The following is a 110,787-nucleotide window of genomic DNA, read 5'->3' on the forward strand; positions in this document are numbered from 1 at the left end:
GCGGCAGGAAGAACCCCGTATTGGGATAGCGCACCGCGACGCGGATGCGGTGCCCGGCCTTGGCGAGGGCGCGGATCGTATGGCGGCCGAGAAAGCCCGTGCCGCCGAATACCGTGATCTGGGACTTGGTCATGGCCAGCTTCTTAGCGGGCCGGCGGGCTTCGGAAAAGGCCGTGCGATGCCGCGCCGCTCATTCCCGGAAGCAAGCTCGTAAGGTCTTGGCGGTGCTTCTTCATTGACAGCGCCGGGCGAGGTCCCTAAACATCCGGCCCTTCCATCGCCCAGATGGCGGAATTGGTAGACGCACTAGTTTCAGGTACTAGCGCTGCAAGGCGTGGAGGTTCGAGTCCTCTTCTGGGCACCAGGAAATCATTCCTATAACAGTTGGAGCCGCGACGGTTTGCCGAACCGGGGCGACTCACGAGGCGCAACCACCCACCTGCGAACAATGTCTCAAATAGCCGCTTCGACTCCCGCAATCTGTTCTCGCTGAAGACGATCAATTGGGTCTTTCCGACCGGATTCTCGATAAATCGCATTGCGTGGAGGCGGTTCAAGACGTCGAACGATTTCCATGCCCGACATCCGTCGTGGAGCGTCAGATATAGCAGGGCAAGAACGGCTTCATCGATTTGGTTTCGTCTGTAGTCATTGGGATGAATCGCCTTTTCCCGGCCTCTTGGAAGCTATCGCGACCCTTGGTCAATATAATATCGTGTGCCAGGAGTCGGTCACGCCGTATTGCGGCGGCAAGCTGGTAAACCGTGCGCAGCACACGCCAATGGGTTCGAGTCGCCAGAAGCCCGTCGCAGGCGGAAAAGGCCTCAATCGGGGCTGCATGCAATCGTCTCATTTCAGAGGTTTTGAAGCCGCGCTTTTTGCCGGAAATCCGCGTCACCGACTTCAACTATCCGATCGGTATCGGCGGCAAGTGGCATGGGCGGTATTTTCGCTTCTTCCAGCGCTATCGCGCGAACGGCGCGCATTCGGAAGGCGGGGAGTTCGACGCGCCATTCGCTCGGCTGGAATATGTGGCGCCAAACCGCTTCGATGTCTCCTGGCATCGTCATACCGGACAGTGGTGGCCACTCCATCGCGGCGTGTCGCTGGACGAGGCGTTGCGCCTTATGGTGGATGACGGCCACCTGCATCCGCTATGAAGACGAAAATCGCGCGGCCCGGATTCGACGTGGCGGTCCTTCGGGCGGCGGCCGGCGAGAAGGCGTTTGCACGCGGAGAAGCGTATTTTTCCGGCGGGCACGTCGAAATTCTTGCGGTCGAGAGTGGGCGGATTCGCGCGCGGGTCGTCGGCACGGAGGTCTACCGGACGGAGCTCGCGGGCGCGGGCCGGCGCGTTACGGGGAAATGTTCCTGCCCGGTGTCCTCCGATCGCGCGGAATTCTGCAAGCATCTCGTCGCGGTGGCGCTTTGCGCGAACGCGATGAAGCCGGGCGAGGCCGTTCCCAACCGGTTCGAGAAGATCCGCGATCATCTGATGGCACAGACGCCGGCCGCGCTGGTCGAGATGATCATGAACTTGTCCGAACGCGATCCCCGCCTGCTGCAGGATTTGGAGCTTGCCGTGACGATGGACGGCGGCGACGAGGAGGCGCTGTTTTCGGGCTTCCGGCAGGCGATCGGCGATGCGACCCGGATTTCCGATTATGTCGAATACGGCGAGATGCGCGACTGGGCCGCCAATGTCGAGGCAGTGCTAAAGCGCCTCGGCGCATTGACCGAACGCGGCCATCCGCTGGTGGCGCTGCGGCTGCTCGACCATTTCTTCGGCCGCATGGAGAAGGCGTTGCAGAGCATCGACGATTCGGACGGCCATGGTGGCGGCCTGCTGACGCTCGCGGCGGATCTCCACCTGGCGGCCTGCCGCGCCGGCAAGCCCGAGCCGATCGAGCTCGCACGCGAACTCCTCCGGCGCGAGACGGAATGGGACTGGAGCGACTGCTTTCACGGCGCGAGCGAGCGCTATCGGGCAGTCCTAGGCAAGGCTGGGCTGGCCGAGTACCGGCGTCTTGCCGAAAAGGCCTGGGCCGGGATCAAGCCGCTGCATGACGGCGCAAGACGTGTGCAGGACGACCAGTCCGCGCAGCGGTATCGCCTGCAATCCATTCTCGAAAGCTTTGCAAGGCGCGACGGCGACGTCGATGCGATGATCGCCGTGCGCGCCCGCGATCTGTCGTCGGGCTATCGGTACCTGCAGGTCGCGAAATTGTGTGCGGAGCACGGCCGCCTCGCCGAAGCGCTCAAATGGGCCGACGAAGGGCTATGGCAGTTCGAGGATGAGCCGGACAGAGGTCTCGTGGTGTTTGCCGCAGCTCTTCGCCGACGCCTCACGCATGAGAACAATCTCGCGCTTCCTGCGCGGAAGAGGTCGAAAAGCTGAAGCAGGCTGGACTTCAGCCTTCAGGCACGGAATGTTTGGAATTATCGCAATTGTCGTATCTCAGATACGACAATCGAAACAAATTCAAACATCGCAGCCGCGCTTGCTTAGTAATAGATACGTCATTAGTGTCTGACGTTAATAACGCTGTCGTTCCTATTGTTCACGCCTGGGAACGACCGCTTTACCGGAGTGCGGAGCGTGGCATGCCGATAAGGAACTCACCTCCACACCGTCTCGTCGGTACTTATGCGAAGTCGGTCGTCGGTGGCGAGGCTGTGGAAGCCTTCGTTCCAGTGAGGTTGCCGCCGGCAAAGCCGCCCCTGGACCTCGTTCGCCTCTCGCCCAGATTGCTTAAGGCCGAGCACGCACTCGCCCGGCTGGACCTCGCCGGCGACATGGTGCCGTCGCTCGATTGGTTCCTCTACGCCTTCGTGCGCAAGGAAGCGGTGATCACTTCGCAGATCGAAGGTACGCAGGCCACGCTTGTCGATCTGTTCGCATTCGAGGCCGGCGGCCAAGCCGAACCCAACGCGGAGGTTCGCGAGGTTTGCAACTATCTTGATGCGCTCGACTATGCGCGCGGGCAGTTCGGAAAGGCGAGTGGGCTGCCGCTTTCCCTGCGGCTTCTGAACGAGGCGCATCGTAGGCTGATGCAGGGTGTTCGCGGCGCCAACAAGCAACCGGGCGAAGTGCGCAGAAGTCAGAATTGGATCGGCGGAAGCCGCCCCGACAACGCAATCTATGTTCCTCCGCCGCCTGAAAGGCTAGGAGAACTGCTTGGCGCCTTCGAGAAATACATTCACGTGGATGACAATTTGCCCAAGCTGGTACGAACAGGGCTACTTCACGCACAGTTCGAGACGATCCATCCTTACCTGGACGGCAACGGGCGCATCGGCCGCCTTTTGATCGCATTGCTCTTAGAGCATTGGGGACTGCTGCGCGCGCCGTTGCTCTATATAAGCCTCTTCTTTAAGCGCCACCGCGAGGAATATTATCGACGGCTCAACGCCGTTCGCACCGAGGGCGACTGGGAAGGTTGGATCGATTTCTTCCTGGACGGAGTCGCTACCGTCGCGGACGAGGCTGTTGCCTCTGCACAGGAACTGTTTGCGCTCGTCAACGCGGATCGTGCACGCCTTCTCGCGGCGGAAACGGTCTCCGTCTCCGCCGTGCGGTTGTTCGACCAATTGCCCCGCCATCCCATCGTGACCGTGGCGTCGGCGATGCAACTATTAAGGGCGACAAAGCCGACCGCGACACGGGCGATCGATGCCATGGCCAAGCTCGGCATTCTCATTGAAACCACGGGCAAGAAGCGTGATCGGAGCTTTGCCTATCAGGCTTATCTCGACCGGCTGAAAATAGGTACCGATCTCGATCTCCGGCGTTGAACCCGCCATAGATCGATGACCCAGCCGTCAAGATTCCTATGCTAGACGAATTGCAGTTGGTCCAATGTTGGTCCGGCCATTTTGTTCCAGAAATTGTGATATGTTATTAGTAGGTTAGGTGATAATTTCGAGTCCTCTTCTGGGCACCAAGGCCCCTGGCGGCCCTTTTGGCGCTGTGGAGCCTTTCGGATCATGTGGGAATTGACGAAATCCTTCGGCTTCGAGGCGGCGCACACGCTGCGCCGCGACATCGACCGCGAGGCCAGCCTGCGCATTCACGGCCACTCCTATAAAGCCGAGGTCACGGTCGCCGGAACGCCGGACCGTGTCGCCGGCATGGTGATGGATGTCGGCCTGCTCGAACAGCAATTGGGCGGGGTGCGGGCGCAGCTCGATCATCAATTCCTCGACGACATCAAGGATATGGGCCCGGCCACGATGGAAAATATCGCGCGCTGGATCTGGGATCGGCTCGTGAACGTCGTTCCGGGCCTTGTGCGGGTGACCGTTCTTCGCGAAAGTTGCGGGGAGCGTTGTGCCTATGAGGGGCGGGCCGCCGACGCGTAAGTGAGGAGCCCATCATGGCCAACGCGGCACAATCCGGCAGTTTCAAAATCGGCGGCGATATCGAGGTTCATCGTCTGGGCTTCGGTGCCATGCGCATCACCGGCGACGGCATCTGGGGCGAGCCCGCCGACCGCGCCGAATGCCTGCGCACGCTGAAGCGGCTTCCCGAACTCGGCGTGAACTTCATCGACACGGCGGACTCCTACGGCCCCGACGTGTCCGAGAAGCTCATCCACGAGGCGCTGCATCCCTACAAAGGCATATTGGTCGCGACCAAGGGCGGCTTCGAGCGCTCCGGTCCGAATGTCTGGACGATGAATGGCCGGCCCGACTACCTCGTCAAGGAAGCGCATAAGAGCCTCAAGCAGCTCGGCGTCGAGCAGATCGGCCTGTGGCAGCTGCATCGCATCGATCCCAAGGTGCCGGCCGGCGAGCAGTTCGGCGCGATCAAATCGCTGCTGAAGGACGGGCTGATCAAGCACGCCGGCTTGAGCGAAGTCTCGGTCGCCGATATCGAGGCCGCCTCGAAAGTGTTCAAGGTCGCCACGGTCCAGAACCGCTACAATCTGGTGGATCGCGGCAGCGAGGCTGTTCTCGACTATTGCGAGAAGCACGGCATCGGATTCATTCCCTGGTTTCCGCTAGCGTCCGGAACGCTCGCGAAATCCGGATCGGTGCTCGATGCGATCGCCAAGAAGCACAAGGCGGCCCCGAGCCAGGTCGCGCTGGCCTGGGTACTGAAGCGCAGCCCGGTGATGCTGCCCATTCCCGGCACCTCGAAAGTCAGCCATCTCGAAGAGAACGTGGCGGCCGTCGACATCCACCTGAGCGACGAGGAATTCGCCTCGCTCGACCGGGCCGGGCGCCAGGTCGCCTGAGGAAGGAGAGCATCATGCCGGACTACAAGCGAGACGAGGCCGCCATCGCGCGCCTTTCGCCGGAGCAATATCGCGTCACGCAGAAAAACGGCACCGAGCGGCCGTTCGAGAACGCGTTCTGGGACGCCAGGGATCCGGGTCTCTATGTCGACATCGTGTCGGGCGAGCCCTTGTTCGCGTCGGCGGACAAGTTCGACAGCGGCTGCGGCTGGCCGAGCTTCACCAAGCCGGTCGCCGGCGGCAAGGTCGTCGAGCGCTCGGACACCACGCTCGGCATGCGCCGCACCGAAGTCCGCTCGGGCGGCGCCGACAGCCATCTCGGCCATGTGTTCGACGACGGGCCCGAGGAGGCGGGCGGCCTGCGCTATTGCATCAATTCCGCCGCGCTGCGCTTCGTGCCCCTCGCCGACCTTGAGAAGGAAGGCTATGGCGACTATCTGAAGCTGTTCACGGCCGAAAACTGGAGGCAGACATGAGCGAAGAACGGGCCATTCTGGCGGGCGGATGCTTTTGGGGCGTGCAGGATCTCTTGCGCAAATATCCCGGCGTGATCTCCACGCGCGTCGGCTACAGCGGCGGCGACACGCCGAACGCGACCTACCGCAACCACGGCGACCACGCCGAAGCGGTCGAGATCGTCTTCGATCCGGCGAAGATCGGTTATCGCAATCTCCTGGAATTCTTCTTCCAGATTCACGATCCCACGACGGTGGATCGCCAGGGCAATGATCGGGGCCGCAGCTATCGCTCCGCGATCTTCTATACGAACGACGAGCAGAAGCGCGTCGCGCTGGACACCATCGCCGATGTCGAAGCCTCCGGCTTGTGGCCGGGCAAGGTCGTGACGGAGGTCAAGCCGGCCGGCGCGTTCTGGGAGGCCGAGCCGGAGCACCAGGACTATCTCGTGAAATTTCCCAGTGGCTACACCTGCCACTTCGTCCGCAAGGATTGGGTCCTGCCGCATCGCAACGCCGGAAAGCTCAGCAGCGCGGCCGAGTGAGCGCGCCGTCGCGTTTTGCGCTCGCAATGGCGAATATTATTCGATGCCGGAACCCGGCGGAATCAGCGCGCCGGGCATTCCGCGGACTTCGCGCGTGAGCACCAAGGTTCCACAAAGTTCCGTCATCGCGGGCGGGCAAACGCTAACGAGACGTTAGCCTCGAGAACCTAGGGTGGTACCTCGACGCGAGGTCCAACCGTATGTCCCTACATCCCGATGAAGAGCGCCGTCTTGCGGCGCTCGACGAATATGGCATCAACGAAGCGCTGGCCGAGCCGGGGTTCGAACGCCTCGTGCAGCTCGCGGCGAACGTCTTCGAAGTGCCGATCGCGCTCGTCTCCCTCGTGGAGGCGGAGCGGCAGTTCTTCGCGGCGCGGATCGGTCTGGACGTCTGCGAGACCTCGCGCGACGTCTCGTTTTGCGCCCACGCCATTCGCGGCGACGACATCATGGTCGTGCCGGACGCGACCCAGGACGACCGCTTCCGCGAGAACCCGCTGGTCACCGGCGCGCCGCATATCCGTTTCTACGCCGGCGCGCCGTTGCGGACGCCCTCGGGCGAAAAGATCGGCACGCTCTGCATCATCGACACCAAGCCGCACGCGGCCTTCAGCGACGCGGAGCACCGCAATCTGGGCGACCTCGCGGCGCTCGTGCTGGACAAGCTCGAAATGCGCCGGCTGGAGCTGGCGCGGCGCGAGAGCCAGAACCGCTTCGAGAACATCGCCGCCACCTCGCCCGACGCCATCATCTGCGCCGATTACGAGGGCCGCGTGACCTTCTGGAACGCGGCGGCGGAACGGCTTCTCGGCTATTCCGCCGCCGAGATCGGCGGACAGACGATCGATCGGATCGCGCCGGAGCGGATCCTGGAACGGCTGCGCTATCTGGCGGCGAGCGGCGAGTCGCTCATGGAAGGGCGCACCGCCGAGCTCGAGATGCATCGCAAGGACGGCACGACGGTCCCCGTCGAGCTCTCCGTGTCGACCTGGCGCGAGGCGGGGCGCGCGAGCTTCGCAGCGATCCTGCGCGACGTCACCGAGCGCCACGAGAACGAGATGCGGCTGTTCCGCCTGGCGCATCTGGATACGCTGACGCAATTGCCGAACCGCATGCTGTTCCAGAGCCGCATCGAGCAGGTGCTGCAGACCGAGGAATCGGCCTGCGTCATGCTCGTCGATCTCGACGGCTTCAAGGACGTCAATGACAGCCTGGGCCATTCGGCCGGCGACGCGGTGCTGATCGACGTCGCCCAGCGGCTGTTGTCGAGCGTGCGTCCCAACGACACCGTCGCCCGCATGGGCGGCGACGAATTCGCCATCCTCATTCCCGGCATGGGCGATCCCTTCCGCGCCTCCGAGATCGCCGACGCGGCGATCGAAAGCGTTTCGCAGCTCGTGACGATCGAGGGCCAGCCGATCCATATCGGCGCGAGCGTCGGCATCGCGATCTTCCCCGCGCACGGCTCGCGCGGCGACGAACTTCTGTCCAACGCCGATCTGGCGCTCTACCAGGCCAAGGCCGAGGGCCGCCATTGCCGGCGCTTCTTCACGCCGGCGCTGCGCCGCGCGGCGTCCCTGCGCCACGCCTATCAGGGTGAGCTCCGCCGCGCCTATCAGGAGGGCGAGTTCGAGCTGTTCTACCAGCCGCAGGTCCGCCTTTCCGACCGGACGCTGGTCGGCGCCGAGTCGCTGCTGCGCTGGCGCCATCCGGTGAAGGGGATCATCGCGCCGGGCGCCTTTCTTCCGGCGCTGGAAACGAGCCCGCTGGCCGCGCAGATCGGCGATTGGGCCATCCGCACGGCGTGCAAGCAGGCCGCCGAGTGGCGCGCCAACGGCGCCGCGTCGTTCCGCGTCGGCGTCAACCTTTTCGGGGGGCAGTTCCGCGCCAACGACCTGGCCCGCAAGGTGCGCGCCGCCCTGGCCGATGCCGAGCTGCCGCCGTCCGCGCTGGAACTGGAGATCACCGAGAACATCATCCTGCGCCATGACGACGAGATGATCGGGCCCTTGCGCGAACTCCGCGCCGACGGCGTTGGCATCGCCTTCGACGACTACGGCACCGGATACGCCTCGCTCAGCATGCTCAAGCGCTATCCTCTGAACCGGCTCAAGGTCGATCAGAGTTTCGTGCGGGGAATGTGCGAATCGCCGACCGATGCCGCCATCGTGCGCGCCATTCTCTATCTCGGGCGCAGTTTCGGATGCGAGGTGATCGCCGAAGGCGTCGAGACCGAGGAACAGCTCGCGCGGCTGCGCAAGAAAGGTTGCGAGGAAGGGCAGGGCTATTTGTTCGGCCGCCCGATGACGGCGAAGGAATTCGGCACGCGCTTTGGCTTTCGCGGCGCGACGCTGGCCAGGCCCCGCCGCAACGCCGGATAGCCGCCGCTTCGTCAGGTCGCGCCCTGTTGCGCGTCCTGATCGGGTTCGCCACCCAGCCACAAACCCAACGCGATCCGTACACGGATTTATTGCAGGCGCGCGTGACGGCTGGCTATCCGCCGTTCCGCATGGAACTCTGCAAGAATAGTGGAACTCGAATATTTGATAATTATTTTGAATACGGAACTTTCCGTGAGAAAAGGCATGCAAGCCGCTGATTTTTTCAATCTACATGCACCTATCCTTGCATCCATGAACGTCGACCCTCCCTTTTCAATGTCTTGTTAGTAGTTGTAACGATAATACAACTCTCGCGCAGGTTGCCGATGCGGGAGTTTGTTTTTCCGCGAATGGAATTGCCGGACGACCTGCCGCCACCGAAAAGGACGCCCAGCCGATGCATGTGAAGGAATTTTGGTTCTCCGGCCGCAAGGTTCTGCTCTGCGGACTTCGTATGGCGGCCGCGGCCGCGCTTCTGGCCGGCGGCACCGCGCAAAGCCAGGCGGCGACGTCGACGACGACCTTCAACGTGACGGCGACGGTCCTATCGGGCTGCCTCGTCACGGCGACCGATCTGATTTTCGGCAATTATTCGAGCGTCAGCGCGACGCCAACCGACACCACCAGCACCGTGACGGCGACCTGCACGGCGGGCGTCACCTACACGATCTCGCCGGACGTCGGCACCGGGACGGGCGCGACCGAAGCCGCGCGTTCGATGACCGGCATCGTCACCGGCGGCGCGCTCAACTATCTGATGTACACCAATCCCGGCCACACGACGCTGTGGGGCGACGGCACGCTGGCGACGGCCACGGTCGGCGGCACCACGCTGCTCGTGCCGCAGAGCTACACCGTCTACGGACGAATTCCGGCGCTCCAGCATCCCGGGGCCGGCCTCTATGCCGATCTCATCACCGTCACGTTGAGCTATTGAGTCTGCCGGCCATGCGCGCTCCGAAACTGGTTTGGGTCGGGGCGGCGCTGGCGGCGGGGGCGCTGGCGGCCGCGCCGGCGGCGGCCGGCTCGTTCGAAATCGCGCCGACCACGATCGATCTTCCGTCCGGGGGCGACAGGGCGGTCTTCTACATCACCAACCGCGGCACCGAGCCGGTCGCCGTCCAGATTCAGGGACTGGACTGGCGCCAGACGGGTGGGGGCGAACAGCTCGGCGCGAGCGACATGCTGACCGTAAGCCCGCCGGTGATGCGCCTTCTTCCCGAGCGGCGCCAGACCGTGCGCCTCCTGATCCGGCGGGGCGCCACGGCCGGGGAACAGAACTACCGTCTCCTCGTCAGCGAGCTTCCCGATCCGCAATCGCAGGCGTCGCAGCGCGTCCGGGTGCTGCTGCAATTGAGCGTTCCGGTGTTCGTGGCGGCCGCCGCGCCGGCCCCGCCCCATCTGGCCTGGAGCGCGACACGCCGTCCGGGCGGCGTCGCGCTCACGGCGCGCAATGGCGGCGCGCGCCACGCAAAGCTCGTGGACATGTTCCTCGTCACCTCCGCCGGCGCGAAAGTCGCGGTCGCGCCGAACGTGATTTCCTACGTCCTCGCCGGCGCCTCGCGGCGCTGGGTGGTGGCGTTGCCGGTCCCCAGGCCCGGCGAAACCTTGCGCATCGAAGGCCGCGACGACAGCGACAATGCGGCGGTCCGCGCGCCGGTCGCCATCGCTCCGTGAACCTCGCGCTTGCCGGCCTTGCGGTCCTGGCGACGGCGTTCGGTTTGTCGTGCGGCGCGGCGGCGGCGAAGAAGGACGCGGAGCGCTTGCTTCTGGAGATATGGGTCAACGGCCATGCCAGTCCCGTGCTCGCCAAGGTGATCGACAGGGACGGCGCGATTTTCGTCGATGCCGCCGATCTCGCCGCGTCCGGCATCAAGATCGCGCCGGCCGAGGTGGACGCGGACGGCCTCGTCGCCCTGGCGCCGCTCGGCGGCCTGCGCGCCGAACTCGTCGGCCAGGAACAGAAACTCCAGCTCACCGCGGACAAGGACCGTCTCGTGCCGCAGACCTTCGATCTGTCGCCGCCGGCGACGCCCAAGGCGGCGACCGCCGGCACGGGATTCATCGGCACCTACGACCTGGCCGCCACGGTCGACGATTTCGGCCATGTCGGGAACACGGCGAGCTTCGGCGCGGCGCTGGGCGGCACGCTCTTCACGCCGCTGGGAACGCTGACGTCGAGCGGTTTCACGCAAAGCCAGCCGGGCGGCACGCAGGTCACGCGGCTGGACACGACCGCCGAATTCGACGAGCCGGATTCGATGCGGCGCTGGTCGTTCGGCGACGCGATTTCCGGCGGCCTCGACTGGTCGCGCCCGGTGCGCTTCGCCGGCCTTCAGGTCGCGATCGATTTCGATCTGCGGCCCGATCTCGCCACCTTTCCGTTGCCCAGTTTCTTCGGTCAGACGGCGGTTCCCGCGACCGTGGACGTCTTCGTCAACGCGGCGCGGGTGTTCGAGACCGGAATCGCGCCGGGCCCCTTCGAAATCGACAATCTTCCCATCGTCACCGGCAGCGGCGAGGCGAGCATCACGGTCCACGACGTGCTGGGACGCGAGACGACGGCGGTGCTGCCGTTCTTCGCAACCGCCGCGTTGCTCCGCCCGGGGCTGTCGTCCTACGATCTCGACATCGGATTCCTCCGCCGCGATTACGGGATACGAAGCTTCGGCTACAGCGACGCGGCGCTGGCCGGAACCTACCGCGTCGGCGTCACCAGCGGGCTCACGCTCGAAGCGCATGGCGAGGCCACGATGGACGTGCAGCTCGCCGGCGGCGGCGCGGCGTTCTCGCTCGGACATTACGGCGCGATGCGGATCGCCGCGGCGGCGAGCAGTAGCGCCGGCGGCCGCCGCACTGGGATGCTCTATTCGGCCTCGCTCGACACGCAATCCTATCCCGTCGGGTTCTTCGGCTCGGTCAGCGCGACATCGGGCCATTACGAGGACATGGCGACCATCGGCGGCGCCGCGCCGCCCAGGCTGCAGCTTCAGCTTGGCGCCAATCTCGGCCTGGCCCGCGCCGGCTCGCTGGCGGTCTCGTGGATCGAGATCCGGCGCGACGGCCGCGACGCGACGCGGCTCGCCTCGGCATCCTATACGGTGTCGTTCGCCGACGGCTGGTATCTCGGCACGACGGGCTTCTACGACTGCGTCAACCGCACATGGACGGCCGAAGCGTTTCTCAGCATCGCGCTGGGCGACAGCCTGCTCGCGGACGCCACGGCGCATGTCGGAAGCCATGCCAACGAGGAAGAAGTCAGCCTCATCCAATCGGTCAACCCGGACGGCGGCTTCGGCTACCGCGTCTCCGCGGCGACCGGCGACAGCAACATCGCGCAAGCCGAAGCGACCTGGATCGAGCCGCATGGCAGTCTCGACGCCGCCATCGCCTCGACCGACGGCCGCGTCGCGGGGCGGCTCCTCGCCTCGGGCGCGGTTGTCGCGATGGACGGCGGGCTGTACGCCACGCAGGTGCCGAACGGCGCCGTCGCGCTGGTGCATGCGGGCGCGCCGGACGTCCGCGTCTTCCGCGAGAACCGCCAGGTCGCGACGGCCGATTCGGATGGCGACGCGCTCATCACGGGGCTGGTGCCCTATACCGAGAACCGGATTTCCATCGACCCGCGCGACTATGGGTTTTCGACCATCATCGACACGACCGACAAAATCGTCGTGCCGCGCCGCATGAGCGGGGTGATCGTCGACCTGGCGCCGACCTCGCGCGATCCCGCGATCGTCGTTCTCACCCTGGCGGACGGCGAGCCGCCGCCGCCCGGCTCGCGCGCCACGCTGGACGACGGCGGCGAACCGCTCGTCGTGGGACGCGGCGGCGAGGTCTTCATCGCCGATTTTCCCCACGCCGTGCGGGGCACGGTCGAATACGGCGCGCAAACCTGCCGTTTCGAAATATCGCCGCCCGCCGCGCCCTCGCGGGACGCGATCCCCCGGCTCGGGCCGGTCCTTTGCGCGACGGGGGGCGGGATATGATCCGCCGGCTACGTCTTCTCTCATATGCCTTTTGCTTGGTGCTTCTCGCCGCGACGGCGCCGCAGCGGGCGTCCGCCGGGGCCTGCGGCGTCGCGCTCAATCCGGTCCTGGTGTTGGCCAGCGGGGTGTCCTTCGGCCTGTATTCGCCAGGCGCCGCCACGGCCGCGACCTCCAGCGGCACTATCACCGTGACCTGCACGGTCGTGCTCGGCTCGACCTTGCCGAGCTTCTCGGTCGCGCTGTCGGCCGGCACGAACGGCACTTTCGCCCAAAGGAAGATGGCCTTCGGAACCGCGCGCCTGAATTACAATCTCTATACCAGCCCAGCCCTGACCACGATCTGGGGCGACGGCACGACCCCGACGATGACGCAGTCCTACGCCGCGAGCGGCGGGCTCGCCCTGACGACATTCACGGTCTATGGCAGCGTTCCGACTCATCAGTTCTCGGCGCTCGGCCTTTTTGGCGACGGCATCACGGTGACGGTGACCTATTGAGATCGGAGTTCCCGCGTCGGTCGAAGGGTCTCGAACAATTTTTTGCGAAATTTTGGAACTATTGAATAAAGAGATTGTTGTGACGAAGGGTGGCATTGGCGTTCTGCGTGTCGAATCGGCGAAAGCTTGATCCCGAGCCGATGAGAGGATGCGTATGGAATTGCCTTGGACCTATTTCGCGCTCGGCCTTTGCATCCGGTCCGAACAGCCGATTCCCGAACTGGCCGGCTGCCTTGACGGCGCGGGCTGTCCGGGGCCGGTCGTCGAAATCCGATGGGCGGCATTGGACGCCGTCCTGCCGGGCGCGCGCTACCGGGGTCCCATCATCCAGGTCGGCGACGAGGAGATCCAGCTTGCCGTCGGCGTCATCGCGCGCTTTCGCATGCGCGCCGGCCGCGAGATCGTCGTCGACGCGCTGGCCGGTGCGTCGGGGCGCGATGTCCGCGCCTATCTGCTCGGCGCGGCGCTCGGCATATTGTGCCATCAACGCGCCTTGTTGCCGTTGCACGCCAACGCCGTCGTGATGCAGGGCCGCGTGGTCGCCATCGCCGGACGCTCCGGCGCCGGCAAATCGACGCTCGCCGCGCATTACCACGACAAGGGCCACGAGATCCTGTCGGACGACGTCTGCGCCGTGAGCTTTCCGCAGGAGGGCGGCCCGCTCGCCTGGTCGGGCATCCCGCGGCTGCGGCTGTGGCGCGATTCGGCGGAAGCTTCGGGCCGCGACGTGGATCGGCTGGAACCGGTTGCCGACGGCCTGGAGAAATATCACTGGCCGGTCAAATTGCACGCGCCGCAGGAAGGCCTCCTGCTCGATCGAATCTACGTCCTGTCCGATTCCGGGAGCGGCCCGCGGCCCGCGATTTCGCGGCTCGCGGGGGCCGACGCCCTGGAGGCCATCATGGAACAGACCTTCCGCCGCGAATATCTCGGCCTGATGGACGGCGCGGAGCAGCGTTTCGCGCGCGGCGTCGCGCTGCTGGCCAGCGTGCCGGTGTTCCGCGTTCCCTGGCCGCACGATTTTCGTTTACTCGCCGGCGAGGCCGCGCGGCTCGAAGACCATATCCTCGACGACGCCATGACGGAGGGCGCGCGGTGAGACGGATCTGGTTCCGGCTTCGCGAAGTCGCGGCGGCGAGCGCGGGCAAAAGGCTGCTGCTCTGCGAGACGCTGGTCGCGCTGTCGGCGGCGAGCCTGGCGATCCGGCTCCTGCCCTTCCGGACGGTCATGTCCATGGCGGAGCGCGCCGCATCCGGTCCCGCGCCTGCGTCCACGCCGCGGCAAGCGGCCTGCGCGCGCGTGCGCTGGTCGGTGGCTACCTGCGCCCGCCACCTTCCCTGGCGTCCGCTGTGTTTTCCGCAAGGGCTGGCGGCGCAGTGGATGCTGCACCGCCGCCGCGTCCCGTCGGTTCTTTTCTATGGCGCCGCGCCCGACGCCGCGAAAGGCCTCGCGGCGCATGTGTGGGTGTGCGATCGCGATGTGCCGGTCGTCGGGGGAAGGGCCGCGGAAGGCATGGCCGTCCTGGCGAGATTTCCGGCCGGCCGATCGGGCCGCGCGGCATTCTCTTGACGCTACCGGCGCCGTAGGACGCTTGCTTGGAGATTATTATCGGATGTGTGATATAAATGAAGTGATAACGAGAATGTATATTGTATTTAGTTTCATGATCTTAAGTAAATATGTTCCATTTATTTCAATATGATGGGAACTTTACTGTGCCATTGACCGCATAATATTACGACTATACTTTCCGCAAATACAACCTAGAGGACACACAATGGCCAGAAGCGACGAGCAACGAGAACGGGCGGACCAAAGCGGTGCCGCTTCGGCGGGCGTCTATGAAAAGCCGGCCTTCCATCGGATCGGCGCCGACGAGGCGGAAACGGGAATCCAATTCGGTCCCGAAATTCTGATCTTGCTAAGTTGAGCGCGCCAGCGCCGGTCGCGGGTATCCATTGACCCGCGCCTCTCCGGGGATGGGAAACGACGCGCCGCTGACGCCGGCGTCTTTCGTGGTGCGCAGCAACAACCTGGTGCAAGCGGAGGTCAACGGCGAGATCGTCGCCCTGCACATCGAAAAAGGGGTTTGCTACGGGCTGAACAAGGTGGGCTCGCGCGTGTGGGAGCTGGCGGCCCTGCCGGTACATGTCTGCGACATCTGCTCGACCCTTTCGAAGGAATACGACGTCGCGCCGGACACCTGCGAGAGCGACGTCATCGCTTTGCTCGAAGGCTTGCGCGCGGAAGGCCTGATCGACGCGCTTCCCGCGAATGAACCGTCCGGCCCCTAGAGATGACCGCCATCGCCGGCGTGTGGCGTCTCGGCGGCCGGTCGGATGCGGCGCCCGCCTGCGCCCGCATGCTGGCGGCGCAGAAGATCTACGGACCCGACAGGGCGGATCAATGGGACGACGGCTTCATCGCCGTCGGCCGGGCGCTGTTTCGCCTGCTGCCCGAAGACGTTCACGACACGCAGCCGCTGGTCGGTTCTGCCGGCAATCTCGTCCTGGTGGCCGACATCCGGCTGGATAACCGCGACGACCTCATCGCCGCGCTCGGTCTGTCCCAGCCATCCGCGCGCAGGCTCTGCGACGCGGCGATCCTGCTGGCGGCCTTCGAGCGCTGGGATGCGGGCTGCCTCGACCGCATCGTTGGCGACTTCGCCTTCGCGGTCTGGGATCTGCGGCGCCGCCGCCTGGTGCTCGCGCGCGATCCGTTGGGCCAGCGGCCGCTGCACTATCATCGCGCCGCCGGCCTGTTCGCCTTTGCGACCATGCCCAAGGGGCTGCACGCGCTGGCCGAGATCCCGCGCGCGCCGGACGAGGACCGTGTCGCGGAATTCGTCGTCCTGCTGCCGGAATCCGGCTCGCCGTCCTATTTCGCCGGAATCGAACGCGTCGAGCCCGGCCACGTCGTGACGGTCGACGCCAAGGGCCTTGCGAGCCGCCGCTATTGGGAACCGTCGCGGCCGATCGCGTCCTTCAAGACGGCAGGCGATTATGAGGAGGGGCTGCGCCATTACGTCGATCTGGCGATGCGGTCGCGCCTGCGCGGCGTGTCCGGCACGGTCGCCACCCATCTGAGCGCGGGGCTCGACAGCTCCATCGTCACCGCGACGGCCGCCCGGCAGATGGCGCTGTCGGGTGGGCGCGTCGTGGCCTTCACCGCGGTCCCGCGGAACGGCCACGTGGCCGCGCCAAGCGAGAGTCGCATCGGCGACGAGGGCCCGCTCGCGGCGTCGACGGCGGCGCTCCATCCGAACATCGACCATGTCGCGATCAGCGGCGACCCGGCCGCGCTGCTCGCGGAACTCGACCGCTATTTCTTCCTGTTCGAACAGCCGGTCCGCGATCTGCCCAATGGCGCCTGGATCTGCGCCATCAACGACGCGATCCGCCGGCGCAAGATCGCGATATTGCTGCCGGCCTATATGGGAAACCTGACGCTCAGCTACAACGGCTTCGAGCGCCTGGCGCAGGAGGTCGGGCGCGGACGCTGGCTTAGCTGGTATCGCGAATGCGCCGCGGTAATCCGCAGCGGCCATATGAGTCGGCTGGGCGCGCTCGCCGCCAGCTTCGGCCCGCAATTGCCGGCGCCCCTGTGGCTCTGGCTGAAGCGGGTCATCGCGCACCGCGATCTCGATGTGCGGTCCTATACCGGCATCCATCCCGAGCGGCTCGTGGAGCTCGACCTGGCGGGCCGGGCGCGGTCGCGCGATCTCGACTTCGCCTATCGGCCGCGCAAGGACGGCTTTGCGACGCGGCTTTGGGCGCTGCGTCGCGTCGACATGGGAAACGTCAACAAGGGCACGCTGGCCGGCTGGGGCATCGACCAGCGCGATCCGACGACCGACCGGCGGCTGGTGGAGTTCTGCCTGGGCGTGCCGGCGGAGCAGTTCCTTTCGAACGGCGTCACGCGCGCGCTCGCGCGCCGGGCCTTTGCGGATCGCGTTCCCGACGCCGTCCTGAACGAGCGGCGCCGCGGCCGCCAGGGCGCCGACTGGCATGAAGGCGTCAACGCGGCGCGAGTCCCGATCGCGGCAGAAATCGCGCGGCTCGGCGATTGCGCCGCCGCGGTCCGGACGCTCGATCTGGCGCGCCTGCACGGATTGGCCGCCGACTGGCCGCGCGACGGATGGGAGCGGGATTCCACCGAACTGTCCTATCGCATCGTGCTGTTGCGTGCCTTGGCCGTCGGACATTTCCTGCGCAAGGCCGGCGGCGGCAATATGTGATCGCGCGGCCGTCACGAAAGCGGCTTGCGGCACCAGAAATCGTACATTTGCGAAAACAGGAACGGATCGTCCCGTTCCAGCCGGCCCCAGGCGGCGATATCGCGATACAGCGTGCCGATCGGCGTGCCGGCGCGGAACCGGGCGGCGCGCCGGCGCGGCGGCAGGGCGTATCCCAGAAAGACAAGTCCCAGCCTCTCGATCGCCCTCGCAATGCGCGGCACGTCGAAGGCGTCTTCATGCCGGTGCAGCAGCAGGTCGAACACGCTGGCCAACGTGTAGAAGTCGGGCGATCCCGCCACCAAAGCCGGTGCCTTCTCGATCAGGCGCCGCCGCACCGCGCGCAACAGATCGGCGTCGACGGGCTGCGCCGCCAGATCGGTGATCAGGGTCCGCGCCGCCCGTATCCGCAGCCGCGCCACCGCGCTGTAGACCATCACGCGCATGACGCCGCCGGGCTTGAGCGCGCGCAGGAGCGCCTCCCATCCGGCCTCCGGATCGGGCAGGTGATGGAGCACGCCGCTGCAGATGATGGCGTCAAACCGGGTTTGCAGCGACGCGACGTCGTGAAGATCGAGCGCGAGAAACGTGATATTGCGCAATCCCGCCGCCGCGCAGCGCTCCGCTCCGTAGCGCAGGCTGGCCTCGCTTATGTCGATCGCCGTTATGTCGGCGTCCGGACATTGGCGCGCCCAGATCGCCGCCTCGCGCCCGGTGCCGCAGCCGGCGACCAGGATCTCCGCTCGCAGGGGCGCGCCGCCCGGGCCGCCGGGGTCGAGTTTCTCGAGCAAGCGCGGCAGGATTGTGGTCTTGGAGACCATGATGCGAGACCACGCCGGATACGGCCAGGATTCGTATTGACCCGCGACAGCGCGGGTTGTCGGGTCGGCATGGGCCGGCCGCGCGACGGCGAAAGGCGGCGGCGGCGGCCGGTAGGCGCGCGCGATGTCCGCGTCGCCTTGCGTGCCGAGGCGTTCTTCCTCTTCGGCATCGAAAAGCCAGGCGCCGTCGTTTCGAACGGTCTGCGCCGCCAGCGCCGCGACCGAACGCGGAAACGCGGGCCAGCAATCCGTCAACAGCAGCCAGCGGCGAAGCGCCGTCAGGGAAATTTCGACATCCAGATTCGTGACATGCGTCTCGCGCAGCAACTGCTGGGCCAACAGGTTGGTCTCCAGCCACCGCGCCACATCGGCCGGCGCCGCCGACGCCCGCAGGAGAGGCGTTTCGCGCGAAAGCAGAATCCAACCGGCCGGGCCGATGAACCACGGATCGACCTCCGCGTCGCCCAAGAGGGCATGCAAGGACGACGCCCTGTCCGGCGCGATCAGATCCGGGCTGTCCAGAAGCAGGCGCGCGACGAGCGCCTTCGCCTGCCGATCGTCCGGCGCGGCGTCCAGGAGGGTCCATGCCGCCGCGAGCGCTTCGCCGGCTTGCCCAGCCGCCTCGTGCGCCAGCGCGACGGTCATCGACCGTTCTGCCTCGCGTGGCCGGAAACTCGCGTCGCCGCTTTCCGATATCATGTCAGGCCGCCGCTTCCGCCACGGGATGCAGCGCTTCGCGCCGCACGGGCGCGTGGGACCGCGTCACGACGGCCAGCAGCAGCCCCTCATGCTCCACCACGAAATGCCGTTCGAGAAGAAACCGCACATCGTTGGCCATCGCGCCGTCCAGTCCCTCGGACGGCCGGGGCCGCTCGAAATATTTCAGCACCTCGAACATCCGGCGGGGCAGGACGGTGAGGCCCGCGACGGCGACGCGCCTTGTGTCGGCGATCGCGAGGTCGCCGCCGCCATTGTCCACGACGCGCAACGCCGGCAGGCGATCCATCCGCGACCATTGATGCTTCCACACCCCGATCGCCAGTTGCAGCCTGGCGAGCGTGTCCTTGTCCTCCAGCAGCGGCGTCGAATAGCTGCCGGTGAAATGATAGGCGATGTCGGCCAGCGGCGCGTCGGCGGGATAAAGCCCCTCATAGCCCCGGACCGGCGCGATGCTTTCGATGCCGAACTGCTCCGGCGTGTTGTGATAGGGGCTGAAGCGATCGACGATGATCCGGTTCAGGCCGGACGGCGGCTGGAGATGCTCGATCTTCGGCATCAGCCGCAGCACCGATTCATAGTCTTCGAGGCTTTCGCCCGGCAGCCCGTACAGATAGTTCCACGCCACCCGTGTCCCCATCGACTTGCAGGAGCGCAGCAGGGAAAGGTTCTGCAGCCCCGACACGCCCTTGCGCATCAGCTTCAGGACATTCGAGGACAGCGATTCGATGCCGGGCTGGATCGCGTCGATGCCGGCCTTCGCCATGGCCTGGATCTGCTCGTCGCGCAGATTGGCCTTCACCTCGTAGAACAGCCTCGGGCGTTCCGGCCAGGCCGCGAGCGCCGGCAGCAGCGTCTTGAAATAGCCGAGCGGCATGATGTTGTCCGCCAGGAAGAACCGCTTGGCGTCCCAGGCCGACGTCAGCGTCCGGATCTCGTCCAGCACGCGGCCGGCGGGCTTCTGGCGGAATTCCATGCCCTCGCCGTTCAGGCCGCAGAACGTGCAGTGATGCTTCTCGCCCCACCAGCAGCCGCGCGAGCTCTCCATGGTGAGAAACTCCGGAAGCTCCGGCGGCAAGAGCCCATCGCGCTGGAATTGGCGCAGCGCCGAAAAATAGTCGGAAAAGTCCGGCGCGAAGACGCGGGTGAAATCGTCGATCGGCGCGCATTTGACGAGCCTCTCTTGCGGCCTGACGTTGTCGCGCACCAGGCGCTCGCAGAAATCCGGAAATTCGAAATCGGCTTCGCCGACGAAGAGATGATCGATCCAGGGGAAGACGCCCGCCAGGCCCGTGCCCATCGGGCCGGCGACATTGGCTCCGCCCATGACGACGACGATATGCGGCGCCGCCTGCTTGACCAGGAGCGCCAGCCCCGCCGCCGCGAGATTCTGCTGGAAGGTGGAAGAGATGCCGAGAATGCGCGGATTGAGCGCGACGATGCGGCGCGCCAGCGCCTCCTGATAGGGACCGATGGCGGGCGCCAGCCGGTCGCGCAGGTCCCGAAGCTCTTTAGGAAGCCGGGCCGGCCGCGCCAGCGGGCGCTCCGGCGTCTCGGGATAGGCATGTGGCAGAAAGAGATGTTCGCCCAGAAGCAGGCTCATCGGCGAATCGCACACCGCCTTGTAGGCCTCGTAGCCGATCCGCGAGGCCAGCAGCATGCTGCCATACAGAAGCTCGGTCCGAAGGCCGCGCGCGCGGCATGCCGCGGCAAGCACCGAGGGGCCGAGCGCCGGAAAATTGATCGCGTCGAAGGGCGGGACAACGAGGCAGACGTCCGGCCGGTCTTCGTCTTCAAGGGGCATGGAGCCTCCAAACCGGCGGATGCCCGGCGGGACCGGTTTGTATTTATCCGGACAACAGATCACTGATGCACGCCCCAGTTTTTCTATATTGCAGCAAAATACATAAATACTCCAATGGCCGTCGAAAGTGATCGCGGCCGTCAAAGTTCCCTTTGTCCGGCCGCCGACATAGCCGAGGTCGTGCTATGCATAGTGCCCGCGATAAGGCTTTATGGCGGCGCGGCCTTGATTTGCGCGCTGCGAGACGATTTCCAGGGACGATGATCTCTTAGGGGTGGGTTCATGAACGCCGATCTGCTGACCATTACCGCCGCGGTGGCGCGCCGGCCCGGCGAGCCCTTCAGCATCGAGCAATTGAAGCTCGAGCCGCCCCGGCCGGACGAGGTCCTGGTCCGGATCGTCGCCGCCGGCATGTGCCACACCGATCTGAAGACCAAGGACGGCCCGCACATGCCGCATCCGATGGTGCTGGGGCACGAGGGCGCCGGCGTGGTGGAGCGGGTCGGCTCCGCGGTGCACAAGCTCCAGCCAGGCGATCCGGTGGTCCTCACCTTCATGTCTTGCGGCCGTTGTTCCCGCTGCCTGCGCGGCGAGCCCGCCTATTGCGAGTTGATCATGCCGCTCTGCTTCGGCGGCGCGCGCGAAGACGGCTCGACCGCGACGCATGGCGCGGACGGCCCCATCCACGACCATTTCTTTGGCCAGTCGTCCTTCGCGACCTATGCCCTGGCGAGCGAGCGCAACGCGATCAAGGTTCCCAAGGACGCGCCGCTGGAATTGCTGGGGCCGTTCGGCTGCGGCCTGCCGACGGGTGCCGGCGCGGTGATCAACGCGCTCAAGGTCGGGGTCGGCCAAAGCCTGGCGGTGTTCGGCGCCGGCGCGGTCGGCATGGCCGCGATCATGGCCGCCCGGATCGTCGGCGCGACGACGATCGTCGCGGTCGATCTGTTCGACAGCCGGCTGGACCTGGCGCGCGAGCTCGGCGCGACGGATGTCGTGAGCGGCCGCGCGCCTGATCAGGTCGCGCAGATCATGGCCGCGACATCGGGGAAGGGCGTGGATTTCGCGCTGGACGCCACGGGCACGGACAAGGTCATGGCCACGGCGATGCAGGTCCTGGCTCATCGCGGCACCTGCGGCTTCGTCGGCGGCGCGGCGCCGGGCGCGACCACGGCGGTCGATCTCGGCTGGCTGATGACCGGCGGCCGCACGCTGCGCGGCATCCTCGAAGGCGACGCGGTGCCGGACCAATTCATCCCCGCGCTCATCGAGCTGCACCGCCAGGGCCGCTTTCCCTTCGAGAAGCTGGTGAAGGTCTACGAGCTGAACGACATCAACCGGGCCGCGCATGACAGCGAGAGCGGCAAGGTCATCAAGCCGGTGATCCGCATGCCGGCCTGACGCATCAACCGCCGCGCGCCTTCACGCGCGCGCGGAAGGCATGCAAGAGCGGCTCGGTATAGCCATTGGGCTGGCCGACGCCCTCGAACACCAGCGCGCGCGCCGCCTGGAACGCGAGGCTCTCGCTCTCATGCCCCGCCATCGGCCGATAGGCCGGATCGCCTGCGTTCTGCCCATCGACCTTGGCCGCCATGCGCCGCAGCGCCGCCTCGACCTCCTCAGCCGTGCACACGCCGTGCAGCAGCCAGTTGGCCATATGCTGGGACGAGATGCGCAGCGTCGCGCGATCCTCCATCAGCCCGACATCGTGGATGTCCGGCACCTTGGAGCAGCCGATCCCCTGGTCCACCCAGCGCACGACATAGCCGAGGATGCCCTGCGCGTTGTTGTCGAGTTCCTCACGGATCTCCGCCGCCGGCCAGTTGCGCCCCGGCGCGACGGGAATCTTCAGAAGGTCGTCGAGCGGCGGAACGGCCTCGCTGGCGATCTCCTTCTGCCGGGCGAAAACATCGACCTGGTGATAGTGCAGGGCATGCAGCGTCGCCGCCGTCGGGCTCGGTACCCAGGCGGTGTTCGCGCCGGCGCGCGGATGGCCGATCTTCTGCTCCAGCATGTCGGCCATGCGGTCCGGCGCCGCCCACATCCCCTTGCCGATCTGCGCCTTGCCCGCGAGGCCGCAGGCCAGGCCGATCCGCACATTGCGGTCCTCATAGGCCTGGATCCAGGTCTCGCTGCGCATCTGTCCCTTGCGCACCATCGCGCCGGCGCGCATCGAGGTATGGATTTCGTCGCCCGTGCGGTCGAGGAATCCGGTGTTGATGAACACCAGCCGGCCTTTGACCGCTTCGATGCATGCCGCGAGGTTCGCGGAGGTCCGCCGCTCCTCGTCCATCACGCCGACCTTCACCGTATGAGGCTCGAGCCCCAAGAGGTCCTCCACGGCATCGAACAGATCGTTCGTGAACGCCGCTTCCTGCGGCCCATGCATCTTCGGCTTGACGATGTAGATGGAGCCGGCGCGGCTGCTCCTGTGACGGCCAAGGCCTTTGACATCGAAGAGCCCGACCAGGCTGGTGACGATGGCATCGAGGATGCCTTCCGGCGCCTCGCTGCCATCGGCCAGCAGCACGGCCGGCGTGGTCATCAGATGGCCGACATTGCGCACGAACAGCAGCGAACGGCCCGGCAAGGTGAGCGTCCCGCCGCTTGGCGCCGCGAACACCCGGTCGGGATGGAGCGTGCGGGTCATCGCCCGCCCGCCCTTGTCGAAGCTGGCCTCCAGGTCGCCGCGCATCACGCCCAGCCAATTGGCATAAGCCGCGACCTTGTCGTCCGCATCGACCGCCGCGATGGAATCCTCCAGATCGACGATGGTCGTCAGCGCCGATTCCAGAACCACATCCGCCACGCCGGCGCGATCGGTCTTGCCGATGGGATGCGCACGATCCAGCAGCAGCTCGATATGCAGGCCGTTGTGCTTGAGCAGGATGGATGCCGGGTTCGCCGGATCGCCGCTATAGCCGGCCAGCGCCGCCGGGTCTTTCAGCGCGGGCCGTAATGCGCCGCCTTCAATGGTGTAACCGGTCGCGGCGGTATGGCTCCCCGTAGCGAGCGGAACCGCCGCATCGAGAAATTCCTTGGCCCGCGCGATCACCAGCGCCCCGCGCTCCGGATCATAGCTGCCGGATTTGCGCGGGCCCGCAAGGGCGTCGGTCCCGTACAGCGCGTCATAGAGACTGCCCCAGCGCGCGTTGACCGCATTGAGCAAAAAGCGCGCGTTCAGCACCGGCACGACCAGTTGCGGTCCGGCCAGCCGCGCCACCTCGTCATCGACCTTGACCGATGTGATCGCGAAGGGCCGGGGCTCCTCGACCAGATAGCCGATGTCGCGCAGAAAGGTCTGGTACTCCGCAGCATCGAACGCCCGGTCGCGGCGCGCCTCGTGCCAGGCGTCTATCGTCCGCTGCAGCTCGTCGCGCTTCGCAAGAAGCGCCCGGTTGAGCGGAGCGAAGCGCGCGAAGATCGCCGCCACACCACTCCAGAACCTGTCCGGTTCGAGGCCGGTCGCCGGCAGAACCTGGTCTTCGATCAACCGCACCAGCGGCGCGGCGACGCCAAGGCCGGCTTTGTCCAACATCTCGGTCATGATCTTGCTGCCTTAAATGTGGATGGCGTGCCCGAGCGCGCGCAGGGCGGATTCGTGGAACGCCTCGCCCAGCGTCGGATGGACATGGATCGCGCCGGCAATGTCCTCCAGCACCGCGCCCATCTCCAGCGCGAGGGAGAACTCGTTCGACAACTCGCTGACATGCGCTCCGACCGCCTGGATGCCGAGCACGCGATGATCCGACTTGCGGGCCAGAATGCGCACGAAGCCGCCATTGTCGCCGCCGTCCATCGACAGCGCCCGTCCGTTCGCCATGAACGGGAACACGGCGGTGATCACGTCCTCTTCGCCCGCCTCGTGCGGACTCATCCCGGCGCTGACGATCTCCGGCTCGGTGAAGCAGACGGCCGCGATAGTGACGGGATCGAAGCGGCGCTTATGCCCGGCGATGATCTCGGCGACCATCTCGCCCTGCGTGGCGGCCTTGTGCTCCAGCATCGGCTCGCCGACGAGGTCGCCCACCGCCCACACGTTCTTCATCGCCGTGCGGCACTGGTCGTCCACTTTGACGAAACGGCCGTCCAGATCGACCGCCATGTTCTCCAGCCCCCAGCCTTCGGTCGCTGGCCGGCGCCCCACCGTTACGAGAATATTGTCCGCCGCGATATCGACGGTGCCGCCGTCCTTCAGCTCCGCCGCAAGGCCGGCGTCGCCGAGACCCTTCGCCTTGGCGCCGAGATGCAACGTGACGCCGTTCTTCTCCAGCCATTTGGCGACGGGCGCGACAAGCTGCGCGTCATAGAGCGGCAGGATGCGGTCCAGCGCCTCGACCACCGTGACCTCCACGCCCAGCTTGCGAAACGCGATGCCAAGCTCCAGCCCGATATAGCCGGCGCCGACCACCGCCAGCTTCTTCGGCAGCACGGGCAGCGACAGCGCCTGCGTCGACGAGATCACCTTGCCGCCGAATTTCAGGAACGGCAGCTCCACCGGCACCGAGCCGTTGGCAAGGATGACATGCTCGGCCGCGATCGTGACCTCGCCGTCCCTGGTCTTCACCGTGCAGGTCTTGGCGTCGGAGAAATTCGCCCAGCCCTCGACCACCCGCACCTTGGCGCGCTTGAGCAGCCCGGCCACGCCGGTGTTGAGCCGCTTCACCACGCCGTCTTTCCACTTCACGGTCTCGGCGAAATCGATGGCCGGCGCGCTGGCGAGCGAGATGCCGTTCAGCGGCGCCTTTGCCGCATGCGCCATCGCCTCGAACTCCCCCGCGACATGGATGATCGCCTTGGAAGGAATACAGCCGACATTGAGGCATGTCCCGCCCAGCCGCTCCGCCTCCACCAGCACGGTGTCGAGGCCGAGCTGGCCGCAACGGATGCCGGCGACATAGCCGCCCGGCCCGCCGCCCACGATGAGGACCTTGGTGGTGATCTTCTCGGTCATCGCTCAATCCATGAACAGCGTGGCGGGGTGTTCCAGCAGCGCCTTGATCTTCTGGATGAACTCCGCCGCGTCGAAGCCGTCGACCACGCGGTGGTCGAAGGACGAGGACAGGTTCATCATCTTGCGCACCACGATCTGGCCGCCGCGCACGACGGGGCGCTCGATGATCGCGTTCGGCCCGATGATGCCGACCTCCGGATAGTTGATGACCGGCGTGGTCGCCACGCCACCCAGCGCGCCCAAGCTGGTGATGGTGATGGTCGAGCCGGTGAGTTCTTCCTTCGACGCCTTGTTCTCGCGCGCCGCGGCGGAGACCCGCGCGACTTCGAGCGCGCTGTCCCAAACGTCGCGCGCTTCGGCATGGCGGACCACGGGCACGATCAGCCCGTTCGCGGTCTGCGTCGCGATGCCGATATGGACGGCCGCGTGGCGGTGCACCACGCCGGCCTCGTCGTCGAACCGCGCATTGATCTGCGGATAGGCCGGCAGCACTTTCACCAGCGCCCGCATCAGGAACGGCAGCACGTTCAGCTTCGGCTGGTCGTCGCGCTTGGTCTTGTTCAGATGCGCGCGCAAATCCTCCAGTTCCGTCATGTCGATTTCCTCGACATAGGCGAAATGCGGAATGCGCCGCTTGGAATTCTGCATGCTCTCGGCGATGCGGCGGCGCAGGCCGATGACCTTCACCTCCTCGACGCCCTCGCGCAGCGCGTAAGACGTGCCGCCGCCGCGCGCCGCGACGCGCCCGCCCGCGGCGATATAGGCGTCCAGGTCCTCATGGGTGATGCGGCCGGCCGGTCCCGTGCCCGGCACCAGCCGCAGATCGACGCCGCGGTCGCGGGCGCGCTGGCGCACCGCCGGCGCGGCGAGCGGCCTGTCGCCTTCCTCCAGCACGAAGGTGGCCGGATGCACGGCCTCGCGCGCGACGGGTTTCGCCGCGACCTTTTCCGGTTTCGGCGCCGCCGGCGCGGCGACCGGCTTCGCGATGGCCTCGGCCTTCTTCTGTGGCGCCGCCTGGCTGTTGCCCTTGGCGTTTCCCGCGCCCTCGACTTCGAGCTCGACCAGCGGCGATCCGACCGACGCCATCTGGCCCGGCTCGCCGTGCAGCGCGACGACCTTGCCGGTGACCGGCGAGGTCATCTCGACTGTCGCCTTGTCGGTCATCACATCGACCATGTTCTGGTCTTCGTGGATCTCGTCGCCGACCTTGACGTGCCAGGCCACGATCTCCGCTTCCGCCGTGCCTTCGCCGACATCGGGAAGCTTGAACACATATCGACCCATCGTCAGGCCTCCATGGCGCGCTGCAGCGCCGCGATCACGCGCGCCGGACCGGGAAAGTACTGCCATTCGAAGGCGTGGGGGTAGGGCGTATCCCAGCCGGTGACGCGTTCGATCGGCGCTTCGAGATGGTGGAAACAGTTCTCCTGCACCAGGGCCGACAGCTCCGCGCCATAGCCGCTGGTATGCGTCGCCTCGTGCACGATCACGCAGCGTCCCGTCTTCTTCACCGAATTGACGATCGTCTCGATGTCGAGCGGCACCAGCGTGCGCAGGTCGATCACTTCGCAGTCCAGCCCCGAATCCACGGCCGAGGCCAGCGCGACATGCAGCATCGTGCCATAGGCCAGGATGGTCACGTCGCCGCCCGCGCGCACGATCGACGCCTTGCCGAGCGGCACGGTGTAATAGCCCTCCGGCACCTCGCCGGCCGGAAGCTTGGCCCAGATCGTGACCGGCCGGTCGGGATAGCCGTCGAACGGGCCGTTGTAGAGCCGCTTGGGCTCCAGGAAGATCACCGGATCGTCGTCCTCGATAGCGGCGATCAGAAGGCCCTTGGCGTCATAGGGCGTCGAGGGGATCACCGTCTTCAAGCCGGCGACATGGGTGAACAGCGCTTCGGGGCTCTGGCTGTGCGTCTGGCCGCCGAAGATGCCGCCGCCATAGGGCGTGCGGATCACGATCGGCGCGGTGAAGTCGCCCGCCGAGCGATAGCGCAGCCGCGCCGCCTCCGACACGATCTGGTCATAGGCCGGATAGATGTAATCGGCGAACTGGATCTCCGCGACGGGACGCAGGCCATAGGCGCCCATGCCGATGGCGGCGGCGACGATCCCGCCTTCCCCGATCGGCGTGTCGAAACAGCGCGTCAGGCCGTGCTTCTTCTGCAGCCCGTCGGTGACGCGGAACACGCCGCCGAAATAGCCGACATCCTCGCCGAAGGTCAGCACGTTGGGGTCTTTCGTCAGCATCACGTCGAGCGCGGAGTTGAGCGCCTGGATCATGTTCATCGCCGGCATGGCTCAGACTCCCATCTGCTGGCGCTGGCGGCGCAGATGTTCCGGCATGTCCTTGAACACGTCCTCGAACATTGTCTTCAGGCTCGGCAGTTCGCCATGGCCGAGCGTGCCGACCGCCTCCGCCTCCTTGTTGGCCGTCTTGACCTGCTCGACGGCCTCGCGATGCGCTTCCTGCTGGCGATCCTCGCTCCATTCGCCCAGCGCGATGAGATGGTCCTTCAGCCGCTCGATCGGATCGCCCAGCGGCCACAGCTTGGCCTCGTTGATCGGGCGGTACCGCGAGGGATCGTCGCTCGTCGAATGGCCCTCGACCCGGTAGGTGTAGTGCTCGATCAGCGTGGCGCCGAGATTGGATCGGGCGCGCTCGGCGGCCCAGGCCGTCGCGGCATAGACCGCGAGGAAATCGTTGCCGTCCACCCGAAGCGCTGGCAGGCCATAGCCGATGCCGCGCGAGGCGAAGGTGGATTCATTGCCGCCCGCGATGCCGGCGAAGCTCGAAATCGCCCATTGATTGTTGACGACGTTCAGGATGACCGGTGCGCGATAGACGCTGGCGAAGTTGAGCGCGTGATGGAAATCGCCTTCCGCCGTCGTGCCGTCGCCGATCCAGCTCGCGGCGATCCGGTCGTCGCCCTTGTAGGCCGAGGCCATCGCCCAGCCCACCGCCTGCGGAAACTGCGTGCCGAGATTGCCGGAGACCGTGAAGAAGCCGTACGCCTTGCTCGAATACATGATCGGAAGCTGGCGGCCCTTCAACGGATCGTGGGCGTTGGAATAGACCTGGTTCATCATCTGCAGCAGCGGATAGCCGCGCGCGATCAGAAGTCCCTGCTGGCGGTAGGAAGGAAAGCACATGTCGTCGCGCTCCAGCGCGAAGGCCGCGGCAATCGCCACCGCCTCCTCGCCGGTGCACTTCATGTAGAACGAGGTCTTGCCTTGGCGCTGCGCCCGGTACATCCGGTCGTCATAGGCGCGGGTCAGCAGCATGGCCTTCAGCGCGCGGCGCAGCGTCTCGGCGTCCAGCTTGGGATTCCACGGTCCGACCGCGCGGCCCTTGTCGTCCAGCACCCGGATTAGGGCATAGGCGAGGTCGGACACGTCGTGCGGACGGGCGTCGATCTCCGGCCGGCGGACCTCGCCGGCGGCCTCCAGCTTGATGGCGCTGAAGTCGGGCGCGTCTCCCGGCCGCGCCGGCGGCGTCGGCACGCGAAGCGAGAGGCGGGCTCTGTTCTTCATGGAATCTCCGAACGAGGGACGCCGCCTCATATCTCCGGTTCCGGGCGAAGCTGCAATATGGCGGTTTTCGCGCAACATTGCGCTCTGTATTCGCGGCCATGGCGACATGGAATGGCGTTCCCGCGCCGTCGGCGGGCAAGAACGCAAAGCCGGCCGGCCGGGCTATGTGAGGGGAAGCCCGACATAGTTCTCCGCGAGCGCGGCCTGGGCGTTGCGCGAGCCGGCCAGATAGTCGAGTTCGGCCTGCTGGACCCGCTGGGTGAAACGCTCGTCGTCGGTCCGATGCAGGAGGTTCGTCAGCCACCAGGAGAAGCGCACCGCCTTCCACACCCGCGCCAGCGCCGTCGCCGAATAGGCCTCCAGCCCCCGGCCGTCGCCGTTGCGATAGCGGTCGATCAGCGCGTTCGACAGGTAATGGACATCGGAGGCCGCCAGGTTCAGGCCCTTGGCGCCGGTCGGCGGCACGATATGGGCCGCGTCGCCGGCCAGGAACAGCGATCCGAACCGCATCGGCTCCGCGACGAAGCTGCGCAGCGCCGCGATGCTCTTCTCGATCGCCGGACCGGTGACCAGGCTTTCCGCCAGCTCTCCCGGCAGGCGCCGGCGCAATTCGTCCCAGAATCGGGCCTCGGGCCAATCGTCCACGCTGTCCATCAGGGCGCATTGCACATAGTAGCGGCTGCGCGCGCGCGACCGCATGCTGCACAGCGCGAAGCCCCGCGCGTGGTTGGCGTAGACGATCTCGCTTGCGACGGGCGGCGTGTCGGTCAGCACGCCCATCCAGCCGAACGGATAGATGCGCTCGTAAGTGGTCAGCGCCGTCGCCGGAACGCTCTGGCGGCTCACGCCATGCGCCCCGTCGCAGCCGACGATGTAATCGCAGGCGATCTCGCGGCCGATTCCGTCCCTGGCATAGCGCACGCGCGGCGTGGCGGTATCGAAATCGTGCAGGCTGACATCCTGCGCCTCATATACGACGCGGGCGCCCGGCGCCTCCATCAGGTCGCGCGTGATTTCGGTCTGACCGTAGATCGTCACGTCGTGCCCGCTCAGTCCTTTGAGATCGATGCGCAGCCGCTGTCCGCCATGGGCGATCTCGAAGCCGTCATGGATCAGCCCTTCGCGGTCCAGCCGCTCGGCGCATTGCGCGCGATGCAGCAGGTCGACCGTGATGCGTTCCAGCACGCCGGCGCGGATGCGTCCCAGGACATACTCCGGCGAACGATGCTCCAGCACGACGCAATCGATGCCGTTCAGCACCAGCAGCCGCGACAGCAGCAGTCCCGCGGGCCCGGCACCGACGATGCAAACCTGCGTCCGCATAGTGTCCTCAGACGGCGGCGAACACGGTCCCATCCATCAGCTTGCGCGCCGTGCGCAAGAGGGCGGAGCGGCGGATTTCGAGGCCCTTCGGTCCCGTCGAAATCTCCATCTCCACGGTGAAGAAGCCAGTCGGATGTTCGACGTCGAGCCTGAGCGGCTTGGCGTTGCGGTCGACCACCGCGACGCCATCGGCCACCGAGCCTTCCAGCACGCAGGCCGTCGCCACGCTGACCGCGCCGAACACGCCGATGGCCTTGTGCACCCTGTGGGGAATGAAGTTGCGGGTGTGGACGGCGCCGCCGTTTCGCGGCGGCGCGATCAGGCACATCTTGGGCACCGTCTTCTTCAGCACGTCGCCGAGATTCATCTTCGGTCCCAGCGCCAGGCGGATCTTCTCGACTCGCGCCTTCAGCGCCGCGTCCGCTTCGAGGTCCTCGGGGTCCTCATAGCCGGTCTTGCCGAGGTCGGCCGCGCGCATCAGCACCACCGGCATGCCGTTGTCGATGCAGGTGACTTCCACGCCGTCGATCACGTCGCGCGCGTTGCCGGTCGGCAGCAGCGCGCCGCAGCTCGACCCCGCGACATCGAGGAAATCGATCGGAATGGGCGCCGCCATCCCCGGCACGCCGTCGATCCGCGCCGCCCCTTCGTAGTTCACCACGCCGCCCGGCGTCTCGATCGCCGCCACCGCGATGCTCTGGGTGTTGAGCATGTTGATGCGCACCGGCGTCACATCGCCGGTCGCGGGCACCAGACCGCGCTCGATGGCGTAGCCGCCGATGCCGGCCAGCAGGTTGCCGCAATTCTGCGAGGAATCGACCCGCGCCTCGTCCACCACGACCTGCAGAAACAGGTAATCGACATCCGCGTCGGGCCGGCTCGGCGGCGAAACGACGGCGACCTTGCTGGTGAGCGGATCGGCGCCGCCCATGCCGTCGATCTGGCGCGTGTCGGGCGAACCCATGGCGCGGAGCAGGAAGCGGTCGCGCGCCGCGTCGTCCGCCGGCAATTCGCTCTTGAGGAAATAGAGGCCCTTCGAGGTGCCGCCCCGCATCACCATGCAGCGTATGCCGGTCAGCATGGCTCAGCCTTTCGCGGCGGGCGCCGTGTCCACATAGGTCAGGCCCTTCGCCTTGAGCTTCTCGCGCATGCCGTAGATGTCGAGGCCGAGCTCGCCGGCCTTCAGCCGCGCCCGCGTCGCCGCTTCCTTGTCCTCGCGTTCCTGGCTCTTTTTCAGCACGCTCGCCACATTCGCGCGCGGCACCACCACCACGCCATCGTCGTCGGCGACGATCAGATCGCCCGGATGGACCAACGCGCCGCCGCATACCAAGGGCACGTTCACGCTGCCCAGGGTTTCCTTGACCGTGCCCTGCGCCGACACCGCCTTCGACCACACCGGGAATTTCATGTCCTCCAGCGCGGCGATGTCGCGCACGCCGGCCTCGATGATCAGGCCGCGCACGCCGCGCGCCGCCAATGACGAGGCTAGCAGCTCGCCGAAATAGCCGGTGTCGCAGGGCGAAGTGGGCGCCGCCACCAACACGTCGCCTTCGCGGCATTGCTCGACCGCGACATGCAGCATCCAATTGTCGCCCGGCGCCAGTTCGACCGTCACCGCGGCGCCCGCGACGAAGGCGCGATAGATCGGCCGCATATAACTGCCCATCAGCCCGGTGCGGCCCTGGGCTTCGTGCACGGTGGCGACGCCGATGCCGGCGAAGCCCGCGACGAGATCGGGCGCGGGTCGTTCGATCGACTGGACAACGATGGCCATGGATGCATCCGCGAGCGTTTCGGCGCGAAGATTGCGCCGCGGCGGTCGAGCCCGTCAACGGATGCGCGCCGCGCCGATGCCACTAAGCGGGAAATGAAACGAGCGCGTCAGCGTCGGCGGGAAACTCGCCCCACACGCGCGTGCCGCGGCCGAGCTCGGACTCGATGCCGAACCGCGCGCCATGGGCCTCGATGAGCGCCTTGACGAGCGGCAGGCCGAGGCCGGTGCCGCGGCCCTCCACGGTCACGGTGTGAGCGGCCTGGCCGAACGGCTCCAGCGCCTTCACCAGGCCGTCCTGGGTCATGCCGATGCCGGTGTCCTCGACGCCGAGCCGCACGCGTTTGCCGTCCGCCAGCCGCGCCGCGAACACGGTCACGCGCCCGCCCGGCCGGGTGAACTTCACCGCGTTCGACAACAGGTTGACGAAAATCTGCTTCACCGCCCGCTCGTCGGCCAGGACCGCGGCTCCCGGGTCGATGAGCGTTTCGAGCGTCAGCCCCGCCTCGGCGGCCTGGGTCTCCACCATGCGCAGCGCGTCGGTCGCCGTCGCGGCGACGTCGATCGTCACGGGATGCAGTTCGAGCTTGCCCGCCTCGATCTTCGCCATGTCGAGCACGTCGTTGATGAGGCTCAGCAGGTGGCAGCCGCTGTCGTGGATGTGGTCGACATATTCGCGGTATTTGAGGGGCTGGAGCGTCCCGAAGGTCTCGTGCCGGATGACGTCGGAAAACCCGATGATCGCGTTCAGCGGCGTGCGCAGCTCGTGGCTCATGCTGGCGAGGAACTCGGACTTCGCCATGTTCGCCTTGTCGGCCAGGACTTTCGCCTCGGCGAGTTCGCATTCGCGCCGGCGCTGTTCGGTGATGTCGGCCATCGTGCCGATGGCGCGCGAGGGCTGTCCGTCCGCGTTGCGCAGGATGCGGCCCTTCAGCGACACGACGCGCTCCGCGCCGTCGTCGGCGCGCCGGATGCGGACTTCTTCGCTGCGGTGCTTGTCGGCCGCGGGCAGGAACGATCCGCCGAAGGTCCCGCTGAAGCGCTCCCGGTCGCCGGGATCGATCAATTCCAGGAGAAGCTCGATGCTCGGCTTGGCGGTGTCCGGTAGGCCCAGGATTTTCTTGAACTGCGCCGACCAGATGTCGTGGGCGGTCACCAGGTCGACGTCATAGGTGCCGAGATTGGTGGCCTCGGCGGCGAGATGCCAGCGCGCCTCGCTGTTGCGCAGCTCCTCTTCCTTGCGGTTCTGCGCCAGCGCCAGGCGCACCAGCCGCGAAGCCGGCTCGAGCAGGCCCCAATCGCGCGAGGTCGGGGCGCGCGGCTCGCGATAGTACATCGCGATGGTGCCGAGCACCGTCTCGTCCTTGTCGAGGATCGGCATCGACCAGCAGGCGCGCAAGCCGAAGGACAGCACGAAGTCCCGCGGCACGACCCAAAGCGGATCGCTCGCGATGTCGCTCACGATCACCGGGGTCTTGCGAAAGGCGGCGGTGCCGCACGAGCCGGCGCAATCGCCGATCTCGATGCCGTCGATCGCGTCGATATAGTCCTCGGGCAGGCTCGGTCCGGCGGCGGGCCGCAGATGCCGGCCGTCGGGCTTCAGCAAAAGGATGGTGCACAGGGCCGGTGGCGCCAGGCGTTCGACCAGCAGGGCGATGTGATTCAGCGTCTCGCGCAGGCTGGCGCCGTTCGCCATCAGATCGATGATCTCGCCCTGCACGTCGAGCAACGCCAGAATCGGAAGTTCGGCTTTCTCGAAGTGGGGCAACATCTCGCTGTCGGCGTCGTGGCTTGTTGCAAGCCTTCCGATCGCGGCCATTTCCAGTCTCCCTCGCGAGATGGAATTTAGACCTGCTCGGTCAACGGCCGATTAAACGACGCCCGACTAATCCGGGCTATTCCGTAAGTATAATCCCGCCCTACCCATTTTGTGGTGGGAACTTTCTACGCCGCAATCGCGGAAAGAGGCCGGTTTTCCAGCAACAAAACGCCCGACGCGGTATTCGAGATCGGGATGTGATAGTTTCCGTGCACTTTCGAAACTTGGCCGTTCAGCGCGCCGCGCATCGCCAGCCAGTTGAGCAGCTCCACGCCCTGGGTGCCGGCCAGTTCGACCAGCTCGGCGACCGAATAGCGCGTCAGCGCCTCCGGATCGCTCTGCAGCTTCTCCAGGCACATCAGGTCGAACGGCTTGTTGATGAAGCCGGCGCGCTCCCCGTCGAGCTGATGCGACAATCCTCCGCTGCCGACCACGAGCACCTTGGCGTCCTTCGCATAGCTCTCGATCGCGCGCCCGACGGCGCGGCCGAGCTTGAAGCAGCGCGCCGGCGAGGGCAGGGGATGCTGCACCGTATTGATCGCGACCGGCACGACCTTGACCGGCCAGTCCGCGCCGCCCGGATACATCAGCGACATCGGCACGGTGAAGGCGTGATCGACCATCATCTCCTGGCAGGTGGTGATATCGAACTCGTCGGCGACCAGCGCCTCGATCAGATGCCACGAAAGCTCGGGATCGCCCCTGAACGGCTTCTGCACCGGCAGGCCCCAGCCTTCGTCGGCATTGCGGTATTCCGCCGCCGCGCCGACCGCGAAGGTCGGCATCTTGTCGAGGAAGAAGTTCAGTCCGTGATCGTTGTAGAACGCCACAACCGTGTCCGGCCGCTCGCGGCCGAGCCAGGCGCGGACGGCGTCATAGCCTCCGAAGAACGGTTTCCAATAGGGCTCCTGCTGCCGGCCGGCGGCGATCGCCGCGCCGATCGCCGGAACATGGGACGTGCCAAGACCGCCGATGATCCTTGCCATGATTATCTCCCTGCCTCGGCCAGCCTGGCCTTGAAAGCCTCGACGCTGATGCCGGTCTGCTGGGCGCCCACGTCCTGCACGTTGAATCCGAAAATCCCGGCAAGCTTGGCCAGGTAGTAGATGTTGCCGCCCGCGGCGATCATCGCGAGCACGTTGCGCTGGCGCACGGCCTCGCGCTGCCGCGCGGTCAGGCCGAATTTGGCGCAATAGGCGTCCTCGTCCTTCAGGAAGGCGGCGCGGTTCGCCGCGTCGTTGAAGGAAAAGCACATCCGGTTGAGGGCATAGCCCTTCTGCGCCATGTCGCCGTCGAACAGCGTCGTTCCCGGAATGTCATGGCTTGTCGCGACTGTCATGCACGAGCCCCTGCGAAATCCGATGAGACGCTATGCGAAGGTTCCGCCCGCCACTTTGATTACGATCAGTATCGGTCCCACCGGTTTCGGTGGGCAGGGTGGCTTCCGTGCCGCCGCTTTTGCTAACCTCGGCGAGGAACGAATCCGGGTCCGCACATGATCATCGATTGCCATGGCCACTACACCACCGCGCCGGCCGCGCATGATGCCTTTCGCCAGGCGCAGATCGCGGCGTTGAAAGACCCGTCGGCCGCGCCCAAGGAATTGCCGAAGATCAGCGACGACCAGATCCGCGACAGCCTGGAAGGCGCCCAGCTCAAGCTCCAGCGCGCCCGCGGCACCGATGTGACGATCTTCAGCCCGCGCGCCTCGGCGATGGCCCACCACATCGGCAACGAGGAGACCAGCCAGGTCTGGTCGCGGCTGTGCAACGATCTGATCGGGCGGGTGTGCGGCCTTTATCCGGAGAATTTCGTCGGCGTCTGCCAGTTGCCGCAATCGCCCGGCGTGCCGCCCGCCAACAGCGCCGCCGAGCTCGAGCGCTGCGTGAAGGAACTCGGTTTCATCGGCTGCAATCTCAATCCCGACCCATCGGGCGGGTATTGGACTTCGCCGGCCCTGACCGACCGGCACTGGTATCCGCTCTACGAGAAGATGGTCGAGCTGGATGTGCCGGCGATGATCCATGTCTCCGGCTCGTGCCACCCCGGCCTGCACGCCACCGGCGCCTATTACATCAACGCCGATACCACCGCCTTCATGCAGTTGATCGAGGGCGACCTGTTCAAGGATTTTCCGACGCTGCGTTTCGTCATCCCGCATGGCGGCGGCGCCGTGCCCTATCACTGGGGCCGCTACCGGGGCCTCGCCGACATGCTGAAGCGTCCGCCGCTCGCCGAGCATGTGATGAAGAACGTGTTCTTCGACACCTGCGTCTACCACAAGCCGGGCATCGAGCTGCTGCTTAAGGTGATCCCGCTGGAGAACATCCTGTTCGGCTCGGAGATGGTGGGCGCGGTGCGCGGCATCGATCCGGAGACCGGCCAGTATTTCGACGACACGAAGCGCTATTTTGACGCGCTCGGCCTTGACGACGAGGTCCGCGCACAGCTCTTCGAAGGCAATGCGCGGCGCGTCTATCCGCGGCTCGGCGCCGCGCTTGCGCGGGCGGCGGGGTAGGGCTTCGCCCACAGTGGGGTGGCAATGCTCCGCGGGAGGTAACAGAGGCTGCCATGGATCCCGACTATCTGCCGTTTTGCGCCAATCCGACCGAGCCCGGCTTCCGGCCGCCGCCCGGCGCGGTGGACGCCCATTGCCATGTCTTCGGCCCGGCCGACAAATTCCCCTACGCGCCCGAGCGGAAATACACACCCTGCGACGCGCCGAAGGAAAAGCTGTTCGCGCTGCGCGATTTCCTGGGCTTTTCCCGCAACGTGATCGTGCAGGCGAGCTGCCACGGCAAGAACAACGATGCGATGGTGGACGCGCTCAAGAGCGCGGGCGGCCTGGCGCGCGGCGTGGCGGTGGTCGGCGGCGATGTCACCGACGATGCACTCAAGGCGATGGACGAGGCCGGCGTGCGCGGCGTGCGGTTCAATTTCCTCCGCCGCCTGGTGGATTCCGCGCCGCGCGACGTCTTCGCCAAGATCGCCGAGCGGGTCGCCAGGCTCGGCTGGCACATCGTGGTCTATTTCGAAGCGCCCGACATGGACGACCTGACGCCCTTCCTCAAATCGCTGCCGACCACGGTGGTGATCGACCACATGGGCCGCCCCGACGTGTCGAAGCCGGTCGACGGTCCGGACTTCCAGCGCTTCGTCCGCCTCCTGGAGGACAATCCGAATTTCTGGACCAAGGTCAGCGGCGAGGAGCGCGTCACGCTTAAGGGCCCGCCTTATGATGACGTGATTCCGTTCAGTTCCTATCTGGTGCAGCGTTTCCCCGACCGCGTGTTGTGGGGCACGGACTGGCCGCATCCCAACATGAAATCGCACATGCCCGACGACGGCGTGCTGGTCGACTCGCTCGCCAAGATCGCGCCGACGCCGGCCTTGCAGAAATCCCTGCTGGTCGACAATCCGATGAGGCTGTACTGGACCCGATGACCAAGATCGAAGCGTACGAAGACATCCCCGGCACCGTGGTGTTCGACGCCCAGCGCGCGCGCAAGGGCTATCACCTGAACCAGTTCCTCTACTCGCTGATGAGCGCGGCCAACCGCAAGGAATTCCTCGCCGACGAGCACAAATACCTCGAAAAATTCCCGATGACGGAGGACCAGCGCCAGGCGGTGATGAAGCGCGCCTGGAACACCTTGCTGGCGCTCGGCGGCGTGTCCTATGCGCTGGCCAAACTCGCCTTCACCGACGAGCATTCCTATCAATACATGGCCGCCGAAATGACCGGCATGACCCAGCAGCAATATCTCGACATGATGATCGCCGGCGGCCGTTCCGTCGAAGGCTGGCGCTCGAAGAAAGCGCGCGGAGAAGCCTGATGGCCAAGATCATCGCCGGCGTCGGCACCTCGCATACCCCCGCCATCGGCGCGGCGGTCGACAACGGCAAGACCGCCGAGCCTTATTGGGCGCCGTTGTTCAAGGGCTATGAGCCCGCCAAAAAATGGATGGAAGAGGCCAAGCCGGACGTCGTGATCATGGTCTACAACGACCATGTCAACGCCTTCGACTTCAAGATCATCCCGACCTTCGCCATCGGCTGCGCCGAGGAATTTCCCATCGCCGACGAAGGCTGGGGCGCGCGGCCCGTTCCCGTCGTGAAGGGTTATCCGGAATTCGCCTCGCATCTCGTGCAGTCGCTGGTGCTCGACGAGTTCGACATCACCATCGTCAACGAGATGCTGGTCGACCACGGCCTGACCGTGCCGATGACGCTGTTGTTCGATTCGCCGAAGGAATGGCCGGTCCGCGTGATCCCGCTGGCGGTCAACGTCATCCAGTATCCGGCGCCCACCGGCAACCGCTGCTACAATCTCGGCAAGGCGATCGCGAAGGCGGTCGAGGCCTGGGACGAGGATTTGAAGGTCGTGATCTTCGGCACCGGCGGCATGTCGCACCAGATCCAGGGCCCGCGCGCCGGCCTGATCAACACGCCGTTCGACACGCGCTTCCTGGATGGCCTGACGAAGGACCCCGCGGCGCTGGCCAAGATTCCGCCGATCGAATATCTGCGCGAAGCCGGCAACGAGGCGATCGAGCTCGTCATGTGGCTGATCATGCGCGGCGCGCTGGGCGACAAGGCGGAAGAGGTCTACCGCTTCTACCATGTGCCGGCCTCGTCCACGGGCGTCGGCGCCATCATCATCGAGACCAAGGATTTCCACGATCAGCGCAAGGGGAAGGCCGTGGCATGAAGATCGTAGTGGCAGGGCAGGGCGCGTTCGGCGTCAAGCATCTCGAAGCGATCCGCAACATCCCCGGCATCGAGGTCGTGTCGCTCGCCGGCGGCCGCGCCGAGACCACCAAGCAGGTCGCCGAGAAATTCGGCATCCCGCACTGGACCACCGACCTCGCCGAAAGCCTCAAGCAGCCCGGCATCGAAGCCGCGATCCTCACCACGCCGACCCAGATGCACGCCGACCAGGGCGAGCAATGCCTGCGCGCCGGCAAGCATGTGATGATCGAGATCCCCATCGCCGACAATCTCGCCGACTCCGAGCGCCTCGTGCGCGTGCAGAAGGAGACCGGCCTGATCGCCATGGGCGGCTACACCCGCCGCTTCAATCCCAGCCATCAATGGGTGCACAAAAGGATCAAGAAGGGCGAGCTCAAGATCCAGCAGATGAACGTGCAGACCTATTTCTTCCGCCGCACCAACATGAACGCGCTCGGCCAGCCGCGCAGCTGGACCGACCATCTCCTGTGGCACCACGCCTGCCACACCGTCGATCTCTTCATGTACCAGACCGGCGAGCCGGTCACGATCGCCCGCGCCATCGAAGGCCCGATCCATCCGACCCTCGGCATCGCCATGGACATGAGTATCCAGCTCAAGACGCCGTCCGGCGCGATCTGCACCCTGTCGCTGTCGTTCAACAACGAAGGCCCGCTCGGCACCTTCTTCCGCTATATCTGCGACAACGGCACCTATATCGCGCGCTATGACGATCTGGTGGACGGCAACGAGAAGCCCATCGACCTCAAACAAGTCGACGTGTCAATGAACGGCATCGAGCTGCAGGACCGCGAATTCTTCGCCGCCATCAAGGAAGGCCGCGAGCCCAATGCCAGCGTGGCGCAGGTATTGCCCGCGATGCAGACGCTCGACCGTCTCGAAAAGAGCCTGAGCCTGCCGCAATGAGCGCAACGCGCAAGCTCGGTCCCTTCGCCGTGCCGTCCGTCGGCCTCGGCTGCATGTCGCTCAGCCACGCCTATGGCTCGCCGCCCGACGCCGAAACAGCGGCCAAGGTGCTCAACGGCGCGCTCGACATGGGCTGCACCTTTCTCGACACCGCGGCGCTCTACGGCTTCGGCGCCAACGAGACGCTGATCGGCAACACGCTGAAGGCGCGGCGCGGCGAATATGTCCTCGCCAGCAAATGCGGCATTTCCCGCAATGCCGCCGGCCAGCGCGAGATCAACGGCCGCCCCGAAGAGATCAAGAAGACCTGCGACGAAAGCCTGTCGCGCCTCCAGACCGAGGTGATCGATCTTTACTACCTGCACCGCTGGGACAAGCGCGTCCCTATTGAGGAGAGTGTCGGTGCGCTCGCCGATCTGGTCCGCGCCGGCAAGATCAAGACCATCGGCCTCTCCGAAGTCTCCGCCGCCACGCTACGCCGGGCGCATGCGGTCCATCCTGTCACCGCGCTGCAAAGCGAATATTCGCTGTGGACCCGCAATCCCGAGATCGCGACTCTTGCCGCCTGCCGGGAATTGGGCACCACTTTCGTCGCCTTCAGTCCCGTCGGCCGCGGCTTCCTCGCCGGCGGCCTGCGCGATGCCGCGGTGCTGCAAGACAAGGACATTCGCCGCGCCATGCCGCGTTTCCAGGGCGAGGCCTTCGCGGCGAACCTGAAGCTGCTCGACGGTCTCTCTGCCATCGCACGCGAGAAGGACTGCACGCTGGCGCAACTCGCGCTCGCCTGGGTGTTGTCTCGCGGCGAACACGTCGTCGCGATCCCCGGCACCACCAGCCTCGCGCACCTCACGGAGGATTTCGCCGCGCGCGACCTCGCGCTCGACGCGCCGACGCTCGCCCGCCTCGACGCGCTGGTAAACACCCGCACCGTCCGGGGCCGCCGCTACAACGCCGCGACCGAAGCCGAGATCGACACCGAGTCCGAGCCATGACCGCGCCCAGGAGCATGGCGATCATCGGCTTCGGCGAAGTGGGCCAGACCTTCGCCAGGCAATTCCACGTCGCCGGCCTGACCGACATCCGCCTGTTCGATATCCTCTTCGCCGATCCCGCCAGCATCCCGTCGCAAGCCGCCGGCCCCTGGAAGAAATGCGCCGCCGCGTCCGAAGCGGTTGCCGGCGCCGAGTTGATCGTCAGCGCCGTCACGGCCGGCTCCGACCTCGACGCGGCGCGTTCGGTTCTGCCCGGCCTCGCCGCCGGCACATGGTTCTGGGACCTGAACTCCGTCTCGCCCGGCACCAAGCGCCAGGCCGCCGCGATCGTCGCGCGCGGCCGTTATGTCGAATCCGCCGTGATGTCGTCGATCCCGCCCAAGGGCATCCGCTCGCCGATGCTGCTCGGCGGCCCGCACGCGAAGGCGTTCATCGAAGCGATGGCGTCGTTCGATCTCGACATGACGTTCTACGCCGACGAGATCGGCCAGGCCTCTGCCGTCAAGATGTGCCGCAGCGTGCTCATCAAAGGCCTCGAAGCCCTGCTCACCGAGAGCATGCTGGCGGCGCGCCATTACGGCGTCGAGCGCGATGTGCTCGCCTCGCTGAAGGATACCATCCCCCATCCCGACTGGCCCAAGCAGGCCGCCTATATGATCAGCCGCGCCCTCCTGCACGGCCGCCGCCGCGCCGAGGAGATGCGCGAGGTCACCCGCACAGTGGAAGAAGCCGGCGTCGCCCCGCTGCTCAGCGCGCCCACCGCCGAGCGCCAGGATTGGGCCGCCGTCGAAGGCGCCCGGATCGCCAAGGATCTCCTGAAGACGCCAGACCTCGAACGCCTGCTGGACGAATTGACCGCGAAGTCCTGACGCGGGAGAATTGCAACGATCAACGCCGGAGTGACGCCATGCCCGCCGTGATGCTCGAACACTACACGCTCGAATGCGCCGACCTGACGGTGACGCGCGATTTCTACGTCGACATGCTGGGCCTGAAGGAAGATTTCCGGCCGCAGATGACGTTCCCCGGCCATTGGCTCTATTGCGGCGGCGTTCCGATCGTCCATCTGATGAAGAAGGAGGCGCAGGACCGTCCCAAGGTCCAGACCGGCCGCCTCGACCACATCGCCTTCAAGAGCGAAAACCCCGACGAGCTTCTGGGCAAGCTGCGCCGCGCCGACATTCCCTACGAAGAGAACAAGGTGTGGGAGATCGGGCTGCTGCAGGTCTTCGTCTACGACCCCGACGGCTTGCAGGTCGAGCTCAACTTCCACGGCGCCCTCCCGATCGACAAGACGCGGATGCCGTCGGCGGCGTAACAAAAGCGGTGTCATGGCCCGCGAATGCGGGCCACCCAGTTGACACCTGCACCGATCGTGCACCCGTCAACTGGGTCCGCCGCATTCGCGGCGGATGACAGCGGAGCGGGGGTGCCTCACCCCGCGATATGAAAAACCCGCTCCGCGTTCCCGTGGAAAATCTTCTCCCGATCCGCCTCCGAAATCTCCGCCTCGTTCATCCATTTCACCGCCGGCGGCGACACCTGATAGGGATAGTCGATCGCCCACATGATCCGGTCCGCGCCCAAGACCTCGATGGCGTATTTCAGCGCCGGCGTGTGCTCGACCCCGCTGGTCGTGATCCAGAAATTCCGCGCGAACACTTCGCCCGGTTTCATGTTCCCAGGCACGTCGCCCCATGCCTTGTGCAGCCCGTAGATATAATCGTTGCGCCAGATGTTGTACGGGATGCTCTCGCCCATATGGCCGATCACGATCTTGAGCTTCGGGAACCGCTCGAACAGCCCGCACAGGATCATCCGCATGCAGTGCACCGACACTTCCGCCTGAAAGCCCCACAGCGCCGTATACATGCCGTAATCGCCGTACAGCGCCGCCATGTGTTTCGACGGGCAGCGCGGATGGATATAGATCGCGCGGTCCAGCGCCTCGGCGCATTCCAGGATCGGCCAGTATTTCGGATTGTCGAGATATTCGCCATTGGTGTGCGAGTTCAGGATGAAGCCGTTGAGCTTCAGCGTGTTGATCGCGCGCTGCATCTCGATCACCGCGCGCTTGGGGTCCTGCGGCGCGAACGACGCCAGCCCGGCGAAGCGTGTCGGATGGCGCGTGATCGTTTCCGCCATGCGGTCATTGGCCAGCGTCGCCATGCCCACCGCCGTGTCGGCATCGAACATCTGCACCCCGGGCGAGGTCAGCGACAGCAGATGCATCGACACATCGTCCGCATCCATGATCTCCAGCCGCTGCGCATCGTCGATGAGGCCCTTGTACAGCGGGCTCCCCGGCACCGCGGAACGGCGCGGCAGGCGCAGGTCGAGATCGTCCCAGGTGCTCCTGGTCAGCGCGAGGATCGCCGCCATGTGTTCCGGAATGCTCCACGCCTCTTCCGTCGCGATACGGCGGATATTCTTGTCGGTCGCCATGGTGTCCTCCTTCGACGCGCTACTGTTCCGGCGTCGTTGCGAAAAGGGTAGGGCGATCCGTCCTCGCCCACCGCCGCTCAGAGGAAGGAAAAAACCACTGCGAGCGAATTCCACGCGGGCCGCGATTTGTGCGATATTTCCGCGATGACCGCGAAAGAAGGCATGACCGAAACACGGCCGCCCGCCATCCGCGCGCGCCGCAGCCGCATCGGCCGCGCGGACGAGAGCACGGGCGTGCGCGTCCTGCCGCAGGAAACGCCGGTCGCCTTCACCTATGGCCACCAGACCCATGCCGTCATGCTGGCCACGCCGGCCGACCTGGAGGATTTCGCCGTCGGCTTCTCCTTCACCGAACAGATCATCGATGATCCCATCGAGATCGAGGAGCTCGAGATCGTCGATCTGCCCAATGGCATCGAGCTGCGCATGTCGCTCGCCGGCGAACGCGCCGCGGAGGTCGAAGGCCGCCGCCGCCACATGGCCGGCCCCGCCGGCTGCGGCCTCTGCGGCATCGAAAGCCTCGAAGCGGCCACCGCGCCGCCGCCGGCTGTCCGTGCCGAATTGCAGGTCGAGACCGCCGAAATCTTTCGAGCGCTGGCCACGCTGCGCGAGCATCAGCCGATCAACGACGAAACGCGCGGCGTCCACGCCGCCGGCTTCTGGTCGCCGTCGTCCCATCGGTTCGTCGCCGTGCGCGAGGATGTCGGCCGCCACAACGCGCTCGATAAGTTGATCGGCGCGCTGCTGCGCGCGGATATCGCCGCGAGCGACGGCTTCATCGTGCTGACCAGCCGCGTCTCCATCGAACTGGTCCAGAAGACCGCGAAGATCGGCTGTCCCGTGCTGGTGGCGATCTCGGTGCCGACCGCGCTCGCGCTCAAGACGGCGGAGGCCGCGAACATCACGCTGGCGGCCATCGCGCGCGACGACAGTTTCGAGATCTTCACCCATCCCCAGCGCATTCGGACGGCCGCCCATGTCGCCTGACGAGAATCTGATCTACATGGCCAACCAGATCGCCACGTTCTTTTCCACCCAGGGCGAGGCCCGTGCCGTCGCCGGCATCGGCGACCACATCCAGAAATTCTGGGACCCCAGGATGCGCAGCGACCTGCTGCGGCTTGCCCGGCAGGAAGACAGCAAGCTCAACCCGCTGGTGCAAAAAGCGTTGCCGCTGATCGCAGGTTCCTAGTGTGAGTTGTGATCAGATTTATCCAATAAATCGTCATGGCCGGCATAAAGCCGGCCATGACGAAGATTTGTTTGATGGCTTCGTGAGCGACGCGCGTTAAACCGCATCGTGTGCCAGGGCCTCGGCCCGCGCCAGATCCTCTGGCGTGTTGACGTTGAAGAACGCCTCGCTTTCACACGCGATATCGCGGATCGTGCCGCCGAGATGATCGAGCGCGCCGTGCAGGCTGCGCCAGTGCTCCTCGACGACGCCCGCACGCAGCCGCTCCAGGCACGACACCGGCCACACGGCGCACACGCCGTGCATCCGTCCTTCGCTTCGCGCCGCGACCGGCGCCTCGGGCGCATCGCGCATCAATTGCGCGACAAGATCGTCCGGCAGGAACGGCGTGTCGCACGGAAACGTCGCGAGCCACTTCGCCGTCCCGCGCGCCCATTCCAGCCCTCTCACCACGCCGGCGAGCGGCCCGGTGTCGCCCGGAAGCGAGTCGGCCAGAAGTGCAAACCGCATGCCCAGCCGCGCGCGATACGCATCCACTCTCGCTATGGGAACGCTCAGCGCCAGTTCACCAACCTGATCTTGCACGCGCCCGATCACCGCCTCGATCAGCGTCCGCCCGCGGAACGGCACGAGCGCCTTGTCGCCGCCGATCCGCGTTCCGGCGCCGCCCGCCAGGATGACGCCGGCGATCATGTCCGCCAGAAGCGCGGGAAATAGGCGGTGTCGACGCCGCCGCGGCGAAACTCCGCGTCCGCCAACAGCGCGCGATGCATGTCGAGGTTGGTCGCGATGCCTTCGATCCGGCAATCGGCCAGGGCGCGGGCCGCGCGCGCCAGCGCCTCGGCGCGGCCCTGCCCGTGCACGATGATCTTCGCCACCAGCGAATCGTAGAACGGCGGTATCGCCGAACCGGCCTCGACATGGGTGTCGACGCGCACCCCTTCGCCGGCGGGAAACACCGCGCGCGTGACCGTGCCTGGGCTGGGCCTGAAGTCGCGCAGGCAATCTTCCGCATTGATGCGGAATTCGATGGCGTGGCCCGCGAACGCGACGTCGTCCTGCGCCAGGCGCAAAGGCCGCCCATCGGCGATCGCGATCTGCTCCGCGACGAGGTCGAGTCCCGTGATCGCCTCGGTGATCGGATGCTCCACCTGGATGCGCGCGTTCATCTCCAGGAAATAGAATTCGCCGCGCTCGGCGTCGACCAGGAATTCCACCGTGCCAAGCCCGCGATAGGCCAGCGCGCGTCCGAACGCCACCGCCGCCGCGTGCAGCCGCGCGCGCAGCGCCTCGTCCAGGCCCGGCGCCTGCGCTTCCTCGACCATCTTCTGATAGCGCCGCTGGATCGAGCAATCGCGGTCGCCCAAATGGAGGACGGTCTCGCCGTCGCCGACAAGCTGCACCTCGACATGCCGCCCGCGCGCCACGAAGCGTTCCAGATAGACCCGGCCGTCCGCGAACGCCGCTTCGGCCTCCGCCGCCGCCAGCGCGATCGCATCGCGCGCGTCCCTGGGATCGAGCAGCAGCTTCATGCCCCGCCCGCCGCCGCCACCCACCGCCTTGATCAGGATCGGACAGCCGATCCGCGCGACGATGGCCTCGGCTTCTTCGATGCTGCCCGCCGCGCCGCCCGGCACCACCGGCAGGCCCGCCGCCACCGCCAGCTCACGCGCGCGCAACTTGTCGCCGACACCGGCCAGTTGCGCCGCCGTCGGCCCGATGAAGACGATCCCGGCCTCCCGCGCCTTCGCCGCCAGCACGATGCTCTCGGACAGAAACCCATAGCCCGGATGGATCGCGTCGCATCCGGTCTCAACCGCCGCTGCGACGATGGCCGCCGCGTTCAGATAGCTTTGCCCCGGCGGCGCCGGCCCGATGCAGACGACGCGGTCGGCGCGCCGCGCCGGCACCGCGTCCAGATCGGCAGCCGACGCCGCGAGCACCGTCTCGATGCCGAGCCTGGCGCAGGTCTCGATGATCCGGACCGCGATCTCGCCGCGATTGGCGACCAGGATGCGCCGGATCATGGCGTCAGGCGCAGGATCATCAGGACGCGATCCTGCTCGACGAATTCGCCGTTCTGTGCCGCGATCGACTCGATGATGCCGCGCGCCCCCGCCGGCACCGAATTCATCAGCTTCATCGTCTCGACGATGCCGATGGCGGTGTCCGGCTCGACCGCCGATCCGACTTCGACGAAGGGCGCGGCGCCCGGCTTGGGCGCGCGGTAGAACGTCCCCATGAGCGGCGGCCGGATCGCGACGGTGCCGGGCGCCAGCGCGGCGGCCGCTTCTTTCGCAACCGCGAGCACCGGACCGGCCGGCGCCGTGGCGCGCGTTTCGTTTTCCTGCGTCCAGCCGCCGGCGCCGGAGCGGCGCAGCGTCAGCTTGAACTTGTCGGTCTCCAGGCGAAGCTCGTCGAACGCCGACTTGTCGAGCAGGCCCACGATCTCGGCCACGTCCTCGCGGGTGAGGTTCATCGCCGCCTCAGCGCTTGCCGGCGAAGGCGGCGAAGATGTGATCGACGGCCCGCGCCTTGGGCGCGATCACCGGCTGGGCGTCGCGCTTGCTCCACACCGTCTCGGGTCGGCTTTGCAGCAGGAAGATCTCCGCCTTCGGTCCGCGCGCCACCGCCCATTCGATGTCCTGCGGCTTGCCGTAATAGCGCTCGACGCGCCGTCCGATCTCCGCCAGCGCCGCGATCTCGCCGTCCGCCAGGCAGGGCAGGGCGCGCTCGGCCTCGGGCACCTCGGTCACCACCACGCCGCCGGCGTCGAAATCGGGCAGATGCTGCACCGCCTTGTCGGCCACCGCGCGTCCGCTGATCTCGCCCGTCACCTTGCCGACGATGTACTTGTCCGGCGTGACCTCGCCGCCGACGATCGCCGAGCCCAGGCCATAGGCGCCCTCGATCACGATGACGGAGCGGTCGCCCGTCGTCGGGCTGCGCGTGAACATCACGCCGGAGCAGCGCGAGTCCACCATCTTCTGCACGACCACGCCCATCGCGAGGCCGTCCTCGCTCAGCTTCAGCCGCAGGCGATAATTGAGCGACTCGACGCTGTAGAGGCTCGCCCAGCAGCGGCGCACATGCGCCAGCACGCTCTCAGGTCCGCGCAGCCACAGATAGGTGTCCTGCAGCCCGGCGAAGCTCGCATCCTCGCCGTCCTCGCTCGTCGCGCTGGAGCGTACCGCCAGCGGCTGCGACGGATCGCCGGCGCACAGCGCGGCATGCGCCGCCAAGATCGCGCCTTCGACATCCTCGGGAAAACGCGCCGCCTCGATCCGCTCGCGGATCGCGCGGCTCGCGGCATCGATGGCCGGAAGATCGTCCGCTTGCAGTTCCGCCAGCGCGCGCCGCACATCCGCGCCGGCGCCGGTCGCCGCCATGAACCGTTCGAACGCGGCGGTAGCGACGACGAAGCCGGGCGGCGGCGCGATGCCGGCGCGCGTCAGCTCGCCCAGATTCGCGCCCTTGCCGCCGACCGACAGGCGGTCGCCAAGACCGATCTCGCTGAAGGCCAGCACGAAGTTCATGCGTGACACCACACCTTTGTCCGGCGGCAATGCAAAGCCGCTCGCCCATCGTTAGCAGGCGTCGCCGCGCCCGCCAACGCTCCGTTCGCTCGGCCTCTCCGGTTTTCCTGCAACAGCGCGTTTTAGTGCGCAGTTGGTGGAGTAGCTGCGCCACCAGGGCGGGAAGCTCCCTCGCGACCGCCGTGACGCGGGGCCAGAGCGGAGGCGCGCGAGCGATGAGAGACGTCGAAGGCAAGACCGCCTTCATCACCGGCGGCGCCAGCGGCATCGGGCTCGGCATGGCAAAGGTGTTCGCCGCCGCCGGCATGAAGGTGGTGATCGCCGACATCCGCCAGGATCACATCGACGCGGCGATGGCGCAGTTCTCCGCGACCAATCTGCGCGTCCATCCCATCCGTCTCGACGTGACCGACCGCGCCGCGCTGGCATCCGCCGCCGACGAGGCCGAGCGCGTCTTCGGAAACGTCCACGTCGTCTGCAACAATGCCGGCATCAACCTGTTCGCGCCGATGGACGAATGCACCTATGAGGATTGGGACTGGGTGATGGGCGTCAATCTCGGCGGCGTCGTCAACGGCGTGCGCACTTTCGTGCCGCGCATCAAGAAGCACGGCGAGGGCGGCCAGGTCGTCAACACCGCCTCGATGGCCGCCTTCATCACCGGCCCCGCCGCGGGCATCTACACCGCGTCGAAATTCGCCGTGCGGGGCCTCAGCGAAAGCCTGCGCTGGAGTCTGGCGCCGCACAATATCGGCGTCTCGGTGCTGTGCCCCGGTCTCGTCAACACCGCGATCCACGAGAGCGACATGGTCCGCCCGGCGAGCCTGTCGCGCAACAAGGGTCCGGTGGACGAAGAGTTCATGGTGCATCTCCCCGACATCAACAAGGCGGGGATGGATCCGGTCGAGGTTGGCGAGAAGGTGCTGGCCGGCATCCGGCGCAACGACCTCCATATCTTCCCGCATCCCGAATTCCGCGAGGAGCTGCGCGAGATTTTCAACGACATATTGTCGGAGCTGCCGGAAGGCCCGGTCGATCCCAAGCGGCTCGCGATCGAGCAATTCCGCCGCGAGACCGTTGCCAAAGCCAAGCTGCATTAGGCGCCGACATGATCGGATGCGATGCACGCCGTGCGGATCGAGCGGCGATGTCCCTAGCGATCGATGCGCCGCAGAAGGCCCAGAAGGTCGGCGATTTCGGCCTTGCCGACGCATTCGGCGATCCACTTCTCGTGCTCGGCGACCGCGGCACGCGATTGCGCCAGCACCTTCTGGCCCTTCGGCGTCAGGTAGAGCTCCTGGCGGCGCCCGTCGCTGCTGGAGCGCTCGCGGATCAGGAGCTGGCGGTCGGCCAGCCGGTCGATGATCGCCATCATCGAGGCGCGGTCCATGCCGAGCTCGTTCGCCAGCGTCACCTGCGAGATGCCGCCATTGGCGCCGATCATCCACAGCACGCCGGTCTGCTTCTGGGTCAGGTCGAGCTTGGCCATGATCGACGCGAAGCGCCGCGAGATCGCGACATAGGCCATCCGCATGCGAAAGCCGACCAGGCCGTCCAGATTGGCGCGGTCGACCCTGGGTTTGCCGGCGGATGCGCCGCCATTGGTTTTGCGGACGCGCGAAGCGGGCGTGTCTTTTGTCAGCATCGCGGGTCTTCGAGAACTTTCGGTTGCGGCGGGCGGGTGCCTTCGCTCTTACAGGAACGCCCCCGCCGGATGCAATCCGCGCGCGCGAGCGATGTGACCGGTTTGGGCCGCCAGGCGCGACGCGCCCGGGCATTTTCGGCGCGCTGCAGCGCACATAACGTAACGGAATGCAGGCCGCGCCGCCTTGCAGGCCGCTCGAACGGGGGGAAACGATGAGATCCGTGATCGCGCGCCGGGCGAGGGTCCGGTGAGCAAGCCCGACGACGCGCCGCCGCCCGCCCTCGGCGGCTACCGCTGGTACGCGCTGGCCGTCCTGACGGCGGCGCTGGCGCTCAGCCTGCTCGACCGGCAGATCCTCACCATCCTGGCCGGGCCCATCAAGGCGGATCTGGGCCTGTCCGACGCCGAGTTCGGCCTGCTCTACGGCACCACCTTCGCGGTGTTCTATTCGCTGTTCGGCATTCCGCTCGGCCGTGTCGCCGACGTCTGGCTGCGCGGCAGGCTGATGGCGCTGGGGCTGATCGGCTGGTCGGCGATGACCATGTTCAGCGGCTTCGCCGCCAACCTCACCCAGCTCGTCATCGCGCGCATGGGCGTGGGCGTCGGCGAGGCGACCGCCAATTCGGCGACCTATTCGCTGCTCTCCGATTATTTCCCCAAGGAGCAGCGCGCCACCGCCATCGCGCTCTATTCCTGCGGCGTCTCCTTCGGCCTCGGCGGCTCGCTGTGGTTCGGCGGCAGCATCGTCGATCTGTGGCACGGCTGGTTCGGCGCCGGCGGCGCGCCGCTCGGCCTCAAAGCCTGGCAGGCGGCGTTCGTCATCGTCGGTCTGCCGGGATTTCCCGTCGCCGCGCTTCTGTGGTGGGTGCGCGAGCCCAAGCGCGGCGCCGCCGACGGCCTGGTGCAGACGGTCGCCGGCAAACCCTTTCCCGCCTTCCTGGCCGAGCTTCTCGCCATCGTGCCGCCGCTGACGCTGGCCAATCTGTTCGTCCTCAAGGCGCCACGCCGCATCTGGATAACGCATCTGCTGGTGCTCGCCGCAATCGCGGCCGCCGCGGTCGCGCTGATCGATTTCACCAACGGCATCGTGCCGGCGGCCAAGCGCCATGTGCTGTTCGACATCGGCGGCCTCGTGATCACCGGCCACACCGTGCAATGGACCGCGCTCGGCGTCGGGCTCTACGGCGTGTTCTCCTGGGCGCAGTCGCTGCGGCTGCGCGACGCGCCGGCCTATGCGCTGATCTTCCGGTCCCCGGCGATGCTCGGCCTGATGGGCGCCGCCTCGTTCAACATGATCCTCAATTACGGCCTGACCTCCTGGGCGCCGTTCTACGCCGTCACCACCTACAAGCTGTCGCTGGCGCGCGTCGGCTTCGAGATGGGGCTGGTCGCTGCCTCGGCTGGGCTGATCGGCACCTATCTCGGCGGCGTGCTGGCGGATTGGGCGCGCCGCCGCTCGCCGCGCGGCCGGCTCTATGTCTCGCTCGCGGCCATGGTCGGCTCGGTGCCGATCGCGCCCGCCATGCTCGCGGCGCCGACGCTGGAGATCATGATGGCGTGGTGGCTGATACTCGGCACCATCGTCACCGCCTGGCTCGCCGGCCTGGCGGCGGCGACGCAGGAGCTGGTCCTGCCGCGCATGCGCGGCACCGCGGCGGCGGCGCTGACCCTCGCCATGACGATGTTCGGCCTCGGCCTCGGTCCTTACACCGTCGGGCTCGTCAGCGACACGACGGGCAATCTGTATGTCGCGATGCTCAGCGTCTATGCCGCGATCCCGCTGGTGATCCTCTGCATGGCGGTGGCGATCCGCCACATCGCCGCGACGGAGGCCAATCTCGTCGCGCTCGCCCGCGCCGCCGGCGAGCCGGTCTGACCGCGGATTTCGTACGTTGAACATACGATTTCTTCCGCCGCTATCGGCGCATCGTGGGCAAACCCCATCCGCGATAGCGCCTGGGATACAATGTCAGCCCAAAAAATCACGAGAAAGTGCGCTTCCTGGCGGGTAGCGGGACTGCCCAGTTAGATATCCCACGATCTCCCACTTGCCGTGTGGGCGGCCGTTCGCTTGACCATTTCGTATGTCGCGCATACGAATCGCCGCCGAGGAACCCAGGGAGGCGGCGACATGGAAAGCCATGCGCTTGTCGACGAGATCGCCGATTACTGCCGCAAGCACGGCCTGGCCGAATCCACTTTCGGCCGGCTCGCGATCAACGACGGCAAGCTGATGAGCCGGCTGCGCACCGGCGGCCGCGTCACCCACGAGACGCTCGAACGCATGCAGGTCTTCATGCGCACGGTCGAGCAGCCCCTGCGCCGCCGGCCCACCGCCTATGCCAACGGCCATGCCCGCGTCGCGCGGCTGTCGATGGCCGCGCCCGGCCGCGACCCGGAGGCGAAATTCCGCTTCTACGACAATCGCCAGAAATACCTGCTGTTCGTCACGACCTGTTCCGAGAAATGGGTCATCGCCGACCGCGTCAGCCACGAGCTTTCCAACATCCATCCCCAGCCGCCCGCGGTCCGCCTGTTCGACGCCGGCGTCGGCGACGGCACCATCCTGACGCGCGTCATGCGCGCGATGCATCATCGCTTCCCCGCCGTGCCGTTCCACATCGTCGGCAAGGAGATCAGCCTGGAGGACGTGCGCCTCACGCTGGAGAAGATGCCCGACCGCTTCTTCGAGCATCCCGCGACCTGCCTCGTCATGACCAACATGAACTACACCGAGGCGCCCTGGCTGACGCCGAAATCGGTGGCGGCGGCGCAGAGCATGGTGTGGCACGAGCTGGTGCTGGCCGGCGACACGGCGCACGATTTCGAACGGCAGATCGCCGAGCTGCAGCCCTTCCTGTCGCGGAACTGGGGCGCCCAGATCAGCCCGCGCTCGGGCAATCCGGTCTATGAAAAGCCGGTGGCGCTGGTGATCTATCGCGCCGACTACAAATTCCTGCTCGACGCGGTGCGGCCGCGCCAGGGCGTGCCGAAGGCGGACTACGACCTCGTCATCGCCTCGCAGCCCTATCGCGCCCGCGCCCCGCTGGACTTCCGCGCCCGCCGGGTGATCGCGCCCTTGGTGCGCGCGCTCGGCCCCGGCGGCCGCCTGCTCGGCATCCATTCGCACGGCGACGATCCGGGCCTCGAGATCATCCGCAAGGTCTGGCCGGACGAGAATCCGTTCACCGTCGACCGCCATCAATTGCTGCGCGTCGTGAAAGAGGAGCTCGGCAAGGACGCGCGCGACGTGACGTTCCACGCCAACGCCGACGCGCGTTCGCTGTTTCGCTACGACATGCACACGCTGCCGAACGAAATCAGCAGCCACATGGGCACCTCGACGCTGCTCGCGGCATGGAACGCGGCGATCTTCGTCGCCCAGATCGACGACGAGCGCCTGGCTGGCGCGATGGCGAGCGATGCCTATCTCGAAGCGACGCAGGAGGTCGTGCACAAGCATGGCGGCCTGTGGTTCTGGGACGAGTCCTTCATCATCTCGCGCCGCCAGGACCGGCTGTAGGATCGGTCCGCCGCTTGTTATGGCGCCAGCGCTGTCGCCACATAGATCAGCGCCGCCCCCAACACCGTCATGATCGTGGTGAGGAATTTGGGATGCGCGTGCTGGCTTTCCGGTACCAGGTCGCTGGCGCCGAGATAAAGAAACAACCCCGCGAACACCGCCAGCACGGTCGCGAAAGCCGGCCCCGCCGGATGCACGAGAAAGGTGAGGCCGACGCCCACCGCCGGCGCCACGGCATCGGCGAACAGCCAGCGCAGTCCGTCGCTCCGCGTTCCGCCGTTCTTCAACACGACGTTCATCGTGTTGATCCCGTCGGAGAAATCATGCGTCACCACCGCGATCGCCACCGTCAGCCCGATTGTGGCCGACACCTGGAAGGCGAAGCCGACCGCCAGCCCGTCGAACACGCTGTGCGCCACCAGCGTGACGGCGCCGAGCGCGCTGCGCGGCGGCGCGTGGCTGTGTCCATGGCCGTGATCCTCGCCCGCGTCATGGCCGTGCAGCAGCGCGACGCGGTCGAGCAGCAGGTAGAACAGGAACCCTGCCGCCACCCAGACCATCGTCGCCGCCGGATCGGCCGGCGCCAGGCGCACCGCCTCGGGCAAAAGATCGAAGAACGCGACGCCCACCACCGCGCCGGCGCTGAAGCCCAGGATCAGGTGGAGCCGGTCCTTGAGGCGCAGGGCGACAAGGCCGCCCAGCATCGTCGCCGCGAAAGCGGCCGACGCGATCAACAATGAAGCCATGGACGGGTTGCGTGCGGTTGCGTGTCTCGTGGGTCATACCATAGCATTCGTTTTCCGACGCACGGGATGATCATGGCCGCCGCCAAGAAGCGCACAGCGAAAAAAGCGAAAAAGAAGAAGGTCGCCAAGCCGGTCCGCAAGACCGCGCCGGCGCGCAGGAAGGCGCCTGCCAAAAAGAAGGCTCCGGCCAGGAAGAAGCGCCCGGTCAAACGCAAGAGCCCGCCGAAGCGCCGGCCCGATCCGGTGGACGAATCGTCCGACGAGAGCTTTCCCGCCAGCGATCCGCCGGCCTGGACGCCCGTCACCGGCGAAGGGTGACCGCGCCGGCCCGCGTTTAGCCTTGCCTGCGGCGGATTTTCTCTCCATACCGATCCCGGTTCTGTTCCGGAGACTCTATCGCGCGTCGCGCGTGGAAGGCCGCGCATGAAGATCAAGCTGCACAAGGGCGATCTGCCCGCCAATCTCGACCTCGGCCCGCTCGTCGCCATCGACAGCGAGACCCTGGGCCTCAACCCGTTCCGCGACCGGCTGTGCTTGGTGCAGCTCTCCGCCGGCGACGGCGTATGCCACGCGGTCCAGTTCGCGCCCGGCGAATACGCCGCGCCCAATCTGAAAAAGTTGCTGGCCGACCCGAACGTGACCAAGCTGTTCCACTTCGCGCGCTTCGATGTCGCCATGTTCCGCCGATATCTCGGCGTCGTCACCGCGCCGATCTACTGCACCAAGATCGCCTCCAAGCTGGTTCGGACGTACACGGACAAACACGGCCTGAAGGACCTTGTGAAGGAACTCCTCGGCGTCGATCTGTCGAAGGAGCAGCAGAGCTCCGACTGGGGCGCCCCCGTGCTGACCGAGAAGCAGCTCGCCTACGCCGCCAACGACGTCGCCTTCCTGCACCGGCTCAAGGATGCGCTCGACGCCATGCTGGCGCGCGAGCACCGCACGGCGCTGGCCAAGGCCTGCTTCGACTTCCTCCCCGCCCGCGCCGAGCTCGACCTCGCCGGCTGGGGAGACGTGGATATTTTCGCGCATTGATCGCCGCGCCTTTCCTCCCCCGCTGTCGCGGGGGAGGTGGCATGCCGTAGCGAAGCGAAGGCATGACGGAGGGGGCCGACGCCAGCACTGGCCCCCTCCGCCTCGCTGCGCTCGGCAACTCCCCCGCCACAGCGGGGGGGAGGAAGTTTGGTAAACGCCCCGTTTACCGCGCCGCAATAAAGTAACTTGAACCGGCCGCCCGGCTGAGACACATTTGGCACGATTTTCGCTTACAAGCGCGATCCGCCGAGGTCGCGACCGGGACAAGAAAGGCGAGCCACACGGGCATCGCCAATAAAAACAAGGGACTCCATGACGCCCGCCAAGATCCGTAGCGTCCGTCCGGCTGCCGTCAAAGCCCGCGACATCGCCGCCGCGCGCCGGGTCTTGCGCCACGCCACAGACGCCATCACGGTGCTCGGCGAGACGCTGAACGGCGAGTTCTCCCGCGCCATCGACGCCATCCTCGCGGTCAAGGGCCGCGTGATCGTCAGCGGCATGGGCAAGTCGGGCCACGTCGCGCGCAAGATCGCCGCCACGCTCGCCTCCACCGGCACCCCGGCCTTGTTCCTGCACCCCGCCGAAGCCAGCCATGGCGACCTCGGCATGGTCACGCGCGCCGACGCGCTTCTGATGCTGTCCAATTCCGGCGAGACCGCCGAGCTGACCGATCTCATCACCTACGGCAAGCGGCTTTCCATTCCGCTGATCGGCATGGCGAACAATCCCGACTCGCGCCTGCTCCAGGCTTCCGACATCCCGCTCCTCCTGCCCAAGGCGCAGGAGGCCTGCCCGATGGGCCTGGCGCCGACGACCTCGACCACGATGATGCTGGCGCTCGGCGACGCGCTGGCGGTGGCGCTGATGGAGCGGCGCGGCTTCTCCGCCGACCAGTATCGCGATTTCCATCCCGCCGGCGCGCTCGGCAAGAAACTGATCCGCGTCGGCGACATCATGCACAAGGGCGAGGAACTGCCGCTGGTCGGGCCGCAAACGCCGATGCGCGAGGCGATCATGGTGATGACCTCGGCCAAGTTCGGCATCGCCGGCTATGCCGGCGTGGTCGACGACACGGGCAGCCTCATCGGCATCATCACCGACGGCGATCTGCGCCGCCACATGGAAGACGACCTGCTCAACAAGCGGGCCGAGGGCGTGATGACGCCCAGGCCGAAGACCGTGGGGCCGGACATGCTGGCCTCCGAGGCGCTCACCTTCATGAACGCCAGGCCGCCGAAAGTGACCTATCTCTTCGTCGTCGATCCGAAGGACGAGCTGCGCCGCCCGGTCGGCTTCCTCAGCGTGCACGACATCCTGCGCGCGGGCCTTTCGTGAGGTCGAGGCGCGACACCGTGGGCGAGGCCGTGGCACAACCGATATCCCCGCCGCCGAACGGGCGCGTCCGCTCGCAGCGCGACTGGACGGCGCGGACCCGCGACACGGCGATGAACGCGCTGCGCTATTCGCGCTTCGTGGTGGTGATGAAGCGGGTGCTGCCGATCGCCGCCGGGCTGCTGATCGCCGCCGTGATCGCCTATTCGCTGATGCCGCGCCAGTCGGAGAAGATGTCGCTGGCGACCGAGAACTGGACCATCATCAACAACGATCTGACGATGACCAAGCCGCGCCTGACCGGCACCGACCGCAAGGGCAATCCCTTCGTCATCACCGCCGACGCGGCGGTGCAGGACCCGTCGGATGTCCGCCGCGCGACGCTCAAGACCGTGCAGGCCGACATGACCATCGACAAGACCCGCTGGCTGAACGCCACCGCGGCCAAGGGCTATATCGACATGGACAAGGGCGCGCTGGCGCTGGGCGGCGGCATCGCCGTGTTCTCCGACGACGGATACGAGATCCACACCGAACGGGTCGATATCGACCTCAAGAAGGGCCTGTTCCACGGCCCGGTCGCGGTGAACGGGCAGGGGCCGATGGGCACGTTCCGCGCCGATACTTTCGACGTCGACCGCAACAGCGGCGAGATCCAGCTACACGGGCATGTCCACATGACCATCCAGCCGCCGGCCTCCCGCAAGTGAGGCGCGCGCTCCTTCTTTGCCTGCTGCTTGGCGCCGGTCCCGCGCTGGCCGATCCCGCGGCGGCCATCCACCACAATTCCAGCGAGCCGATCGACGTGTCGGCCGATAATTTCGTCGCCGAGAAGGCGCCCGTGAAATCGGGCCCCGGCGTCATCAACGGCACCTATACCGGCAACGTCGTCATCCACCAGGGCGACATGCGGCTGCGCGCCGACACGGTGCGCATCCTCATCGTCGACGGCCATGCCGACCGGGCATTCGCCAACGGCCATATCGTCATCGACTCGCCGAACTCCGGAACCGCGACCGGCGATTCCGGCGTCTACGAGGTCGGTCCGCGCATCGCGACCCTGACCGGCCATGTCGTGCTGACCAAGGAGAAGAACGTGATGCGCGGCCAGCAGCTCACGGTGAACCTCGTCACCGGCGTCGCCAAGCTCGGCGGCGGCGTCGCCGGCACGCATGGCGGCCGCGTTCAGGGAATTTTCACGCCTCCGCCGCAGACCGGCGGCAAATGACGGCTTCATCCTTCCTTAAAGACGAATAGGCATGGTTCTTGCCGGAAACTGTGAACGCAAAGATGAGCATCAGCGACAGCCTCTCCGAAACATCCGCCCGCCCTCGCGTGATCGAAGGCGGCAAGGGGCTCGTCGCCACGCGCATCGCCAAGGCCTATAACCGCCGCCCCGTCGTCCGCTCGGTGAGCCTCACCTTGAAGCGCGGCGAAGTGGTGGGCCTGCTCGGCCCCAACGGCGCCGGCAAGACGACCTGCTTCTACATGATCTCCGGCCTCGTTCCGGCCGATGCCGGCACCATCGAGGTCGACGGCGTCGACGTCACCCGCATGCCGATGTACCGCCGCGCCCGGCTCGGCATCGGCTATCTGCCGCAGGAGGCGTCGATCTTCCGCGGCCTCACCGCCGAAGAGAACATCCGCGCCACCGCCGAATTGATCGAGCCCGATCCCAACCGCCTCAACGCCATGGTCGAGGAATTGCTCGCCGAGTTCGGCATCGGCCATGTCCGCCAGACCCCGGCCATCGCGCTGTCGGGCGGCGAGCGCCGCCGCGTCGAGATCGCCCGCGCGCTGGCGACCCATCCGTCCTACATCCTGCTCGACGAGCCGCTCGCGGGCATCGATCCCATCGCCGTTGCGGAAATCCGCGACCTCGTGGTCCATCTGAAGGACCGCGGCATCGGCGTGCTGATCACCGACCACAATGTGCGCGACGCGCTCGACATCATCGACCGCGCCTACATCCTGCATGACGGCCAGGTCATGAAAGAGGGCACGCCGGCCGAGATCGTCGCCGACCGCGACGTGCGGCGCGTCTATCTGGGCGAGAGGTTCTCGCTATAGCCATGGGCACCGGGGCGGCGACATGGCGGGCGTAGGACAAAGGCTGGAGATCCGGCAGGGCCAGGGCCTTGTCATGACCCCGCAATTGCAGCAGGCGATCAAGCTGCTGCAATTGTCGAATGTCGAGCTCGCCGAATATTGCGAGCAGGAGCTCGAGCGCAATCCCCTGCTCGAACGCGACGACGGGGCGCTGGCCGGCGAGCCGGAGCGCGAATTCGTCGAGGCGCCGGCGAAATCCGAGGCGCTCGACGCCGCGCTAGCGCGCGAGGATTTCTCCAAGGTCGCCGACCTCGATCCCGCCAGCCACGACAACATGTACGACGCCGAGCCGCCGCAACCGGCCGGCCCGCGCGAAAACGCCCAGCTCACCGACTGGAGCACCGTCAAGTCCGGCAACAGTTTCGAGGGCGACGAAGATCTTCTGGAATCCACCCTGGCCGACGGCGGCACGCTCAAGGACCATCTGCTCGACCAGGTCGGCATCGCCGCGCTCTCCGCCGAGAAGCGGCTGATCTGCCTGACGCTGATCGATTCGATCGACGAGGCCGGCTATCTGCGCGCCGACATCGCCGACATCGCCGAGCGCATGGGCGCCGATCTCGCGATGGTGAAGGACGTGCTGACGACGCTGCAGGGCTTCGATCCGGTCGGGGTCGGCGCGCGCGATCTCGCCGAATGCCTCGCGCTCCAACTCAAATCCCAGAACCGCTACGATCCCGCCATCGCCGCGCTCCTGACGCGGCTCGACCTCGTCGCCCGCCGCGACCTCTCCGCGCTGTCGCAGCTTTGCGGCGTCGACACCGACGACGTCGCCGACATGATCGCCGAGATCCGCGGCCTGACCCCCAAGCCCGGCCTCGCCTTCGGCAGCGAGCCGGTACAGCCGGTCGTGCCCGACGTCTTCGTGCGCGTCGGCGCCGATGGCGGCTGGGCGATCGAGCTCAACTCCGACACGCTGCCGCGCCTCCTGGTCAACGCCCGTTACTTCGCCAAGGTCTCCAAGGGCGCCCGCGACAAGGATTCGAAGAACTACCTCACCGAGTGCCTCAACAACGCCAACTGGCTGGTCAAGAGCCTGGACCAGCGCGCCCGCACCATCCTGAAGGTCTCCACCGAGATCGTGCGCCAGCAGGACGGCTTCCTGACCTATGGCGTGCGCCACCTGCGCCCCTTGAACCTGCGCACCATCGCCGACGCCATCGGCATGCACGAATCCACCGTCAGCCGCGTCACCTCGAACAAGTACATCTCCACGCCGCGCGGGCTGTTCGAGCTGAAATACTTCTTCACCGCCTCGATCCAGTCGATCAACGGCGCCGAGGCGCACTCCGCCGAAGCGGTGCGCGACCGCATCCGCGAGATGATCCAGAACGAGCAGCCCATCGAGATCCTCTCCGACGACCGCATCGTCTCGCTGCTCACCGCCGACGGCGTGAACATCGCGCGCCGCACCGTCGCCAAATACCGCGAGGCCATGCGCATCCCCTCCTCGGTGGAGCGCCGCCGCCTCAAGGGCGCGCAGGAACCGCAAGCCTCGGCATTTCGCTAGGGTTCGGCACGGAACTATCCGGAACGTCCCTTCGCGACTCACGTTACGACAAGGTTAGGAAGCGTCAGCACAATTCGACGTTCGGAGATTTTGGGCCCGTTTGCCGGATCCGACGCTCAACTTCGTTGAAAGTTGCCGGATCCGGCCTTCGGCGGTGCGTTGCCGGCCTCGCGGGAATGCACGCGGCCTCTTGGAGGCCGTGGCGTCTCGCATTACCTGGAGGGCCGGACGTGATCGTTACGACATCGACCCCGGATCAATCGCCGGTTGCGGCGCCGCGCACCGATGCCACAACCAAGACGATGGACAAATTGCTGCGGCAGCAGGCGGCCCTGGCCGAGTTCGGCAGCTTCGCCTTCGGCGAGGCCGACCTGCAGAAGATATTGAAGCAGGCGGCCCGCATCTGCGCCGCCAGTCTGGACGTGCCGTTCGCCAAGGTCTGCCGCTACCGCGCGGACAAGAACGATCTTCTGGTCGTGGCGGGTTGCGGCTGGCATACGGGCGTGGTCGGCCATGTCGTTTCGGCGGCCGACGAAAGCTCGACGCAGGGCCGCGCCTTCGTCACCGGCGAGCCGGTGATCCTCAAGGACATCGCGAAGGGCACGGGCTACAAGCTTGCGCCGTTCTACGCGGAACACGGCATCGTCTCGACCGTCGATGTCCTGATCAAGGGCCGGGGCGGGCCCTGGGGCGTGCTGGAGGTCGACAGCGCGACCGCGCGCAAATTCGACCGCTACGACATCGTGTTCCTGACCGGTTTCGCCAACGTCCTCGCCGAAGCCGCCGCCACCGCCGAACACATCGTGAGTCTGCGGGCCGTGGTCCAGCAGACCCAGTCGCTTCTCGCGCAGAAGGAGAAGCTGCTCGCCGAGCGTCGGATATCGGAACGCGCCCTGCGCGATCTGCAGGCGGAGCTCCTGAGGGTTGCCCGGCTGAACATGATGGGCCAGATGACGGCGGCCATCGCGCACGAACTCAACCAGCCCCTGTCGGCGATCGCGAACTATATCGCGGCCGCCAAGCGCACGCTCAAATCCGCCGAGCCCGACGGGATGGCCGGCCTGCCGGACATCATCGGCAAGGCGGCCGAGCAGACCCGGCGCGCCGGCGAAATCATCAAGAACCTGCGCAAGTTCGTCGAGAAGCGCGAGAGCGCCCGCTCCTCGCAGGACCTCGCAGATGTCGTGAAGCGGTCCTTGTCGCTCGCGACCTACAGCGCCCTCGACGAAAAGGTCGAGGTGACGCTGAAGCTCGAGGCGAATCTGCCGCCGGTGGCGATCGACGCGGTGCAGGTCCAGCAGGTCCTCACCAATCTCATCTGCAACAGCGTCGAGGCCATGCGTCCTCTCGACAAGCGCGAATTGCTGATCGTGACCGAGCGCGGCGACGCGGGCTTCGCCAACGTCATCGTGCAGGACACCGGCCCCGGCCTGCCGATCCGGGTGCGCGAGAATCTGTTCCAGCCCTTCGTGACGACGAAAGACGCCGGCATGGGCCTGGGGCTCAACATCTGCGAGGTCCTGGTCAACGCGAATGGCGGGCGCATATCGCTGGTCGAGGGGCTGAAGGAAGGCACCGGCTTCCGCGTCAGCCTGCCGCTCGCGCGCGCCGCCTGAGCCGTTCCGCGCGAAGAATCGCGGCCTTCCCGACATCGTTAATTGCAGAATTGACATTGGGAAAAGCTGGGCCTACACACCCGCGCCCTTTCGCGTTGGGCGCATGTCTTGAAAGCGGAACATTTGTGACGCAAACAGTGTCTGGGCCAGCACAGAAGAAGGCCATGCGGGTACGGGTTTCAGGCAAGCAGGTCCAGATCGGCGAGACGCTTCCGGCCGGGGTCCGGGCGCGCCTCGAAGAGACGGTGGCCAAGCATTTCGACGGCGGCGCCGACGCCAATGTCGTGTTCTCCCACACCGGTCCGTTCTACCGCGTCGACTGCACGCTGCATCTGGACTCCAAGACGATCATAAAATCGGAAGGCGAGGGAGCCGACGCGCATCGGGCATTCGACACGGCGTTTCTCCACATCGAGGCCCAGCTTCGTCGATACAAGCGCAAGCTCAAGAACCATCACCCCAAGGCCCGCGCGCGCGCAAGCGCCGCGAGCTGACGGCATCGAAAAGGTCGCTCATGAAGATCTCCGATCTGCTCCAGCCTTCCGGCGTGGTCGCGACGCTCAAGGTTCACGGCAAGAAGCAGCTCCTGCAGGAGCTCGCGGCGCGCGCCGCCACGCTGGTGCGCCAGCCCGAGCGCAAGATCTTCGAGACGCTGATGGAGCGCGAGCGCCTCGGCACCACCGGGGTGGGGCAGGGCATCGCGATCCCGCACGGCCGTCTCGCCGATCTCAAGGACATCGTCGGCGTGTTCGCGCGGCTGGAATCGCCGATCGACTACGACGCGGTGGACAACCAGCCGTCGATCTCGTCTTCATGCTGCTGGCGCCCGAAGGCGCCGGCGCCGATCACCTGAAGGCGCTGGCCCGCGTCTCGCGCCTGTTGCGCAACCAGCAGGCCACCGAGAAGTTGCGCGCCGCCAAGACCGCCGAGGCGCTCTACGCCATCCTCACCGAGCCGACCGGCGCCAGCGGCCAGCAGGCGGCCTGACCGTCACGGGCCCGCGCCGCGCGGCTTCAAGCCGACGCGTTCCAGGCGCTTGTCCAATCCGCGCAGCATCGCCGTCAGGTGATCGGGCGAGCGCGGTGACGCGCCAGGGCCGGTGGCGCGTCGCCGGCATCACGATCTGCAGATCGACCTCGCACGGGCACTGTTCCACCAGGACCGGTTCGAGCAATCCCTTTTCGATGTCCTCCACCACGTCCCAGGCGGATTTCAGGATCACGCCCTTGCCCTCGATCGCCCAGCGCCGCAGCAGGTCGCCGTCATTCGCGTCGCGGTCGCCGAACACCTTGCGCGTCGTCACCGCGCCGTCGCCGAGGAACGGCCAGTCGTCGAACCGCCTGCCGTTGCGCGCAGGGACCATGCAGTTCATCCGCAACAGGTCGGCCGGATGGCTCGGCCGCCCGACGCGGTCGAGATAGCTTGGCGCCGCGACCGGAGGCGCCGGTTGGTGGAGATGCGCCGCAGATGCAGCAGGCTGTCCGGCAGCCTTCCATACCGCACGGCGATGTCGATGCCCGCCTCGTTCAGGTCGAGCGTCGTGTCCGACAGCACCAGGCTGGTCGTCACGCCCGGATGGGCCGCCATGAACCGGTCGAGCGCCGGCGCCACGTAATTGCGGCCCATGTCCCAGGGCGCGGTGACGCGCACCAGGCCCTTCAGGCTGCCGCGCTCATGGACGAATTCCTGCTGCAGGTCGTCGACATCGGTCAGCACACGGCGGGGCGGTCTCCAGGAAGCGCTCGCCCGGCTCGGTCAGTTGCAGCCGCCCGCGTGGTGCGCCGCAGCAGATTGGTCTCCAGCGCCTTCTCCAGCGCGGTCAGGCGCAGCGAGACCGCGCCCGGCGTCAGCGCCAGCGCCTTGGCGGCGGCCGTCAGCGAGCCGCGCTCCACGATGGCCACGAACAGCCGCAAATCGTCCAGTCGGTCGATCATTATTGAGCACGGCTAATCAGTCTCTTGATGTTTACGCCCTTTTTCGAGAACCGCACAGGGGCGAGGTCTAGGGCGAACCCAAAGCGGAAACCGCCTATGCCATCGCTCCTGTCCCAGCCGCTCGACCTGCCCAACGGCTCGACCTTGCCCAACCGGATCGCCAAGGCGGCGATGAGCGAGGGCCTGGCCGATGCCGACAACCATTCCACCCCCCGCCTCGAAACCCTCTATCGGCGCTGGGCGTCGTCCGGCGCGGGACTTCTTTTCTCCGGCAATATCCAGGTCGACCGTTTCCACCTCGAACGGCCGCTGAACGTCGTCGCCGACGACGAGAGCGGCATGGCCGCGCTGAAAAGACTCGCCGCGGCCGGAACGTCGGGCGGCGCGCAGTTCTGGGCCCAGCTCGGCCACACCGGCCGCCAGGTCCACAGCGCCATCAACCCCGAGCCGCTCGCCCCTTCGGATGTCGAGATCGATGTCGTCCGCGGCGCGGGATTCTCCTTCGCCCGGCCGCGCGCCATGACCGAGGCCGAGATCCGCCACGCCATCGGCCAGTTCGCCTACGCCGCGCGCCAGATCCGCGCCGCCGGCTTCACCGGCGTCGCGCTGCATGCCGCGCATGGCTATCTCATCTCCCAGTTCCTCAGCCCGCTCGCCAACCGCCGCACCGACCGCTGGGGTGGCACGTTGGAGAATCGCGCGCGCTTCCTGCTCGAAACCATCGCCGCGGTGCGCGACGCCGTCGGCCCGGACTTTCCCCTCGGGATCAAGCTCAACGCCCTCGGATTTCCAGCGCGGCGGCTTCACCAATGCGGAATGCCTGCAACTGGTCGAATGGCTGAACGGCTCCACGCTCGACCTGCTGGAATTGTCGGGCGGCTCGCTCGAACAGCCCAAGATCGTCGGTGTGTCGCTGAAGGACGAAGGCGTCGACGCAAGGCGCGAAAGCACGATCCGGCGCGAGGCCTATTTCGTCGAATTCGCCGGCGCGGTGCGCAAGGTCGCCAGGATGCCGGTCATGGTCACGGGCGGCTTCCGCACCGCGTCCCTGATGGAGGATTCCCTGAAGGCCGGCGAATTGGATGTCGTCGGGCTCGGCCGGCCGCTGATCGTCGATCCGCTCGCGCCGGCGCGCCTCTTGTCCGGCGAGATCGACCGCGCCCCGGCGGTGGAGGTGAACCTTTTCCACCTCCTGGCCTGGCACAACATGCAGCTCGAGCGCCTCGCGGATGGCCTCGACCCCGACCTGTCGATCACCGGCGAAGCGGCCGCGGCGCGTTTCGCGGTTCTCGAACAAGCCAATTTCGACGCACTCCTGGCGCGGCGCCGCGCGGCCGTGCCCGCCTGACCCGCGCCGCGCAAACGAAAGAAGCCGGCGGCCTTTCGGCCGCCGGCTTCTCCCGTTGAACCTTCTCCGCGCAGGAGGGGGGGCTAATGCACGGAGACAGGTGTCAGTTCGTTCTGCACCGCCGCGCCATAGGCGCTGTCATAGGCGTCGGTATAGCCGAGCACGCTGCCGTCCACGGCGTGCAGCACATAGAGCTTCACGCCCGGCGGAAGGGTGATCCCCGGCGGGATCAGGCCCAGCCTGTGGGCCTCTTCGTCGCCCGTGGGCTTGATGTAGGTGATGCGGCCGCCGCCGAAGGCGGGCGTGTCGTCGTCGATCTTCAGTTCATTGCTCATGATAAATCTCCTTCGCCCTTCCCATTTGTTTTGCCGGCGCGTGTCCGGATGTCGATCGTCCGTACGACGCTGTCGGCGGCTGGACGGGCAAGCTCGATCGTGAGCAACCCATTTTCCAACTCCGCACCGGAAACTTCGATCCCTTCGGCGAGCACGAAGGCGCGCTGGAATTGTCGCGCCGCGATGCCGCGGTGAAGGAACGTTTTGTCGGTGGCCTCAACCTGCTTGCCGCGGATGACCAGCTGGCGGCCCTCGACGGTGACGCCCAGTTCGTCGCGGCCGAAGCCGGCGACCGCGAGCGTGATCTTGAGCTTGTCCTCGGCCGACTGCTCGATGTTGTAGGGCGGATACCCGTCTCCGGCGCTTTTGGCGGTGCGTTCGAGCAGGCGTTCGAGATGCTCGAAACCCAGGAGAAACGGGCTATTGAAGTAAACATTCCTATTCATGTTCCAAGCCCTCCTTCAAGCGGCCTAGGGTATTCTGTCGGCCCTCGCTGGGAGCTGCCGGAATTCGTTTCTGGCCCTTATCGGCGCCAGCGTCTGCGATAGGATGTGGGGACCCCGTCCGGCAAATCAAGGGATTGAACCCTTTTCGGCCCGTGTGTATTCTATACACATGGATGCGCGAGAGGTCCTGAAGGCTTTCAAGGCCGATGGCGGGATCGAGGCGCGGTCCAAGGGCTCGCATGTGCAGCTCAAGCACCCGGCCAAGCCCGGCCTGGTCACGCTGCCGATGCACGGCTCGAAGGACATCAAGCCCGGCACGCTGGCCTCCATCGAGCGCCAGGCCGGTTGAAGTTGAGGAATAGATAGAATGGCTATCCGTCACTATCGGGCAATCGCCTATCAGTCGCCGGGAGACGGGCCCGGCGACGGATGGGACGTTGTCTTTCCGGATTTTCCGGGGCTGGTCTCGCAAGGCGATACCGCCCATGACGCGCTCGAGAACGGACGCGAGGCACTGGCGCTTCACGTCGAAGGCATGCTCGCCGAAGGACTGGAATTGCCCGCGCCTTCGCGGGTGAACGAGCGCGACCAGGATTGGGTTCTTCCCATCGTGGCGCAGCAAAATCCGCCGCCCTTGCATGCCTTGATCGGCGTCGAAATCCCCGGCGAAAGCGTGCGGATGAACATCACCATGGAAAAGGCGCTGGTCGACCGCCTTGACGCGGCCGCCAGCCGCGAAGGTGCGAGCCGGTCCGGCTTCCTCGCCCAGGCCGTCCGCGAAAAGCTCCAACGCAATCGCGAACTCACTTAGTGGCGCGCCCGACCGTCATCCTGGACGACGCGACCCCCGGCGCCGAGCGGCTGCTGCGATTTGGGGCGCCGGAGGCGATCGTTCAAGCCCGCCGGCCCGACGAGGTCGCGCCGGCCCTGGCCCGCATCGAGGCCGCGCTGGCCGCCGGCCGCCATGTCGCGGGCTGGTTCGGCTATGAGCTGGGCTATGCGCTGGAGCCGCATTTGGCCCCGCTGCGCTGGCCGGACGATGGATCGCCGCTGCTCTGGTTCGGCGTGTTCGATGCGCCGCAAGCGGTTTCCCGCGCCGATCTCGCCGCCGCCGGCCGCGCCTATGCCGGCCCGCTGCGTCACGAATGGGACGAGGCCGCCTATGAACGCCGCTTCGCCCGGGTCCATGGCTATATCGGCGCCGGCGACATCTATCAGGCCAATCTCAGCTTCCGCTCGCGCTTCGCCTTCGCCGGCGATCCGCTGGCGCTTTACCTGCGGCTGCGCGACCGCGCCCAGGCGGCGCACGGCGCCTATCTCGACGATGGCGAACGCCGCATCCTCAGCCTCTCGCCCGAGCTGTTCTTTCGAATATCGCCGCAGGGCCGCATCGCGGCGCGGCCGATGAAGGGCACCGCGCCGCGCGGCACCGACGAACTCTCCGACGCCCGCGCCAAGGCCGCGCTCGCCGCCTCGCCGAAGGATCGCGCCGAGAACCTGATGATCGTCGATCTGGTGCGCAACGACATCGGCCGCCTGGCGCTGATCGGCAGCGTCGCGGTGGAAGACCTCTTCGCCGTCGAGACCTATCCCACCCTGCACACCATGGTCTCCACCGTCACCGCGCGGCTCAAGCCTGCGACACGCGTCGAGCAGATCGTGCGCGCGCTGTTTCCCTGCGGCTCGATCACCGGCGCGCCGAAGATCCGCGCGATGCAGATCATCCGCGAACTGGAGCAAAGCCCGCGCGGCCTGTATTGCGGCGCCATCGGCCATTTCGCGCCGGACGGCTCGGCCAGCTTCAACGTCGCGATCCGCACCATCACGATCGAGGGCGGGGCAGGGCACGCTCGGCATCGGCGGCGCCGTGGTGCAGGATTCGAAGGCCGACGCCGAATATGCCGAATGCCTGCTCAAGGCGCGCTATTTCGACAGCGTCCGCGAGCCCATCGGATTGATCGAGACGCTGCGCTGGGACAAAGGCTTCGTTCGCCCGGACCGGCACCTCGCGCGCATGGCGGCGTCGGCGGCGTTCCTCTCGCTCCCGTTCGACCGCGACGCCGCGACGGCGGCGCTATCGGGCGCGGTCGCGCGGGCGCGCGAGCCGATGCGCGTGCGCCTGACGCTGGACGAGCAGGGCGGTTTCGCTTGCGCCGCGGCGCCGCTCGGGCCGGCACCGTCGCGCTGGACCTTCGCGCTGTCGCCGCATCGCGTCGCCAGCACCGACGTGCTGTTGCGCCACAAGACGACCTGGCGGGCGTTCTACGACGAGGAACCGGCACGCCTCGCGGCCGACGAAGCGCTGTTCTGCAACGAGCGCGGCGAACTCACCGAGGGCAGCCGGAGCACCATCTTCCTGCGGCGCGGCGGCGCGCTGGTCACGCCGCCGCTCTCAAGCGGCCTGCTGGACGGCGTCTTGCGCCGCGAACTGATCGAGCAGGGGCGCTGCGCCGAGGCGGTGCTGACGCCGGACGATCTGGCGAATGCGGACGAAGTGCTGCTGGGGCAATTCCCTGCGCGGCCTGATCCGCGCCGAGCCGGCCGTGCTGGCGCGGGCCACGGGCTGAGCGATGCCGGCTTGACTGACGCATATCCTGCTGGTTATGTATTAATCGATAGCCAGCGAGTTATTGATCGAGAATGCCGCACGTCCACGACATGCTCTTTCGAACGCTCGCCGACCCGACCCGGCGGGCGATCTTCGAGCGGCTGTGCCGCGAAGGCGAGAAGACCGTCGGGGCCCTGACGGCGCGCGCCGGGGTCTCGCAGCCGGCGGTCTCCAAGCATCTGGGCATCCTGAAGCAGGCCGGGCTGGTGCGCGACCGCCACGAAGGCCGCCAGACGCATTACAGCGCGCAGCTCCGCGCGCTGGCCCCGCTGATCGACTGGACGAGCCGCATGACCGGCTTCTGGCAAGGCCGGTTCGACAAACTCGAAGATCTTCTCAAGAGGATGGACCAATGAGCGACCCCGCGAGCGAAACGCGTTCCGTGACCGTCGAACGCGAATTCCCCTTTCCGCCGGAAAAGCTGTGGCGCGCGCTCACGCAGCCGCACCTGGTCGCGGAGTGGCTCATGCAGAACGACTTCGAGCCCGTCGTCGGCCACCGCTGCAATTTTCGCGCGGACTGGGGCATCGTCGATTGCGAGGTCCTGGTGGTTCGAGCCGAACAGGACACTGTCCTACACCTGGGCGGCGATGGGGCTCGATAGCGTCATCGTCTGGACTCTGACGCCGACGGGCACGGGAACCCATCTGCGCATGGTGCAGTCGGGCTTCCGGCCGGATCAGAACCGCGCCTATCAGGGCGCCACGTTCGGCTGGCAGAGATTCTTCGCGAATCTGGAACAGGTCGTGGCGCGGCCGTGACGACCGGAAAGAAAAGCGCTTCGAAGGGCGCTGGCGGCGAAGCCTCGCGGCTGATCGACGCGAAGATCGCGCAACTGGGCGACTGGCGCGGCGAGATGCTCGCCCGCCTGCGCGCCCTGGTCAGGCAGGCCGATCCCGAAATCGTCGAGGAATGGAAATGGCGAGGGGTGCCGGTGTGGTCGCATGACGGGATCGTCAGCACGGCGAGACCTACAAGAGCGTCGTGAAGATGACCTTCGCCCGGGGCGCCGCGTTGGCGGATCCTTCGGGCCTCTTCAACGCCAGCCTCGAAGGCAAGGCGAGACGCGCGATCGATTTTCGCGAGGGCGACAAGATCGATGCGCGCGCCCTGAAGGACCTCGTCCGCGCCGCCGTCGCTCTCAATCGGAGCAAGTCGAAGAAGAAGGCGCCGGCCGGCGCGAAAAAAACCGGGGAACGCGCCTAGCTTTCCAGCGCCGCGAGCTCGCACAAAAGGACGAGGGTTTCCGGCAACACCCAGCCTTTGACTTCCGCGAGCCGGCTCTCCGCGAGATCCGCGTTCACCGCGACGGCCAGCGCGCGCCGGTCCAGCCGCTGCTGCACCTCCTTCGCCAGCCTCGCGGCGGCGACCGGCGCGCCTTGCGCGCGCGCCGCCGCACCGACCTTCACTGCCGCGTCGCGGTCGACCAGCTGCGCGAACAGATCGTCATAGGGCGTCTTGCGGTAATGGCGCCCGAACAGCCGCGGCACGGTGATGCCGAGCGCCGCGAGGCCCAGCGCCGCGGCGATGCCGCCGCCGACCGTCACCGCCCGCCGGCTGTATCCCTTCTGGCTCATACGATCACCCCGCGCAGGTGCTGCGCCAGCCGCAGCGTCAGGGCGACGAGATTGAGCGTCGGGTTGGACGCGCTATAGGTCGGAAACACGCCGCTGCCCGATACGAACAGATTGGCGATGCCGTGCACTTTCAGATTGGCGTCGACCACGCCCTGGGCCGGATCGGCGTGCATCCGCGTGGTGCCCAGGTGATGGTCGCCCCAGTCGAGCGCGCTTTCCCATTCCGCCCGCGTGTCGTAGTTGAGCCGGATCATGCCGCTGCCGGCGCCGAGCAATTGCCGGCCAGCTCCTTCATCGTGTCGCGATAGCGCCTGAAATCCGCGTCGGCGACGCGATTGGTCAGCTTGAGCCGCGGCATGCCGAGTGCGTCGCGGTCATGCGTCAGCGTCAGCCGCCGCTCCGGATCGGGCTGAAGCTCCAGGCCGCAGCCGAGGGAAAACGCCTTGGCGTTGCTCGCTTCCGCGCCGACCGCCAGCGCCGCCGTCACGATCGCGGCCTTGTCCAGCTCGTTCAGCTCGATTGGATTCTCCACCGTCGACAGCGATCCGGTCACTTGGCGCGCGCGCTTGAAGTCTTCCGTCGGCGCCAGCGTGGCGCGCAGGATGGCGCCCGCCGCCTGCGTGCCGTTGAAGTAATAACCCGGCAGGTCGCCCGCGAAGTTCACGAGGGTCGCGGGTCGCGCGGGATCGGATGGTCGGCGAAGAAGCGTCCGACGAGGTCGTGCTGGTTGCCGACGCCGGCCGCCGCGACCGCGTTCGACGCCAGCATCAGCCGCGCGTTCTCGATCGCGCCCAGCGCCAGCACCGTCACTTTCGGCCGGACCTTGAATCGGTGTCCGCCGCCCAGCGTGGCGACGTCGAAGCCGTCGAGCGCGGCGGCGTTCGCCGTCAGGTTCAAGGCGGTCGCGTTGGCGTGCAGGAAGACCTTCAGATTGGGAATGCGCTTGAGGTCCTCGCCATAGCGCTCGCCGAAATGGGTCGGCAGGATGCCGTCGCGGGTCTTGGAGAACTGGAACCAGCTCGTGTAGACGCCGCCATCCGCCAGCTTCATCGGCGGCGCCAGCTCCGCTGCCGCGCCCGCCGCGCCGTCATAGACCCACGACCCCAATTCGCACAGCGCCTGGGCGCGCTTGAAATGCGGCTTCAGTTCGCCGATGCCGAACGGCCAGCCGGAATAGGGCAGCCAGGACCGCTTCTCGAAATCGATCGGATCGAGCGGCCGGCTCCAACCGCCCCAGTGATTGGTGCTCCCGCCCAGATAGCGCATGCGCGAGGCGTCCCAGCGGCAGATAGGTCACGCCGCTGGTGGTGCCGGCGTACAGCGCCTGGGTGGCGCTGTCGAAATTAAGTCCGCCGCTTTCGAACAGCATCGTGCGGATGGGCGTATGGGCCAGCGCCAGCGCGAGGGTGATGCCCGCCGGACCGCCGCCGATGATGGCGAGGTCGGGTTCCTGAATGGTGCCCGCGGGAACGGTCCTGGCGTCGATGAAGGCGTTCAAGGAAGACGGGCTCTTGCGGCGGGGCGGAGTGACGCTAGACGTGCGGTGCGGCCGCTGTCTTGTCGGAAATGTCGCGCCGCCGCAAGACGCGCCGCGAAACGCTTTGTTTTCAGGCCTCCGGCGCAAGCCGCCGCTCCCCATCAGCGACCGGTGCATGAAAATGCCGCAACGCATAAAAAGCTTGCCTGTCGGGCAGATTGCCGGGAAAGTTTGGTTACGGGGACGGTGTTGCTTTGGCCTCCGGGGGATTTGCCATGCGATTGCGCTGCGTTTTGGCGCTTGCTCTGCTGTTGGCGGGCTGTACCCACACGGACTGGTCCAGGACCGGCACCGGCGCGCTGGGCTCGTCTTCCGATGCCGACCCGGCCGCGATGCCCGCGACGAATGTCTCCTCCAGGATCGATCGCGATTGCCGGGAGACGGCCAAGGCCCGCGCGAGCGATGCGGAGCTGCAGGGCTTCGATCCCGCCATCCAGCAATCGGTCCTCGACAAGACCTACGCCGATTGCCTGTCCTGGTCGCGCCGGACGCAATAGAGGGCGAGCCAAGCGCGATCGAACCGCTGACGTCCGCACGCCATGGTCGAGAGCATATAAAAAATTACGCCACCTACTCCCATGGCTGGCTTCGGCGGGAGGCAGACAGACTGACTCTCATGTAGCGGCTGCCGACTTCGCTCGGTAGCCGATGGCTGTTGCAAACCTGTAATCAACCTGTGCCATGGCTCGCCCCTTAACGGCGCCGCGGACGCAAGTCATTGCGGCGCTTTGTGCGAAAAGAGGGGCAGAATGTTGCAAAAGTCCGCTGTTGCGTTGGGAGTTGCCGCTTGTTTCACGTTTGCCGCGCAGGCACAGGCAGCGGATGCGTCGTCCGGGGGAACGAACGGCAACGAAGTCGAGACGGTCGTCGTCATCGGCGCCGGCGAGACCCGCTCGGTCTCCACCCTGCTGCCGGACAATCTCGATGTGCTGCCGCCCGGCGCCAGCGTGCAGAAGGCGCTGAACGTCCTGCCGGGCGTGATGGCGCAGTCGATCGACGCGCTGGGCCTCAACGAGCAGTCCCTGACCCTCCAGGTGCGCGGCTTCAGCACCACGCATCTCGGCTACACGCTCGACGGCATGCCGCTCGGCGACGGCGCCTACAACAACTATAACGGCCTCACCATCAGCCGCGCGCTGATCTCCGACAACCTTGGCCGCGCCGATCTGGCGACCGGCATCGCCGGCCTCGGCATCGCTTCGACCAGCAACCTCGGCGGCGCGGTGACCTATGTATCCAGCGACCCGCACCAGGAGTTTGGGATCGCGGCCAGCCAGAGCGTCGGCAGCGAAGACGGCATGCGCACCTTCGCGCGCGTCGATACCGGCGAGTATGAGGGTTTTTCAGCCTATTTTTCCGGACAGTACGTCCAACAGGACCTGTTCGTGCACCAGGCCGCCTACAACCAGTCCACCGAAGAGCAGTTCAACGGCAAGGTGCAATACAAGTTCGACCGCGGCACGATCACGGCCTTCGGGGACTATTCGCGCACCAACCAGGCCGACGATCCCTACATATCGAAAGACATAATCGCGCGCGACGGTTGGGATCTGGGCGGCTATGCGCCGGACTGGAACACTTATCTCAAGCGCGCCGCCTGTTCCGTGGCTTCGCTGAAAAGCAATTGCGTCAATCCGACGCCGCCGGAAAATATCGCGGATGATTTCTTCACGAACGGCCAGATCCTGCGCAACGATGCCATGTTCTACGTCGCCGGGGATTACGCCCTGACCGATTCCCTCAACGCGCACCTGCAAGCGTATCACCACGACGACAAGGGCGACGGCAACAACTGGATCGCCGGCTTGTCCAACCAGGGCACGGCGTCAACCGCCGACGATCTGCCGGTCCAGATACGCGACACGCGTTACACCATCAACCGCAACGGCGTGCTCGGAAACCTGGCTTGGGATGCCAGCTTCGACGGCATCAAGAACCACGTCCAGGCGGGCTTCTGGCTGGAGGAGAACATCAGCAGCGCCGCGCGCTACATCTGGACCAATGTCACGGGTCCCTTCAGCCTCGGGCATTTCCTGAAGGGCCAGCCGAATACCGCCCAATGGGCGCAGAAGACCAACTGGAACACGCGGCAGTTCTATGTCCAGGACACCGCTTCGCTGCTCGACGACGCGCTGACCGTCGATTTCGGTTTCAAGGGCACCGACGCAAAGTCGGACGCCCTGGCGATACCCGGTGTCGCCGCGACGGCGCCGCCGGCGTCCAGCCAGTTCGCGAGCGGCTCGCTGACGGCCAAGGACTATTTCATGCCGGAGGCGGGCGTGCGCTGGAAGTTCGCGCCCGGGCAGGAAGTGTATGCGAGCTACTCCGAGAACATGGCGATGTTCCAGGGCGGCTTCAAACTCGGTCCGCAGTCGGTTTCGCAAGCCGTCTGGGACGTGCAGGGCAAGACGCTGAAGCCCGAGACGTCGAAGAGCTTCGATGCCGGCTACCGCTATGTGGACGACAATGTGCAGCTTTCGCTGGCCCTGTACGACGTGGATTTCAAGAACCGCCTGCTGCAGTACAACCCCTGCCCGACAGCCCTGCAGGCAAACCCGGGCTGCGGCAACTCCTTTCACAATGCCGGCAGCGTCACCAGCAAGGGCGCGGAACTCGGCGTGCTGTGGCAGGCGCTGCCTTGGCTGAGCTGGTACAACTCGGCCTCGCTCAACGAGACCACCTATAATTCGGACCTCAACTTCTGCACCGCCACCTGCGTGCTCTATGCCACGGCCGGCAAGCAGCAGGTGGATACGCCAAAGCAGATGTATGCCAGCGTGCTGACCCTGAGGCGGGACGGTCTCTGGGCCTCGCTGCAGGGCAAGTTCACCGGCCGGCGCTACTACACCTACACCAACGACCAGGGCTTTGGCGCCTACGCCACGTTCGATCTCGGCCTCGGTTACGACTTCGGGGCCATCGGCATGCTGAGCGGCGCGACGCTGGCGCTGAACGTCACCAACCTGACCGACGTGCGCTATGCGGCGAACTTCGACAACAGCGTGTTCGCGCCGAACGATCCCGCGGGCACGATCATCGTGGCCCACTCGTCGGCGCCGCGGCAGGTCTTCGCCACGTTCGGCGTTTCGCTGTGAGCGCATGGCGCTGAGGTGAAGGCATGAGACTGCGGTTTTCTTGCGTGGGCGTGGCGGCCATTTTCCTCATGGCCGCCGCGCCGGCGAATGCCGCCACGCTTGTCGGGGTCGGGAGCATGGCTTCGGATGCCCTGGACATGCAGGGCGAGACGCTGGGCGGCATGGGCTCTGGCATGATGCTCGTGCCGCATAGCTGGCATCGCGTCGGGAAAAAATACGTGGCGCATCTCGATCTTTTGCCGGATCGCGGCTGGAACACCGCCGGCAGTGTCGATTACCGGGCGCGGGTGCAGGAATTCGATATCAGCCTGCTGCCCGACGACAGCGCGCCGGGTCACGAAGGCCAACTGACCCTTGCTCTCAAGAAGAGCCTTCTTCTGACGGACAACGCGGGAATGCCCACGACGGGTTTCGACCCCGTGGATGTGCGCCCCGCGGCCGGCGCGATTCCCGATCTGCCGGTCGCGGCCGATGGCCATGTCAGTCTGGATGACGAAGCCATTGCGCCGGACGGCCAGGGCGGCTTCTGGATCGGCGACGAGTATGGGCCCTATGTGTACCACTACGATGCACAAGGGCGCATGATCGGGGCCCTGCGGCCGCCCGAGGCCTTCATTCCACGGCGTAACGGCAAGGAGAATTTCTCCGCCAACAGCCCGCCGGCAGGCACCATCATCGACACCGGCAATCCCGAGACCGGCCGACAGAACAATCAAGGTTTCGAGGGCATGAGCATCAGCCCCGACGGCCATACCTTGTTTGTCGTCAATCAGAGCGCGCTGCGTCAGGACCTCGACGCCGGCAATGTCGCCGCCACGCGCCGCAATGTCCGCTTGCTCGCTTATGACATCACGGCCGCGCCCCGTTTGATCCATGAGTATGCGCTCCAGCTTCCGCTATACGAGGAGGACGGAAAGACCAAGGTTGCCGCGCAAAGCGAGCTTCTCGCGATCGACGATCATCGTTTTCTGCTTCTGTGCCGCGACAGCGGCGGAGGGCTTGCGTCGAAGCGCCCGGCCTCGCTTTACCGCAAGGTTGAGCTGGTGGATGTGCAGGGCGCCACCGACATCGCGGGCCGCTATGACGACGCTGCCGGCAGCATCGCGCCGAATGGCATTCTGCGCGACGACATCACGCCGGCGGCGTTGGCGGATTTTGTCGATCTGAACGACAACAGTCAGCTAAGCCGCTTTGGATTGCACAACGGGGCGCCGGCGGACGCTCATGATCTCTACGAAAAGTGGGAAAGCCTGGCATTGGCGCCGGCGGAGCGACCGGGCGAATATATTCTGCTTGTCGGCAGCGACAACGATTTCATCACCCAGCATGGCCGGATGGCCGGCAAGGCCTATGCCGACGGCAGCGGGGCCGACGTCGATACCTTGATCATGGCTTGGCGCGTGCGGATACCGCGGTAGTCGCAACCGGCCTTTTTCGAATTCCCAGACGGCGAGGCATGTCGCCGACGCGGGAAATCGTGGCCGTTCGCGATTTTTCTAACCCAATGATACCGGCGTTTTTGGTGGTGGAGCCAAGCGGGATCGAACCGCTGACCTCCTGCATGCCATGCAGGCGCTCTCCCAGCTGAGCTATGGCCCCATTCCAGAGCGCGCCGCGTTGGGCCGCGGCGCGAAACAAATTCAGCGTTCGTCCTTCTCGATATCCGCGTCGATGATCCCGCTGACATCGTCGTTCTCGTCTTCGTCCTCCTCGAGGAGGCTGTTGTCGTCCTCCTCCTCGTCCTCGTCGTCCTCGACGACGATGTCCTCGATGTCGTCCTCGTCGACCACCGACATGCCGGCGCCTTCGGTCTCGGTCTCCTCGGCGGCCTCTTCTTCTTCCTCGTCCTCGCCGGTGGCGGCGATCTGGATCGGCGCCTCGTCGGGGATCGGCTCGACGACTTCCTCGGCCTCGGCCTCTTCGCTCTCCTCGTCCTCGTTCTCCGCCTCTTCATCCTCGGCTTCGGCGGCGACGGGCTGCGCGGCGGCCGCTTCGGGCTGGCGCGGACGGCGCTGCTTGTACATCGCCTCGGGCTCGAAGGTGAACTGGCACTTCGGGCATTCGATGGGACGCTTCTGGAGGTCGTAGAACCGCGCCGCGCATTGCGGGCACACGCGTTTCAAACCGAGTTCTGCCTTGACCAATCTATTGCTTCCCATGAAAGAAGGGTTTCTTTGGAAGGCGGGTCGTTTGCCACGCCTGACACCGGCTGTCAAAGAGGATTTGGGGCGCCAAGATGCACGATTCAAGCGCGGCCAGACCCTTGAAATCGCGGCGGTCTTCCGGCCTGAAGGGCGTCGCTGTGGTTCCCGGCGACAAATCGGTCTCCCACCGGGCCCTGATCCTGGGCGCCCTGACGGTCGGCGAAACCCCCATTACCGGGCTTCTCGAAGCCGAGGACGTCCTCAATACCGCCGCCGCCATGCGGGCTTTCGGCGCCGTCGTGACCCGCGACGGCCCCGGCGCCTGGCGGGTGCGCGGAACCGGCGTAAGCGGCTGGGGCGAGCCCGACAATGTGCTCGATTTCGGCAATTCCGGCACCGGCTCGCGCCTGGTCATGGGCGCGATGGCGACGACGCCGATCACGGCGGTGTTCACCGGCGATGCCTCGCTGCGCGGCCGGCCGATGGCCCGGGTGCTCGATCCGCTGACCCATTTCGGCGCGACCTACACCGCGCGCGGGCGCGGCCTGATGCCGGTGACGCTGAGCGGCGCCAAGCTGCCGATTGCCGTCGAGCATCACGTCGCCGTCGCCTCCGCCCAGGTCAAATCGGCGATGCTGCTGGCCGCGCTCGGCGCCCCGGGCCGCTCGCGCGTCAGCCAGGACGCGCTGACCCGCGACCACACCGAGAAGATGCTCGCCGCCTTCGGCGCCAAGATCGAGGTCGAGAAGCTGGCGAAAGGCGAGGCGGTCTATGTGAGCGGCGAGGCCGAACTGAAACCCTGCGCCGTCGACGTGCCGCGCGACCCATCCTCCGCCGCCTTCGCGCTGGTGGCCGCGCTGATCGTGCCGGGCTCGGAGGTGCGCATTCCGTCGGTGCTGCTCAATCCGCGCCGCATCGGCCTGATCGAGACCCTGCTGGAGATGGGCGCCGCCATCGCCATCGAGAACGAACGCGTGAGCGGCGGCGAGCGGATCGGCGACCTCGTCGCGCGCTCCTCGCAGCTCAGGGGCGTCGACGTGCCCCCCGACCGCGCGCCCGCGATGATCGACGAATACCCCGTCCTCGCCGTGGCGGCCTCCTTCGCCGAAGGCCGCACCGTGATGCGCGGCCTCGAAGAATTGCGCGTGAAGGAAAGCGACCGTCTCGCCGCCATCGCCGCCGGGCTGAAAGCCAACGGCGTCACGACCGCCGAAACCCACGACACACTAACCGTCGAGGGCAGGGGCCAGGGCGGCGTCCCCGGCGGCGCACGGGTGGCAACCCATCTGGACCACCGCATCGCGATGAGCTTCCTCGTCATGGGTCTTGCGGCACGCGAGCCTGTGACCGTCGACGACACCGCGATGATCGCCACCAGCTTCCCCGAATTCGAGAAACTCATGCGCGACCTCGGCGCCGATTTTCTCGCCGTGAACGGGTAGCTGTCATGCGGCACGACAGGGGACCCCATGGTAAGAGCGCTTTGAGTGGTGAAGAATGGAAGCGTCGCTGTCTGAGCGATTGGGTACTGAAATGATGATTGAAAATGCTGTTCGGCTGAAATTGCTCGATGTCGTCGCTCTGTTGAACGACCGCGAGGGATTGGCACGCGGCCAGGTCGGAACGATTGTCGAGCTTCTGGACGGCGGCACCGCTCTTGTCGAGTTCAGCGACGGCGAGGGCCGCGCCTTTGCGACCCTGCCATGCCCGCTCTCCGAACTGATCGTTCTGCACTATGAGCGTCAGCCGGCCTGATGAGCATCGTCATCGCCGTCGATGGGACCGCCGCCTCCGGCAAGGGCACGCTCGCCAAGCGCCTCGCCCGCCACTTCAACTTCGCACATATGGATTCCGGCTCGCTGTACCGGCTGACCGCGCTCGCCGTGCTGGAGGCCAAGGGCGATCCGACCAACCAGGCGGACGCGCTCCAGGGCGCCCGCGCCGTCGATCTTTCCCGCGCCGGCAGTCCCGCCATCCGCACCGATGTGGTCGGCAAGGCGGCCAGCCAGGTTTCCGCCATCCCCGCCGTGCGCCGGGCGCTGCACGACTACCAGATCGCCTTCCTCGACCACCCGCCCGGCGGCAGCCTGGGCGCCGTGATGGATGGCCGCGACATCGGCACCGTCATCGCCCCCGCCGCCACGGCCAAATTGTTCGTCGACGCCGATCCCAAAATCCGCGCCCATCGCCGGCTGCTGGAACTGGAAACCATGGGCATCCTCCGCGACGAGGCGGATCTGCTCCAGGAAATCCTGGCCCGCGACCAGGCCGACCGCACCCGGCCCATCTCCCCGATGGTCCGGGCCAAGGATGCGGACTTGCTTGATACCACCGTATTGAGTATAGACGCGGCGTTCGCGGCAGCCCTCGCTTTGGTCTCACCGAAGATCGAGGACGCGCTCAAGGCTCGCCACAGGGGTTAGGAGACCCGGCGGCCTCTTCGAGCCACCCGAACTTGACCGACAACCCAACCGCCCAAGCGGGATTAGCGCCCGCGCGGGAAGTCCATCACGCCGAAGCCCAAGGGGCAAAGGCGGATCGGCACGACGAAGTGAATTGGAAATACCGAATGGCTCGCTACGCGACCGCAACCAAGATCAGAGAAACCACCCTTGCCTCCCCAAGCCGCGACGACTTCGCGGCCATGCTCGAAGCCAGCTTCGAGACCCAATCCCCCCAGGAAGGCGCCGTCATCACCGGCACCGTCGTCGGCATCGAAAACGACTTCGCCGTCATCGATGTCGGCCTGAAGACCGAGGGCCGCGTCAGCCTCAAGGAATTCGCGATGCCCGGCATGCCGGTCAACGTGAAGATGGGCGACAAGGTCGAAGTCTATCTCGAGCGCGTCGAGAACGCGCTGGGCGAAGCCGTCCTCAGCCGCGACAAGGCCCGCCGCGAAGAGAGCTGGATCAAGCTCGAACGCGCCTTCAACGAGCAGACCCGCGTCACCGGCGTGATCTTCGGCCGCGTCAAGGGCGGCTTCACCGTCGATCTCGACGGCGCCGTGGCCTTCCTGCCCGGCAGCCAGGTCGATGTCCGCCCGATGCGCGATGTCGGCCCCTTGATGAACCAGCCGCAGCCCTTCCAGATCCTCAAGATGGACCGGCGCCGCGGCAACATCGTGGTCTCGCGCCGCGCCGTGCTCGAAGAGCGCCGCGCCGAGGAGCGCACCAGCCTCGTCGCCTCGCTGCAGGAGAAGCAGGTGGTCGAAGGCGTGGTCAAGAACATCACCGACTACGGCGCCTTCGTCGATCTCGGCGGCGTCGACGGCCTGCTCCACGTCACCGACATCGCGTGGCGCCGCGTCAGCCATCCGACCGAGGTTCTCTCCGTCGGCCAGACCGTCACGGTGCAGATCATCAAGATCAACCACGAGACGCAGCGCATCAGCCTGGGCATGAAGCAGCTCCAGACCGATCCGTGGGAAGGCGTCGCCGTGAAGTACCCGCCGGGCGCCAAGTTCAAGGGCAAGGTCACCAACGTCACCGACTACGGCGCCTTCGTGGAGCTGGAGCCGGGCGTCGAGGGCCTGGTCCACGTCAGCGAAATGTCGTGGGTCAAGAAGAACGTCGCCCCGTCCAAGATCGTCGTGCCGGGCACCGAAGTCGAAGTGCAGGTGCTGGAAGTCGATTCCAACAAGCGCCGCATCAGCCTCGGCCTGAAGCAGACCCAGGAGAATCCCTGGGAGTCCTTCATGCGCGAGCATCCCGTGGGCTCGACCATCGAGGGCGAGATCAAGTCGATCACCGAGTTCGGCCTGTTCGTCGGCCTCGGCCACGACATCGACGGCATGGTCCACCTCTCCGACCTTAGCTGGGCGAAGTCCGGCGACGAGGCGGTCAAGGACTACGAGAAGGGCCAGGTCATCTCGGCCAAGGTGCTCGACGTCGACTCCGAGAAGGAGCGCGTCAGCCTGGGCGTGAAGCAGCTTGGCGACGATCCGATCGAGAAGGCGGGCGCCGGCGGCGGCGCGCTGCGCAAGAACCAGGTCGTCACCGTCACCGTGACCCAGGTCAATGACGGCGGCATCGAGGTCGAGTTGGCGGACGGCGTGAAGTCGTTCATCCGCCGCAGTGATCTGGCGCGCGACCGCGGTGACCAGCGTCCGGAGCGTTTCCAGGTCGGCAACAAGGTGGACGTGCTGGTGACGCAGGTCGACAAGTCGAGCCGCAGGGTCTCGGTGTCGATCAAGGCGCGCGAGATCTCCGAGGAGAAGGAGGCCGTGGCGCAATACGGCTCCTCCGACTCGGGCGCGAGCCTGGGCGACATCCTGGGCGCGGCGCTGAAGAAGCGCGGCGGCAAGGCCGACGAGTAATCGTCGTCCCATCGATAAAACGGAAAAGGCGCGGAGCAATCCGCGCCTTTTTTCTTTGCGCGGCACGGGACTTTTATGTCCGTAATTTCGGGCTGAAACGGACCTGGTGTCCTGAACCAGAAGTTCGCAGAATTTAGAACAAGGTGTCATGGCCCGCGACTGCGGGCCACCCAGGTGAAATCTGCCGCGGTCGTGCAGGTTTCACCTGGGTCCGCCGCATTCGCGGCGGATGACATTGAGTGCTGCGAACTTCTGACTCAGGAGACCAGAAGCATACACCTGGGTCCCCGCACGTTGTCGCTATGGGACCCCTCGCTTCGCTCGGCCGGGGATGACGGCGGCGTTTGGTCGGTGACATCGAGGCCGTCTTGCAGAGCATGTGGCGATTTTAGCGATTGGGTCGTTCCTCCCTCCGCCAAGACTTATCCAACACCGCCGGCGCGGCCTTATGATGTCGCCATGAACGAGCTTGTCCGATCTTTCGCTCTGGCCCCCGCGCCTCGCCCCGTCGCGGCGCCCTTCCGGCGCAATCGCGCCGACCTCGAAAACAATTATATTGCCGAAAATGTCTCAACATCTTGGCCCAACATGGATATTTCAAACGACGCCGCGCCGAGCCGGAGCGCCAGTCGCGCCGTCATCCGTCCGCCGCCTCTCCCGCGTAGCCCGCCGATGCGTCCCGCGCACGTCTCCTGCCAAACTGCTGACAGAACCCTGGCAGGAGGGGCTCGGTACGGTCTCTTCCTATTGAGGAGGGTTCTATGAGATTCGTGTCCATGGCGGTGGGCTTCGTGCTCGCCACGCTCATCACCATCGGCGCGCACGCTACCGTGCCGGCCGATGCCGACTATGTCGAGTTCACCGTGCACGACATCGCGCGCGCCAAGACGTTCTACGGCGCGGTATTTGGCTGGACATTCACCGACTACGGTCCGACCTATGCCAGCTTCGACGACGGCCGCATCGGCGGCGGCTTCACCACCGACGGCACGCCGCGCCCCGGCGGTCCGCTCGTCGTTTTCTACACCGCCGATCTCGACGCCACGCTGGCGCGCGTGAAGGCCGCCGGCGGTACGATCACAAAGCCGTCCTTTGCCTTCCCCGGCGGGCGGCGCTTCCACTTCACCGATCCCGACGGCACCGAGATCGCGGTGTGGTCGCAGAAATAGGAGGCGTCGATGCCGCACGATCCGCGCGACCTGCAGAAGAAGATGGAAGCCGCGATGCCGGCGAATGTCGATTGGCGCTTCAAGCCGATGTTCGGCGGCATCGGCGTCTATGCCGACGACCGGATGTGCGTCTCGCTGTCCGACGTCGGCCTGGCGGTGAAGCTGGCGCCCGCCGAGCAGGAGGCGCTGCTCAAGCTCAAGGGCGCCAGGCGGCTGCAATACGCGCCGTCCGTGCCGCCGAGCAAGACCTATATCGTCGTGCCCGACGCGATGCTGTCCGATCGCGGGACGCTCGGCCGCTGGCTGTCGGTCAGCGCCGCGCAAGCCGCGCGCGCTCCGGCCGCAAAACGCCGCAAATCCGGGCCTGCTGCAAATCCGCGCAAAGCGGGCCGGACTTAACGGTGCATTATTCTCATCCTGGGTAGCCTTCGCCGTCGCGCCGGGGTTGCCATTTCGTGAACGCGTCCGCCCAGTCCATTGCGCCCCTGCCGCGGGATCGCGACGCCGCGCCGTCGTTGGCGCTGCTCGCCCTTGCGATCTTCGCGGCGACCTGGGCCTGCGTCGCGCTCGTCCAGCACACCGGGCGCATCACGCCCTTGTGGGTCGCCAACGCGGTCCTGCTCGCCTGCCTGCTGCACTACCCGACCCGCGCCTGGCCCAAGATGCTGGCGGTCGCGGCGCTGGCGGGCGTGGCGGCCGATTTCGCGACGAGCGACACGGTCCTGAACGCCGCCGGTTTCTGTCTCGCGAACCTGACCGAGGTGCTGATCGTCGCGCTGCCGCTGCGCTGGCTCGGCTTCGACCGCGTCTTCAGCCGCACCGAGGTCCTGCTCACCTTCTACGGACTGGCGGTCGCGGCCTGCGCCGTCTCCGCGGCGATCGCGGGCGCGACGCTGCATTATTCCTCGGGCGCGCCGATCCTGTCGATCATGCGAAGCTGGTTCGGCGCCGACGCGCTGGGCCTCAGCCTGCTCGTGCCGTTCTTCATGTGCGTGCGCCAGGACGCGGTGAAGCGGATGTTCGCGCCCGGCGCGCGGTTCGGCACCTTCTTCCTGCTCGGCCTGGTCGCCGGCGTCGGCTATCTGTGCTACGCGCTGCCCTACACGACGCCGAGCTTCCTCTATTTCCCGATCCTGATCCTGCTCACCTTCCGGCGCGGCTTCGCCGGCGGCGCGCTCGGATTGTCGATGGCGCTGGCGGTCTCGTACTACATCGCGATCGGCGCCCACCCGTCGGCGGCGTTCATGGAGCTTTCGCCGGCCGAGCGCATCGCGATGGTGCAGCTCTACTACGCGGTGATCGGCTTCACCGTCATCCTGGCCGGCGCCACGCTCGACGAGCGCCGCGCGCTGGAGAAAAGCCTGGCGCTCTCCGCCCAGCGCGCCGAGGACGCGCGCGAGGAAGCGCTCCTGGCCAAGGACATGGCGGAGAAGGCGAGCCACGCCAAATCCTCCTTCCTCGCCAATATGAGCCACGAATTGCGCACCCCGCTGAACGCGGTGCTCGGCTTCTCGGAGATCATCCATACCGAGATGTACGGTCCCAACGGCGACACCCGCTATCGCGACTATGCCGGCCTGATCCACAGCGCCGGCACCCATCTGCTCGATTTGATCGGCGACATCCTGGACATGTCGAAGATCGAGGCCGGCAAGCTCGAACTGCACCGCGAGCGCGTCAACACCGCGGCCCTGGTGCGCGAATGCGTCGAGCTGGTCGGCGAGCGCGCCGCCGCCGGCGGGATCGAGCTGGACATGCGCGAGGCGCTGACGCCGGTCTTCCTCAGCGCCGACCGCCGCGCCCTCAAGCAGATACTGCTGAACCTTCTGTCCAACGCCATCAAGTTCACCCCCGCCGGCGGCACCGTCGCCATCGGCGTCGGCGACGAGGGCGCCCTGTGCCATCTTTCGGTATCCGACACCGGCGTCGGGATTTCGGCGGCCGAGATCGACCGGCTTGGCAACCCGTTCGTCCAGCTCTCGAACAATTCCGGCAAGCATGCCGGCACCGGCCTCGGCCTTGCTTTGGTCCGCGGCCTTTCCGAGCTGCATGGCGGCAGCATGCGCATCCACAGCGTCGAAGGGCTGGGGACGACGGTGACGATCATCCTGCCGATCAAGGCCCCGGTGGCGGACAGCCTGGCCGCCTGAGCCGCCCGATTTGCCGCCCGGCGAAGACAAAGGAGACCATTCTTTGGGGGAACTCTCGCCCTATTTTAAAAAAATGCTGAGCTTTCAGGGACTTCCATTGACGATCTGTCGAGGAATTGTCACAGTTAACTAGTCGGGGCAGGGGAGTCTGCCTCATAGGGTTTCCCTCAGGGGCAGGGGATGATCAAGTCCGAACTGGTTGCAAGGCTCACGGCTCGCTATCCGCACCTGTATCACCGCGATATCGAGCGCATCGTCTCGACGATGCTGGACGAAGTCACCAAGGCGCTGGCGGCGGGCCATCGCGTGGAATTGCGCGGTTTCGGCGCCTTTTCGGTGAAGGTTCGTCCGGCGCGCCAGGGGCGCAATCCGCGCACCGGCGAGCCGGTGTCGGTGGAAGAGAAGCGCGCCCCGTTCTTCCGCACCGGCAAGGAGCTGCGCGAGCGCCTGAACAACGGCGACGGACGCGAGGATTAAGCCCGCTTTTCGAGCCAGGCCAGGGACATGCGGCTCACCACTTGGATCCTCGCCATTCCGGTCGCGCTGGCCGCGATCTGGATCGCGCTGGCCAACCGCGCCCCGGTCGTCCTCAGCCTCGATCCGTTCTCCCAGGAAAGCCCGGCCCTGGCGCTGGAAATGCCGCTCTATCTGCTGCTGTTCGCGGCGGTGCTGATCGGCGTGCTTTTGGGCGGCCTGGCCATCGGGTTTCGCCGCGTGGCGCGCCGGGGCACCGAGCTAGCGCAAAGCGCGTCCGCCAGGGCGAGCGCGCTCTTGCCGGCGCGGCTGCGCGGGACTAAGACCCCGCCCGGATGAGCCAGATGCGATTCTCCAATCCCGTCTTCGTGGCGCTCGACACGCCGGATGTCGACCATGCGCTGGCGATCGCCAAGGCCGTGCGGGCCTATGTCGGCGGCCTGAAGGTCGGCCTCGAATTCATCACCGCCGCGGGTCCGGAGGGCATCCGCCGCATCGTCCAGACCAGCCTGCCGGTCTTCGCCGACGTGAAATTCCACGACATCCCCAACACCGTCGCCGCCGCCTCGCGCGAATTGGCCAAGCTGGGCACGCAGATCTTCAACATCCACGCCTCGGGCGGCGAACGCATGATGCGCGACGCCGCCGCCGCGGCGCGCGCCGTCGATCCGCGGGTCAAGGTGATCGGTGTCACCGCGCTGACCAGCCTGGACGACGCGGTGCTCGAATCCGTCGGCCAGCGCGGCCCCGCCGAGGAACAGGTGCTGCGCCTGGCGCGCCTCGCCAAGCAATCGATGCTCGACGGCGTGGTCTGCTCGGCGCACGAGATCGTCCCCCTGCGCAAGGCGCTCGGCCCGGACTTCCTGCTGGTGACACCCGGCATCCGTCCGGCCGGCGCCGATCTCGCCGACCAGAAGCGCGTCATGACGCCGGCCGAGGCGCACCGCGCCGGCGCCGACATCCTGGTGATCGGCCGTCCGATCACCGCCGCCGCCGATCCCGCCGCCGCCGCCAAGGCGATCGCGGACGAGCTGAAAACGCCGGCCTGAATCGGCGGCCGAACCGGCAGGTAACGCTGCACAAACCCCTTGCTTGATCGGGCGGGCGTCGCGGTCCATAAGGCCGGTCCCATGGCAGTCCTGGTCAAAATCTGCGGCATCACCTCGGCCGAAGCGGCCGACGCGACCCTGCGCGCCGGCGCCGACATGGCGGGACTGGTCTTCAACCGCAAGTCGCCGCGCCATCTTGCGCCGGAGCAGGCCGCGAGCCTCGCCGCCCGCATGCGCGGCCGCGTCCGCCTGGTCGCGCTGGTGTGCGACGAGACCGACGAGGCCCTGTCGGCCGTGCTTGCCGCCATCCGACCCGACTTCCTTCAGTTGCATGGCGCCGAAACGCCGGCCCGTATCGGCGCCATCCGTTCGCGCTTCGCCGTGCCGGTGATCAAGGCGCTGGCCGTCGCCGAGCCCGCCGACCTTGCGGGCGTCGCGGCCTATGAAGACGCCGCCGACATGCTCCTATTCGACGCCCGCCCGCCCGCCGGCGCGCGCCGCGAGGGCGGCAACGGCGCCGCGTTCGACTGGCAGATCCTCCGGGGACGGAGATTCTCCAAGCCCTGGCTGCTCGCCGGCGGCCTGACGCCGGACAATGTCGGTCGCGCCCTCGCCGTCAGCGAAGCGCCCGGCGTCGACGTGTCGTCCGGCGTCGAAACCGCGCCCGGCCTCAAGAGCGCCGAAAAGATCGCGGACTTCGTGGCCGCGGCGCGCAACGCCCGGGTCACCGCATGAGCCAGCCCAATTCCTTCCGCACCGGCCCCGATCCGCGCGGCCATTTCGGCGCCTATGGCGGCCGCTTCGTCGCCGAGACGCTGATGCCCAACGTCATCGCGCTGGAGAAGGCTTATGAGGAGGCCAAGCGCGATCCGGCCTTTCACGCCGAGCTCGACGGCATGCTCAAGCACTATGTCGGCCGCGAGAGCCCGCTCTATTTCGCCGAACGCCTGACGCAGCATCTGGGCGGCGCGAAGATCTATCTGAAGCGCGAGGATCTGAACCACACCGGCGCGCACAAGATCAACAATTGCCTCGGCCAGATCCTGCTCGCCCGCCGCATGGGCAAGACCCGCATCATCGCCGAGACCGGCGCCGGCCAGCACGGCGTCGCCACCGCCACCGTCGCGGCGCGTTTCGGGCTTCCCTGCGTCGTCTATATGGGCGAGGTCGATATCGAGCGGCAGAAGCCCAACGTCTTCCGCATGCGCCTGCTCGGCGCCGAGGTCCGCGCCGTGTCCTCCGGCTCGCGCACCCTGAAGGACGCGATGAACGAGGCACTGCGCGACTGGGTGACCAATCCCTACGACACTTTCTACATCATCGGCTCCGCCGCCGGCCCGCATCCCTATCCCGCGATGGTCCGCGACTTCCAGACGGTGATCGGCAACGAAACCCGCGCGCAGATGCAGGAGGCCGAGGGAAGGCTTCCCGATCTGGTCACCGCCTGCGTCGGCGGCGGTTCCAACGCCATCGGCATGTTCCATCCCTTCCTCGACGATCCGGAGGTCGAAATCCACGGCGTCGAGGCGGCGGGCGAGGGCACCGAGACCGAGCATCACGCCGCCACGCTGACCAAGGGCTCGCCCGGCGTGCTGCACGGCACGCGCTCCTACCTTCTGCAGGATCGCGACGGCCAGATTCTCGAAGCCCATTCGATCTCCGCCGGCCTCGATTATCCCGGCGTCGGTCCCGAGCATTCCTGGCTCAAGGACCAGGGCCGGGTGAAATATTTCTCGGCGACCGACAAGGATGCGCTCGACGCTTTCGTGCAGCTCTCGAAGCTGGAAGGTATCATCCCCGCGCTCGAAAGCGCGCACGCCATCGCCCATGTCATGCGCATCGCGCCGCAGATGGAGAAGGACAAGCTGATCGCCGTCTGCCTTTCCGGCCGCGGCGACAAGGACGTCTTCTCGGTGGCCGCCGCGCTGGGGGAGACGATATGAGCCGCATCGCCGCGACCTTCGCCGCGCTGAAGAAACAGAACCGCGCCGCCTTCGTGCCCTTCGTCACCGGCGGCGATCCGGATTTCGACGCCGCGTTCGACATCCTCGCGAAGCTTCCCGCCGCCGGCGCCGACATCATCGAGCTCGGCATCCCGTTCTCCGATCCGATGGCGGACGGCCCGATCAACCAGGCGTCCTATCTGCGCGCGCTCAAATCCGGCATGACGCTGTCCAAGCTGGTCGAGACGGTCCGCCGCTTCCGCAAGGCCGACGACAGGACGCCGATCGTCCTGATGGGCGCCTATAATCCGATCCACGCCTACGGCACCGCGCGCCTCATGAAGGACGCCGCCGAGGCCGGGGTGGACGGCCTTCTCATCGTCGACGTGCCGGCGGAAGAGGACGAGGTCCTGCGCACCCCGGCGTCGGCGCACGGCATCGACATCGTGCGCTTCCTGGCGCCGACCACGGACGACGCGCGGCTGCCCACCGTCCTCGATGGCGCCACGGGCTATCTTTACTATGCCTCCATCGCCGGCATCACCGGCACCAAGAGCTTCGCGGAAGACGAGGTCCGCGCCGCGCTAGCGCGCATCCATGCCAGGACGCCGCTGCCGGTCGTCGTCGGCTTCGGGATCAGGACCCCGGAACAGGCCGGCGCCATCGCGCGTTTCGCCGACGGCGCCGTGGTCGGCTCGGCCATCGTCGGGCGGATCGAATCGCATGTCGCCAAGGGAACGAAACGTGCGGAACTGGTGGCCGATGTGGTCGAATTCTGCGCCGGCCTCGCGAAATCCGTGCATGCGGCGCGCTAGGCTTTTGTGCTAGGCTGAGCTTATGAATTGGATCGCCAATTTCGTCCGTCCACGGATCAAAAGCCTGATGGGCGGCGGCACCCGGGCCGAGACGCCGGAGAATCTGTGGAAGAAATGCCCGTCCTGCGGCGAGATGATCTTCCACCGCGACCTCGCGCTGGCGCAGTTCGTCTGCCCGCAATGCGGCTTTCACATGCGCATCGGCCCGACCGAGCGCTTCACCGCGATCTTCGACTCGGCCAGCTATGAGGAGCTTCCTTATCCCGAGGTTCCGGTCGATCCGCTGAAGTTCCGCGGCGAGAAGCGCTACACCGACGAGATCAAGGCCTCGCGCGGCAAGACGTCCCGCAACGAGGCGTTGTCCGCCGCCAAGGGCACGCTCGAAGGCTTGGCCGTGGTGATCGCGGTGCAGCCCTTCGATTTCCTCGGCGGCTCGCTGTCGATGGGCGTCGGCGAGGGCCTCGTTCGCGCCATGGACCTCGCCATCGCCGAGAAGCGGCCGTTCATCCTCTTCGTGTCGTCCGGCGGCGCCCGCATGCAGGAAGGCATCCTCTCGCTGATGCAGATGCCGCGCGTCACCATCATGGTCGACCGCCTGCACGAGGCGGGGCTGCCCTACATCGTCGTCCTGACCGATCCGACCTATGGCGGCGTCAGCGCCTCCTACGCCATGCTGGGCGACATCCAGATCGCCGAGCCCGGCGCGCAGATCGGCTTCGCCGGCCCGCGCGTCATCGCCAACACGATCCGCGAGCGCCTGCCCGACGGTTTCCAGCGCGCCGAATATCTCCTGGAGCACGGCATGATCGACATGGTGGTGCCGCGCCACGATCTTCGCCCGACCTTGTCGAAGGTGATCCATCTGATGATGAAGCGCGCCCGGCCGCGCGCCCGCCCCGTCGTGGTGCCGCCCGTCGTCACCGCCACCGCCACGCGCGTCATCCCGCAAGCTGCGCCGGCTGCCGGCTCGACCGCCGCGGAATGAGCGTCCAGAACGACGCCGCCGATTTCCGCAGCACCGCCGTCCTCGAGCGCCTGCTGGATCTGCATCCCAAGAAGATCGACCTGGCGCTGGATCGCATCCTGCGCCTGCTGCACGACCTCGGCGATCCGCAGCTGAGGATGCCGCCGACGATCCATGTCGCCGGCACCAACGGCAAGGGCTCGGTCTGCGCCTTCTCCCGCGCCATGCTGGAGGCCCAGGGCCTCAAGGTGCACATGCACACCTCGCCGCATCTGGTGCGCTTCCACGAGCGCATCCGCATCGCCGGTCAGCTCATCTCGGAAGACGAGCTGGTCGCCACGCTCGAAGAATGCGAGCGCGTCAATGCCGGAAGGCCGATCACCTATTTCGAGATCACCGACGCGGCGATGTTCCTCGCCTTCTCGCGCCATCCCGCCGACGCGTTGGTGCTGGAGGTCGGCCTCGGCGGCAAGTTCGACGCGACCAATGTGATCGACAAGCCGGCGATCACGGTGATCCAGCCCATCGGCCTCGACCACCAGGATTTCCTCGGCTCCGACATCCGCGTCATCGCCGCCGAGAAGGCCGGCATCATCAAGCCCGGCGTGCCCGTGATCGTCGGCCCGCAGGACGACGCGCCGCGCGACGTCATCCTGTCGCGCGCCGACCGGCTGAGCGCGCCGGCCTATGTCTTCGGCCAGGATTTCTCCGCCCATCAGGAGCACGGCCGCATGGTCTATCAGGACGAGCACGGCCTGCTCGACCTGCCGCTGCCCAGGCTGATCGGCCGCCACCAGATCGAGAACGCCGCCGTCGCCATCGCCGCGCTGCGCCACGCCAATCACGGCTGGGGCACCGACAAGGCGATCGAGACCGGCCTGCGCACCGTCGACTGGCCGGCGCGGCTGCAGCGCCTGACGCGCGGCCCGCTGGTCGACATGGCCCCGAAGGGGGCGGAGATCTGGCTCGACGGCGGCCACAACCCGCATGGCGCCGCGGCCGTGTCGCGCGCCATCGCCGATCTGGAGGAGAAGTCGGAACGGCCGCTCTATCTCGTCTGCGGCATGCTGCGCACCAAGGATGCGATCGGGTTCCTGTCGGCCTATCGCGGCCTTGCCCGTCACGTCGTCACGGTGAGCATTCCCGGCGAACCCGCCAGCCTCGGCGCCGGCGCGCTCTACGACATGGCGCGTCACGCCGGTCTCGACGCCCAGCCCGCCGAGGACCTCGAAGACGCGATGCTCCAGTTGCAGGCCTGGTCCCGCGCCCACCCGAAAGAACCGCCGCCGCGGATTCTCATCTGCGGCTCGCTCTACCTGGCGGGCCAGGTCCTGGTGGAGAACAGTTGAAGCGCGCCTATTTCGACTGCGCCATGCAATCGCGATAGGTATCGCTCTGCATCTTCGCTTGGTCGGCCGGCGAGGCGCCGAGCTGCTTGGCGTCGTCGGCGCGATTGGCCGCCAGCGTGTGGCAGCGGGCGTCGTAGTCGACCGGCGGCGCAGCCGGCGCGACCTGCTGCGGTTCCGTCTGGGTCTGCTGCGGCACGGGCGCCGGCCGCTCGACACGCGGCTTCGGCTTGGGCGGCCTTGCCGGTTCCGGCTTGGGAACCGGCTGCGTCGTCGGCGCCGCCGGCGGCGGAGCGAGTTCCTGCCGCACCCAGGCACAGCCGGACAGAAGCAACGCGGCGGCAATCACGGCGACGAAACGCATGCGGCGGACCCGGTTGAAACCGGCTCATCTATAGCATGCGCCGCGCCGGCGCCTTAACGGGTCGCCGCGCCGATTCCGTCGCCGGAAAAGGAGACCGAGGATTCGATCCATTCCTTGATCTTGTTCTTGGGCAGCGCGCCGACCTTGGTCGCCGCGACCTGGCCCTGGGCGAAGATCATCATGGTGGGGATGCCGCGCACGCCGTATTTCTGCGGCACCTGGGGGTTCTCGTCGATGTTGATCTTGGCGATGGTCACCTTGCCGCTCATCTCGCCCGCAAGCTCTTCGAGCGCCGGCGCGATCATGCGGCAGGGGCCGCACCATTCCGCCCAGAAATCCACGACGACCGGCGTCTTGGAGTTGAGCACATCGGCCTGGAAGGAAGCGTCGGAGACCTTGATGGGAGCGGGCATGGGTGGTGTCCTTGCGATAGCTGGCTGCTATACTTAGGAATGCTACCCCTGAGGGTCAAGGCGCGCCTTGATCCGGCGCATTTCCCCGTCCAGGAGCTCATTGGACAGCGCCATGAGTGTGGGACCTTCCGTCCACACCAGCCCGCACACGATTCGCCGGCCCGGAAATATCTTCGCCGCCGCGGCGCGGTAGAGCGCCATTTGCGTGAGATAGAGCGGCGCCACATCGTCTTCGCGCGTCGGCGGCGGCCGGTTGGTCTTGAAGTCCACGATGAGGACACTGTCATCGGTCAGCGCCAGCCGGTCGATCCGGCCGTTGACGCGCGCCGCCTCTCCGAGTTCCGGCAAATCGGCGACGATGGCGACCTCGGCGCGGCTGCCCTCCGCGAAGGCCGCGGCGAAAGCGGGATCGTCCAGCACGCGCAGGGTCTCGCGCGCCAGCGTCTCCGCTTCGTCGTCCGGCACGTTCCGTAGACGGAGGAAGCGCAGCGCCAGCGCCGGGCGCTCCACTTTCGCCACCTCCGGCAGATGCGCCAGCAGCGCATGCACCAGAAGGCCGCGGCGGAACTGTTTGTTGTCGGCGAGCGGCGACAGCGTCGCCGGCTCGTCCATCCCCGCCGCGTCGAACGGCCGGACCAGCCGGGGCGCCGGCACGTCGCGCGGCGCGGGCGTACTCAGCCAGCCCGACGCCAGGGGCGCCGCCGCGACGGTCGGCACCATGCCGGCCGCTACAAGGTCGTCCGCCTCGCCGACGACGTGCAGCGCCTCGCCGCCGCGCGTCAGCTTCACCCCGATCGCCTCGGCGGCGCGCTTGGCGAGCGTGTACCACGAGCCGTCCTTGACCCCGCGCTTGCCCTCGAAGCCGCACACCACCAGCCGGTCGCGCGCCCGCGTCAGCGCGACATAGAGCAGCCTTCGGTGCTCCTCCAGCATGCGCGCCTTGGCCGCCGCCTTGGCCTCCAGCACGGCGCGCGGCGCCTGGGCGTCGGCGACCGGATAGAGCACGCCGTCATCCGTATAGAGAAGATTGCCCCGGTCGTTGGCGAGCGAGGGAACGCCGGTCGTGTCCGGCAGGATGACGATATCGGCTTCGAGTCCCTTGGCGCCGTGCACCGTCATGACGCGAACCTCGTCGCGGGCGCGTTCCATGTCGCGCTTGATCTCGGCTCCGCCGCGTTCGATCCAATGCAGGAAGCCTTCCAGCGACGGCGCGTTCGCCGCTTCATAGGCAAACGACAGCGACAGGAATTCGTCGATCGCGTCGTTCGCCTCGTGGCCCAGCCGCTTCAGCAGCCGCCGGCGCATGCCGCGCGGTCCCAGCGCATGGGCATAGAATTCATAGGGCGGCGCGAAATCGGCGCGCGCCCGCATCTCGGCGAGGAAGTCGTGCGCCTCGCGGAACGCGTCGTTCTCGTCCCGCCGTTGCTGCAGTGCGCTCCACAACGGACCCTTGCGGTCATGGCTGAGTTGGAACAGCGCGTCCTCGCTCACCCGGCACAGCGGCGAGCGCAGCACCGCCGCCAGCGTATAGTCGTCCTGCGGCAGCAGCACGAAACGGCCCAGCGCGATCAGGTCCATCACCGCGATCTGCTCGGTCAGCACGATGCGGTCGGCGCCGGCCACCGGCACGCCGCGCAGTTTCAGCTCGCGGATCACCGCGCTGCCGAACGGCTCGCGCCGCGGCAGCAGGATCATGATGTCCCCGGCCCGCACCGCCGCCTTGTGCCCCGGCAGTTTCGCGCGCCCGACCCATTGGCGGATCTGTTCCGCCACGCGCCGCGCCAGTTGCGCCACCGGGCTCGCCTCGCCGACATAATCGACCGGCGGCAATTCATAGGGATCGGTGTCCTCGGCATCGGCCGGCTTGGCCGTCTCCCACAGCTCGACGCGCCCGTGCTCTTCGCGCAGGTGGCGGTGCTCGATCGCCCCGCCGCCGGAAGTCAGCCCGGCGCGCGCCTCCTCGGGCTTGAACACCGTGTCGACGAATTGCAGCACCTCGCGCACCGAGCGGCGCGACACGACCAGCGGCTGGTCGACGAAGCCGCGCCCGGCCGCCGCGGCGGCCTCGCCGAACGCCCGGCGATGCACGTCGAACTGCGCCGGATCGGCGCCCTGGAAGGAGAAGATCGACTGCTTCTCGTCGCCGACCGCGAAGATCGTGCGCGTCACCGGCTGCTTGTCCTCGCCGCGCCAGCGCGGCGCCGCGTCGCCGGCGAAGAACTCCGCCGTCAGCGCCCGCACGATGCGCCATTGCTCCGGGCTGGTATCCTGGGCCTCGTCGATCAGCACGTGATCGATGCCGCCGTCGAGCTTGTAGAGCACCCAGGACGCCGCCTCGCGCTCCTCCAGCAATTGCCGGGTCTTGACGATCAGGTCGTCATAATCGAGCGCCCCGCGCGCCTCCTTGGCGCGGACATATTCCGCGCGCACCGCGTCGGCGATGGTCAGTGCCGCCTCGGTGAGCGCCGCCGCGTGCGCCGCGCGCCGCCGCTCCTCCACCGCCAACAGATCGGCCTGCAGCCGGTCCACCGCCGCGCGCAATTCCGGCCGCGTCGCGGAATGCCGCTTGGTCACCGGCTCCTTGCGCGGCTCGCCCGCCTGGGTCAGCCACAGCGCGCGATAGGCATCGTACATCGCCGCGCCCGGCGCCATCGCCAGCACGGCGAGAAGCCCCGAAGCGCGTTCGCCATCGGTCTTCGACCCCGTCGCCATCCACGCCGCGATGGATCGCAAATCCTCCGTCAGGTCCAACAGCTCTTCGCAGAAGCGCCGGCAGATCGCGTCCGGCCCTTCGTCGCCCGCGCCATGCGCCCGGCGCACCGCCGCGCCGACATCCTGTGTTCCCAGCGTTTCGAAGAAGCGGTCGAGCTTGCGCTTGTCCGCGCCCAGCGCCGCGTCGAGGATGGCGTTCAGCGTCGCCTCGCTGGTCTGGGTCAGCAGGAAGGCCAGCGCCGAGGCCCGCGCCGCGTCGCCGCTGCCCGAGCGCTCCAGCACTCGCGTGCGGGCCTGCGCGATCAGTTCGCGCGCCGTCTGCTCGTCCAGCACGTCGAACGACGCCGGCACGCCGGCCTCCAGCGGAAAGCGCGACAGAAGGTTCTGGCAGAACGCGTGGATGGTCAGGATCTTCAATCCGCCCGGCGTCTCCAGCGCCTTGGCGAAAAGCTGCCGCGCCCGCTTCATGTCTTCCGGCCCGCCGAGCCCCGCGCCGATCTCCGCGACCCGCCGCTCCAATTCCTTGTTCGGCAGCATCGACCATTCGCCGAGCTGCTTGAACAGCCGCCCCTGCATCTCCGCCGCCGCCGCCTTGGTGAAGGTCAGGCACAGGATGCGCTCCGGATCGGTCCGCGCCAGCAAGAGCCGCGTCACGCGGTTGGCGAGCGTGTGCGTCTTGCCGGCGCCGGCATTGGCCGCGACCCAGGCGGAATGCGCCGGATTGGCCGCGATGACCGACGGGTCCTTCTCGATGTCGCTGGCCCCGCTCATTCCTCCGGCGCCTCCCAGCCGCCCAGCGACCATTCGCGCACCCGCGCCAGGTGATCGTAGTCGCCGGTGAAATCGACATTCTGCGGCCGCAGCCGCGGCAGATAGGGCGTCGTCTCTTTCTCGAACAGCGCGATATAGCGCTTCAGCCGCGCCACCGCCTCGGGCACCAGCGCCAGGTCGACCTCCTCCAGCGCGCCGCGCTCGCGCCCGCCGCTGAACCAGACATAGACCAGCGCCGCCGCCTCGCGCGGATCGCCGAACGCGCCGGCCCGCAGCATCTCCGCTTCGAGCAGCAATTGCGGCGCGAGGAACGCCTTGATCTGTTTCGGTCGCGGCGGCTTGCCGGTCTTGTAGTCGAAGATCGCGGCGCTGCCGTCTTCCAGGATGTCGATGCGGTCGGCGATGCCGCTCAATTCGAAACCCGGCGTCACCTTCCACAGACCCTTGATCTCGGTCAGCGATGTCTCGCGCACCTCGCGCAGGACGCGCTCCTGCTCCACGAACCACAGCGCCGCATTGGCGAAGCGCGGCCGCCACAGTGCCAGCGCCGCCTTCGGGGTGCCCTCCGCCGCGAACACCTGGTCGGCGATCGCAACCAGTGTCAGCGCCGCGTCGTCGCCGAGCGGCCCGGGATGTTCCTTCACGAAACGCTCCAGCACCTTGTGCACGGCATTGCCGCGCTCCAGCGGCCCGATCGCGGCGTCGAGCGGGTCGAGCACTTCAAGTCTCAACACGCGCCGCGCATAGATCGCATAGGGATCGCGCACCCAGCGCTCGATCTCGGTGACGGAAAGCTTCTTCGGCCGCGCGGCCACCGGCGGACGCGGCGCCGGCCGCTTCTCCGGCGTCGCCATTCCGGCCTCGTCGATGCCGTGCGCCAGGGCGAGATAATCGAGGCCGGGCTTGAGCACGTCGCGTTCGTCGGTCCGCAACCCGAGCCCGCCGGTCAGTTGCGACAGCCGCTCGACCCAGCGCGAGGCGACCGTCGGCGCACCTTCCGCTTTCTTCGCCCGCGTCAGCACCACGCGCGGCCCCGCGCTCAGCGCCGCGAAATCATGCGCCGCCTGTCCGATGGCGCGTTCCGGTTGTTCGAGGCCGAGCGCCTTTCGCATCGGGCGCGAGAACCACGGATCGGCCGCCGGCGCGCGCGGCCAGCTTCCCTCGTTCAATCCGCCGAGCACGACGGTGTCGAAGCTTTGCAGCCGCGCCTCCAGCGGCCCCAGGATCGCGACGCGCGGGTGGCCGCCGCGTTGCAGCCGCACGGCCTTGGTCGAAGCCAGCTTGCGGAACAGCGCGGCATAGGCGCCGCCGTTCACCTCGATGTTCGGCGCGGCTTCCAGCAGCTCGGCCACAAAGCGCGACGCGACATCGCCGGCCTCCGCCTTCCAGAGATCGGCGCCCGCCAACGCGCCCGCCGCCTGCAGATGCCCCGTCACGATATCGATGAGCGGCGCCTCGCGCTTGCCGAGCGCGGTTTCGAACGGCTTCAGCGCCCCGGCCACATCCGCGAACCAATAGAGCAGGCGCGACAGCCGCGCCTTCGCCGCTTCGTCTGCGTCCTCGCGTTCGCGCTGGATTGCCTTGCGCACGCCCGCCAGTCCCGGATCGGGCCGCGGCCCGCGCAGCAGAACGTCGAGCTCGCGCGCCTTCTCGCGGAACGCGGCGCCGTTGCCGCCCATCGTACATAACGGATGCTTGAGCAGCGCCAGCAGCGGCACCGGCGCGAAACCCGCATCCGCCGCATCGGCCAACAGGCACAGGAAGGTCCCCGGCGGCGTGTGCGACAGCGGCCGGCCGGCGGAATCGTCAACCTCCACGTCCCATCGCCTGAGTTCGCTCGCCACGCGCCGCGCCAGCGCGCGATCCGGCGTCACCAGCGTCGCGGTCTTGCCGGGCTCTTCCAGCGCCTCGCGCAGCACCAGCGCGATGGCCGACGCCTCCTCCGCCGCATCGGCCGCCTCGATCAGCGAGATGCCCACCACACCCTCCGCGATGGCGCCTTCCTCGTTGCGCTCCGCAATGGCACGCCACGCATCGGTGGTGGGGGCAGGGCGCAGCGCCTCGCGCAGCACCCGTTCGCGCTGGGGATTGCGCGCGCCGTCCCAATCGCGCACCGCGTCGCGCCGGACGCGCAGCCTGTCGAGCAATTGCTTCATGCCGTATTGCGGGTGGCCCGGATCGAGCGTGTCCCAACTCTCGGCATCGAGTTCGCGGTCCAGCCCGGGCAGGATCACCGCGCCGTCCGGCCGTTCCGCGATGGCTTTCAGCAGCGCCGCCGTCGCGGGAATCGAACCGGTCGAGCCCGCCGCGATCACCTTCCCGCGCGACGCCTTCACCTGCGCCGCCAGCGCCGTCAGCGCGCGGTTGCGCCGGTCCGCCGGACTGATCCGCTGCTCCGCCGCCAGGATATCGGGCCATGCGTCCTTGAGCAGAAGCAGGAATGTCCGCACCCGGTCCCAATGCGCCGCCAGCGCGACCGGCACGAAGCCATCGAGGTCCGACAGCTTGGCGCCTTGCGTCTCCACCTCGTCCATCACCGCGGCGAGCCCGTCCGCCAGCGCCGCCGCCTGCGCGAAGCCCATCTCGCCGCCCTGCCAGCGCCGCACCATCGCCGCCAGCAGCAGCGTCCGCCGCATCGGCGCGACGGCCGGCGGCAGATCGAGTGCCTCCGCCTCGAACAGCAGCTCGTCCTCGTCGGCATCGCCCAGCGCCTTGAAGCGCGGCAGCAGTGCCGCGCCGCCCAGCGCCCGCGCGAAGGCGTCGCCGAAGGTCCGCTGCGCCCGCCGCGTCGGCAGGTAGATGACGGTATCGGCCAGCGCCAGCGGGTCCGCGCCCGCCTTGGCGATCAGCCCTTTGGCCAGCGTGTCGGCGAAGGGCGCGCTCGAAGGGATCGTGAAGACGTTCGCCGTCACCGCCGCACGGCCAGCGACTCCTCGGCGAGGAAGTCTTCCGCCTGCTTCACCGCCTCGGGCGTTCCGACATGGATCCACACGCCCTCGAGCCGGATGCCGAACAGCCGGCCCTTGGCGATCGCCTGGTCCCACACCCGGTTGGTCGAGAAACCGCCCGAAGGCGCGTCGTCGAACAGGCGCGGATGGGCGATCTGCACGCCGGGATAGGCGAAGGGCGACAGCCGGCGTTCCTCGACCCGCGACAGCCGCCCGTCGCCGTCCATGTTGAAATCGCCCGGCCCCTCGAAGCCCAGCGCCGTGGTCATCGCCGCCATCAGCAGCAGCGCGTCCATCGCCTCGGGGTCCCAGCGCGCGATCATGCGGTCCAGCGCGTGCCCGATGCCTTCGACCCACACCGTGTCGGAGTTCATGATGAAGAAGGGCTTGCCCTCGAAATGCGGCAGCGCCTTCACCACGCCGCCGCCGGTGCCGAGCAGCGCGTCCGTCTCCACCGAATAGCGGATCTCGATGTCGTGGCGCTTGGCCAGATGCGCCATCACCATCTCGGCCTTGTAGTGCACATTGACCACGGCCAGCGTCACGCCCGCCGCCACCAGGCGGTCGAGCGCATGGTCGATCAGCGTGCGCCCGGCGACCGTCACCAGCGGCTTCGGCCTGTCGTCGGTCAAGGGCCGCATGCGGGTGCCCAGCCCCGCCGCCATGATCATCGCGCGTTCCGGCCTGCTCACGCTGCCAACCCCTCGGGTGCGCCGCGCTTCTCGCGCGGGATGGTGCGATCGTACCACGCCTTCAATCCGCCCAGCGCCGGATGTTCGAGATCGCCATTGAGATATCCCCACACCCGCGGCAGGAAGGCCAGATAGCGCGCCTTGCCGTCGCGTTTGTAGAGCCGGGAGAACACGCCCACGATCCGGGCGTTGCGCTGGGCCGCGATGATGGCCATTTCCGCGCCGAAGCGCTCGGCGTCCAGCGCCACGCCATGTTCCGCCATGGCGCGCAGATAATGCGCCTTGGTGGCTTCGGCCAGTTCCGGCGACACGTCGCGCCGCGCATCCTCGACCAGGTGCATCAGGTCCTGCGCCCGCGATCCGGCCACCGCATCCTGGAAATCGATCAGCCCGACCCGCGCCACGCCCTCGCGCCCGGGCAGCCACAGCAGGTTCTGGGCATGGTAGTCGCGGTGGATGAAGACCGGCGCGGCCTTGCGGGTCTCGTCCAGCGCCTTGCGCCACAGCGCGCGATGCTCGTCCACCTCGTCGGCGCGGGCCGCCCGGCCGAGCGCCAGGGGAAAGAACCAGTCGGTCACCAGGTCGATTTCGGCGATCTGCGCCGTCTCGTCATAGGGATAAAGCGCCACGCCGCCCGGCATCGCCGCCGGCGCCGCCTCCTCATGCAGCCGCGCCAGGACATCGGCGGCGGCGGCATAGAGCTCGAACTCGTTGCCGCCCCGGCCGAGCACGTCGGCATAAAGATCGTCGCCCAGATCCTCGAGGATCGCGAAGCCGAGCCTGGGATCGGCCGCCAGGACCTCCGGCGCGCTCAAACCGTTGGCGCGGAGGAATTTGGAGACCGCGACGAACCGCGCGACATCGCCGCCCGCCAGCCGCGCCAGCGCGTTGTAGCCGAGCGCCCGGCGCTCGTCCGGCGTCGCGTCGGCGGGCGCGGGCGGCGTCTCGGCCGATTGCGGCTGGTCCATCAGCATCGCGCGGCGCCCGTTCATCGCCAGCCGCACATAGCGCCGGGTCGAGGCATCGCCGGGCAGCGGCATGCGCGTCGCCGGTCCCCATCCCGAGACCGCCAGGAAGGCATCCATCGCCTCGGTCCGCTCAGTCGCCATGAGGGGCCTCCGTCATCGATGCCCGCCAGCGCGGCGGCCCGCTCACCAGCGCCTGCCGCGTCCCATCCTTCAGGCTCAGCGACACGTGCAGCCGGTCGGTCGGCAGCCAGGCCAATGCCCGCTCCGGCCATTCGATCAGCGCCGCTCCGTCGTCCAGGGCTTCTTCCAGCCCCAATTCCTCGACCTCCGCCGGACTTTCGATGCGATAGAGATCGTAATGCCGCACGTTCAGCTTCGGCGTCTCGTAATACTGCACCAGGGTAAAGGTCGGGCTCGGCACTTCTTCCGTTACGCCAAGCGCGTGCAGGATGGCGCGCGCCAGCGTCGTCTTGCCCGCGCCCAGATCGCCTTGCAGCGCCACCGCGTCGCCGACTTTCAAGGATGCGGCAATCCGCGCGCCCAGCGCCTGCGTCGCTTCCAGGCCGGCGAGCGCCAGCGTCCGTTCAAAGCGTTGAGAATCCTTGGACATGGCAAGGTTCTAGCCCGCGCGCGCCCGCCGCTCAACGCCGCTAAGCGGTTGATTCAGCGGCAGGTCTCCGCCATGTTCAATCCCATCCGGGGCGGATTGCGCCGGGCTTGAACGGAAATCACGTGTCCGAACGAATCGTCATCATCGGCGCCGGCCAGTCCGGCGCGCAGGCCGTCGCGAGCCTTCGGGCTGACGGCTTCGCCGGTCCGATCACCATGGTCGGCGACGAGCCCTTCGCGCCCTATCAGCGTCCGCCGCTCTCCAAGGCCTATCTCATGGGCACGATGGAGCGCGACCGCCTCTTCCTGAAGCCCGATGCTTTCTACAAGGACGCGAATTGCGAGTTGATCCTCGGCGTCGCCGCGACCAGGATCGACCGCGCGACCAAACAGGTGCATCTCGGCGACGGCCGCACGCTCGGCTACGACAAGCTCCTGATCGCCACCGGCAGCCGCGTGCGCAAGATCCGCTGTCCCGGCGCCGATCTTGACGGCGTGCACTATCTGCGCGGCATCGCCGACGTCGACGGCCTGCGCGCCGTGTTCGAGCCCGGCAAGAAGCTCGCCATCGTCGGCGGCGGCTATATCGGCCTCGAAGTCGCCGCCGTCGCCGCCAAGCGCGGCATCGACGTGACGGTGTTCGAGGCGATGGACCGCGTCATGGCCCGCGCCGTCTCGATTCCGATCTCGGATTTCTACGACAAGGTGCACCGCGCCGCCGGCGTGAAGATATTGCTCGACACCGGCGTCGAAGCCTTCGAGGGCGATGGCAAGCTCCAAGGCGTGCGCGCCAAGGGCAAGCTCTATCCCGCCGATGTGGCGCTGGTCGGCATCGGCATCGTGCCGAACGAGGAACTGGCGCGCGAGGCCGGCCTCGGCTGCGACGACGGCATCGTGGTCGATGAAAAATCCAACGTCACCGGCGATCCCGCGATTTTCGCCGCCGGCGACTGCACCCGCCATGTCGGCCGCGAGGGCACGGCGCTGCGCCTGGAATGCGTGCAGAACGCGATCGACCAGGCCAAGCACGCCGCCCTCTGCATCACGGGCAAGCCCAACACCTATCGCGAAGTGCCGTGGTTCTGGTCCGACCAGTACGACCTGAAGCTCCAGATCGCCGGCCTCGCGCGGCCCTCGGACCAGATCGTCGTCCGCGGCGATCCCGAGGCGCGCAAATTCGCCGTCTTCCACCTGCGCGACGGCGTTGTCGCCGCGGTCGAAGCGGTCAATGCCGCGCCGGAATATCTCGTCGGCCGCAAGCTGATCGCCGATGGCGCCCGGATCGCGCCGGAGCGCCTCGCCGACACCTCCATCCCCATGAAATCCATCGCTTGAGCGGAGCCGCAATGCCGAAGATCAAATACATCGAACACAACGGCAAGGAACACGAGGTCGAAGTGCCCTCCGGCTGGTCCGTCATGGAAGGCGCGGTGAAGAACCTCATTCCCGGCATCGACGCCGATTGCGGCGGCGCCTGCGCCTGCGCCACCTGTCACGTTTTCGTCGACGAGGCCTGGTTCGCCAAGCTGCCGAAGAAGGAGGACATGGAAGTCACCATGCTCGACTTCGCGCCCGAGGTGGAGGCCAACTCGCGCCTCTCCTGCCAGATCAAGGTGACGCCCGAACTCGACGGATTGGTCGTGCGGATGCCCAAGAGCCAGCATTAGAGAGGCGGTTGTTTTCAAGCTAACGCACCTATACCGGTGTCATGGCCCGCGAATGCGAGGGCTTTGCATAAGTCGTGGGTTCTGATTCTCTTTTGCGGCGTTGATCGTGGGAGAATCGGATGTCGGAACGCGTGGTTGGGCAGCTGGGTTTTGCCGACCGTGAGGTGTTCGAGGCGGCCGGGAGCAATGCGATGCTCGAACGGGTCGTCTCGCTTGTCGACTGGTCGGCGGTCGAGGCCCTTTTGCAGCCGATCCATGGCGGCACGATGGGCGCGCCGGCCTATCCCTCGCTGATGATGTTCAAGGCGTTGCTGCTGCAGCGGTGGTATGCGCTGTCGGACGTGGCGCTGGAAGAGGCGCTGAAGGACCGGCTGTCGTTCCGCGGCTTCCTGGGCGTTGGACTGGGGGAGAAGCTGCCCGATCATTCGAGCCTGTGGCGGTTCCGCGAGGCTCTGGGCCGCGAACTGGCGCAACGGGTGTTCGGCGAGATCGTCCGGCAGATCGAGGGGGCCGGTTTTGTCCTGAAGCAAGGCACGCTGATCGACGCCTCGCTGATCGCGGCGGCGGTCAATCCGCCGCCCAAGCCGCGCGAGCCCTTGGCGCCCGACGCGGATGGCCGCCCGGCGAGCAAGCTCGTCAAAAGCGCGCTCGACGGCGACGCGGCCTGGACCAAGAAGAACGGCGTGCGCCACTTCGGCTACAAGCTGCATGTGGCGATGGACAAGGGCGGGCGCATCCTGCGCCGCTTTCTGTTCACGCCCGCCAACATCAACGAGAGTGCCGTCGCCGATGGCCTGATCTGCGGCGACGAGGCCGCCGTCCATGCCGACAAGGCCTATGACAGCAAGGCGCGCAGCGAGATGCTGGCCGGCTTGGGCATCGAGAACGCCATCATGCGACGCGGCCATCCCAAGAAGCCGCTGACCCGCGCCGAGATCGCCCGCAACAAGCAGCTGGCCAAGCAGCGCGGCGCCATCGAGCCGATCTTCAACCTCTTCAAGAATGTCCATGGCCTGGCCCGCGCCCGATACCGAAGCCTGGCGCGCAACGCCACGGCCTTCGCCCTCGCCGCCGTCGTCATCAACCTCAAGCGATGGGCACAAAGCCAAACCGCCCAGGCCTGAGCCGCCCAAGGCGGGTTCCAACACGCCAACCGGCCAAGACCCAACGGCCGACCAATGCCAAAATCCACTCAAAGCGCCTAACTTATGCAAAGCCCTCGCATTCGCGGGCCATGACAATTCTGGTCTGATGATTCCAGCAGATCGCAGTCGGCTCTAGAATCCACCCCTCAAGGGGAGGGTAAGAGCACTTACTCCACCCGCTCGACGCTGCCGCCGCCGGCCACCGCCTGCGTGACCTGCGGGTGGCCGCGATAGGTGATCTCGCCGCCGCCGTGCACCGCCGCGGTCAGCATGGCCGTCGCCGTCACCGCGACCGAGCCGCCGCCATGCACCGCCGCCTCGACCGTGCCGGCGGAAATCGCGTGCACATCGATGGCGCCGCCGCCATGGACCGCCGCGGCGAAATTACCCTGGGCGGGAAACGCGCCCGCCGTGTCGATCGCCCCGCCGCCGTCGACCGCCGCGGCCGATATGTCGGGCGTCACGATCTCGATCTCCAGCTCGTAGTGGTGCGGGCAATCGGCGTTGCACGCCGCGATGTCGAGTTCCTTGCCGTCGCGGATCGTGAAGGTGGTGAACTGCGTGCTGCCCTTCAGGAGCGTCACGCGCTGCACGTCGCCATGCCTGAGCACCACATGCCCGCCGCCGCGTAGGTGGACCTGGTCGAATTTCGCGACCGGCACGACAGTCGCGGCGGTCGCGGGAACGGCCATCAGGCAGCAGGCGGCCAGAAGAAGCGAAGCGCGAGTCATCGGGGAACTCCGGAGCGTTGAATCCGCCGCGATCCTACGCCCCGGCCGCTAGTTTGGCCGCATCGCAAGCCCGCGCCCCGGCCATGAACGCGCGCGATGGCCGCAAAAATCCGGGCGCCCCGCTCACGCCGTCTTCTTCTCGCCCGCCGGTGGCTCGTCATGGATGCGGCGCGGGAAGTGGCAGCGCACCAGCGTGCCGCCCTCCGTGCCGTGAATATCGCTTTCGATCTCCACCCAGCCGTCATGCAGCTCGACGAAGCGGTTGACCAGCGCCAGCCCCAGCCCCGCGCCGGCGCGCTGGCCGGAGCGGTGCTTGGACGAGAACCGCTCGAACGCGTTGGCCTTCACCTCGGGCGCCAGCCCCGGCCCGGTGTCGGCGACCGCGATCTGCACGTCCTCGCCGACGATGGCGCCCGACAGCGTGATCGTTCCGCCCGCCGGCGTGTATTTGAACGCGTTGGCGAGCAGGTTGAACGCCACCTGCTGGATGCGCCGTTCGTCGCCGAGGAAGGTGCCGGCGTCCGGCGCGACCTCGACCTTGAGTTCGAGATCGACCTTCGCAGCCCAATCGCGCGCCGAGGCCGCCACGCCGTTCAGCAGCGCCGCGAGATCGATCCGCTCCAGCTCCAGCCGGAGCGCGCCGGATTCGATCAGCGATAGATCGAGGATGTTGTTGATCAGGTTCTCCAGCGTCCGCGAGCCGCTGACGATGTCGTTCACATAGTCGGTCTGGGCGCGGTTGAGCGCGCCCGGAATGCCGCTCGCGAGATGTTCGGCGAAGCCCTTGATCGTGTTCAGCGGCGTGCGCAATTCATAGGACACATGCTTGATGAAATCGGATTTCAGATTGTCGGCCGCCTCCAGCGCCTCGTTGCGCTCGCGCAGCGCGTTCTCGATCCGCGAGCGGTCGGTCACGTCGGCGAAGGTGACGAGCGTCGCCCCGTCCGGCAGCGCCGACAGCGTCAGCGACAGGATGGTGCGGTCGTTGCGCTCGATCTCGCCCCAGTCGCGGCGCGTCGGCGCGCCCGACACGATGCTCTGGATCAGCCGCTCCCACACCGCCTCGTCGCCGAATTTGTCGGCACAGGCCGCCGCGATGGTGCGGATATGCGGCTCGCCGTCGACATCCTTGCGCGACAACTCCCAGATCTTCAGGAACGCCGCATTGTGCAGCTTCAGCTTGCCGTCCGGCCCGAACACCGCGACGCCTTCCTGCAGCGTGTCGAGCGTCGCCGATTGCACCTTGATCTGGGTGTTGAACGCGCTTTCCAGCGCCAGTTTCTCGGTGATGTCCTCGTAGAGATAGGTCAGCCCGCCGAACGGATGGGGCTGCGCCACCACCCGCAGCGTCTTGCCGCCGGGCACATGCCAGGGCTCCTCCGTCGGATATTCGCGCTGCTTCTCATAGAGCGCGAGCCGCTCGCGCTTCCACGCCTGGTAGTCGCGCTGTTCCGGCAGCTTGCGCGCCTCGCGCAGCCGGTCGAGCACTTCGCCGTCGGTCGGATGGGTTTCCAGCCATTTCTCCGGCAGGTCCCACAGCCGGACAAAGGCCTGATTATAAAAAGTGAGCTTCTGGTCGCGCCCGAAGATCGCCACCGCCGTCGCGAGCTTGTCGAGCGTGTCGGCATGGGCGTCGACATGCTGCTGCAGCTTGGCCTCCGCCGCCGCCACGTCGGTCACGTCGATGGCGCTGCCGACGACACCGGCATCGTCCAGCGGCATTTCGGTGAAGGCCAGCGCCCGGCGCTGTCCCGCCACCACCGAGAACCGCCGCGCCTCGTACGCCGCGCCCTGGTTGCGCGCCGTGGCCGCGAGATCGCGCTCGGTGCGGTCGAGCGTGGCCTGCGCCGCGGCGGCGCTGGCCGCGTCCTTGGCGCCGGTCGCGGCCAGGAAGCTCTGATTGCCCCACACCAGCGACAGCGTCTTGTCGCGCAGCCACACCGGCACCGGCAGCGCGTCGAGGATCGCCCGGAAATCGAGGCCGTCGTTTTTCTTCGCCGCAACGTGATCGACTTCGATCCACACCGCCGCCATGCCGCCGACGGCGCGTCCGCGCACCGTGAAGGCGCGGGCATCCTTGTCATGCGCGGCGAGCACGAAGGGCGCGCCGCGCTCGGAAAGACTGTCCAGCGCCTGGCTCAGCTCCGTCGCCTCGGCGCCGGCGAGGCAGGCGTCGAGCATGGCCTCCGCATTGCCATAGGTCGTCGGCCCCTGGCGGTCGCGGCCCCAGACGATCAGCGACTCCCGCCCGGCCGACAGCAGCGCGTCGCGCTCGCCCACCGCCGCCCGCGTCCGCGCGCCGGACTGGCGCAGGGCCCGGCGCAGCTTGCCGGCTCGGTTCTGCTCGGCCAGGGCCCAGAGCCCGGCGGCGATGGCCAGCGCCACGGCGCCCGTCGTCACCGCGCCCAGCACCAGGAGTTCCTGGGTCGCGGCGTCGGCGGTGGCGGCAAGAGCGGGGCAGGGCGCCAGCAGGAATCCGGTCAAAGCGGGCATCGCGGCCCGCAGCTTCCCGAATCCTCCCCTGACGCCAGGGCTCTTGTTCTGTCCCATCTTGGGACGCATGCCGGCTGGCCCCTCATTCGCTTCCCAGCGACGAATCACTGTGGAATCAAGATGATAGGCGGGTTAATCACAGCCGCAAGAGAAGGTGGTTAAGAAAGTGTAAAAAACTAGATGTGGCCAAATCCCCCAGATTTTGGGCTCATTGGCCAATAACAGAGTCATATCAGTGGATTAGAAATTCCGGGTACGGAACGACGCCGCTGTGGACAAATCGCCGGCGCCGGGCGCCGCCAATCTTGCTAGCGTGGGGCGGGGGATCCATGCACCAGACACGACGTCAATTCATCGGCACGGCGGCCACGGTCGCGGCCTTGTCGCTCGGCGGCGCCCGCGCGGCCCAGCCGCCGGGGCCGGCCCGCCAGTCGCTGACGGACTTCTCCGCCGATCCGGATCGCGTGGCCTCGTTGCGCCGGGGCGTGGCGGCGATGAAGGCGCTGCCGGGCTCGGACCATCGCAGCTGGTTCTTCTGGGCCGCGGTGCACGCCTATGGCGACGCCTTGTTCGACGCCGAAGCCTGGCGCGATCCCAAGCTCAAGACGGTCGATGCCGACCGCTATTGGAACAAATGCCCGCATTTCGGCCAGGCCTCGGCCGATTTCGCGATCTGGCATCGCGCCTATCTGCATTTCTTCGAGCGCACCCTGCGCCAGGCGGCCGGCGATCCGGCGCTGGCGCTCCCCTATTGGGACTATGGCAGCGAGGCGGGCCGCACCTTCCCCGCGATCTACGCGCCGCAATTCCTCGACCGCGCCGGCACCGATCCCAATCCGCTCTATCACCCCAACCGCGAAGCGTCCTTCGCGCGCGGCCTGCTGGAGATCAGCACCGCGATCGGCCAGGCGCCGAAGACCGCGGCAGCCGCGACGTTCTTCCATGCCGTCGGCGCGCCCGGCTTCGGCGGCGACGCGCTCGACAGCGAGCACACCCAGATCGGCCTGCTCGAACAGCGGCCGCACAACGACATCCATCTCGCGGTCGGCGGCGTCATCGACGACGCGAACGGCGCGATGGCGGAGATCACCACCGCCGCCTTCGATCCGGTGTTCTGGGCGCACCACGCCAATGTCGACCGCCTCTGGGCGCGCTGGGCGAGCACGCAAGGCAAGGATTGGGGCCCGTTGCCGCCGGAGGGCTGGTTCGAGGAACGGCCCTGGCTGTTCGTCGATGCCGATGGCGGCGATGTGCACGTCAGCCGGCGCGAAGCGATCGAGATGCTCGCCACCTACGACGCCGATTATGCGGCCCAGCTTACCGTGCCGTCTCCGCCACCGCCCCCACCGATGGCGAGCGCGCCGAGCGGTGGCGCGAACGCGACGGCGACCGCCATGCCGCCGATGGTCGGCGCCGCGGCACCGCGCGCGGTCCGGCGTGCGCGGCCACCCGCGCGCGAACTCCTCGCCGCTCCCATCGTCGTGTCGCCGGGCAACGCCGCGCGCCGCCAACTCGGCGCGCCCGAAACCGTGATGGCGCGGGGACCGATGGCCGCCGCGCCGCCCCCGCCGACCGTCCTGGCCGCGCCGGAATTGTCGGACGGCACGTCGAAAGTCCTGCTCGAACTGTCGGGCATTGCGTTCAAGCTCGTGCCGTCTTCGGGTTTCGCGGTCTATCTCGACAGCGCCGGCGAAGCGCCGTCGGCCGAGCCGGTCGGCCTGATCGACATCTTCGGCGCCACCCACCATGGCGGCGGCATGGGCGCGATGACGGGCATGGCGGCGCAGCGTTTCGACGTGACGCAGATCCTGCGCAAGTCGCGCGGGCCTTACACGCTGCGCGTCGAGCCCTACACGCTGCTTGTCACGCATGACGGAAAACCGACGCGCTCCCGCGCCGATGCGGTCACGATCGCGTCGGCGCGCTTCGTGGTGATCGGCTAGAAAGTCGTCATCGCCCGCTTTATGCGGGCGATCCAATTTGGCAGTAGTGAAGATGGATTGCCCGGACAAGCCGGGCAATGACGGCTTCAGGTAGGTAAATTGAAACCGAAACGATTCTAACCTTGGTATCGCCGGTTCAGCTTGCGCATGCCGCCGATCCAGCGGGCGTAGTTCGCCGTCTTGTTGCGCATGTATTCCAGCACCTCGGGATGCGGCAGGATGAGGAAATCCTCCGCCGCGATGGCGCGCATGCAGGCTTCGGCGACCTCTTCCGGCTCCATCATGCCGTCGATGCTGGCGACGCCGTCGGGATTTGACGCCGTCATCGCCGTGCGCACCGCCTGCGGGCACAGCACCGAGACCTTGATCCCCTGATCGCCATGGGTGATCGCGAGCCATTCCGCGAGGCCGACCGCCGCGTGCTTCGTCACCGCGTAAGGCGCGCTGCCGATCTGGGTCAGCAGCCCCGCCGCCGACGCGGTCGAGACCAGATAGCCGCCGCCGCGCGCCGCCATGCGCGGCACCAGATGCCGCGCCGCCCAGACATGGGCCATGACGTTGACGTCCCAAATGCGCTGCCAGCGCTCGTTGGAGACCTCCGCGCCGCCGCCATAGCCGATCCCGGCATTGGAGAAGAACAGGTCGATCGGGCCGTGCCGGACCTCGACGGCCTCTATCAGATGTTGAATGTCCTCTTCCCTTGAAACGTCCGTGGCGAACGCGATGCCGCCGGCGTCCGTCGCGGTCGCCGCCGCGCCTTCGCCGTTCAGGTCGGAACACACGACGAGCCTGGCGCCTTCCTGCGCGAAACGCTGCGCCAGCGCTTTGCCGATCCCGCTCGCCGCGCCCGTGACGACGACGATCTTGTCCTTGATGTCCACGTGGTTTCCTCCTGATTGCCTGCGATCAGCTTAAGGGACAAACTCGCGCCAGAACATCCAGGGAGAACGTCATGGAAGGTCTTCAGCTACGCTCGCTTGCCAAGGACACCGAACTCGAACTCTCGCTCCACAAAGTGTCCGTCGCCGAGCCGGGTCCCGACGAAATCGTCATCCGCATCCGGGCGACGCCGATCAATCCCTCCGACATCGGCCTGTTGTTCGGCGCGGCGGACATGCGCGCCGCGAAATTCACCGGCGCGGGCGCGGACGCGAAGATCGTGGCGCCGATCCCGGAAAATCTCCGCCGCGCCATGGCGGCGCGCGCCGGCCAGTCGCTTCCCGCCGGCAATGAAGGCGCGGGCGAGGTGATCAAGGCGGGCGCCAACGCGACGGCGCTGCTCGGCAAGACGGTCGCCGCGATCGGCGGCGCGATGTACGCGCAATACCGCGTGCTGAAAGCCTCCGACGCGCTGGTGCTCCCCCCCGGCACGACGGCGGAGGAGGGTGCCTCCTGCTTCGTCAATCCGCTGACCGCGCTCGGCATGACCGAAACCATGCGCCGCGAAGGCCACACCGCGCTGGTGCACACCGCCGCCGCGTCCAATCTCGGCCAGATGCTGCAGAAGATCTGTCTCAAGGATGGCATCGGCCTCGTCAACATCGTGCGCAATGACGCGCAGGCGAAGATCCTGCGCGACATCGGTGCCGTGCATGTCGTGGATAGTTCCAAGCCGTCCTTCACGGACGATCTGATCGCCGCGCTCGTCGACACCGGCGCGACCATCGGCTTCGACGCCATCGGCGGCGGCAAGCTGGCCGGACAGATCCTGACCGCGATGGAAGTCGCGGCGGTGCGCAAGATGACGAGTTTCAGCCGCTACGGCTCGACGACCTACAAGCAGGTCTACATTTATGGCGGCCTCGACACCGGACCGACCGAGCTCAACCGCGCTTTCGGCATGGCCTGGGGCCTGGGCGGCTGGCTGCTCACGCCGTTCCTGATCAAGATCGGCCCCGCCGAGACCGAAAGGCTACGCCAGCGCGTCGCGCGCGAGATCAAGACGACCTTCGCCAGCCGCTACACCAGGACCGTGTCGCTGCCCGAAGCGCTCTCCGCCGGCGCCGTCGCCGCCTACAACAAGCGCGCGACGGGCGAGAAATATCTGATCGATCCGAGCCTGGCGTTCTGAACCGCGGTTCAGTCGAGATGCTCGACGTCGCCGGGGATGTCGATCCAGGCGTGCTTGCGTTCCTCGTAGACCGAGAAGCTCGGCGCCGGAAATGTCGGATCGGCGAAGTTTCCCAGCGCCACCGCGACGACGTCCGGCACATGGTCGAGCCCGTAATACACCGTCGATCCGCAGTCCGGGCAGAAGTGGAAGCTGAGCGTATTGCCGCTGTCGGCGATGCGGACATAGCGGGTGGCGCGCCCTTCGATCGTCGTCCGCGCCGTCGGCCAGCGCGCCTGCGCCCCGAACGGCGCGCCCGTCCGCTTCTGGCATTCCAAGCAATGGCACACCGATACCCGCACCGGATCGCCTTCGCAGGCGACGCGGAGCTGGCCGCAGGAGCAGGTGGCGGTGTGCGTGGTCATAGGCGCGACGCTATCACAGGAGCCGGTTGAAATCAGCGTCCCGCGCGACGCGCGTCAGCGGGTGAAATTGCCGACGCTCGCGCCGTCGAAATGGTGGACATGCGCCGCCGCCAGAACCTCGGGCGCCAGCAGCCGGGCGTTGACCCCCATGCGCGGATGCGTCGGATTGGTCGCGCTCC

General features: G+C 67.1%; 117 protein-coding genes, 2 tRNA genes and 1 pseudogene (2 of these 120 cut by a window edge). 75 read left to right on the forward strand and 45 right to left on the reverse strand.

All coding sequences use genetic code 11. The annotated features are described in order from the left end of the window. Positions 1–133: the 5' portion of a complex I NDUFA9 subunit family protein gene (locus WDM86_03940; protein ID MEI9989169.1), read on the reverse strand. 842 nt of this gene lie to the left of the window's left edge; the window shows 133 of its 975 coding nt (coding positions 1–133); the start codon lies at positions 131–133; the stop codon falls past the left edge of the window. 146 nt (positions 134–279) lie between these two features. Between WDM86_03940 and WDM86_03945 the strand changes: the two genes are divergently transcribed. The 19 genes from WDM86_03945 (at position 280) to WDM86_04035 (ending at position 17,344) form a co-directional block, all read left to right on the forward strand. Continuing rightward, positions 280–364: transfer RNA gene (locus tag WDM86_03945), tRNA-Leu, on the forward strand. Between the two features lie 400 nt (positions 365–764). Next, the gene (locus tag WDM86_03950) at positions 765–1,160 is read left to right on the forward strand and encodes a hypothetical protein (GenBank protein ID MEI9989170.1); all 396 of its coding nucleotides are present in this window, start codon (positions 765–767) and stop codon (positions 1,158–1,160) included. A gap of 335 nt (positions 1,161–1,495) precedes the next feature. After that, on the forward strand, positions 1,496–2,398 hold the full coding sequence (locus tag WDM86_03955; protein MEI9989171.1) for a DUF6880 family protein: 903 nt from the start codon (positions 1,496–1,498) through the stop codon (positions 2,396–2,398). 206 nt (positions 2,399–2,604) lie between these two features. Beyond that, positions 2,605–3,795, forward strand: a complete 1,191-nt coding sequence (locus WDM86_03960; protein ID MEI9989172.1) for a Fic family protein — start codon at positions 2,605–2,607, stop codon at positions 3,793–3,795. A gap of 192 nt (positions 3,796–3,987) precedes the next feature. Next, positions 3,988–4,362 (forward strand): 6-carboxytetrahydropterin synthase, encoded by a 375-nt coding sequence (locus WDM86_03965; protein MEI9989173.1) that lies wholly within the window; start codon positions 3,988–3,990, stop codon positions 4,360–4,362. 14 nt (positions 4,363–4,376) lie between these two features. Then, on the forward strand, positions 4,377–5,240 hold the full coding sequence (locus tag WDM86_03970; GenBank protein MEI9989174.1) for an aldo/keto reductase: 864 nt from the start codon (positions 4,377–4,379) through the stop codon (positions 5,238–5,240). 14 nt (positions 5,241–5,254) lie between these two features. Next, positions 5,255–5,716 (forward strand): peptide-methionine (R)-S-oxide reductase MsrB, encoded by a 462-nt coding sequence (gene msrB / locus WDM86_03975; GenBank protein ID MEI9989175.1) that lies wholly within the window; start codon positions 5,255–5,257, stop codon positions 5,714–5,716. Continuing rightward, positions 5,713–6,240, forward strand: coding sequence for a peptide-methionine (S)-S-oxide reductase MsrA (gene msrA / locus WDM86_03980; GenBank protein ID MEI9989176.1), 528 nt, complete (start codon positions 5,713–5,715; stop codon positions 6,238–6,240). Before msrB ends, msrA begins: the two co-directional genes overlap by 4 nt. A 200-nt stretch (positions 6,241–6,440) precedes the next feature. After that, complete coding sequence (locus WDM86_03985) at positions 6,441–8,621, forward strand: EAL domain-containing protein (GenBank protein ID MEI9989177.1); 2,181 nt, start codon at positions 6,441–6,443, stop codon at positions 8,619–8,621. Between the two features lie 26 nt (positions 8,622–8,647). Further along, the gene (locus tag WDM86_03990) at positions 8,648–8,839 is read left to right on the forward strand and encodes a hypothetical protein (GenBank protein MEI9989178.1); all 192 of its coding nucleotides are present in this window, start codon (positions 8,648–8,650) and stop codon (positions 8,837–8,839) included. A 236-nt stretch (positions 8,840–9,075) separates the two neighbouring features. Then, positions 9,076–9,558: a spore coat U domain-containing protein gene (locus WDM86_03995; GenBank protein MEI9989179.1), complete on the forward strand. Its 483-nt coding sequence runs from the start codon at positions 9,076–9,078 to the stop codon at positions 9,556–9,558. A gap of 11 nt (positions 9,559–9,569) precedes the next feature. Then, positions 9,570–10,298 (forward strand): fimbria/pilus periplasmic chaperone, encoded by a 729-nt coding sequence (locus WDM86_04000; protein ID MEI9989180.1) that lies wholly within the window; start codon positions 9,570–9,572, stop codon positions 10,296–10,298. Then, positions 10,295–12,610: a fimbria/pilus outer membrane usher protein gene (locus tag WDM86_04005; GenBank protein MEI9989181.1), complete on the forward strand. Its 2,316-nt coding sequence runs from the start codon at positions 10,295–10,297 to the stop codon at positions 12,608–12,610. Before WDM86_04000 ends, WDM86_04005 begins: the two co-directional genes overlap by 4 nt. 38 nt (positions 12,611–12,648) lie before the next feature. Next, positions 12,649–13,107 carry a spore coat protein U domain-containing protein gene (locus WDM86_04010; protein MEI9989182.1) on the forward strand — a complete coding sequence of 153 codons (459 nt, stop codon included), beginning with the start codon at positions 12,649–12,651 and terminating at the stop codon, positions 13,105–13,107. A 154-nt stretch (positions 13,108–13,261) separates the two neighbouring features. Beyond that, positions 13,262–14,206, forward strand: coding sequence for a hypothetical protein (locus tag WDM86_04015; GenBank protein ID MEI9989183.1), 945 nt, complete (start codon positions 13,262–13,264; stop codon positions 14,204–14,206). Further along, a complete protein-coding gene (locus WDM86_04020; GenBank protein MEI9989184.1) occupies positions 14,203–14,676 on the forward strand; it encodes a lasso peptide biosynthesis B2 protein in 474 nt (157 codons plus the stop codon). Before WDM86_04015 ends, WDM86_04020 begins: the two co-directional genes overlap by 4 nt. Positions 14,677–14,884: 208 nt before the next feature. Continuing rightward, positions 14,885–15,037: a hypothetical protein gene (locus WDM86_04025; protein MEI9989185.1), complete on the forward strand. Its 153-nt coding sequence runs from the start codon at positions 14,885–14,887 to the stop codon at positions 15,035–15,037. Positions 15,038–15,065: 28 nt separating this feature from the next. Continuing rightward, the gene (locus tag WDM86_04030; protein ID MEI9989186.1) at positions 15,066–15,401 is read left to right on the forward strand and encodes a PqqD family peptide modification chaperone; all 336 of its coding nucleotides are present in this window, start codon (positions 15,066–15,068) and stop codon (positions 15,399–15,401) included. A 2-nt stretch (positions 15,402–15,403) separates the two neighbouring features. Then, positions 15,404–17,344, forward strand: a complete 1,941-nt coding sequence (locus WDM86_04035; protein ID MEI9989187.1) for an asparagine synthase-related protein — start codon at positions 15,404–15,406, stop codon at positions 17,342–17,344. An 11-nt stretch (positions 17,345–17,355) separates the two neighbouring features. On the opposite strand, the gene WDM86_04040 is transcribed toward WDM86_04035, so the two are convergent. Beyond that, a complete protein-coding gene (locus WDM86_04040) occupies positions 17,356–18,807 on the reverse strand; it encodes a class I SAM-dependent methyltransferase (protein MEI9989188.1) in 1,452 nt (483 codons plus the stop codon). A 55-nt stretch (positions 18,808–18,862) separates the two neighbouring features. Further along, positions 18,863–20,683, reverse strand: a complete 1,821-nt coding sequence (locus WDM86_04045; protein ID MEI9989189.1) for a RiPP maturation radical SAM C-methyltransferase — start codon at positions 20,681–20,683, stop codon at positions 18,863–18,865. Between the two features lie 282 nt (positions 20,684–20,965). Between WDM86_04045 and WDM86_04050 the strand changes: the two genes are divergently transcribed. Beyond that, positions 20,966–22,084: an NAD(P)-dependent alcohol dehydrogenase gene (locus tag WDM86_04050; protein MEI9989190.1), complete on the forward strand. Its 1,119-nt coding sequence runs from the start codon at positions 20,966–20,968 to the stop codon at positions 22,082–22,084. 4 nt (positions 22,085–22,088) lie between these two features. Here the strand turns inward: WDM86_04050 and WDM86_04055 are convergent, their stop codons facing one another. The 11 genes from WDM86_04055 to WDM86_04105 form a co-directional block, all read right to left on the reverse strand. Then, positions 22,089–24,230, reverse strand: a complete 2,142-nt coding sequence (locus WDM86_04055; protein MEI9989191.1) for a malate synthase G — start codon at positions 24,228–24,230, stop codon at positions 22,089–22,091. A 12-nt stretch (positions 24,231–24,242) separates the two neighbouring features. Then, positions 24,243–25,637: a dihydrolipoyl dehydrogenase gene (gene lpdA, locus WDM86_04060; GenBank protein MEI9989192.1), complete on the reverse strand. Its 1,395-nt coding sequence runs from the start codon at positions 25,635–25,637 to the stop codon at positions 24,243–24,245. 3 nt (positions 25,638–25,640) lie between these two features. Then, positions 25,641–26,921: a dihydrolipoamide acetyltransferase family protein gene (locus WDM86_04065; protein MEI9989193.1), complete on the reverse strand. Its 1,281-nt coding sequence runs from the start codon at positions 26,919–26,921 to the stop codon at positions 25,641–25,643. Positions 26,922–26,923: 2 nt separating this feature from the next. Next, positions 26,924–27,937, reverse strand: coding sequence for an alpha-ketoacid dehydrogenase subunit beta (locus WDM86_04070; GenBank protein MEI9989194.1), 1,014 nt, complete (start codon positions 27,935–27,937; stop codon positions 26,924–26,926). 3 nt (positions 27,938–27,940) lie between these two features. Beyond that, complete coding sequence (locus WDM86_04075; protein ID MEI9989195.1) at positions 27,941–29,173, reverse strand: thiamine pyrophosphate-dependent enzyme; 1,233 nt, start codon at positions 29,171–29,173, stop codon at positions 27,941–27,943. 162 nt (positions 29,174–29,335) lie between these two features. After that, positions 29,336–30,496 (reverse strand): 4-hydroxybenzoate 3-monooxygenase, encoded by a 1,161-nt coding sequence (gene pobA, locus WDM86_04080; GenBank protein MEI9989196.1) that lies wholly within the window; start codon positions 30,494–30,496, stop codon positions 29,336–29,338. Positions 30,497–30,503: 7 nt separating this feature from the next. Further along, entirely contained in the window at positions 30,504–31,577 is a 1,074-nt protein-coding gene (locus WDM86_04085) for a 4-oxalomesaconate tautomerase (protein MEI9989197.1), read from the reverse strand. A gap of 3 nt (positions 31,578–31,580) precedes the next feature. Then, positions 31,581–32,273, reverse strand: a complete 693-nt coding sequence (locus tag WDM86_04090; protein MEI9989198.1) for a 4-carboxy-4-hydroxy-2-oxoadipate aldolase/oxaloacetate decarboxylase — start codon at positions 32,271–32,273, stop codon at positions 31,581–31,583. Between the two features lie 82 nt (positions 32,274–32,355). Then, on the reverse strand, positions 32,356–34,089 hold the full coding sequence (locus tag WDM86_04095) for an ATP-binding protein (protein MEI9989199.1): 1,734 nt from the start codon (positions 34,087–34,089) through the stop codon (positions 32,356–32,358). 125 nt (positions 34,090–34,214) lie between these two features. Next, the gene (locus tag WDM86_04100) at positions 34,215–35,075 is read right to left on the reverse strand and encodes a class III extradiol dioxygenase family protein (GenBank protein ID MEI9989200.1); all 861 of its coding nucleotides are present in this window, start codon (positions 35,073–35,075) and stop codon (positions 34,215–34,217) included. Between the two features lie 2 nt (positions 35,076–35,077). Continuing rightward, positions 35,078–35,428 carry a protocatechuate 4,5-dioxygenase subunit alpha gene (locus WDM86_04105; protein ID MEI9989201.1) on the reverse strand — a complete coding sequence of 117 codons (351 nt, stop codon included), beginning with the start codon at positions 35,426–35,428 and terminating at the stop codon, positions 35,078–35,080. Between the two features lie 156 nt (positions 35,429–35,584). Here WDM86_04105 and WDM86_04110 point away from each other — a divergent pair, with 156 nt between their 5' ends. The 8 genes from WDM86_04110 to WDM86_04145 are packed head-to-tail and all read left to right on the forward strand — an operon-like array spanning position 35,585 to position 42,057. Next, the gene (locus tag WDM86_04110; GenBank protein MEI9989202.1) at positions 35,585–36,607 is read left to right on the forward strand and encodes an amidohydrolase family protein; all 1,023 of its coding nucleotides are present in this window, start codon (positions 35,585–35,587) and stop codon (positions 36,605–36,607) included. 53 nt (positions 36,608–36,660) lie between these two features. Then, positions 36,661–37,533 (forward strand): amidohydrolase family protein, encoded by an 873-nt coding sequence (locus WDM86_04115; protein MEI9989203.1) that lies wholly within the window; start codon positions 36,661–36,663, stop codon positions 37,531–37,533. Beyond that, positions 37,530–37,925 carry a protocatechuate 4,5-dioxygenase subunit alpha gene (ligA, locus tag WDM86_04120; GenBank protein ID MEI9989204.1) on the forward strand — a complete coding sequence of 132 codons (396 nt, stop codon included), beginning with the start codon at positions 37,530–37,532 and terminating at the stop codon, positions 37,923–37,925. The genes WDM86_04115 and ligA overlap by 4 nt, the downstream gene beginning before the upstream one ends. Beyond that, positions 37,925–38,800, forward strand: coding sequence for a class III extradiol dioxygenase subunit beta (locus WDM86_04125; protein MEI9989205.1), 876 nt, complete (start codon positions 37,925–37,927; stop codon positions 38,798–38,800). Before ligA ends, WDM86_04125 begins: the two co-directional genes overlap by 1 nt. Next, a complete protein-coding gene (locus WDM86_04130; protein ID MEI9989206.1) occupies positions 38,797–39,747 on the forward strand; it encodes a Gfo/Idh/MocA family oxidoreductase in 951 nt (316 codons plus the stop codon). The genes WDM86_04125 and WDM86_04130 overlap by 4 nt, the downstream gene beginning before the upstream one ends. Beyond that, positions 39,744–40,739, forward strand: coding sequence for an aldo/keto reductase (locus tag WDM86_04135; protein ID MEI9989207.1), 996 nt, complete (start codon positions 39,744–39,746; stop codon positions 40,737–40,739). The genes WDM86_04130 and WDM86_04135 overlap by 4 nt, the downstream gene beginning before the upstream one ends. Further along, the gene (locus WDM86_04140; protein MEI9989208.1) at positions 40,736–41,608 is read left to right on the forward strand and encodes a DUF1932 domain-containing protein; all 873 of its coding nucleotides are present in this window, start codon (positions 40,736–40,738) and stop codon (positions 41,606–41,608) included. Before WDM86_04135 ends, WDM86_04140 begins: the two co-directional genes overlap by 4 nt. 38 nt (positions 41,609–41,646) lie before the next feature. Further along, positions 41,647–42,057, forward strand: coding sequence for a VOC family protein (locus WDM86_04145; protein ID MEI9989209.1), 411 nt, complete (start codon positions 41,647–41,649; stop codon positions 42,055–42,057). A 116-nt stretch (positions 42,058–42,173) separates the two neighbouring features. Here WDM86_04145 and WDM86_04150 read toward each other — a convergent pair whose 3' ends face one another. Next, a complete protein-coding gene (locus WDM86_04150) occupies positions 42,174–43,184 on the reverse strand; it encodes an amidohydrolase family protein (protein MEI9989210.1) in 1,011 nt (336 codons plus the stop codon). 162 nt (positions 43,185–43,346) lie between these two features. Between WDM86_04150 and fdhD the strand changes: the two genes are divergently transcribed. Beyond that, positions 43,347–44,171, forward strand: coding sequence for a formate dehydrogenase accessory sulfurtransferase FdhD (gene fdhD / locus WDM86_04155; protein ID MEI9989211.1), 825 nt, complete (start codon positions 43,347–43,349; stop codon positions 44,169–44,171). Next, on the forward strand, positions 44,161–44,376 hold the full coding sequence (locus WDM86_04160; protein MEI9989212.1) for a formate dehydrogenase subunit delta: 216 nt from the start codon (positions 44,161–44,163) through the stop codon (positions 44,374–44,376). Before fdhD ends, WDM86_04160 begins: the two co-directional genes overlap by 11 nt. A gap of 96 nt (positions 44,377–44,472) precedes the next feature. On the opposite strand, the gene mobA is transcribed toward WDM86_04160, so the two are convergent. The 4 genes from mobA to WDM86_04180 are packed head-to-tail and all read right to left on the reverse strand — an operon-like array spanning position 44,473 to position 47,912. Beyond that, the gene (gene mobA / locus WDM86_04165; protein ID MEI9989213.1) at positions 44,473–45,069 is read right to left on the reverse strand and encodes a molybdenum cofactor guanylyltransferase MobA; all 597 of its coding nucleotides are present in this window, start codon (positions 45,067–45,069) and stop codon (positions 44,473–44,475) included. Further along, positions 45,066–46,403 (reverse strand): biotin carboxylase N-terminal domain-containing protein, encoded by a 1,338-nt coding sequence (locus WDM86_04170; GenBank protein ID MEI9989214.1) that lies wholly within the window; start codon positions 46,401–46,403, stop codon positions 45,066–45,068. Before WDM86_04170 ends, mobA begins: the two co-directional genes overlap by 4 nt. Further along, a complete protein-coding gene (locus tag WDM86_04175; protein MEI9989215.1) occupies positions 46,400–46,855 on the reverse strand; it encodes a biotin/lipoyl-containing protein in 456 nt (151 codons plus the stop codon). Before WDM86_04175 ends, WDM86_04170 begins: the two co-directional genes overlap by 4 nt. Before the next feature lie 7 nt (positions 46,856–46,862). Beyond that, positions 46,863–47,912 carry a PEP/pyruvate-binding domain-containing protein gene (locus WDM86_04180; GenBank protein MEI9989216.1) on the reverse strand — a complete coding sequence of 350 codons (1,050 nt, stop codon included), beginning with the start codon at positions 47,910–47,912 and terminating at the stop codon, positions 46,863–46,865. A 215-nt stretch (positions 47,913–48,127) separates the two neighbouring features. Here WDM86_04180 and WDM86_04185 point away from each other — a divergent pair, with 215 nt between their 5' ends. Further along, positions 48,128–49,012, forward strand: coding sequence for an SDR family NAD(P)-dependent oxidoreductase (locus tag WDM86_04185; protein ID MEI9989217.1), 885 nt, complete (start codon positions 48,128–48,130; stop codon positions 49,010–49,012). A gap of 53 nt (positions 49,013–49,065) precedes the next feature. Here the strand turns inward: WDM86_04185 and WDM86_04190 are convergent, their stop codons facing one another. After that, the gene (locus WDM86_04190) at positions 49,066–49,557 is read right to left on the reverse strand and encodes a MarR family transcriptional regulator (protein MEI9989218.1); all 492 of its coding nucleotides are present in this window, start codon (positions 49,555–49,557) and stop codon (positions 49,066–49,068) included. Between the two features lie 247 nt (positions 49,558–49,804). Here WDM86_04190 and WDM86_04195 point away from each other — a divergent pair, with 247 nt between their 5' ends. Continuing rightward, positions 49,805–51,433, forward strand: a complete 1,629-nt coding sequence (locus WDM86_04195; protein MEI9989219.1) for an MFS transporter — start codon at positions 49,805–49,807, stop codon at positions 51,431–51,433. A 255-nt stretch (positions 51,434–51,688) separates the two neighbouring features. Next, the gene (locus WDM86_04200; protein MEI9989220.1) at positions 51,689–53,080 is read left to right on the forward strand and encodes a hypothetical protein; all 1,392 of its coding nucleotides are present in this window, start codon (positions 51,689–51,691) and stop codon (positions 53,078–53,080) included. A 17-nt stretch (positions 53,081–53,097) separates the two neighbouring features. Here the strand turns inward: WDM86_04200 and WDM86_04205 are convergent, their stop codons facing one another. After that, positions 53,098–53,826, reverse strand: coding sequence for a ZIP family metal transporter (locus WDM86_04205; protein MEI9989221.1), 729 nt, complete (start codon positions 53,824–53,826; stop codon positions 53,098–53,100). 72 nt (positions 53,827–53,898) lie between these two features. Between WDM86_04205 and WDM86_04210 the strand changes: the two genes are divergently transcribed. From WDM86_04210 to ptsN, 10 genes and pseudogenes are all read left to right on the forward strand, one after another. Continuing rightward, positions 53,899–54,144, forward strand: coding sequence for a hypothetical protein (locus WDM86_04210; GenBank protein MEI9989222.1), 246 nt, complete (start codon positions 53,899–53,901; stop codon positions 54,142–54,144). A gap of 105 nt (positions 54,145–54,249) precedes the next feature. Continuing rightward, complete coding sequence (locus WDM86_04215) at positions 54,250–54,861, forward strand: hypothetical protein (protein ID MEI9989223.1); 612 nt, start codon at positions 54,250–54,252, stop codon at positions 54,859–54,861. 312 nt (positions 54,862–55,173) lie between these two features. Beyond that, complete coding sequence (locus tag WDM86_04220; GenBank protein MEI9989224.1) at positions 55,174–56,196, forward strand: KpsF/GutQ family sugar-phosphate isomerase; 1,023 nt, start codon at positions 55,174–55,176, stop codon at positions 56,194–56,196. A gap of 29 nt (positions 56,197–56,225) precedes the next feature. Beyond that, positions 56,226–56,903 (forward strand): LPS export ABC transporter periplasmic protein LptC, encoded by a 678-nt coding sequence (lptC, locus tag WDM86_04225; GenBank protein MEI9989225.1) that lies wholly within the window; start codon positions 56,226–56,228, stop codon positions 56,901–56,903. Continuing rightward, the gene (locus WDM86_04230) at positions 56,900–57,421 is read left to right on the forward strand and encodes an LptA/OstA family protein (GenBank protein MEI9989226.1); all 522 of its coding nucleotides are present in this window, start codon (positions 56,900–56,902) and stop codon (positions 57,419–57,421) included. The genes lptC and WDM86_04230 overlap by 4 nt, the downstream gene beginning before the upstream one ends. Positions 57,422–57,483: 62 nt before the next feature. Beyond that, the gene (gene lptB, locus WDM86_04235; GenBank protein MEI9989227.1) at positions 57,484–58,263 is read left to right on the forward strand and encodes an LPS export ABC transporter ATP-binding protein; all 780 of its coding nucleotides are present in this window, start codon (positions 57,484–57,486) and stop codon (positions 58,261–58,263) included. Positions 58,264–58,285: 22 nt separating this feature from the next. Beyond that, positions 58,286–59,812, forward strand: coding sequence for an RNA polymerase factor sigma-54 (gene rpoN / locus WDM86_04240; protein ID MEI9989228.1), 1,527 nt, complete (start codon positions 58,286–58,288; stop codon positions 59,810–59,812). A gap of 230 nt (positions 59,813–60,042) precedes the next feature. Beyond that, complete coding sequence (locus WDM86_04245) at positions 60,043–61,428, forward strand: ATP-binding protein (GenBank protein MEI9989229.1); 1,386 nt, start codon at positions 60,043–60,045, stop codon at positions 61,426–61,428. 164 nt (positions 61,429–61,592) lie between these two features. Further along, on the forward strand, positions 61,593–61,922 hold the full coding sequence (gene raiA / locus WDM86_04250; GenBank protein ID MEI9989230.1) for a ribosome-associated translation inhibitor RaiA: 330 nt from the start codon (positions 61,593–61,595) through the stop codon (positions 61,920–61,922). A gap of 20 nt (positions 61,923–61,942) precedes the next feature. Continuing rightward, a pseudogene (gene ptsN / locus WDM86_04255) lies at positions 61,943–62,415 on the forward strand (PTS IIA-like nitrogen regulatory protein PtsN). Here ptsN and WDM86_04260 read toward each other — a convergent pair. The 4 genes from WDM86_04260 to WDM86_04275 are packed head-to-tail and all read right to left on the reverse strand — an operon-like array spanning position 62,375 to position 64,214. Beyond that, positions 62,375–62,806, reverse strand: coding sequence for a hypothetical protein (locus WDM86_04260; GenBank protein MEI9989231.1), 432 nt, complete (start codon positions 62,804–62,806; stop codon positions 62,375–62,377). The pseudogene ptsN and the gene WDM86_04260 sit on opposite strands and share 41 nt — an antisense overlap. Next, on the reverse strand, positions 62,797–63,144 hold the full coding sequence (locus WDM86_04265) for a LysR substrate-binding domain-containing protein (GenBank protein MEI9989232.1): 348 nt from the start codon (positions 63,142–63,144) through the stop codon (positions 62,797–62,799). The genes WDM86_04260 and WDM86_04265 overlap by 10 nt, the downstream gene beginning before the upstream one ends. Continuing rightward, positions 63,138–63,362 (reverse strand): LysR family transcriptional regulator, encoded by a 225-nt coding sequence (locus WDM86_04270; protein ID MEI9989233.1) that lies wholly within the window; start codon positions 63,360–63,362, stop codon positions 63,138–63,140. Before WDM86_04270 ends, WDM86_04265 begins: the two co-directional genes overlap by 7 nt. Before the next feature lie 12 nt (positions 63,363–63,374). Next, positions 63,375–64,214 carry a hypothetical protein gene (locus WDM86_04275; protein ID MEI9989234.1) on the reverse strand — a complete coding sequence of 280 codons (840 nt, stop codon included), beginning with the start codon at positions 64,212–64,214 and terminating at the stop codon, positions 63,375–63,377. A gap of 16 nt (positions 64,215–64,230) precedes the next feature. On the opposite strand from WDM86_04275, the gene WDM86_04280 reads away from it, so the two are divergent. Beyond that, positions 64,231–64,710, forward strand: coding sequence for a hypothetical protein (locus WDM86_04280; protein MEI9989235.1), 480 nt, complete (start codon positions 64,231–64,233; stop codon positions 64,708–64,710). 83 nt (positions 64,711–64,793) lie between these two features. Here WDM86_04280 and WDM86_04285 read toward each other — a convergent pair whose 3' ends face one another. Both WDM86_04285 and WDM86_04290 read right to left on the reverse strand, forming a co-directional pair. After that, positions 64,794–65,045 carry a DUF1150 family protein gene (locus WDM86_04285; protein MEI9989236.1) on the reverse strand — a complete coding sequence of 84 codons (252 nt, stop codon included), beginning with the start codon at positions 65,043–65,045 and terminating at the stop codon, positions 64,794–64,796. Next, on the reverse strand, positions 65,042–65,491 hold the full coding sequence (locus tag WDM86_04290) for an Hsp20 family protein (protein MEI9989237.1): 450 nt from the start codon (positions 65,489–65,491) through the stop codon (positions 65,042–65,044). Before WDM86_04290 ends, WDM86_04285 begins: the two co-directional genes overlap by 4 nt. Before the next feature lie 169 nt (positions 65,492–65,660). Between WDM86_04290 and WDM86_04295 the strand changes: the two genes are divergently transcribed. From WDM86_04295 to WDM86_04330, 8 genes are all read left to right on the forward strand, one after another. Continuing rightward, positions 65,661–65,840, forward strand: a complete 180-nt coding sequence (locus tag WDM86_04295; protein MEI9989238.1) for a type II toxin-antitoxin system HicA family toxin — start codon at positions 65,661–65,663, stop codon at positions 65,838–65,840. An 18-nt stretch (positions 65,841–65,858) separates the two neighbouring features. Further along, positions 65,859–66,302 (forward strand): type II toxin-antitoxin system HicB family antitoxin, encoded by a 444-nt coding sequence (locus WDM86_04300; GenBank protein ID MEI9989239.1) that lies wholly within the window; start codon positions 65,859–65,861, stop codon positions 66,300–66,302. Continuing rightward, positions 66,302–68,017, forward strand: a complete 1,716-nt coding sequence (pabB, locus tag WDM86_04305; GenBank protein MEI9989240.1) for an aminodeoxychorismate synthase component I — start codon at positions 66,302–66,304, stop codon at positions 68,015–68,017. Before WDM86_04300 ends, pabB begins: the two co-directional genes overlap by 1 nt. 132 nt (positions 68,018–68,149) lie before the next feature. Next, on the forward strand, positions 68,150–68,455 hold the full coding sequence (locus WDM86_04310) for a metalloregulator ArsR/SmtB family transcription factor (GenBank protein MEI9989241.1): 306 nt from the start codon (positions 68,150–68,152) through the stop codon (positions 68,453–68,455). Beyond that, positions 68,452–68,703, forward strand: coding sequence for an SRPBCC domain-containing protein (locus WDM86_04315; GenBank protein ID MEI9989242.1), 252 nt, complete (start codon positions 68,452–68,454; stop codon positions 68,701–68,703). Before WDM86_04310 ends, WDM86_04315 begins: the two co-directional genes overlap by 4 nt. Continuing rightward, a complete protein-coding gene (locus WDM86_04320) occupies positions 68,690–68,860 on the forward strand; it encodes an SRPBCC domain-containing protein (GenBank protein MEI9989243.1) in 171 nt (56 codons plus the stop codon). The genes WDM86_04315 and WDM86_04320 overlap by 14 nt, the downstream gene beginning before the upstream one ends. Further along, positions 68,857–69,087: a DUF1801 domain-containing protein gene (locus tag WDM86_04325; protein ID MEI9989244.1), complete on the forward strand. Its 231-nt coding sequence runs from the start codon at positions 68,857–68,859 to the stop codon at positions 69,085–69,087. The genes WDM86_04320 and WDM86_04325 overlap by 4 nt, the downstream gene beginning before the upstream one ends. Before the next feature lie 2 nt (positions 69,088–69,089). After that, the gene (locus WDM86_04330) at positions 69,090–69,305 is read left to right on the forward strand and encodes a DUF1801 domain-containing protein (GenBank protein ID MEI9989245.1); all 216 of its coding nucleotides are present in this window, start codon (positions 69,090–69,092) and stop codon (positions 69,303–69,305) included. Here the strand turns inward: WDM86_04330 and WDM86_04335 are convergent. The 4 genes from WDM86_04335 to WDM86_04350 are packed head-to-tail and all read right to left on the reverse strand — an operon-like array spanning position 69,302 to position 70,942. Continuing rightward, on the reverse strand, positions 69,302–69,676 hold the full coding sequence (locus WDM86_04335) for a hypothetical protein (GenBank protein ID MEI9989246.1): 375 nt from the start codon (positions 69,674–69,676) through the stop codon (positions 69,302–69,304). The two genes, WDM86_04330 and WDM86_04335, sit on opposite strands and share 4 nt — an antisense overlap. Further along, entirely contained in the window at positions 69,673–69,951 is a 279-nt protein-coding gene (locus WDM86_04340) for a GMC oxidoreductase (GenBank protein ID MEI9989247.1), read from the reverse strand. The genes WDM86_04335 and WDM86_04340 overlap by 4 nt, the downstream gene beginning before the upstream one ends. Continuing rightward, positions 69,927–70,340, reverse strand: a complete 414-nt coding sequence (locus tag WDM86_04345; protein MEI9989248.1) for a hypothetical protein — start codon at positions 70,338–70,340, stop codon at positions 69,927–69,929. Before WDM86_04345 ends, WDM86_04340 begins: the two co-directional genes overlap by 25 nt. Further along, on the reverse strand, positions 70,337–70,942 hold the full coding sequence (locus tag WDM86_04350; protein MEI9989249.1) for a hypothetical protein: 606 nt from the start codon (positions 70,940–70,942) through the stop codon (positions 70,337–70,339). The genes WDM86_04345 and WDM86_04350 overlap by 4 nt, the downstream gene beginning before the upstream one ends. Before the next feature lie 486 nt (positions 70,943–71,428). Here WDM86_04350 and WDM86_04355 point away from each other — a divergent pair, with 486 nt between their 5' ends. From WDM86_04355 to WDM86_04365, 3 genes are all read left to right on the forward strand, one after another. After that, entirely contained in the window at positions 71,429–71,710 is a 282-nt protein-coding gene (locus tag WDM86_04355; protein ID MEI9989250.1) for a hypothetical protein, read from the forward strand. 252 nt (positions 71,711–71,962) lie between these two features. Next, the gene (locus WDM86_04360) at positions 71,963–74,308 is read left to right on the forward strand and encodes a TonB-dependent receptor (protein ID MEI9989251.1); all 2,346 of its coding nucleotides are present in this window, start codon (positions 71,963–71,965) and stop codon (positions 74,306–74,308) included. Between the two features lie 23 nt (positions 74,309–74,331). After that, positions 74,332–75,726 carry an esterase-like activity of phytase family protein gene (locus WDM86_04365; GenBank protein MEI9989252.1) on the forward strand — a complete coding sequence of 465 codons (1,395 nt, stop codon included), beginning with the start codon at positions 74,332–74,334 and terminating at the stop codon, positions 75,724–75,726. Between the two features lie 105 nt (positions 75,727–75,831). On the opposite strand, the gene WDM86_04370 is transcribed toward WDM86_04365, so the two are convergent. Both WDM86_04370 and WDM86_04375 read right to left on the reverse strand, forming a co-directional pair. After that, a tRNA-Ala gene (locus tag WDM86_04370) sits at positions 75,832–75,907 on the reverse strand. A 41-nt stretch (positions 75,908–75,948) separates the two neighbouring features. After that, positions 75,949–76,452: an FYDLN acid domain-containing protein gene (locus WDM86_04375; protein MEI9989253.1), complete on the reverse strand. Its 504-nt coding sequence runs from the start codon at positions 76,450–76,452 to the stop codon at positions 75,949–75,951. A gap of 92 nt (positions 76,453–76,544) precedes the next feature. On the opposite strand from WDM86_04375, the gene aroA reads away from it, so the two are divergent. The 15 genes from aroA (at position 76,545) to WDM86_04450 (ending at position 90,680) form a co-directional block, all read left to right on the forward strand. Beyond that, positions 76,545–77,894, forward strand: a complete 1,350-nt coding sequence (aroA, locus tag WDM86_04380; GenBank protein ID MEI9989254.1) for a 3-phosphoshikimate 1-carboxyvinyltransferase — start codon at positions 76,545–76,547, stop codon at positions 77,892–77,894. Positions 77,895–77,949: 55 nt separating this feature from the next. After that, entirely contained in the window at positions 77,950–78,207 is a 258-nt protein-coding gene (locus tag WDM86_04385; GenBank protein MEI9989255.1) for a DUF4926 domain-containing protein, read from the forward strand. After that, positions 78,207–78,875: a (d)CMP kinase gene (gene cmk, locus WDM86_04390; GenBank protein ID MEI9989256.1), complete on the forward strand. Its 669-nt coding sequence runs from the start codon at positions 78,207–78,209 to the stop codon at positions 78,873–78,875. The genes WDM86_04385 and cmk overlap by 1 nt, the downstream gene beginning before the upstream one ends. Positions 78,876–79,021: 146 nt before the next feature. Continuing rightward, positions 79,022–80,767 carry a 30S ribosomal protein S1 gene (gene rpsA, locus WDM86_04395; protein MEI9989257.1) on the forward strand — a complete coding sequence of 582 codons (1,746 nt, stop codon included), beginning with the start codon at positions 79,022–79,024 and terminating at the stop codon, positions 80,765–80,767. A 761-nt stretch (positions 80,768–81,528) separates the two neighbouring features. Beyond that, on the forward strand, positions 81,529–81,936 hold the full coding sequence (locus tag WDM86_04400; protein ID MEI9989258.1) for a VOC family protein: 408 nt from the start codon (positions 81,529–81,531) through the stop codon (positions 81,934–81,936). Between the two features lie 9 nt (positions 81,937–81,945). Continuing rightward, entirely contained in the window at positions 81,946–82,335 is a 390-nt protein-coding gene (locus WDM86_04405; protein ID MEI9989259.1) for a TfoX/Sxy family protein, read from the forward strand. A gap of 56 nt (positions 82,336–82,391) precedes the next feature. Beyond that, on the forward strand, positions 82,392–84,086 hold the full coding sequence (locus tag WDM86_04410; protein ID MEI9989260.1) for an ATP-binding protein: 1,695 nt from the start codon (positions 82,392–82,394) through the stop codon (positions 84,084–84,086). 180 nt (positions 84,087–84,266) lie between these two features. After that, positions 84,267–84,563, forward strand: coding sequence for an integration host factor subunit beta (locus WDM86_04415; protein MEI9989261.1), 297 nt, complete (start codon positions 84,267–84,269; stop codon positions 84,561–84,563). Between the two features lie 27 nt (positions 84,564–84,590). Further along, a complete protein-coding gene (locus tag WDM86_04420; protein MEI9989262.1) occupies positions 84,591–84,899 on the forward strand; it encodes a LapA family protein in 309 nt (102 codons plus the stop codon). Next, the gene (gene pyrF / locus WDM86_04425) at positions 84,896–85,609 is read left to right on the forward strand and encodes an orotidine-5'-phosphate decarboxylase (protein ID MEI9989263.1); all 714 of its coding nucleotides are present in this window, start codon (positions 84,896–84,898) and stop codon (positions 85,607–85,609) included. The genes WDM86_04420 and pyrF overlap by 4 nt, the downstream gene beginning before the upstream one ends. An 81-nt stretch (positions 85,610–85,690) precedes the next feature. Continuing rightward, positions 85,691–86,344 (forward strand): phosphoribosylanthranilate isomerase, encoded by a 654-nt coding sequence (locus WDM86_04430; protein MEI9989264.1) that lies wholly within the window; start codon positions 85,691–85,693, stop codon positions 86,342–86,344. After that, a complete protein-coding gene (gene trpB, locus WDM86_04435; protein MEI9989265.1) occupies positions 86,341–87,552 on the forward strand; it encodes a tryptophan synthase subunit beta in 1,212 nt (403 codons plus the stop codon). The genes WDM86_04430 and trpB overlap by 4 nt, the downstream gene beginning before the upstream one ends. Next, the gene (gene trpA, locus WDM86_04440; GenBank protein ID MEI9989266.1) at positions 87,549–88,367 is read left to right on the forward strand and encodes a tryptophan synthase subunit alpha; all 819 of its coding nucleotides are present in this window, start codon (positions 87,549–87,551) and stop codon (positions 88,365–88,367) included. Before trpB ends, trpA begins: the two co-directional genes overlap by 4 nt. A gap of 22 nt (positions 88,368–88,389) precedes the next feature. Next, positions 88,390–89,352: an acetyl-CoA carboxylase, carboxyltransferase subunit beta gene (gene accD / locus WDM86_04445; GenBank protein ID MEI9989267.1), complete on the forward strand. Its 963-nt coding sequence runs from the start codon at positions 88,390–88,392 to the stop codon at positions 89,350–89,352. Then, positions 89,349–90,680, forward strand: a complete 1,332-nt coding sequence (locus WDM86_04450) for a folylpolyglutamate synthase/dihydrofolate synthase family protein (protein MEI9989268.1) — start codon at positions 89,349–89,351, stop codon at positions 90,678–90,680. Before accD ends, WDM86_04450 begins: the two co-directional genes overlap by 4 nt. Before the next feature lie 7 nt (positions 90,681–90,687). Here the strand turns inward: WDM86_04450 and WDM86_04455 are convergent, their stop codons facing one another. From WDM86_04455 to tsaE, 7 genes are read right to left on the reverse strand one after another with little or no spacing between them, the layout of a single operon-like run. Next, entirely contained in the window at positions 90,688–91,041 is a 354-nt protein-coding gene (locus tag WDM86_04455) for a hypothetical protein (GenBank protein MEI9989269.1), read from the reverse strand. 53 nt (positions 91,042–91,094) lie between these two features. Further along, positions 91,095–91,454, reverse strand: a complete 360-nt coding sequence (gene trxA / locus WDM86_04460) for a thioredoxin TrxA (protein MEI9989270.1) — start codon at positions 91,452–91,454, stop codon at positions 91,095–91,097. A gap of 42 nt (positions 91,455–91,496) precedes the next feature. Then, positions 91,497–94,937 carry a double-strand break repair helicase AddA gene (addA, locus tag WDM86_04465; protein MEI9989271.1) on the reverse strand — a complete coding sequence of 1,147 codons (3,441 nt, stop codon included), beginning with the start codon at positions 94,935–94,937 and terminating at the stop codon, positions 91,497–91,499. Continuing rightward, on the reverse strand, positions 94,934–97,849 hold the full coding sequence (gene addB, locus WDM86_04470) for a double-strand break repair protein AddB (protein ID MEI9989272.1): 2,916 nt from the start codon (positions 97,847–97,849) through the stop codon (positions 94,934–94,936). Before addB ends, addA begins: the two co-directional genes overlap by 4 nt. Next, a complete protein-coding gene (locus WDM86_04475; protein ID MEI9989273.1) occupies positions 97,846–98,577 on the reverse strand; it encodes a nucleotidyltransferase family protein in 732 nt (243 codons plus the stop codon). The genes addB and WDM86_04475 overlap by 4 nt, the downstream gene beginning before the upstream one ends. Further along, a complete protein-coding gene (locus WDM86_04480; GenBank protein MEI9989274.1) occupies positions 98,574–99,686 on the reverse strand; it encodes a phosphotransferase in 1,113 nt (370 codons plus the stop codon). Before WDM86_04480 ends, WDM86_04475 begins: the two co-directional genes overlap by 4 nt. Further along, positions 99,676–100,155: a tRNA (adenosine(37)-N6)-threonylcarbamoyltransferase complex ATPase subunit type 1 TsaE gene (gene tsaE / locus WDM86_04485; GenBank protein ID MEI9989275.1), complete on the reverse strand. Its 480-nt coding sequence runs from the start codon at positions 100,153–100,155 to the stop codon at positions 99,676–99,678. The genes WDM86_04480 and tsaE overlap by 11 nt, the downstream gene beginning before the upstream one ends. A 122-nt stretch (positions 100,156–100,277) precedes the next feature. On the opposite strand from tsaE, the gene WDM86_04490 reads away from it, so the two are divergent. From WDM86_04490 to WDM86_04500, 3 genes are all read left to right on the forward strand, one after another. Then, on the forward strand, positions 100,278–101,489 hold the full coding sequence (locus WDM86_04490; protein MEI9989276.1) for an FAD-dependent oxidoreductase: 1,212 nt from the start codon (positions 100,278–100,280) through the stop codon (positions 101,487–101,489). An 11-nt stretch (positions 101,490–101,500) separates the two neighbouring features. Continuing rightward, positions 101,501–101,821, forward strand: coding sequence for a 2Fe-2S iron-sulfur cluster-binding protein (locus tag WDM86_04495; protein ID MEI9989277.1), 321 nt, complete (start codon positions 101,501–101,503; stop codon positions 101,819–101,821). Positions 101,822–101,940: 119 nt separating this feature from the next. After that, a complete protein-coding gene (locus WDM86_04500) occupies positions 101,941–102,945 on the forward strand; it encodes an IS5 family transposase (protein ID MEI9989278.1) in 1,005 nt (334 codons plus the stop codon). 188 nt (positions 102,946–103,133) lie between these two features. Here WDM86_04500 and WDM86_04505 read toward each other — a convergent pair whose 3' ends face one another. Then, positions 103,134–103,697 carry a DUF2807 domain-containing protein gene (locus WDM86_04505; GenBank protein MEI9989279.1) on the reverse strand — a complete coding sequence of 188 codons (564 nt, stop codon included), beginning with the start codon at positions 103,695–103,697 and terminating at the stop codon, positions 103,134–103,136. A 123-nt stretch (positions 103,698–103,820) separates the two neighbouring features. After that, positions 103,821–106,190 carry a PAS-domain containing protein gene (locus WDM86_04510; GenBank protein MEI9989280.1) on the reverse strand — a complete coding sequence of 790 codons (2,370 nt, stop codon included), beginning with the start codon at positions 106,188–106,190 and terminating at the stop codon, positions 103,821–103,823. Between the two features lie 329 nt (positions 106,191–106,519). Here WDM86_04510 and WDM86_04515 point away from each other — a divergent pair, with 329 nt between their 5' ends. Continuing rightward, positions 106,520–108,133 carry a tyrosinase family protein gene (locus WDM86_04515; GenBank protein ID MEI9989281.1) on the forward strand — a complete coding sequence of 538 codons (1,614 nt, stop codon included), beginning with the start codon at positions 106,520–106,522 and terminating at the stop codon, positions 108,131–108,133. A gap of 116 nt (positions 108,134–108,249) precedes the next feature. Here the strand turns inward: WDM86_04515 and WDM86_04520 are convergent, their stop codons facing one another. Then, positions 108,250–109,014, reverse strand: coding sequence for an SDR family oxidoreductase (locus WDM86_04520; protein ID MEI9989282.1), 765 nt, complete (start codon positions 109,012–109,014; stop codon positions 108,250–108,252). A gap of 71 nt (positions 109,015–109,085) precedes the next feature. On the opposite strand from WDM86_04520, the gene WDM86_04525 reads away from it, so the two are divergent. Further along, positions 109,086–110,204, forward strand: a complete 1,119-nt coding sequence (locus WDM86_04525) for a zinc-binding dehydrogenase (GenBank protein ID MEI9989283.1) — start codon at positions 109,086–109,088, stop codon at positions 110,202–110,204. A gap of 8 nt (positions 110,205–110,212) precedes the next feature. On the opposite strand, the gene WDM86_04530 is transcribed toward WDM86_04525, so the two are convergent. After that, the gene (locus WDM86_04530; GenBank protein ID MEI9989284.1) at positions 110,213–110,608 is read right to left on the reverse strand and encodes a GFA family protein; all 396 of its coding nucleotides are present in this window, start codon (positions 110,606–110,608) and stop codon (positions 110,213–110,215) included. A gap of 54 nt (positions 110,609–110,662) precedes the next feature. Further along, positions 110,663–110,787: the 3' end of a GFA family protein gene (locus WDM86_04535; protein MEI9989285.1), read on the reverse strand. 229 nt of this gene lie beyond the right edge of the window; only the last 125 of its 354 coding nucleotides appear in the window; its start codon lies beyond the right edge, outside the window; its stop codon occupies positions 110,663–110,665.

It is taken from the genome of Rhizomicrobium sp. (assembly GCA_037200045.1).
Taxonomy (GTDB): Bacteria; Pseudomonadota; Alphaproteobacteria; order Micropepsales; family Micropepsaceae; genus Rhizomicrobium.

What these genes read in the sequence shown, in the direction of transcription:
- WDM86_04450 (MEI9989268.1), top strand. Translation starts at nt 89,349, where the DNA reads ATGAGCGTCCAGAACGACGCCGCCGATTTCCGCAGCACCGCCGTCCTC.
- WDM86_04040 (MEI9989188.1), bottom strand. Translation starts at nt 18,807, where the DNA reads ATGACCGTCGCGCTGGCGCACGAGGCGGCTGGGCAAGCCGGCGAAGCG.
- WDM86_04270 (MEI9989233.1), bottom strand. Translation starts at nt 63,362, where the DNA reads ATGATCGACCGACTGGACGATTTGCGGCTGTTCGTGGCCATCGTGGAG.
- WDM86_04205 (MEI9989221.1), bottom strand. Translation starts at nt 53,826, where the DNA reads ATGGCTTCATTGTTGATCGCGTCGGCCGCTTTCGCGGCGACGATGCTG.
- WDM86_04125 (MEI9989205.1), top strand. Translation starts at nt 37,925, where the DNA reads ATGGCCAAGATCATCGCCGGCGTCGGCACCTCGCATACCCCCGCCATC.
- accD (MEI9989267.1), top strand. Translation starts at nt 88,390, where the DNA reads ATGAATTGGATCGCCAATTTCGTCCGTCCACGGATCAAAAGCCTGATG.
- WDM86_04290 (MEI9989237.1), bottom strand. Translation starts at nt 65,491, where the DNA reads ATGAATAGGAATGTTTACTTCAATAGCCCGTTTCTCCTGGGTTTCGAG.
- WDM86_04315 (MEI9989242.1), top strand. Translation starts at nt 68,452, where the DNA reads ATGAGCGACCCCGCGAGCGAAACGCGTTCCGTGACCGTCGAACGCGAA.
- WDM86_04420 (MEI9989262.1), top strand. Translation starts at nt 84,591, where the DNA reads ATGCGGCTCACCACTTGGATCCTCGCCATTCCGGTCGCGCTGGCCGCG.
- WDM86_03960 (MEI9989172.1), top strand. Translation starts at nt 2,605, where the DNA reads ATGCCGATAAGGAACTCACCTCCACACCGTCTCGTCGGTACTTATGCG.
- rpsA (MEI9989257.1), top strand. Translation starts at nt 79,022, where the DNA reads ATGGCTCGCTACGCGACCGCAACCAAGATCAGAGAAACCACCCTTGCC.
- trpB (MEI9989265.1), top strand. Translation starts at nt 86,341, where the DNA reads ATGAGCCAGCCCAATTCCTTCCGCACCGGCCCCGATCCGCGCGGCCAT.
- WDM86_04140 (MEI9989208.1), top strand. Translation starts at nt 40,736, where the DNA reads ATGACCGCGCCCAGGAGCATGGCGATCATCGGCTTCGGCGAAGTGGGC.
- WDM86_04335 (MEI9989246.1), bottom strand. Translation starts at nt 69,676, where the DNA reads ATGAGCCAGAAGGGATACAGCCGGCGGGCGGTGACGGTCGGCGGCGGC.
- WDM86_04360 (MEI9989251.1), top strand. Translation starts at nt 71,963, where the DNA reads ATGTTGCAAAAGTCCGCTGTTGCGTTGGGAGTTGCCGCTTGTTTCACG.
- lpdA (MEI9989192.1), bottom strand. Translation starts at nt 25,637, where the DNA reads ATGACCGAGAAGATCACCACCAAGGTCCTCATCGTGGGCGGCGGGCCG.
- WDM86_04385 (MEI9989255.1), top strand. Translation starts at nt 77,950, where the DNA reads ATGGAAGCGTCGCTGTCTGAGCGATTGGGTACTGAAATGATGATTGAA.
- ligA (MEI9989204.1), top strand. Translation starts at nt 37,530, where the DNA reads ATGACCAAGATCGAAGCGTACGAAGACATCCCCGGCACCGTGGTGTTC.
- mobA (MEI9989213.1), bottom strand. Translation starts at nt 45,069, where the DNA reads ATGATCGCCGGCGTCATCCTGGCGGGCGGCGCCGGAACGCGGATCGGC.
- WDM86_04160 (MEI9989212.1), top strand. Translation starts at nt 44,161, where the DNA reads ATGTCGCCTGACGAGAATCTGATCTACATGGCCAACCAGATCGCCACG.
- WDM86_04310 (MEI9989241.1), top strand. Translation starts at nt 68,150, where the DNA reads ATGCTCTTTCGAACGCTCGCCGACCCGACCCGGCGGGCGATCTTCGAG.
- WDM86_04220 (MEI9989224.1), top strand. Translation starts at nt 55,174, where the DNA reads ATGACGCCCGCCAAGATCCGTAGCGTCCGTCCGGCTGCCGTCAAAGCC.
- WDM86_04015 (MEI9989183.1), top strand. Translation starts at nt 13,262, where the DNA reads ATGGAATTGCCTTGGACCTATTTCGCGCTCGGCCTTTGCATCCGGTCC.
- WDM86_04215 (MEI9989223.1), top strand. Translation starts at nt 54,250, where the DNA reads ATGAAGATCAAGCTGCACAAGGGCGATCTGCCCGCCAATCTCGACCTC.
- WDM86_04175 (MEI9989215.1), bottom strand. Translation starts at nt 46,855, where the DNA reads ATGAACCTCACCCGCGAGGACGTGGCCGAGATCGTGGGCCTGCTCGAC.
- msrA (MEI9989176.1), top strand. Translation starts at nt 5,713, where the DNA reads ATGAGCGAAGAACGGGCCATTCTGGCGGGCGGATGCTTTTGGGGCGTG.
- WDM86_04430 (MEI9989264.1), top strand. Translation starts at nt 85,691, where the DNA reads ATGGCAGTCCTGGTCAAAATCTGCGGCATCACCTCGGCCGAAGCGGCC.
- WDM86_04500 (MEI9989278.1), top strand. Translation starts at nt 101,941, where the DNA reads ATGTCGGAACGCGTGGTTGGGCAGCTGGGTTTTGCCGACCGTGAGGTG.
- WDM86_04525 (MEI9989283.1), top strand. Translation starts at nt 109,086, where the DNA reads ATGGAAGGTCTTCAGCTACGCTCGCTTGCCAAGGACACCGAACTCGAA.
- WDM86_04095 (MEI9989199.1), bottom strand. Translation starts at nt 34,089, where the DNA reads ATGGCCGCGATCGGAAGGCTTGCAACAAGCCACGACGCCGACAGCGAG.
- rpoN (MEI9989228.1), top strand. Translation starts at nt 58,286, where the DNA reads ATGGCGGGCGTAGGACAAAGGCTGGAGATCCGGCAGGGCCAGGGCCTT.
- WDM86_04170 (MEI9989214.1), bottom strand. Translation starts at nt 46,403, where the DNA reads ATGATCCGGCGCATCCTGGTCGCCAATCGCGGCGAGATCGCGGTCCGG.
- WDM86_04400 (MEI9989258.1), top strand. Translation starts at nt 81,529, where the DNA reads ATGAGATTCGTGTCCATGGCGGTGGGCTTCGTGCTCGCCACGCTCATC.
- WDM86_04130 (MEI9989206.1), top strand. Translation starts at nt 38,797, where the DNA reads ATGAAGATCGTAGTGGCAGGGCAGGGCGCGTTCGGCGTCAAGCATCTC.
- aroA (MEI9989254.1), top strand. Translation starts at nt 76,545, where the DNA reads ATGCACGATTCAAGCGCGGCCAGACCCTTGAAATCGCGGCGGTCTTCC.
- WDM86_03970 (MEI9989174.1), top strand. Translation starts at nt 4,377, where the DNA reads ATGGCCAACGCGGCACAATCCGGCAGTTTCAAAATCGGCGGCGATATC.
- WDM86_04200 (MEI9989220.1), top strand. Translation starts at nt 51,689, where the DNA reads ATGGAAAGCCATGCGCTTGTCGACGAGATCGCCGATTACTGCCGCAAG.
- WDM86_04100 (MEI9989200.1), bottom strand. Translation starts at nt 35,075, where the DNA reads ATGGCAAGGATCATCGGCGGTCTTGGCACGTCCCATGTTCCGGCGATC.
- WDM86_04045 (MEI9989189.1), bottom strand. Translation starts at nt 20,683, where the DNA reads ATGCCCCTTGAAGACGAAGACCGGCCGGACGTCTGCCTCGTTGTCCCG.
- fdhD (MEI9989211.1), top strand. Translation starts at nt 43,347, where the DNA reads ATGACCGAAACACGGCCGCCCGCCATCCGCGCGCGCCGCAGCCGCATC.
- WDM86_04295 (MEI9989238.1), top strand. Translation starts at nt 65,661, where the DNA reads ATGGATGCGCGAGAGGTCCTGAAGGCTTTCAAGGCCGATGGCGGGATC.
- lptB (MEI9989227.1), top strand. Translation starts at nt 57,484, where the DNA reads ATGAGCATCAGCGACAGCCTCTCCGAAACATCCGCCCGCCCTCGCGTG.
- tsaE (MEI9989275.1), bottom strand. Translation starts at nt 100,155, where the DNA reads ATGTCCAAGGATTCTCAACGCTTTGAACGGACGCTGGCGCTCGCCGGC.
- WDM86_04065 (MEI9989193.1), bottom strand. Translation starts at nt 26,921, where the DNA reads ATGGGTCGATATGTGTTCAAGCTTCCCGATGTCGGCGAAGGCACGGCG.
- WDM86_04105 (MEI9989201.1), bottom strand. Translation starts at nt 35,428, where the DNA reads ATGACAGTCGCGACAAGCCATGACATTCCGGGAACGACGCTGTTCGAC.
- WDM86_04075 (MEI9989195.1), bottom strand. Translation starts at nt 29,173, where the DNA reads ATGAAGAACAGAGCCCGCCTCTCGCTTCGCGTGCCGACGCCGCCGGCG.
- WDM86_04090 (MEI9989198.1), bottom strand. Translation starts at nt 32,273, where the DNA reads ATGGCCATCGTTGTCCAGTCGATCGAACGACCCGCGCCCGATCTCGTC.
- WDM86_04070 (MEI9989194.1), bottom strand. Translation starts at nt 27,937, where the DNA reads ATGCCGGCGATGAACATGATCCAGGCGCTCAACTCCGCGCTCGACGTG.
- WDM86_04000 (MEI9989180.1), top strand. Translation starts at nt 9,570, where the DNA reads ATGCGCGCTCCGAAACTGGTTTGGGTCGGGGCGGCGCTGGCGGCGGGG.
- WDM86_04285 (MEI9989236.1), bottom strand. Translation starts at nt 65,045, where the DNA reads ATGAGCAATGAACTGAAGATCGACGACGACACGCCCGCCTTCGGCGGC.
- WDM86_04510 (MEI9989280.1), bottom strand. Translation starts at nt 106,190, where the DNA reads ATGCCCGCTTTGACCGGATTCCTGCTGGCGCCCTGCCCCGCTCTTGCC.
- WDM86_04505 (MEI9989279.1), bottom strand. Translation starts at nt 103,697, where the DNA reads ATGACTCGCGCTTCGCTTCTTCTGGCCGCCTGCTGCCTGATGGCCGTT.
- WDM86_04405 (MEI9989259.1), top strand. Translation starts at nt 81,946, where the DNA reads ATGCCGCACGATCCGCGCGACCTGCAGAAGAAGATGGAAGCCGCGATG.
- msrB (MEI9989175.1), top strand. Translation starts at nt 5,255, where the DNA reads ATGCCGGACTACAAGCGAGACGAGGCCGCCATCGCGCGCCTTTCGCCG.
- WDM86_04050 (MEI9989190.1), top strand. Translation starts at nt 20,966, where the DNA reads ATGAACGCCGATCTGCTGACCATTACCGCCGCGGTGGCGCGCCGGCCC.
- WDM86_04035 (MEI9989187.1), top strand. Translation starts at nt 15,404, where the DNA reads ATGACCGCCATCGCCGGCGTGTGGCGTCTCGGCGGCCGGTCGGATGCG.
- WDM86_04185 (MEI9989217.1), top strand. Translation starts at nt 48,128, where the DNA reads ATGAGAGACGTCGAAGGCAAGACCGCCTTCATCACCGGCGGCGCCAGC.
- pobA (MEI9989196.1), bottom strand. Translation starts at nt 30,496, where the DNA reads ATGCGGACGCAGGTTTGCATCGTCGGTGCCGGGCCCGCGGGACTGCTG.
- WDM86_04365 (MEI9989252.1), top strand. Translation starts at nt 74,332, where the DNA reads ATGAGACTGCGGTTTTCTTGCGTGGGCGTGGCGGCCATTTTCCTCATG.
- WDM86_04355 (MEI9989250.1), top strand. Translation starts at nt 71,429, where the DNA reads ATGCGATTGCGCTGCGTTTTGGCGCTTGCTCTGCTGTTGGCGGGCTGT.
- WDM86_04300 (MEI9989239.1), top strand. Translation starts at nt 65,859, where the DNA reads ATGGCTATCCGTCACTATCGGGCAATCGCCTATCAGTCGCCGGGAGAC.
- WDM86_04135 (MEI9989207.1), top strand. Translation starts at nt 39,744, where the DNA reads ATGAGCGCAACGCGCAAGCTCGGTCCCTTCGCCGTGCCGTCCGTCGGC.
- WDM86_04115 (MEI9989203.1), top strand. Translation starts at nt 36,661, where the DNA reads ATGGATCCCGACTATCTGCCGTTTTGCGCCAATCCGACCGAGCCCGGC.
- WDM86_04320 (MEI9989243.1), top strand. Translation starts at nt 68,690, where the DNA reads ATGGGGCTCGATAGCGTCATCGTCTGGACTCTGACGCCGACGGGCACG.
- WDM86_03995 (MEI9989179.1), top strand. Translation starts at nt 9,076, where the DNA reads ATGGCGGCCGCGGCCGCGCTTCTGGCCGGCGGCACCGCGCAAAGCCAG.
- WDM86_04530 (MEI9989284.1), bottom strand. Translation starts at nt 110,608, where the DNA reads ATGACCACGCACACCGCCACCTGCTCCTGCGGCCAGCTCCGCGTCGCC.
- WDM86_04145 (MEI9989209.1), top strand. Translation starts at nt 41,647, where the DNA reads ATGCCCGCCGTGATGCTCGAACACTACACGCTCGAATGCGCCGACCTG.
- WDM86_04495 (MEI9989277.1), top strand. Translation starts at nt 101,501, where the DNA reads ATGCCGAAGATCAAATACATCGAACACAACGGCAAGGAACACGAGGTC.
- WDM86_04455 (MEI9989269.1), bottom strand. Translation starts at nt 91,041, where the DNA reads ATGCGTTTCGTCGCCGTGATTGCCGCCGCGTTGCTTCTGTCCGGCTGT.
- WDM86_04180 (MEI9989216.1), bottom strand. Translation starts at nt 47,912, where the DNA reads ATGAACTTCGTGCTGGCCTTCAGCGAGATCGGTCTTGGCGACCGCCTG.
- cmk (MEI9989256.1), top strand. Translation starts at nt 78,207, where the DNA reads ATGAGCATCGTCATCGCCGTCGATGGGACCGCCGCCTCCGGCAAGGGC.
- WDM86_04085 (MEI9989197.1), bottom strand. Translation starts at nt 31,577, where the DNA reads ATGCTGACCGGCATACGCTGCATGGTGATGCGGGGCGGCACCTCGAAG.
- WDM86_04330 (MEI9989245.1), top strand. Translation starts at nt 69,090, where the DNA reads ATGACCTTCGCCCGGGGCGCCGCGTTGGCGGATCCTTCGGGCCTCTTC.
- trpA (MEI9989266.1), top strand. Translation starts at nt 87,549, where the DNA reads ATGAGCCGCATCGCCGCGACCTTCGCCGCGCTGAAGAAACAGAACCGC.
- WDM86_04055 (MEI9989191.1), bottom strand. Translation starts at nt 24,230, where the DNA reads ATGACCGAGATGTTGGACAAAGCCGGCCTTGGCGTCGCCGCGCCGCTG.
- WDM86_04110 (MEI9989202.1), top strand. Translation starts at nt 35,585, where the DNA reads ATGATCATCGATTGCCATGGCCACTACACCACCGCGCCGGCCGCGCAT.
- WDM86_04350 (MEI9989249.1), bottom strand. Translation starts at nt 70,942, where the DNA reads ATGCGCTATCTGGGCGGGAGCACCAATCACTGGGGCGGTTGGAGCCGG.
- WDM86_03965 (MEI9989173.1), top strand. Translation starts at nt 3,988, where the DNA reads ATGTGGGAATTGACGAAATCCTTCGGCTTCGAGGCGGCGCACACGCTG.
- addA (MEI9989271.1), bottom strand. Translation starts at nt 94,937, where the DNA reads ATGAGCGGGGCCAGCGACATCGAGAAGGACCCGTCGGTCATCGCGGCC.
- WDM86_04515 (MEI9989281.1), top strand. Translation starts at nt 106,520, where the DNA reads ATGCACCAGACACGACGTCAATTCATCGGCACGGCGGCCACGGTCGCG.
- WDM86_04025 (MEI9989185.1), top strand. Translation starts at nt 14,885, where the DNA reads ATGGCCAGAAGCGACGAGCAACGAGAACGGGCGGACCAAAGCGGTGCC.
- pyrF (MEI9989263.1), top strand. Translation starts at nt 84,896, where the DNA reads ATGAGCCAGATGCGATTCTCCAATCCCGTCTTCGTGGCGCTCGACACG.
- WDM86_03955 (MEI9989171.1), top strand. Translation starts at nt 1,496, where the DNA reads ATGGCACAGACGCCGGCCGCGCTGGTCGAGATGATCATGAACTTGTCC.
- WDM86_04480 (MEI9989274.1), bottom strand. Translation starts at nt 99,686, where the DNA reads ATGGCGACTGAGCGGACCGAGGCGATGGATGCCTTCCTGGCGGTCTCG.
- WDM86_04210 (MEI9989222.1), top strand. Translation starts at nt 53,899, where the DNA reads ATGGCCGCCGCCAAGAAGCGCACAGCGAAAAAAGCGAAAAAGAAGAAG.
- WDM86_04415 (MEI9989261.1), top strand. Translation starts at nt 84,267, where the DNA reads ATGATCAAGTCCGAACTGGTTGCAAGGCTCACGGCTCGCTATCCGCAC.
- raiA (MEI9989230.1), top strand. Translation starts at nt 61,593, where the DNA reads ATGCGGGTACGGGTTTCAGGCAAGCAGGTCCAGATCGGCGAGACGCTT.
- WDM86_03985 (MEI9989177.1), top strand. Translation starts at nt 6,441, where the DNA reads ATGTCCCTACATCCCGATGAAGAGCGCCGTCTTGCGGCGCTCGACGAA.
- WDM86_04150 (MEI9989210.1), bottom strand. Translation starts at nt 43,184, where the DNA reads ATGGCGACCGACAAGAATATCCGCCGTATCGCGACGGAAGAGGCGTGG.
- trxA (MEI9989270.1), bottom strand. Translation starts at nt 91,454, where the DNA reads ATGCCCGCTCCCATCAAGGTCTCCGACGCTTCCTTCCAGGCCGATGTG.
- WDM86_04190 (MEI9989218.1), bottom strand. Translation starts at nt 49,557, where the DNA reads ATGCTGACAAAAGACACGCCCGCTTCGCGCGTCCGCAAAACCAATGGC.